The following is a 114,399-nucleotide window of genomic DNA, read 5'->3' as shown; positions in this document are numbered from 1 at the left end:
GCGAGGGCGGTGCGTTCGGCCCAGTCTCCGACCGCCTTGGCGCGCGCACTACGACGAGGGCTCGACTTGCCTGTGCCAGCGGTGGCGGAAGGGTTGATCAATCTGGGCGGGACGATCAGGGCATCCGAGGCTTCGATCGTTATGGGATCAACGGCCGCCGGCTCCGGCGTCACCAGATCCTCCTTACGCTCGGCGCCAATCGCCAAGCCTGCTTCAGCCATGATGGCGGCGTAGACTGCGGGATCCAGGTCGCGCACGCCGTCGCGCCATAAGTTGAGCGGGATCTGTTCGCGGTTCTCGCCTTCGACCTTGGCCCGAACCGGAACAGCAAATCTCTGGTAATCGTCGATGGCGCAGTACCAGCCATTGGCGCGATCTGGATCTTTTCGGATCTCGCCGATCCGACCTGCTCCAAAATACTCGGCTGGCTGGCGTGGCCCCGACGCACGGTGGACGCCGCGGTAATAGACGAAGGGCTCGCCGGGCTGCATCAGGCGACGGTATTTGCTGGGGTAGTTGTAGTGGACGCCTTCTAAGTCATCCCACTGGTGAGCGGGATCTCGCTTCACCTCATTATGCACGAGAACCACAGGCATATGCGCAACTGATGCGGCGCAGAGCGCCTAACCCCCGGCGCCGATCAGCGCCCCAAGCACAACCGTAAGCATTCAGGCTGAGCCTGTCTATGACGCGGAGGACGGCGCAATGCCCCACCATGTTTTCACCCGCCAGGACCTCTACGACCGGGTGTGGCGCGAGCCGATGCTGACCATCGCGCGCGAGCTCGGCGTTTCGGATGTCGGATTGGCAAAGGCTTGCCGCGCTCATCAGGTCCCGACGCCGCCAAGGGGCTATTGGGCCAAGCTCAAGGCCGGCAAGTCCGTCGGCAAGCGACCGCGTCTGCCAGCTTGGGTGGGCAAGGCGGACCGCATCGTGATCGCCCCAGCGATTAAATCACCCGTCCGCTCACAGGCAGTGCGCGCGGTCCTAGACGCAGTCGCCGACCAGCCTGAGATCCCCATCCCCCACGATCTGCGTAACCCGCACCCGATCGTTAAAGCCTGGCTGGATCAGGACGCCGCCACTCGCGTCCGCGCCCGCCGCGAGGGCTGGGGCGCGTCGGGCGAAGACTTGCGACATGGACTGGCACATCGCCGTCTTCGTCTAACCTCCGCCCTGTTGAAGGCGCTCGTCGCGCGCGGTCTGGTCGTCGATCAAGCCTACACTTGGCTGACGGCTGGGCGTGGCGAGGATAAGGTGGCGTTCCGCTTTTCGGAGCGCACCCAGTTCGTCCCGCGGCCCGCCACTGACTTTGAGCTTCGTGGGGCGCCGGAAAGGACCATGGTGCGCTCGGCCCAACCGGCCGGCGATCTGATCCTGTCGATCCGCGACTGTCGCAACGCCGCCGGCGTCTTTCGCGAAACCAAACACCCCCTCGATACCCAACTGCCGCGCATCGTCGCCACCCTGGAAGCCGAACTGATCCACCGCGCGGAGCAGCGGCTGGAGCGGGCGAGGGAGGAAGAGGCGTACCGCCTTCGCCAGGTCGAGGCGCGACGTCACGAGGCCCATGCCGCGGCGGAGCGCGCCTTGGAGACCCGCCTCTTTGAGGAGGCCGGCCGCCACGCCCAGGCCGAACAGCTGCGCGCCTATCTGAGCGCCGCCGACCAGGCGCCCATGGCGGCGGACCCGTGTTACCCAGCCTGGCGCGCCTGGGCTCAGCGGCGACTAGAAGCACTGGATCCGCTGACAGGAGTCCGGCCGCCCTTCGCATTACGGGGACTATATCAATCGGAAGAAACGCAAGAGACGCACGCATAACATCCGATTGGCAATCCCAGGCGGGAGTTGGGGTCACGTCCGGCTTTGACGCCGAGATGAGCCAATCTCCCTACGGTGGTCCTGGACGGACGGATACTGGCTGCAAAGGAGATCGCCCATGTCCATCACGCCCGAACTGATCCTCGCCGTCGCCACTCTGGTCAGCGCCATCGCCGGTCTGATCTGGTCGCTGCGCCGCAGCCGCTAAACCCGCAAGATCTTCCGCCTCGTCTCGGCTAGGACCCCCCCATGATCACCACCCTTGTTCTCGCAGTCAGCCTCCAGTCCGCCGTTACCTCGACACCCCTCGTAGGCCGCGCCACCGTCATCGACGGCGACACCCTGGAGATCCGCGGCCAGCGGGTGCGCCTGTGGGGGATCGATGCGCCCGAGAGCCGCCAGTCCTGCCAACGCGACGGCCAGGCCTACCGCTGCGGCACAGAGGCCGCCAGACACCTCGATAGCCTGATCAACGACCGTCCGGTGACCTGCACGCCCCAAGGCCGCCCCGACCGCTGGGGGCGCATGGTTGCGCGCTGCGAAGTCACCGCCGACTGCGCCCCTAACGACGACTGTAAAACCTTCCGCCGTGACCTCGGCGGCTGGATGGTCGCCGCCGGCTGGGCTCTGGACTATCCCCGCTACAGCGACGGCGAACACGCTGAGCAGCAATACGACGCCGAACAGGCCCGCAAAGGCCTCTGGACCGGCCCCTTCATCACCCCTTGGAACTGGCGCGCCGGCCAACGCTGAGCCTCAGGTCATATTGCCGGCCGCCGTCGCGGCTAGGGGGAGTCGAACTTGAGGCGCGTAATTAGCGATACCGGAACGCCGACGTTTGAACTCACACAGAATGTCGTGTTTTTGGCACTCATTCAATGACCGCTGCTGGCGCATCAGCGCTGTCTGAAGCGTATGGTGAGGAGGGGGCGTTGATCGTGGGAGGTGGTCATGAGCCAGCCCGATCTTTTTTGTCTACCTCGTAAGCCCTGGAATGCTGGTCGGATGACTGGAGCCAAGGCTCCACTCAAGCCTAAGCACATCTGGGCAATCCGACAGCATCTCAAATCGGTTGGATCGATCCGGGATCTGGCGATGTTCAATATCGCGCTGGACGCGAAGCTCCGAGGCTGTGATTTGGTGAAGCTTCGGCTAGCGGATATCGCTCAAGGCGGAGCCATTCGCCAGCGCTCGACCATCATTCAGCAAAAGACAGGTCGCCCGGTCCCGTTCGAGATAACTGAGGCCGCGAGGGAGGCGCTAGCGCATTGGCTGGAGCGCCGGGGGCGCCGACGCGACGACTGGCTGTTTCCCAGCCGTAGCAAAGAGGGCGCGCACATAGGCACGCGCCAGTATGCTCGGCTGGTCGATACTTGGATAAGAATGATCGACCTAAACCCAAGTGCGTATGGGACCCACAGCCTGCGACGGACAAAGGTAGCGTTAATTTACAAAAAGACCGGAAATCTACGCGCGTGTCAGCTTCTGCTCGGTCACGGAAAGCTGGAAAGCACCGTTAGATACCTCGGCATCGAAGTCGATGACGCTTTGGAGATATCGGAACAGATCGACCTCTAAGCCGGCTTTCGGGCAGTTCTTTGGAGAGCGGACTGCCCAAAAGTCTGCTTAGGGTGGAAAGCGGACATTACTAACCAGTTCGAAAAGGCGCGAGGTGCCCTCAATCCCGATGCGGCGCTCCGTCGCGAAGCGTAACTTCGATAAGCGGCCACAACGGTGGAAGAGGGAATTAGCGCGCTTTTGGCCCGGCACAATTTGGGGGTGAGCGGACTTCATCCGACGGGCACCCCAACCGAGTTGCCTAAGCGCGGCGACAGCGGAAATTTACGTGAACGTGGCGCTCATGGGCAGTCTGATGTAACTACATCAGCAGAAAGGCGTTGTAGTCTTATTAGGGGCTGGGGACATAACGTGGCGACAACAGATACCCAGCATCGTGACGCAGCGTTCGGCATTCCAGGGCTGGACGATATCTTAGCGGGGGGGCTGGAGCGCGAACGCGTCTATCTTCTTGAGGGCGCGCCAGGGACCGGCAAGACAACCTCCGCGATGCGGTTCCTGCTCGAAGGCGCGCGGCTCGGCGAACGCGGGCTCTATATCACCCTCTCCGAGACCGAGGAAGAGCTGCGTGGCACAGCTCGAAATCACAAATGGTCGCTTGAAGGCGTCGATATCTTCGAGCTCGTTCCGCCTGAGAGCCTTTTGGACGAACAACAACAGCAGAGCCTGCTTTACTCGTCGGACCTGGAGCTAGGCGAGACGACGCGGATGATCTTCGAGTCCGTCGAGCGTAATCATCCCCGCCGCGTGGTGATCGACAGCTTATCGGAAATCCGCCTCTTAGCTCAGAGCTCGCTCCGGTATCGACGCCAGGTTTTGGCGTTGAAGCACTATTTCGCCAAGCATGGGGCCACGGTCCTACTGCTCGACGATTTGACCACCGATATCAACGACAAGACGGTGCATAGCGTCGCCCACGGCGTGATTCAGCTACAAGAGCTGGCGCCCGAATACGGCGCGGAACGACGCCGGGTCCGGGTGATCAAATACCGAGGCCGTCGCTTCCGGGGCGGTTACCATGATTTTACGATCAAGACCGGCGGCCTGGAGGTCTATCCTCGGATCGTCGCATCCGAACACCACTCCGCCTTCGCTCGCGACCTGATGTCGAGCGGCGTGGCCGAACTTGACACCCTACTGGGCGGGGGGATCGAGCGCGGTTCCAGCGCGCTAATTCTGGGACCTGCCGGCACTGGTAAATCGCTCTTCACGATCAACTTCGCCGTCGCGGCAGTGAAGCGCGGCGAGAAGGCCGCGCTATTCGTTTTCGATGAAGAGCTTGGTCTCCTCTACGACCGGATGGCCAAGCTGGGCATCGATCTTAAGTCAATGGAGACGAACGGCGACCTCATCATCGAACAGGTCGACGCTGCCGAACTTTCACCGGGGGAGTTCGCGTCGCGCGTTCGCGAGTGCGTCTCGTCCCGAGACATCCAGACCGTCGTGATCGACAGCCTGAATGGATACCAAGCCGCCATGCCGCAGGAGCAGTTTTTGGTGCTCCACATCCACGAACTGCTCCAATACCTCAACCGACAGGGCGCCTCGACCTATTTGACGGTCGCCCAGCATGGCCTCGTCGGCGAGATGAAGGCTCCGATCGATGTCACCTATCTGGCGGACACGGTCATCCTGCTTCGGTACTTCGAAGCAAGGGGGGAAGTTCGACGGGCCGTCTCGGTCATCAAGAAGCGGGCTGGTCGGCACGAGACGACGATCCGCGAGTTCAACATCGGTTCAAACGGGCTCACGCTCGGTGCACCCCTGAACGAGTTTCAGGGCGTATTACGGGGCGTGCCCAACTTCGTGGGGCCTGGTGCCGGCCTAATGGGCGATTCCTCCGCGTGAGTGAAAGAGGCAGCATTTCACGCCGCTCTTTGGTGCTGACCCCATCGGGGCGCGACGGAGCGATCGCTCTCGCGATCCTTTCAGAGGCGGGGTGTCCGGCGCTTCTCTGCCGGGATATCGACGACCTCCTATTCCGCATGGACGAAGGCGCCGGCTTGGCGATCGTCGTTGAGGACGTCCTGCGTTCGGCTGATCTCAGCGGGCTTTCGGCATGGATCCAAAGCCAGCCGTCATGGTCGGATTTTCCGTTTCTGATTCTGACCCAGCGCGGCGGCAGCGTTGAGCGCAACCCGCTGGCTCAACGGCTTTCGCAAATGCTCGGCAATGTGGGTTTTCTTGAGCGACCCTTCCATCCCACCACCCTTGTCAGCGCGGTCCGCACCGCTCTGCGTGGCCGAAGCCGCCAGTATGAAGCGCGTGAGCGTATCGATGAGATCAGGCGCGGCGAGGCGCTGTTGGAACGTCGCGTCCTTGAGCGAACCAGCGAACTCGAGGCCGCCAACCGACAGCTTGCCGATCAAATCACCGAACGTGAAAAAGCCGAGCATGCACTGCGCCAGGCTCAACGTCTTGAGGCTGTGGGGCAGCTAACCTCTGGGGTGGCCCACGACTTCAACAATCTGCTGACGGTAATTATCGGCAACGTCGAGCAGATCCTGAAACGGACGGAGGATCCCTCCCTAAGGAAGCGACTGTCCATGATGGCGGAGGCGTCCCACAGGGGCGCGCAGCTGACCGCTCAGATGCTGGCTTTCTCGCGTCGGCAGAAGCTTGAGCCGCGCCCGGTCAACCTCAATGAAACCGTGCGCAGCATGAAGGACCTTCTCCAAAGCACTATCGGCGGGACCGTTCGGATCCTGGAACCCGAGCTTGCAAAGGATCTGTGGCCGGCCATGATCGATCCCACCCAGATCGAACTGGTCATTCTAAACCTGGCCATCAACGCTCGTGACGCGATGGATGTCGGCGGAACGCTGAAAATACAGACTGCAAACGTTGTCGGGCGGACGCCCTCGACACCGGAGGAGCCTCCTGCCGGAGACTACGTCATGGTGTCGGTGGCGGACGATGGTTCAGGCATGTCCGACGAGGTGCTCGCGAGGGTGTTCGAGCCGTTTTTCACAACGAAGGCGGTGGGTAAGGGGTCCGGCCTGGGGCTGAGCCAAGTGTACGGTTTGGCGAAGCAATCCGGGGGCGCCGTCACGATCGAGACAACGATTGGCCGCGGCACGACAATCAGGATTTTTCTGCCCCGCGCAGCCGACAATCCACAGACTGAGACGCTCCCTGTCGCTCCCATCAGCCTGACGCCGCGCCCTGACACGACCATTCTGGTCGTCGATGATGACGACGCAGTAAGGGCCGTGACATCCGGCATACTTATCGATCTGGGTTATCGCGTCATCGAAGCCGGCAGCGGGGGCGCGGCTTTGGATTTGTTCGATCAGCACCCCAGCATTCGGGCCGTCGTGCTGGACTTCGCCATGCCAGGTATGAATGGGGGAGAAGTCGCTCGAGAGATGACAGCCCGAAAGCCAGGCTTCCCGATCCTCTTTGCGACAGGCTATGCCGATCTTGAGGCCTTGGCTGCGACGACCGAGGACCGGATCGTCCGCAAGCCGTTCGATCAAAACGACTTGGCCGGGAAACTTTCGCGGGTGCTTTGCTCCATGACTACGGTAGCGCCTGTTGATGTCCGATAAGGGTCGGGAACCGTCATGGGCTGTCAGCTGGAATTACGACTTTCGATCACACTGAATGTCGTGTTTTCGGCAGCCGGCGAATGACCGCTTCTGGCGCACTTCGGACGCGCCGGAGCAGAATTGGGTAGTGCGCTTTGCGCCTAAAGCGGAATTCGCGGAAGCTGGACTGCGCGTAGATGTCCGCCTTCCCTCGATGCGAGCCAATCGACGCCCCGCGATGGAAGCGGTCCCATCATCTGAAGCGATCATGCCTGCGGCCCACCGCGTATTCAGATAGACGCCGCCAGCCACACAACCTGACCTGACAAGGTTCGGCCCGCCCCGGAGCCATTGAAGGTTCGGAACGGGCCTGTCCGGATTTTTCCTCCCGATACCTTTTAGATAACGCGAGTCGTTCAACTCGCAAGCCTACCCGGACGGGTGATCAGCCCTACGCGAAATTCTGGCTGATCAACTGATCGGTCAGGTCGAGGTGAACCTCCAGGGCCGCAAGTGCTTCCGTCCGCGCTCGCTCGGCCGCTGCTCGGTCGCCTGCCGTCAAGTGCGCACCGAACTCGGTGATCTTGGCGGCGATCAGTTGCTCAGCCCCCATAGCGCGCCGCTCCAGCGTTCCATTATCCATCGCAACCCGCATCGCTGTAATGCGGCCCGGCCGAATGTGTCCTCGCCCAGCCGGGCCGCGTGACGCAGTTCGGGCATGAGCCGCGACAGCTCTGCCGTATCGCCTCGCTGCACGGCTTGGCAAGTTTGGAAGGCTGGCCGGGGCATCTGCGGAACCTCCGGTCCTTAGCTCCCCGCTAGAGCGAGCCGAAAGGCTCAGCCTTGACGTTATCGCGCACACCTATCGCGCGCAACTATCACAATCTGGAGAATGGCGATGAGCGCTAAGGCTATTCGACGCCGTGCGCATCATCGTCGGGCGTGGCTTGCAGATAACGACGCGGGTGCGCTGCCCGCCCCATCTGTGAAGTTGCTGCTAAGCTGCCGCTCTTGAAACGCGACCCAGGGCGTTATTCCGGGGCGGCTAAGGCCTGGCTGAAGAGCGACTTGAGCTGTCGTCACATCGCTTGCCGGACGTCGTAGTCGGCCGAAATGGTGAGCAACTCCGCGCATGAGCCTACGCCGTAAGGCACTCTAGCGAGGCCGTCATCCTTCGAGGTGGCGGTCTTGATCGTTTGGGGGCCAAGCCGCCAGGTCCCGATAAGGCTCGCCCCGGTCACCCGCCTCGGCGCGGGTCAGTATCTTACTGGCATCGCTGCTACTGACGGCAACCTTGATGTCTCGGATGCGGATGCCGTCGGCGATGGATTGAGGGCGGCCGGACTGCAGCGCGCTCAGCCGACTAATCCAGTCGTCCGTCTGAACCGTGATCAAGCCGGGCTTGAGGCTATCCTCGCCGGCCGCCCCCTGCATCGCGTCCAGGGCGTTGTTTAGCTCGTCTGGCGTCATGCACGAAGCCTATAGGCCGAGTCGATCAGCGGCGGACCTTGTCGTTTGTCACGTCTGCTCCTCGGGGGGCGCCATCCGTGCCTGCTCCAGCAACATTGCGCCCAACGCCTCGGCCATCGCAGGCGTCATAACGAGTTGCTTCGAGGACGGGGCCATTGCGCCTGAAAGTTGCTCCTGGACCTCAGCGAACTCGATCCGTACCGCCAACGCCTCGCTGTCCGCCACAGCGATCTCGAAGCCCCGAACGATAGCAAGTTGCAGGTCGCCGTCCTCGCGGCGGTCCCATTCCATCAGATGTACTCCAAAGCGCCGTCAGACAGCGGGCGTTGCAGCTCCTTAGCAATCTCCCACGGCTGCGACATCCACATCTCGATCTCATCCGGTTCCGTCAGGATCACCGGCATGGCCTTGGGGTGAACAGCTCCCACTTCGGCGTTCGGCTCGGTCGTCAGGAAGGCGAAGACGTCAATCGTCTCCATTTTGGTCTTGATCTTGCGGACGCTGGTGTGGGCCTGAAGGTGAATGCCGGCGAAGAAGGCCAGCGGCTCGGGATCGTCACCCGCCAGCTTGAACCAGATCGGGCGGTACTTGCCGGCCGCGTCTCGGCCTGGTTCGCTGAAGGCCGTGAAAGGGACCAGGCATCGTTGCGCCGGCGACAGGTGCGGACGCCAATGGCTGGAGCTGGTGTTGCGGACGTTGGTCGTGCCGCTGTCCGGTTCGAACTCCAGGATCTTCTGGAAATCGACAGAGCCACCCTTGGCCCGCAGCTTGTCGGCCCGCTTGGTGGCGTTGTCGAAAATCGCCTTCTTGGACGACGGCATGCCCCAGCGTGCGGAGGCGAGGATGCGGCCGTCGCCCTCCCACCTGACGATCGGGGCGGGGTAGTCGGGATAGATGTCGTCGGGTGCCAGGTTGCCGACCGTCGAGCGCATGGCCTTGGCCATGTCCATGATGGCTTGGGGACCGGAACGCTGGCGGTAAAGGTTGCACATCAGGCTCTGGCCTTCTTGAGATCGGATGTGAGCCCTTTTCGGGTCCGTTCATAATCCGCCTCGACGCGCTGCCGCTCGGCCTCCAGCGCCTCCTGGCGGGCGTCGAGGTCGGCGACGTCGGACTGATGTGTTTCATCCAGGTCAGTCAGTGCGGCCTGCAGCTTGTCGATCTTGGCGCGCCTGGCCTTGGTTGGACCTGCCGATTTTTTCGGCTTGGTCTTTTCGATTTTGCCGATATCGACCGCGAGGCCGCGTTCGATAACCTCGCCGGGCGATGCGAGGGCTGCGTCATAATCCGCGCCGCCACTGAGCTGGCTGGCCAAGCCCGTCGCAAATAGATCCTGCTTCGACCCCCACGCCTCCAGCGCCTTGGGCCGTGAGCTGGAGGCCACGGTGAAAGCATGAAAACCGTCTGACCACGTGAAGACCTTCAGCTTCGGCGCCATGTCAGTCGAGCAACCCGCGGCGCTGCATATCGATGATGAGGGGATCGGAGAGGGCTGCGATGACTTCCATGTCGAAGGCGTCCTCGGCCTCCGCCACGTCAGCGAAAGCGCGCGGCTGGTTCGCCCGCAGCGTGGACAGCCGCCACGATGACTGCACGACCTTCTGCTGGCCCGCCAAATGCTCGATACGTTGCAGCTTCACGCCCGCCTGCGATTTGATGAGGGTCTTGCGTGTTCCCATGGTGCAGTCCTCCCGGATCGGAACCTGACACGGCGTTACGCGATTGTGGAGTCGAGACCGTTCGCGACGACTGCTCTCAGGTTTGGCGCAGATCAGAGCTGCTGTTCCTTCCGCAGACAGCGCCTAACAACTGGGCGACTTCGAGTGGCCTCATTGTGAGAGCGCAAATGGCTGACCACGCGCTTTTATCGGAAATCCCGCGTCTTCGGACGGATCGTGTCGAGGTGTAGATCGGGGATGTAGATGTCTCTCGCCCTGACCGTCCGAGGCGGGGCGTCGCGGGCGTCAGGCGACCCGCCGCGATGGAATTCGTCGCCACGACCGTGGGGCAGGGGGAAGGCTCCGCTTCGGTCGCCGACCGAGGCGAGCAGGCCCGACGCGTCGTGAAGTTTGGTCGCGACGATATGGACGACCTCGCCTTCGCGCTGCACCTTGCCGTCCACCGCCAGCATGGTCGCTGACAGGACGATGCGGCGTTGCTGCTCGTAGAGGCTGGGGCAGATCACCAGATTGGCGACCCCGGTCTCGTCCTCGATCGTGATGAACATCACCCCCTTGGCGCTGCCGGGCTTCTGGCGGACCAGCACCAGGCCTGCGACCCGGGTCAATCGGCCATCACGCATCGCTGTCGCGTCGGCGCAGGTCATGACGTGACGGGATTGAAGATCATCCCGCAGGAAGCTCAGCGGATGCTCGCGCAGGGTCAGGCCGATATGGCTGTAGTCCTCGACCACTTCGCGGCCGGGCGTCATCGGTTTGAGGTCGGCGTCCGGCTCCAGGATCTCGGGTTGCGGGTCGCGGGCGTCGGCGGCGGCGAAGAGGGGCAGGGGCTCGTCGCGCAGACCCTTGATGGCCCACAGCGCGTCGCGGCGGTCCAGGCCAATGCCAAGACGGAAGGCGTCGGCTTCGGCCAGTCGAACGAGGCTGGCGACCTGGGCGCCGGCGCGTCGCCACAGGTCGTCGACTGAGCGGAAGGCACCGTCCGTTCGGGCCGCCAAGATACGGGCGGCGTCGGCGTTCGCCAGGCCTCGCACCATCCGAAACCCCAGCCGGACGGCGAAACGGCCGTCCGGACCGGAGGGCTCCAGGGTGCAGTCCCAACGGCTGGCATTGACGCAGGCTGGTCGGATCTCGACCTGATGCTGTTGGGCGTCGCGGACGATCTGGGCCGGGGCGTAGAAGCCCATCGGCTGGGCGTTGAGCAGGGCGGCGCAGAAGACGTCCGGGTGGTGGCATTTGAGCCAGGAGGAGGCGTAGGCGATCAGGGCGAAGGAGGCGGCGTGGCTTTCGGGGAAGCCATAGGAGCCGAAGCCTTCGAGCTGGCTGAAGGTCTTTTCGGCGAACTCGGGGTCATAGCCGCGCTCGACCATGCCGTTGATCAGCTTGTCCTTGAAATGGCTGACCCCGCCGGTGAATTTGAACGTCGCCATGGCCCGACGGAGCTGGTCGGCCTCCGAGGCCGTGAAGCCGGCGCATTCGATTGCGACCCGCATCGCCTGCTCCTGGAACAAGGGCACGCCGAGGGTCTTGCCGAGCACCTTCTCCAGCTCCGGCTTGGGATAGACGACGGCCTCCTTGCCCTCGCGTCGTCGCAGATAGGGGTGGACCATGTCGCCCTGGATCGGTCCGGGGCGGACGATGGCGACCTCGATGACCAGATCATAGAAGGTGCGGGGCTTGATCCGGGGCAGCATGGCCATCTGGGCCCGGCTCTCGATCTGGAAGACGCCCAGGGTGTCGGCCTTGCGGATCATCGCATAGGTCCTGGGATCTTCGGCCGGAATGGTCGCCAGGTCGAGCGCGATCCCCTTGTGCTCGGCCAGCAGGTCGAAGCCGCGCTTCATGCAGCTGAGCATGCCCAGCGCCAGGACATCGACCTTCATGAACTTCAGGACGTCGATGTCGTCCTTGTCCCATTCGATGACCTGACGGTCCTTCATCGCCGCCGGCTCGATGGGGACCAGATCGTCCAGACGGTCCCGCGTCAGGACGAAGCCGCCGGGATGCTGGCTGAGGTGGCGCGGGGCGCCGATCAGCTGACGCGAAAGGTCGAGCGCCAGCCGAAGCCGTCGGTCCTGTTGATTGAGGTTCAGCCCCTCGACGTGCTTGTCCTCGACGCCCTCGCTGGAATAGCTCCAGACTTGGGACGACAGGGTCTTGATCAGGTCCTCGCTGAGGCCGAGCGCCTTGCCGACGTCGCGCAGGGCGCCCCGCGACCGATAGCGGGTGACGACCGCGCAGAGGGCGGCGTGGTTGTGGCCGTAGGTCTCGAAGATCCACTGCATGACGATCTCGCGCCGCTCATGCTCGAAATCGACATCAATGTCCGGCGGCTCCTTGCGCTCCTGGCTGACGAAGCGCTCGAACAGGAGGTCGTTGCGGCCGGGGTCGATCGAGGTGATGCCCAGGACATAGCAGACGGCGGAGTTGGCGGCCGAACCGCGTCCCTGGCACAGGATGTCCCGGCTGCGGGCGAAGCGGACGATCGAATGGACCGTCAGGAAATAGGGCGCGTAGTCCAGCTTGCCGATCAGATCGAGCTCGTGATGCAGGGTCCGGCGCACGCTGTCCGGCAGGCCTTCCGGATAGCGGTCGGCGGCGCCGGCCCACGTCAGCTCTTCCAGCGTCTGCTGCGGCGTCATGCCCGGCGTCGAGACCTCGTCGGGATATTGATAGGCCAGTTCGTCAAGCGAGAAGCGGCACCGGTCGGCGATCTCGACCGAGCGGGCCAGGGCCTCGGGATAGGCCTTGAACAGGCGGTGCATCTCGGCCGGCGGCTTCAGATAGCGATCCGCATGGCGTTCGCGCCGAAACCCCAGGTCGTCGATGGTGCAGCCGTGACGCACGCAGGTGACGACGTCCTGCAGCAGCCTCTGGTCCGGATGATGAAAGAGGACGTCATTGGTCACGACGGTCGGCACGCCGGCCTGGGCCGCCAGGGTGGACAGGTCGTGCAGGCGCAGCGCATCGCCGGGACGTCGTCTTAGCGTAAAGGCGAGATAAGCCCCGGCCGGGAAGCCCGCCTTCAGTTTTCGCAAACGGGCGGCGCAGGCCTCGTCCGCCTCATCGGGGACCAGAACGGCGATCAGGCCTTGCGACCAGTCCTTCAGGTCCGCCCAGTCGAGATGGCATTTGGCCTTGCCGGCGCGGCGCTTGCCCAGGGACAGCAGACGGGTGAGGCGGGAATAGGCGGAGCGGTCTGTCGGATAGACGAGCAGGCCGGTCCCATCGATCAGGTCGAGGCGGCAGCCGACGATCAGGCGCACGCCCGAGGCCTTGGCCGCCTCATGGGCGCGCACGATCCCGGCCAGGGAATTGCGGTCGACGATGGCCAGAGCCTCAAGCCCGCACAGCCGCGCCTGTTCGAACAGCAGCTCGCAACTGCTGGCGCCGCGCAGGAAGGAGAAGTGCGAGGTGGCTTGAAGCTCAACGTAAGACATGGGGTTTCGGGGTTGCTCTACGTCCTCGACAGCACCTCCGAACGGCCGAAGGCAAGCGTCGCCTTGCAGAAATGTTTCCTTTTTGTTCTCGCCTTGATATTCAGGTCGTCATGCAGGGATCGGCCATCCGCAAGATCGTCCATGTGGACATGGACGCCTTCTTCGCCTCCGTCGAACAGAGGGACGATCCGGCCCTGCGCGGGCGGCCGGTCGCGGTGGGCCATGCGGCGGCGCGCGGCGTAGTCGCCGCCGCCAGCTACGAGGCGCGGCGGTTCGGGGTGCGCTCGGCCATGCCCTCCACGACCGCCCTGCGCAAATGCCCGGACCTCGTCTTCGCCCCGCCGCGCTTCGAGGTCTATCGCGCGGTCTCGGCGCAGATCCATGCGATCTTCGCCGACTACACCGACCTGATCGAGCCCCTGTCGCTCGATGAGGCCTATCTCGACGTGACCGCCGATCGGCGCGGCCTGGGCACCGCCTCGGCGACGGCGGAAGCGATCCGGCGGCGGATTCTGGAGGAGACGGGCCTGACCGCCTCGGCGGGCATTTCCTACAACAAGTTTCTGGCCAAGCTGGCGTCTGACCAGAGAAAGCCCGACGGCCAGTTCGTCGTGGCCCCGGGGCGCGGCGAGGCCTTCGTCGAGGCCCTGCCGGTTCAGCGGTTTCACGGCGTGGGGCCGGTGACCGCCGCCAGGATGGAGCGTCTGGGAATCCGCACCGGCGCGGACCTGCGCCGCCAGACCCTGGCCTTTCTCCAGCATCATTTCGGCAAGTCCGGGCCCTGGTATTACGCCATCGCCCGCGGCGAGGACGATCGGCCGGTCAATCCGGACCGGACCCGCAAGTCGAGCGGCTCTGAAACCACCTTCGCCTCCGACCAGACCGAGCCCGAGGCGATCGAGGCCGGGGTGGCGGCGATGGCGGACGAGGTCTGGGCCTGGTGCGAAAAGGCGGGCAGTCGCGGACGGACCGTCACCGTCAAGGTCAAATGGGCCGACTTCCAGCAATCGACCCGCAGCCGGTCCCTGTCCGAGCCTGTGGGATCCTGTGAGGCCTTGCGCGACGTCAGTCGGCTGCTGGTCCGATCCCTCTATCCGCCGACCCGAGGCGTGCGGTTGGTCGGGGTCAGCCTGTCCAATCTGGAGACGACGGGCGCGGCGGTCAAACAACTGGAACTGTCGTGATCGCACTGGCGCAGATCGACCTGTTCGGCGACGCGCCGGCCCGCGCGCCGGTCGTGGCGGGGTTCGACTATTGGGCCGACGTCCTGTCGGCGCCCGAACAGGCCGCGCTGGTCGAGGCGCTCCAGACCCTCGCGTTCAAGCCCTATGAGCATCTGGGCTACCTCGGCCATCGGCGGATCGCCGCCTTCGACCGAGCAGCCGACGGCGCGGGATGGCCGGCGTTTCTCTCAGACTTGATGGCGCGCTTGGCGGATCGTCTCGATCTGGACGGGGCGGCCTTCGTCCAAGTCCTGGTCAATGAATATGCGCCAGGCGCCGGCATCGGCTGGCATCGCGACCGCCCCGTCTATGGCGAGATCCTGGGTCTGTCCTTGCTGGCGCCCTGCGTGATGCGGCTGCGCCGCCGAGAGGGGGCGGACTTTCTGCGCACAAAGGCGCCCCTGGCGTGCGGCTCTGTCTACCGGTTGTCGGGGGAGGCGCGCGCGGCTTGGGAGCATTCGATCACGCCGATGACGGCCTTGCGCTATTCCATCACCTTCCGAACCTTGGCCATCTAGCGATGGATGGGGCGGTCGTCTGACGTGAAGCCTCCCGGGTCGGTCGGGTTCAGGTGAGCTCGATCCAGACCGGCGCATGGTCGCTGGCGCCCTCGACGCCGCGGACCGCGCGATCGACGCCGGCGTCGGTCAGACGTTCGGCCGCAAGCCCGTTAAGCAGCAGATGGTCGATCCGCAGGCCCGCGTCGCGGGACCAGGCCTCACGGAAATAGGACCAGAAGGTCCAAGGCGGCGGATCGTGCGGGAAGCGCTCGCGCAGGGCGTCGGTCCAGCCCTGGTCGAGCAGGCGCTGGAAGGCCGCGCGGCTCTCGGGCTGGAGCAGGGCGTCGGTCTTCCACGAGCGGGTGTTGTAGATGTCGGCGTCGGTCGGCACGACATTGTAGTCTCCGGCGAGCACGACCGGCGCCGCCGTGGGATAGAGCGACGCGGCATGGGCGATGAGCCGGGCGGCCCAGGCGAGCTTATAGTCGAACTTGGGTCCGGGCCTGGGATTGCCGTTGGGCAGATAGAGGCAGCCGATCAGCGCGCCGTTCACCGCCGCCTCGATATAGCGGGCCTGGCGGTCCTCGACGTCGCCCGGAAGTCGGCGTCGGGTCACGACCGGCTCGCCGATCCGGCTCAGGATGGCGACGCCGTTCCAGCGAAGCTCGCCGGCCCAGACCGCCGCATAGCCGGCCGCCTCGATCTCGGCGGCGGGAAACTGGCGGTCGCTCGCCTTGAGCTCCTGCAGGCAGACCACGTCGGGCTGAGCCTGTTCGAGCCAGGCGAGGAGGTTGGCTAGCCGGGTGTTGACGCCATTGATATTGAAGGTGGCGATCCGCATTCCGGTCACCGCGACGCTGGAGCTGCCAGGGCGTCGAGGGCGGCCCGCACATGGGGCGCGAGGGCGTCGGCCATCCGGCCCACGCCGAGGGCGTTGGGATGGATCCGGTCCGGCAGGACATAGGCCGGATGCAGCGCCACCCCCTCCATCAGAAAGGGCATGAGGGGCGTGCCGGACGCCCGGGCGACCTCGGGATAGACAGCGTCGAACGCCCACGCATAGGCCCCGAACCAGGGCGGCGCGCGCATGCCGCAGACAAGGACGGATATGCCGCGCCGTTGGAGTCTGTCGATGATGGCCAGCAGATTGGTCCGGACCAGGTCGGCGGGGACCAACTGCATCATGTCGTTGGCTCCGAGGGCCAGAACGCAGAGGCGGGTGTGGTCGGGCACGTCCCGATCGACCCGTCGCAGACCGTCAGCGGTCGTGTCTCCAGAGATTCCGGCGCCGATGATCCGAATGGGCGGCGTGACGCCCTCCAACCGCCTGGCCAACTGACGCGGCAGACTCTCGGCCGGCCTCAGGCCATAGCCGGCCGTCAGTGAGTCGCCCAGAAGCGTAACGATGCGCTCACCGCTAGGCATGGCAGGCCCGGTAATCAAAGGGTGATTCTGATCGAGTGCTAGCCATGGATGGCGCGGGCAATTCCGCAAGAGGTGAGCATGGCGGTGTCATGTCCAGGCATAAGGCGCGGCCATCGCCTGGCGTTCCCTGCGTGTCTCCAGCGTCAGCCAAACAGGCCGTGGAGCCACCAGCTCAGATCGCCCGTCTGCGCCTGCTCGCCGTCGCCGCGCCGATAGACCCAGAAGCGAGCCCCGGCCTCATCCTCCAGCTGGAAATAATCCCTTACGGCGTCGCGTTCGCCGTCGCGCCGCCACCATTCGCCGAAGATCCGCTCGGGGCCGTCGGCCCTTTTGACCCGGTGGCGAATGCCCCGCCAGCGGAAGGCCACCGGCGGCTGATCCGGCAGGAGGGCGACGGCCTCGATCGCCTCGGGCCGGGGGAGAAGCCGCGAGGGGCGCGGCCAGCGCCGCGCCCAGGTCTCTGTCACCGGCGGCGCCGTCGGGGCCAGCCGGCGCACGGCGCGTTCGGGCACGTCGCTCTGGGCGGGCGCGAGGCGATACAGTTTTTGCGGACCGAGACGATTGGCCAGAAGATCGACGAGGTCGCCGATGTCGGGCGTGGCCGGACCGGTCAGGTCGCCGGAGGTCGGCGACCAGTCCAGCGGCAGGACGACCGGGGCGGCCAGGACCATGGCTTCGACGCCCAGGCCGGGATCGACGGTCTCGATCCGGTCGCACAGCAGGCGCGCGAGCCGTCCGACGTCGCGGACGGGGCGGGCGAGGCCCACGCGAATGGCCTCGGTCCGGTTATCGATCCGTTCGAAGCGCAGATCGAGCCGCGTCGCGCCAAGGCCCTGGCTTTCCAGCGTCGCGCTCAGGGCCTCGACCAGTTTGAGCGTATAGCGGGCCAGGGTCTCGGGGGCGCCGATCGGTTCGGCGAACAGGCGTCGGACCTGGATCAACTCCGGGGCGTCAATGGGGGTGATCGGCTCGGGCGCGCGCCCATAGGCCTGGTCCAGCCGCCGCGTCAGCTCGGGCCCGAACCGCAGGGCCAGGGGCGCGCGGGGCTTGGCCTCCAGCTCGCCGACGGTGTCGATCCCCAGACGCTCCAGGCCTTCGACTATCTCAGCGGGAAGGCGCAGGGCGCGCGCTGGAAGATGGCGGATCGCGGGGCCGCCGCGTTCGACCGCCGTGGTCGGTCGGGCGACCTGCCGGGCGAGGGCGTGGGCGGCGCCCCAGGTGTCGGCGAGAGCGGCGCGGGCGTCGAGGCCCACGCTGGCGGTCTGGGCGATCAGATCGTCGAGCAGGCCCTGGTCGCCGCCGTATCGGTGGCCGGCGCCGGTGACGTCGAGCACCAGTCCGTCGGGCGGGTCGGCGGCGACGATGGGGGCGTAGCGGCGCAGCGCCCACAAGGCGAGTTGGTCCAGGGCGGCGGCGTCTCCTGCGGGATCGAAGGGGTGGACGACCAGATCGCCAACGAGCGCGCGGGCCTGGGTCGCCGCCATGCCGGGATGCAGACGATGGGCGAGGGCGGCGGGGTCGGCGGCCAGGACCAGGCGTTTGCGCCCCTGACGGCCGACCAGGACCAGGGGCGTCTCAGGCGACGGCGCGTCCGGTCCAAGCCGGCGCCGCAAGCGGTCGGTCGGCCAGGTGGGCAGGTAGAGCGAGACGACCCGTCTCATCGCAGGCTTCCAGTTCGAAATCCGCGCAGGCTCCGGCGCGGCAGCGGATCAGTTCGACGAACCAGCGCGGACGTCCGACGCCGGCGACAGGCAGGGGGGCGGAAGGCAGGGCGGTGACCCGCCATCGGGTGGCGGCGGCCGTGGGCTGGCCGAAGTCCGCCGCCTCGGCCTGGCGACGCCATCGTCGCACCGCCAGGCCGAGGGATCCGCTGTCCTCGGCGACCAGCTGCAGCCGCCGTGACGCGGTCATGGACAGGCGCGCCACCTCGCCCACGACCGCGCCGAAGCCGCCGTGGCGCAGGCCGTCCTCGAAGGCGGCCAGCACGCCGGCCTCGTCGCCGGCCTCCACATAGATGACCCGGTTGGACGAAAGGCCGGCCTGTTCCAGGGCCGGGGCGAACAGATCCGGCCGGGTCACGCACCAGAGCACCGGACCCTGGGTGCGGGCGGCGACGCCCGCGGCGAAGAGGGCGGCGACCGCCCCGTCCACGGCGCCGTCTCCGCCCCCGGCCACCTCATGCAGCGCGCCCAGCGCCAGGCCGCCGGCGGGCAGCCTGCGGTCGAGGGCGTCCAGGCCGAACGGCAGGACGCCGCGCGGCGTGCGTCGGAACGCCTCGATGCGGGCGATCTCGGACCGCAGGGCCTGAAACGGGGACGGGGCGACGGACATGATCTCCTGAACTGGGCGAACCGTTGAATGTTCCGCATTTGTTCTTATCGAACGCCGTGAGAGTCAAGGCGCGAAGGCAAGCGGCTGTGGAGCGGTCTGTGGGCGGCGCCATCGCGCGGGTCGGGCGTTGTGTGTCCATGCCTGCGCCTTCGCCTCATCCCACCACGCCCGACGGCCGCTATTTCGTGGTGCGCGGCCGCCTGTGGCGTTGCGCCGATCCGACGCTCGCCGCAGAGACGCGCGAGCGGCGCGTCCAGGACCTGATGGCGGCGCGTCGATCCGTCCGTGCGGCCCTCGCTGCAGCTGATGAGGAGGCCCTGGCCGCCGCACGTCGCGCCGTCGACACGGCCAAGATCGCCCTGGGCGAGCGCGGTCCGGTCTGGTGGGACGACGGGGCGCCGGACCTAAACCGCCGCATGGCGCGAAACACCCTCTATGCGGACTGGTTCGCTACGCTGGACGGGGGCGACGCATGACCTTCGATCTGGACCGGTTCGTGACGGCGCAGGACGAAGTGTTCGACATGGCGATGGCCGAGCTCGCCGCTGGTCGCAAGGCGAGCCACTGGATGTGGTTCGTCTTTCCTCAGGCCCGATCGCTGGGACGGTCGCCCACCGCCGTCTTCTACGGGATCGCGTCCCTGGCCGAGGCCCGGGCCTATCTGGCGCATCCGATCCTCGGCGAGCGGCTTGCCCACGCTGCGGAGGCCGCCACGACGGCGCCGGCGGCCTCGCTGCATCGACTGTTCGGATCGCCGGACGATCTGAAGTTCCGGTCATCCATGACCCTGTTCGCCCAGGTCTCGCCGGAGCCCGCCGTCTTTGACGCTGCGCTCGCCAGATGGGCCCTGGGTTCCGACCGCCTGACGGCGGACCTGGTAGAAATGGCCCGGAAGGGGCCGGATGTGCTGTGAAGGTCAGGACGGGCGTGGCTCGGACGCAGGCGGCTTGCGGCTGCGGCCAAGCCGAGCCGAGCCGCTCCGGGATCGCTGGACGTCCGTGTCAGGTCAGGGCGGCCCGGCAGGCGACTGAGCGCTTTCGCGCATAGGAACAGGGAGGCGCAGGCCCACGTTGCGGGCTTATGAATGAGACCATCGCCAATCTCGTGGGATCGGCCGCAGCGATCTGCTCCGTGACCAGTTTCGCGCCCCAGGGGATCAAGATCTGGAAAGAGCGTGACGCCTCCGCCGTCAGTCTCAAGACCTATTCGCTCACCGTGTCCTGCTTCATCCTCTGGGTGGTCTATGGCGTCCTGACCCAGGCCTGGCCCGTCACCGTCGCCAACAGCTGCGCGTTGATCATGGCCTCAGGGGTGCTGGTCATGAAGTGGCGCTTTCGCGACGGCGATCCGAAGTCGGACGCCAAGGTCGCCGGGGACGAACCCGGCGCGGTCGCGGCCGATCATCGACACAGGCAGGGTTTGGCCCGGCGGGCGGGAACGAACGCCCCAGCCTATGCGATTGACGTGGACAGGGAGAGCACGATGACCGTGGGTGCGGAAGTGGATAATCCTCGGCGGTGGCCGAAACCGAGCCAGGCCGCTGACGCCCGCTCCGGCCTGGCCCAGGGCGGCCTGGGCGGAGCCGGGACCGAACTGTTGGACTCGGGCCAGGAGGAAGTCTTTTCCCGGGCGGAGGTCGAAAGCGGGCGCATCGAACACCATACCGGCGAGACGGCGACCCACGCGCGTCTCGAAGCCCGCAAGCCAGAGGAGATCTGACCGTGGCCGGTCTGCATGCGCCCCTGCCGACCACGACCGTTCACCTGTGCGTCGACATGCAGCGGATGTTCGTCGAGGACACCGAATGGCGCACGCCGTGGGCCGAGCGGGTCATGCCCGTCCTCGTCAAGCTCTGCGAGGCCAAGGCCGACCGGACGATCTTCACCCGTTTCATCCCGGCGGCGCGCGTGGGGGAAGGGCAGGGCACGTGGCGCGACTACTGGCGCCGCTGGTCCTCAATGACCCTGGAGGCGATGGGCCCCTCAATGGTCGATCTCGCCGGTCCGCTGCAGAGGTTCACGCCCCCCGGCCGCTTGATCGACAAGAGGGTCTATTCGCCGTGGCTGGGCACGGGCCTGGACGCTGAACTACGCGCCCACGACATCGACACCCTGGTGGTCACCGGCGCGGAAACCGACGTCTGCGTTCTGGCGGCTGTTTTGGGCGCCATCGATCTGGGGTACCGGGTCGTGGTGGTCACCGACGCGGTCTGCAGCTCCGCCGATGACCCTCACGACCATCTGCTGGCCCTTTATCATGACCGGTTCGCCCAACAGGTCGAAACCGCCGAATGCGCCGAGGTGCTCGATGGCTGGCGGTGAGGGGAAGGCCTGGCGCCCGATCAGCCCGCCGCCGGCGCACGGCGCGCGCAACGGCGCCCTGCCGGCCTATGTTTCTAACGGCCTGATCGGTCTGCGCGTCCGCGAGATGGCGCTCGCCCCCGGCATGACCCTCGTGAACGGCGTCGCCGGCGAACATCCGGAGCGACGGATCGAGGCGGCCGCCCCCGTGCCCTATCCTTTGGCGGCCGACGTCTGCATCGAAGGCGTCTGGCTGTCGGACCAGCCCTGGTGCGTCACCGACCTGGTTCAGGACTACGACTTCTCCACCGGGGAACTGACCAGCCGCTGGACCGCCCGCCTTGGGGAGGTGACGGCGCAATTCGAGGTGGTCACCTTTGCAAGTCGCACGGCCCCGGCCGTGGTGCTGCAAGAGGTCTTTGTGCGACCCGACAGGGCGTGCGCGCTCCAGATCCGCGCCGTCGTGGCGACCGCCGGTCTGCGGGGGCGGGTGACGCGACGCCGCACCGATACGCCGGGCGAAGCCGAGCCCGCCTGCGACGGATCGCTGCTCTGGACCACCGAGGGCGACCTCTCGACCTGCGGACTCGCCCTCTGGACCGAGACCCGACCGGCTGCGGCGCGGAGCGTCGCCGCCTGGGATGCGTCCGGGCCGCTCCAGACGGCCTACGACTTCGGGCGCGTCGGCAAACGGGGCGCCCGCCTGCGACAGATGGCGGCGCTGGTCCCCTCGCTGGTGCACGCCCGGCCGGATGAGGAGGCGGTGCGCCGCGTCGCGCGTGCGGCCGAGACCGGATTCGAGACCTTGCGCGCCCGAAACCGCGAGGCCTGGCGGGCCCTTTGGCGGGGCCGGATCGTGGTCGAGGGCGCCCGGCCAGAGCATCAGGCCCTGATCGACGCGGCCTTCTTCTATCTCAACAGCTCCGTCCATGCCGCCTCGCCGGCCGCGACCTCGATCTTCGGGCTGGCGACCTGGCATGACTATTCCTACTACTACGGCCATGTGATGTGGGACATCGACGCCTTCTGCGTCCCACCCCTGATCCTCAGCCAACCCGACGCCGCGCGCGCCCTGCTGGACTTCCGCAGCCGCGGCTTGGCCGCTGCGGGCGCCAACGCCCGCCTGTCGGGACGTCAGGGGCTGCAGTTCCCCTGGGAGGCGGCGCCCTCGACCGGGCAGGAGGCGACGCCGGGCGGGGGATCGGGCGCGGCGCACGAGGACCACGGATCGCTGCATGTCGCACGCGCCTTCAGCCTCTATGCCGATGCGACGGGTGACGCGGCCTTCCTGCGCGAGGAGGCCTGGCCGGTTCTGAGCGGAGTGGCGGACTGGATCGTCAGCCGGATGGTCCGAACCGCTCGGGGCTTTGAGTTGAAGCGGGCCACCGGTCCGGCCGAGGTGCCGGATCCGCCGGACAACGACGCCTTCACCCTGATGTTCGCCCAGGATGTCTTGAGGCGCGCCACCGCCGCCGCAGAGGCCCTGGACAGGCCTTCGCCGGCGGCCTGGCGTCAGGTTTGCGACCAGCTCTACCTGCCCCTCCGGGCGGATGGGGTGATCGCCGCCCATGACGGCTTTCGGATCGACGAGCCCAAGGGGGCCACGCCATCACCCCTGGCCGGCCTGTTTCCGGGCGGATATCCGGCCGAATCCGATGTGGCGAAGGCCACGCTCGACTTCTATCTGGCGCACTGGAAGGCCTATGTGGGTTCGCCGATGTTTCCGGCCCTCTATGCCGCCTGGGCGGCGTTTGCCGGCGATCGCGCCTTGGCGCTGAAGCTGTTCGAGGAGGGATACGCAGCCTACGACGCCGGACGGTTCCACCAGTGTCTGGAGTATCGGGCCGACCACCCGGACAGCGAGACCGCGGCGGGACCCTTCTTCGCCAACCTTGGGGGGCTGCTGCTCGGCCTCGTCTACGGATTGACCGGACTGGAAGCGCGCGGTGCGCCCGCCGACTGGCCCGCCCGGCCCGTGGTCCTTCCTGAGGGATGGAGGGCGATAACGGTGGAGCGCCTTTGGCTGGAAGGCCGACCTGTTCGTCTGCGCGCGGAGCACGGCGCTGAGCGCGCCGTCCTGTCGCGGCCGTGAGGCGGCGATGATCAGGCTCGACGTGACTTCGCAGAGTACGGCTCGGCCTGGCCGGGAGGGGGCGTCATGAGTCCGAGGACGCCCGTGCTGGGCTATCAGTTGCGCTTCCGTCAGGGAGGCGAGCCGGAGACCCTCATCGCGAGCGATGTGGCGGACGCCCTTCGCCAGGCCCGGCGCCGGGCCTTTGTGTTGAAGGCGCCGGTCGCCGTCTGGCGCGACGGTCGTCTGGTCGTCGAATGTGAGCCGCCGGCGACCGAGGATTTTGACGGGATGGATCCGGGCCTGCACGATCGTCTCGTCGGGGCGGGCGTCTATATTTTTTCGCAGCCGCAGGGTCCCGGTCGGACGTGACCTCCACCTCCTCGTCGGCGACCCCCGGCTAGCGGATGTCTTGTGGCGCGGCCGCGACGCCCGGCGTCACAGGGGCGAGCTCGGCGGCCTGTGACTGCGGGGCGGGCGCGTCGGCGACGACCGCGCCGTCGTCCGGGATCTCCGAAATCGACAGGATGGTCTCGCCCTCCGAGAGCAGAGGGGCGGCGGCGTCGGCCGCCTGAACATCCGTTTCCGACCGGACCTGGACGCTGCGCTCGCGGCCGTCGGTCTGGCCAATTCTCAAGGTGTAGAGACGCTCGGTCATGAAAAGATCCTTGCTGTGACGCCCGCCCTGTGACGGACCCTCGGGGTTGAAACCTCCCGGTCGGGGCGGTTGTTCCGGGCGCCGGGTCGCGCCGAACCGGGGACGGACGCCCGGAGGGGGGCGTCGGCAGGCCGCCCCTCGGACGGTGGGGCGGCCGTGCCGGGCGCGATCAGTGGGGTTTGAGCACGACCTTCGTCCACTCGTTCGGATTGTCGTGGAAGTTTTTGTAGGCCTCGGGGGCCCGCTCCAGCGGCAGGCGGTGGCTGATGAGGTCAGTGGTGTCGATCTTGCCGTCCAGCACAAGGTCCAGCAGTTGGGGCAGATATTTCTGCACATGCGTCTGGCCGGTCTTGATGGTCAGGCCCTTTTGCATGAGGGCGCCGATCGGCAGCTTGTCGCCGAGTCCGCCATAGACGCCCGGGATCGAGATCCGACCGCCTTTCCGGCAGGCCATGAGGGTTTCCCGCAGCACATGCGGACGGTCGGTGCCAAGCCTGGTCTCCTGCTTGACGGCGTCGATGACGTTGTCGGGTGAAAATCCGTGGGCCTCCATGCCGACGGCGTCGATACAGGCGTCCGGACCGATGCCGGCGGTCATCTCCATCAGGGCCTCGCGGATCTTGACCTCGTGATAGTTGAGGACCTCCGCCCCGTTGGTTTTGGCGAGCTCAAGCCGGCGCGGGTGATGGTCGATGGCGATGATGCGTCCGGCGCCCATCAGTTTCGCGCTCTTGATCGCGAACAGGCCGACCGGACCGCAGCCCCAGATCGCCACCGTGTCGCCCGGCTCGATCCCGGCGTTCTCGGCCGCCATCCAGCCGGTGGGGAAGATGTCGGACAGGAACAGCACCCGCTCGTCCTCGATCCCGTCGGGCACGACGATCGGGCCGATGTCGGAATAGGGGACGCGGACATATTCCGCCTGGCCGCCGGCATAGCCGCCGGTCAGGTGGGAATAGCCGAACAGGCCGGCGGCCGGATAGCCGTAGGCGATCTCGGACGCATCGGACTTGTCGGCCGGATTGGAGTTGTCGCAGGCCGAAAACTGCTGTTTGCCGCAATGGAAGCAGGAGCCGCAGGCGATCACGAAGGGCACGACCACCTTCTGACCGACTTGGAGGCTGGTGTTGCCCCGGCCGATCTCGACGACCTCGCCCATGAACTCGTGGCCGAGGATGTCGCCATTGGACATGCCGGGGATGACGCTGTCGTAGAGGTGCAGGTCCGAGCCGCAGATGGCCGTGGCCGTGATCTTGATGATCGCATCGCGGGGGTTGATGATCTGAGGATCGGGGACCGTATCCACCTGAACATTGTGTTTGCCGTGCCAGGTCAGGGCGCGCATGGGACTTCCTTCCGGGATCAGAAATGACGATCGGCGCGCGGCGCCGCGTCGGGGGCCTTGGACGTCGGGACCTCGCCCGTTTCCATCAGTTGCTTGAAGCGCCGCAGTTCGCGCCGGGCCTGAACCCGGGGCTCTCGCTGCATGACCTTCGCGACCAGTTTGCCGACGGCGCCCGCAGGCGGGTCGTAGCTGATCAGAACGCGGACCTCAGTGCCTCGGCCGAAGGCGTTGTCGCGAAACGCGATCCAGCCCTCGTGATCGACGTCGCTGTCCTCGGTGGAGCGCCAGGCGATGTATTCGCCGGGACGGTCGTCGGTGATCTCGCTGACCAGTTCGATTTCCGCGCCCGCCGGACCGGCGACGGTCCAACTGGACCGGGCGTCGTCCAGCACATCGACCGACTTCACATTCTCCATGAAGCTGGGCAGGTTCCGGAAGTCGCGCCAATAGTCATACAGCGCCTGACGCGGCCGGTTGATCATGACGGCGCGGATGCTGGTGGCGTCATAGGCGCCCTCCACATCATCCTTGTCGTTGAAGGCCGGCGACTGAACGTCGGCGTCGGTTGAGAGGGGTTCGGACATAGTCGAGGGCCTCCTTTTCGTTGAACGGTCGGGCTCAGCTGCCTGGGACAGGAACGCGTCGGCATGGCGTGCGAGACGGGCGCTCGCTCCTGCCTCTGTCGGCGGATGCGGCGCGTGAAAGCGTCGTCGCGGGTCTAGACAGACGCGGTAGCATTCGGCTCAGGCCTCGCCGTTGAACTCTCGGAACGCGGCCCGAAGGGTTTCGGCGTCGTCCGCCGAGCTTGGCGTGACCGAGACCGCGATCCGCCCTTCCACCGGCGCGTCCGATCTCGCCTCGACACTGGGATCTGCAGCTTCCAGATCGCCGCCGGACGCCCTGTCGCCCACCGTATTCTCTTGTCCATCGGGAGCGACCCGGATGGCGTCCCGGGCGACCCCATGGGTCTGAACAAGGCGTTCGACCACCATCTCGGCGTCTCGACGCGTTGCGAAGGTTGATGTGATCGGTGCGGTCATGGGTTTCCTCTCGGGTTGCTCAAAGCCGGGAACGCGCGTTCGCGTCTCAGGGTCCAAGAAAGTTGAAAGTCTTCGCCGCGCGACAAGAAGGCGTGTGTATTCGTCGGTCCTTCGCTAGGATATCGACTGCGCCCTACTGCCAACCCGCCCATCAAACGTGACATGGTGGAGAGCGAAACCGCACACAGGAACCGATCGGCTACGGTTGGTCTTACGTCACCACGCGAGATACGTTGGACGGGCCCAATAGGGCTCGGTTTGGGGCAGGGCCGGAATTTGATGCGCATCGGCGTCATCGCACATCTTAAATATCCCATCGCCGAGCCGTTCGCCGGCGGGCTGGAGATGCACACCCATTTGCTTTGTCGTCTGCTGCGGCGGCACGGCCATGACGTCACCCTCTTCGCGGCGACGCGATCCGATCCTGCGCTTGGCCTTGAGGCGATCTGCGAACAGACGGCGATGGCGAAGGTCGGGACCGCTGAAGCGGGCGACGTCGCCTTTTTCCGCGAGCATCATGCCTATCTGTCCCTGATGACGCGGCTGCGTCGAAGCCGCTTCGACGTGATCCACAACAACAGCCTGCACTATCTGCCGGTGTCGATGGCCGACACCCTGCCCATGCCCGTGGTGACCACGCTTCACACCCCGCCTTTCTGTTGGCTGGAAAGCGGGGTGCGCGAAAGCAGAGGCGGAAACATCCGTTATGTCGGCGTCTCGGAATCCATCAGGGCGAGCTGGCAGGACGTCGTGCCGCTGGATCATGTCATCCTGAACGGGATCGACCTCGAAAGCTTCCCGTTTCACGCCGAGACGTCCGGACCGCCGCATCTGATCTGGTACGGACGGATCGTTCCGGAAAAGGGGCTGCACCACGCTTTGGACGCCGCCCGCCTGGCCGGGCTGCCGCTCCGGTTCGCCGGGCCGATCGCCGACCCGGACTATCATCGCCGCGAAATCCTGCCGCGGCTGTCGTCCGACACCCTGTATCTCGGTCACCTCGACCACCGCGCTCTGGCGCGAGAGATCGGCCATGCCGCCGCTGCTCTGTGCACGCCGTGCTGGGACGAGCCCTACGGCCTCGTCGTCGCCGAGGCTCTGGCGAGCGGCACGCCCGTCGCGGCCTTTGCGCGGGGCGCCATACCGGAAATCCTCACGCCGGCCTGCGGCGTGCTGGCGTCGCCGGACGATCCCGCCGACCTTGCCCGGGCCGCCCGCGCGGCCGTCGGATTGTCGCGCCGCGCCTGCCGGGCGCGGGCCGAGCAGGCCTGCGACGCCAGTGAGATGGTGCGGCGATACGAGGCGCTCTATCGCGATCTGACGGCGGAACGGCTGGCCGTCGCCAATGACAGCCCTGCCGACCGGCTCACCGCGTGAGCGTCATCCCCTTCTGTGTCTGCGTGCCCGCGCGGAACGAGGCTGACCGCCTTCCGCGCCTGCTCGATGCGCTCGCGCGCCAGACCGGCGTGGGCCGGGTGCGCGTGGCGCTCTGCATCAACAATACGACCGACGGGAGCCGGCGGCATGCCGAGGGGGTCGCCGCCGCCCATCGCGCCACACTGACGCTGTCCGTGGTCGAACACACGTTTCCGCCGGAGCACGCCCATGCGGGCAGCGCCCGGGCGGCGGCCATGGACCTGGGCCTGGAGCTCCTGGACGGGGAGGGGGTCCTTCTTTCGACCGACGCCGACGCCCGGCCGCCGACGGACTGGGTCTCAGCCAATCTCGCCGCCGTCTCTGGGGGAGCCGATCTCGTCGGGGGCGCCCTGTCGCTGGACGAGGACGAACCGGAGAGCCAGGCGCTCCAAAGCGGTTGGGCGATCTGGCGCGATTACTGGCGGGAGGTGAGGGCGATCGAGGACGCCCTGGACCCGGTCCCCTGGGATCCGGCTCCCCGCCACGGCGACCACACCGGCGCCAGTCTCGCCATCACCGCTGCGGCCTACAGGGCGGCAGGCGGGACGCCGCTTTTGCCCACCGGCGAGGATCGCGCCCTGGTGCTGGCGGCCCAGCGCGCCGGCGCCAGACTGGTTCATCCACTCAGCGTATGGACCCGCGTCTCCGCGCGCGCGCACGGCCGGGCGCAGGACGGCATGGCCCAGGCCATGGCCCGCCTGGCGCGCCAGACGGCGGGACAGGAGCCCATGAGGGCGCCCGCCTTTCCCCATTGGCGGGCCCGCGCCTTGTGGCGCCGCGACCTTCGCCGTCTGCCCGACGGCGCGCAGCGGATCGCGGAGGCAGAGCCGCATCTGCCGCCCATGCCGCTGGACTATGCGCTGGAGCTGAATGGCAGGCCTCAACCCGACGGCATCGCGCCATGACCCGTCCGATCGGCTACTATGTCCACCATCAGGGGGAGGGGCATCGTCAACGCGCCCTTCAGGTCGCGGCCGCCGCGCCGACGCGGTTCGTCCTTCTGGGGACCGGGCTCGCGGGTCGTGGCGGCGAGGTCGCCGTGCTTGATCTACCCGACGACCGAGTGGACGCCGCCACGGGGTTCGGCGCGGACGGCGGACCGAATCTGCCCAAGGCGCTTCATTATGCGCCCTATGGCGTCGCGGGATTGCGCCAGCGGGTCGGCGACCTGTCGACATGGATCGCGACGGCCGCCCCGGCCCTCGTCGTGGTGGATGTGTCGGTCGAGGTGGCGCTCCTGGCCAGGCTGGCGTCGACGCCGGTCGTCTATGTGCGGCTGTCCGGCGCGCGAACGGATACAGCCCATCTGGAGGCCTTCCGGGGTGCAGAGGCTCTGCTCGCGCCCTGGCATCCAAGGCTGGAGCATCCCGATACGCCAGACTGGGTGCGTGCGCGGACCCGTTACTTTGCGCCGTCGCGACGCGCAGAGGTCGGTTCGGGCGATCACGACGCGGTCCTGGTCGTTCACGGGCGAGGCGGCGCGCCGATCGACGGGGACCGACTGGCCGCAGCCGCCTCCGCGACGCCGAACCTGCAATGGACGGTGATCGGGCCTGTGACGCCGCCGTGTCACGCGCCGCCAAATTTGGCGTTGAAGGGCTGGATTGAGGATGTGAACTCGGAAATCCAGAAGGCCGGCGTCGTTGTCGGAGCGGCGGGCGACGGCCTTGTCGACGCCGTTCTCGGAGCGGATCGTCCGTTCGTCTGCCTGCCGGAACCTCGACCCTATGAGGAGCAGGCGGCCAAGGCTGCAGGGCTTGCCCAGGCCGGCGCGGCCGTCGTCTTGGCCGCATGGCCCGAACCTAAGGCTTGGCCGGGGATTATTGCTTCGGCGCGGAGCCTTGACCCGCAGGCCCGACACGATCTGCGCGGGGAGGGCGTCGAGGCCGCCGGCCGTTGGCTGGTCGAACTGGCGGATCGAAGACGAGAGGATAATGATGCCTGACGCGCCTGCAGCCGTCCCGAACGTGTCGGCGGGCGACGTTCACGACGCCCTGGCGGCGCTCGGCGAGCGCTACGACGCCTCGCCGCGCTTTCCGGTCGACAGCCTGGCGCTGCTCCGGACGCTCGGCCTGCACCGGCGCTACGCCCCGGCAGCCAGCGGCGGCGAAGCCTTCGCCACGCCGGCCCTGAAAGCCTTGGCCCTCCTGGACGATCTGCGCCGGGTGGGGCGCGCGGACCTGAGCGTGGGCCGCCTCTTCGAGGGCCATGTCAATGCGCTGGCCCTGTTCGACTGGTATGGAGACCCCGAGCAGAAGCTCTGGCTGGCGGATGTACTCGCCGCCGGCGGCTGGTTCGGGGTCTGGGCCACGGAACCCCAGCCGGGCGTCCAGCTTCGGGAGGGCCGGCTGTCGGGCGCCAAGATGTTCGCCACTGGGGCGGGCGGGCTCGCCTATGCCGTCGTCACCGTTCAGCCCGGCGAGGGACCGCGTCGTCTGGCCGTGGTGCCGGCGGATTGCGGCGAGCGGGCCGATCTCACGGGATGGCGCGTCCGCGGCATGCGGGCGACCCTGAGCGGTCGATATGACGTCACCGATCTGCCGGTGACGGACCTGAACCTTTTGGGGGAGCCGGGCGACTACGACCGCGAACCCCGCTTCACCGCCGGCGCCTGGCGCTTCACGGCGGTCCAGCTCGGCGGCGTCGAGGGGCTCGTCCTGGCGATGCGCGCGGCCCTGTCCGAACCGGCGCGTCGCGATCCGTTGCAGCGCGCCAAATTCGCCGAGGCGGTCGTCGCCGCCCGCACCGCCTATCTGTGGGTTCGCGAAGCTGCCGAGCGGGCCGCGACGGAAGCCACCGACGCGGCGGATTTTGCGCGGGCGACCCGCGGCGTCGTCGAGCGAAGCGCGCTGGATGTGATGGAGCTGGCGGCCCGGGCGACGGGAACCCGCAGCGCCTTCGACGGCGAACGGCTGGACAAGATCATCCGCGATCTCAGCCTCTATCTTCGCCAGGCCGGACCGGACCATGCGCGCGACGAGGCGGCCAAGACCTGGCTGGATCACGATCTTTGGGGCGCGGGAGACGCCCTGTGGTGAGCGCCAAGCTTGGGCCGGTCGGCGCCGCGCCGCTGGCCCGGTCGCGCTGGGCCCGGGCGCGATGGCTCGTCCTGGCCCCGCATGCCGATGACGAGACGCTTGGCGCCGGCGCCCTGATCCAGCAGGCGGCGGGAGAGGGACGTCTCGGCGGCGTGGTCATCGTGACGGACGGCGGCGCCTCCCATCCCCATGCCGACGATCGCGCGCGCCGCCGCCTGGTCGCGATCCGCAGAGTGGAGGCGCGCCGAGCGATCCACCGGCTGACAGGGCGCGCGACCGCGCAGCCGATCTTCCTTGATTGGCCGGACGCTGCGCCGCCGGTCGTGGGCGACGCCCGGTTCGAGGCGAGCGCGCGCCGTCTCGCCTGGCTCTGTCGCCGCCTCCGCATCGACGCGGTCGCCGTCACGGCGGTGTCCGAACCCCATTGCGATCACGAAGCCGCAGGACGGTTGGCGCGTCGGGTGGTCAGTCTGGCCCGGCGGCCGGTCGCCCTGTTCGAATATGGCGTCTGGGCGCGGCCGGCGGCGCAGGGCGATCTTCAGTTGGCGACCCGGCCTTTGGCGGCCGGCCGAAGAGCCCTGGCGCTTGCCGCGCATCGGAGCCAACGCACGTCGATGATGGGCCCGGGATTCCGTTTGGAGACGCCGGATCGGCTCTCGGCCGCTTGCGACCGACTTTATCTGCGAAAGGCGCCCCATGGCTGATCCCTCCCTCGGCGCGGACTATTTTGAGGACGTCTTCGCGGGCGATCCCGACCCCTGGGGGTTGGACAGCCGCCCCTACGAAGCCGAGAAACACGCCCGAACGGTCGCGAGCCTGGGCGACCGAAGGTTCCGGCGCGGCCTTGAGGTCGGATGCGCCGGCGGCGCCCTGACGGCGCGGCTGGCGGACCGATGCGAGGCGCTGGTGGCGCTCGACATCAGCCGGACCGCCCTGGATCGGGCCCGGCGTCGACTGGGACATCGTCCCCAGCTCGTGTTTCGCCAAGCCGCCTTTCCGCACGGCATGGACCTCGCCGGCCCCTTCGACCTGATCGTCCTGTCCGAAGTCGCCTACTATTGGAGCGACGAGGACCTGGCCGCAGCGGCGGAGTTCGTCCGCGCCCATCTCGTGTCCGGCGGACTGGTCCTTCTGGTGCACTGGACGGGAGAGACCGACTATCCCCAGACGGGAGACGGCGCGGTCACCAAGCTGTGGCGCGACCTTGAAGACAGTCTCACCGTGTCTCTCGATGAGCGTCAGCCCGCCTATCGGCTCGATCTGTGGAGGCGACCATGAGCCTGAGCGTCCTGACCCTGGTCCGCAATCGCCAGGCCCACCTCGACCAGCTGATTGCGGGTCTTGATCGCAGCGTCGTGACGCCGGCCGAGCTGATCATCATCGACATGAGCGATCGGGCCATTTCGACGCCGACGGCGGGCTTTCCGATCCGCATCGAGCGCCTTGCGGGGGAGAGGCTGCCTCTGGCGGCGGCGCAACAGGAGCGCCGCCTTGGCCCAAGGCGACCAACTGCTGTTCCTCGACGTCGACTGTATCGCGGCGGGCGGGACCTGCGGCGTTGTCGCCGGTCTGCTGGAGGCCGAGGACGTCGTGGTGTGTCCCAAGGTCCTTTACCTGCCGTCCGGCGGGGCGCGTGCGGCCTGGACGGAAGCGGTCCTCGATCAGGCGGGCGTGGCGCATCCGGTGCGACGGTTTCCCGCGCAGGGCGCGCGGATCGAAACCAATCCCGGCCTGCTCTGGTCCCTGGCCTTCGGCATGCGTCGCTCGACCTTCTTCGCCGTCGGCGGCTTCGACGAAGCCTTTGTCGGCTATGGGGCGGAAGACACCGATCTTGGGTTCAGGGTCGCCAAGGCGGGCGTGCCCATGGTCTTCACGGGCGACGGCGCGGTCTATCACCAGCACCACAACGCCTATGACCCGCCGCTTCAGCACTTCGCCGCCCTGGTGGCCAACGCCCGCACCTTCCATCACCGCTGGGGGTTCTGGCCTATGGACGGCTGGCTCGCCGACATGCGGGCGATGGGCCTGATCGACTGGACATCGGACGACCTGCGGGTCTTGAGGCCGCCCACGCCCGAGGAGCTCGCCGCCGCCAAGCGACCGTTGAGCGCGGTCTTCTAGCGGCGACGTCGGGACGCGGACGCTTCGCGCCCCGGTGAGAAAAGGACAGCCGATCAGGCCGCCGCCAGGGTTTCCAGCAAGGCTTCAAGATCGGCCGGGGCATGGGGCTCATCTGCGGCCATCTCGACGATCAGCCGCTCTTGCGACCAACGGCGATCTGGCGAGGCGGACAGGTGTGCGGACAGACGCTTGGCCCGCTCGGCGCCGAAGCGGAAGGCCGTGGCTTTCGGACCGCAGCTGATCTCCGTGACGCCGGCGGACGCGGCGAGCGCGGTCAGCCTGTGCGTGCTCAACAGGGTCTCGGCCGCCTCTGGAAGCGGCCCGAACCGATCCTCGATCTCCTCTTGAAGGGCGTCGATCGCCTCGACGGCCGTCATCTGGAGGAGCCGCGCATATAGCGAGAGTCTTACAGCGGCGTCCGGTACATAGTCCGGCGGGATCCGCCCCGTGGTCCCAAAGTTCACGACGGGAGGGCGGGGGTCGGCCGCCGCCTCGCCCCGGGCGGCCCGCAGCGCCCGCGCGAGCACGCTTTGATAGAGGCTGGCGCCGATCAGATGGATGTGCCCGGCCTGTTCGTCGCCGACGAGATCTCCGCCGCCGCGCAGGTAGTGCTGTCAGGTTAATCGAGGTGGGCCGCAACTTGCCCAACCCGACGAAATCTCAGGCGACAGCGACGGCCCACGCCGCATCCGCCCCGGCGCGGAAACGGCGGAGGTTTGGTCGGCTGATGAGATGTCGTTGGACGTAGAAGGTGTTGTAGATTGCGGCGTGGGTTGTGAGAAAGCGCTGAGCTGAAGCCTGAGATTTGAAGAGCTGCTGTTGCCGCTCTCGCCGTCGGATTGGGAGGTGGGAGTTCTCCGCCCGATTGTTCTCTCGAAGCCGACCCGGTGCATGCAGGTGTCGCAGGCCAAGCTGGCTCAAGGCCGCTTGGTATGATGAGAGCCCTTCGGTGACGATCTTCTCGGGCTCGACGGGCTGGTTACGCAGCAAACGCCGGAGCAGCTTCAAGGCCGCGTCGGTGTCCCGCCGTCGCTGGACGACAACGTCCAGCACCTCACCTTCGTCATCCACGGCGCGCCACAGAAACATCCGCTTCCCATCGATTGAGCAAACGACCTCGTCGAGATGCCAGCGTGGAGAAGGGGAGGGGCGAAGCTTCTTTAGCCGCCGTGCGATCTGGGGTCCGAACTTGATCGTCCAGCAGCGGATCGTCTCGTAACTCACATCGATTCCACGCGCGGCCATCAGCTCTTCAACGTCACGAAGGCTGAGGCTGAAGCGAAAGTAGAGCCACACAGCTTGGCGGATTACCGCCGCAGGAAAGCGATGGCGCTTAAACGAGAGCGGCTTCACGAAATGCGATCTCCGATCAGACCGTTAGGCGGTCTGAGGTGGAGACAAGTTAGCGTTAGACTGACAGCACCGCCACCTTGCAAATTTTATCGTATATTTTCATAGTCTTATTCTCCTGACTGTCTAACCGCAGGTGCCCGGTTAGACAGATTTTGTTCTGCTTGCGTACTTTGCCCGATGCGCTTCATGGCGCTGTCCGCCAAGTCGCGGCGCCCCGCCTCTCGCGTGTACCGTTCGACTTCTTTGAGAGTTTGGTGGCCGGTGATGGCCATAATCTCGTGCGCCGAGCAGCCGGCCTCTGCGAGTCGCCGTGCTGCAGCTTTACGCAGACCGTGCGCCGAACAGTGAGGTAACTCTGCCCGCTCTGCCGCCTTGCTAATCCAATTGCCGAAGCCTTTTGCGGTGAATGGTTTGCCCTGTTCGGTCGTCAGTAGAACCAAGTGTTCTGATGGACGTGCGGCAAGGGAGGCCTTGAGCTGCGGGTGTTGGCTTATGTCGACGAGCTGGCCGGTCTTTTCCTGCCGGACCGTGACCCGCCCGCCTTGAACCTGCTGCTTGGTCATTTGCCTCACATCGCCCGATCTTTGGGCGGTGTAGAGTAGAAGGTCGAAAGCCAGCCTTTCCTTCGTCCCAACGGGCCACCGCCGCTCAAAAGCAGCGACTTCAGCTTCGGTCCACGTATGAAAGCCCTGACTGCGATAGCGGAGCATTTTCACGCCTACGGTTGGGTCGCTCCTCACTAGACTTCGCGCCATCGCGAACCGCATAACCGCCCTAAGCACCTTGAGCATGTTGTTGGCCGCTGTCGGTACTGCTGCCTGCTTGTCCATCTGTCCCCGGATGTGCCGCGCCTCCAACAGGGCGATGGGGTTGTCGCCGTACTTGTCTCGATAGCGATCGAGAATTCCCCTGTAGGTTCGCTGTGTCGCTTGGCTCAAGCGTTGGAAGTCAGCGGAGGCATAGTACGCGACGGCGAGGGCATGGACTGATCCAGGCTTGGTCCGATCCGCCCCCACAATTGATGGCGCGGCCGAGGAGGCAGCGGCGTACCAACTCCACCACGCAACGGAATCGAACGTCTCGCGCGTCTGACATTCAGGCAGACCCTTCTTACGAAACCGCCACCGCATATTGCCGTGGCGATCGTAGTAGTAGCTGACGTTGCGGGGGCGCTTGGTCATGCAGCGGCGTCCCAAGGATTGTGCAGATCGGCAACACCGTCGTCCGGAAGCGCCCAGAAGGCCCGGTCTAGAGCATCTCGGTCCCAGACCTTTCGCCTGTCGATAATCTTGGCAGGAGGCATACGGCCGTCCGAGACCAACTGATCAAACTTTCCGACGCTGACACCGATGTAGAGGCTCGCCTCGATACGGCTGATGCCACGAGGCGGAAGGCTGTTCGGCAGACTAGGGGGGACTTTCGCGGTCATCTTGCAGCCGCCGTCGCATCCGTGAATGTGACAAGTGGAAACCTAGAGTTGCCGCAGAGCACACTTGCGATCATCGAGAGGTCTAGCACGCCCCAAATGGGTCCAAGGCGGCGACTTGATAGCTCGACAGCCAAGATGTCTTCATCAAGACCAACCACATGGTGGGATCCGCCAACGTCTTGCCGCAGGAGCACCAAGGGTTCGGGATGTCCAAGAAGCGCATCCAACTCCCTAGCGATTTCTGCCTTATCGTCTCGCGTCCATACCGTGCGGCGGCAGACTTCGGTGATGACCGTGGGGGCGAAATGCGCCGCAGGCCCCGCCGTCTCGCCCAGGGGTAAACCCAAACGGTTCAGGCCAAGTCGGATAGCAATTTGTGCAGCATCAAAGACATCGTAGGGGCGCACGCCTTCGCCACGCTCAAGCAGCCCACGTCTGCGCCAGTCTCGGACCTGGACTTGGGTTAAGCCCGTAAGGCGCTCGACCTCCAGGGACCCGAATCTTTCAAGCGTGAACTTACCAAGCGGAATGGATATAGAGCGCATTCGTGAGTTATCTCACGGAAAAGGCAGCAAGGCAATAAAGTGTGAGCCGTCACACGTTTCTGCTTCATCGCTCACGGTCGTGACTACGGTCGATGATCCTGGCTGAGGTCGAATAAATTTCGATCAGATCGCCCGGCTGAACATTTGCGTTCACCAGATCGAGTGCAGCAACGGACGAAGGAATCTGGTGAATGACACCAGTGCCTCTTTCTTCGAGCTCTATCAGATGGTCTTCGCCCGATCTGGGCTGAGAGATGCCCCGGAACCAGCCCGTAATCACGCGGGCTGCTTCACGCATTCTCCGGGCTGTCGAGGCGAGCATGCGCGTCAGTAAGTCTTTGTCATCGGGGCTCAGACCCTCGAAAGGTGCTTCCAAAATCCCAATACGGTCTTGGGCGACCTTCAGCGCCTTCGTGAGCGCTCCCACCTTCTTGGCCTGCGCCCGCTCTCGCTTGGCGATTTGTCCCGCCTCTGATCCGCGCTTGATCAAAGGCTCGACGCTCTTCAGGGTCGCGTCCGCAACGCGTCGCGCGAAATCTGCGTCCGTCTCAACGGTTTCGCTGAACAGCTTTTGCTCAAGAACGAGCCGCTCAGATGGGAAGTCTACCTTAGGTATCGTTCGCTCAGCTGCCTGCACATGGGCGTAGTATTCTTTAATCGTTTGATGGCGAGCGACGCTTCCTTCCTCGCCGCGCTCAAGCCCGTAACGAAGGCCGACCATTTGCGCAAAATCGGTCTGCATCGCCGAAAGCACCGCCCGCCCTCCTAGCCATTTTTTGGCGTTCAGCTTTTCGCCGTCCCTGGGCACAACGTAGGCAATGAGGTGGGGCGACGTCTCATCCCGGTGCACATGGGTCGAGACGACATTGTCCGCCCCATGCCGTTGAAGCAGCCACTCACGCGCCGCGCCGAAGTAGCCGGCGTCGTCTCCGCCTTGGGCGAAAAACTCCGGGCTGGCGCCTATGAAATACTCGATGCACAGGACTGCGTCTGAACGCCGCTTGTCAGGCAACAGTGCTTTGATGGCTGCCTTGATTTCATCATCCGAGGTCGGGCCGTGATGCTCATTGTCGCCCAGCCTTAACGGATCCGCGTTCGGCGTATCTCGTGTGCGGAAGGTATGCGAGAGACTCCCGCCGATTTCTCCAAAGGATTTCAGTTTCGCTGTCCGGAGGATCGCATAGCTCATATTTTGGAGTTTAAACCAAGCACTCCAGAAGGGAAGGTGTACTCACTACACCTTTGCTTCACAAAGGCCGTTCGGGCGGTGCCTCCACCAAGCCAGTCAAACCGTGACAGTGGGAATGAGAATGTTGGGGAATGGCTCATGACCATGATGAGCGGTCGGTGAGGGACTGGGGGCTTGGTCGGATGTGGTGTGCTGGGTATCGTGCGGCGAGCAATATGAGTTGCCTCCGTCTGTCGCTGCGATGTTGCGGGCGAATGGCATTCCGGGGGAGACGGTTATGATCCGCGAGGAAGTCATAGTTATCCTGCGGTCCTTGCAAGCGGCGCTTCAAGCCCAAGGCATCTCGCATCTCTATCTGTTCGGGTCGTTTGCGCGTGGAGAAGCAGGCCCAAAGTCGGACATCGATCTGGCCTTCGAAGTTGCGGAGGAAATGGACCTAAAATTTTCTCTCCTCGATCAAGCTCGGATCGGCCGCGAGCTGGGAGAGGCGTTGGCCACTAAGGTCGATTTTGTCGAACTCCCATCTCTTCGTCCGCACATCGCCAAGGAAGTAGCCCGCGATCTGATAGTGATATTTTAATCCCATTCAACAACGCCGAGCGTCACCGCTATTCTGAAAAGTCTTTTTGCCTCCATCTTCCGCAGTCGAACTAGGCGCTCGCTATGGGTCTTTTCCACCCACATCTGATCGTCTTCATCGTCGATACCGAATCGATTTTCAAAGCATTCTTTCAACATTAACTTGATGCTGAAGTTGAGATACGTGACTACAAATTCGCTGTCGTCTCTCGCATCCAACAGCCATTCGGCTTGACGATAACTAAGCTCGACGCGTTCTGTTTGGGCGTTCAGGCTGTCAATAAGCACGAGATGTCGGTCATCGACACCATCCTGATCTGCAATTTCCAGAAGGCGTTTCACGATGCCGCGCCATTCGACTGGATCGTGGCGCACTCGAAATAGTTCACGCTCAGTAGCCACTCAACACGCTCCTCATAGGAGGTTGACCGGAACTCAGTACTTAGCGCGCTTCGTATATCGCGATTCTCTAATTGATCGAGCCTCTCTGGGTTGGCTTAGAAGGTACCTTTCGGACAATCTTCGTCTGTTGGACGGCGTGACCGGCGCGCCACCTCTGGCTCAGTTAAGCTGAAATCAGTTGCATCAACTGGTCGTAGTCTGAGACTTGACTAAAGGTCACGCGGTCAGCCACGTCGCGGAAGTAGGCGATGGCACTGTCGATGCGTTGTTTTTCGTCGCCGCGCAGGGCTTCCTTCATTGTGCTGCCCTTGGTTTCGGCGATGAAATATAGGCTTCGCGTGTCCGCTGTCTCTACCGCGATCGCCCAATCGGGGTTATACCCGCCCCCAGGCGTGGGGATTGAAAAGCCCTTCGGCAGCTTGGCGTAAACCACTACTTCTTCAGCCGATTCTAGCCGCTGAGCGAAGTTGCGTTCGTTGGTGGAGTCCACCGCCACGTGATCCAGGACGTGTTTGCCTGCCGCCAGAACGGCGTTTAAGGGCAGGTCGCGGCGATCGGTGTCGAATATCGCCACGTCGTAGGTTTCGCCCGTCTTTTCATACCGAAGGGTCTCGATGGCGAGCGCGACTTTTTCTCGACGGATCAGCTCGGCTGCGCCTCGTAGGAACATTTCGGGGTTCTTGGCGAAAAGGCTGAAGGTGTCCTGACGCACGCCCTTTAGGATCCGACCGACTGTGCCTCGGGTGAGGCGAGTCAATGCCGCCAGCTCGCCCACGAGATCATAGCGGACGTTGGTCGCTACGGCCGTTTGTTCATGCTCGAAACGGGTCTTCTCTTCCTGGAACCCAGCGCCAGCGCGCAGGTCTTCGACGCCGATATCAGTCTTTAGCTCGGCTCCAGAAACAATGACCACTTGACGATCAACTTTGAGATCCTGGTCGAGGCGACGAACGGCGGCAGGCACCAGACTGTCCGTGTCAAAGTCAGTGAAATAGACGGCACGCTGATTGATCCGCGACCACAGCTCCTGGAAGGCGGCCTTCTCCAGGTTCGTCCGGCGGACCCGCGGAGTGACCGTATCGCGGCCGTTGCCGGTCATGTTCGATAGGGCGCTTTGGTCGAGCACCGTGTTCACCAGGGCCACAACGCCATCGGCGTCGTTCGCCAGCACGGCGGGTAGAGCGGGCAGGGAGTTGGTGTCATTGGCTTGGTGCCAAGCGAGGGCGATGTGGTCGCGCTCGTCGATGAAATCGTGCTTTATCAGCCACCGATGAAGGGCGTTGGCTTCGTCGCGGCTTAGCTCTCTCGTGCCCGTGCCAGTGGCCGTCTGGATGGTCTTGCCGGTGAAGTAGGCGACACTAGCTTCGCGCGGCCGCCCCTCCAGCGCCTTCGTCAGCTCGTTCTGAAGGCCCTTGGCGAAGTCTTGGTAGCTTTCGGAGGCAATGACCGTCAGCACGTTGATGTCGTGGACTTCAGGACCGTCTGTCCGGCGGCCTTGATCATCGACGCTGATGCGAAGCCCGCGGCCGACTTCCTGACGTTTGCCGATTTCGTGGTCGGACTGCTTGAGGGTGCAGATCGTGAAGACGTTCGGGTTGTCCCAACCTTCGCGCAGGGCCGAGTGCGAGAAGATGAAGCGTTTCGGTTCCGCCAGGGAGAGAAGCCGGCCCTTTTCCTTTAGGATCAGATCGTATGAGGAGGCGTCCTTTGCCTCGCCCTTCTCGTCGCCACGGGCGTTCACGGATGGGTCGGTCAGCCTTCCCGCCTTGTCGATCGAGAAATAGCCGTCGTGGACGGCGTCTGCCGCGTCCCGCTTCACATATTTGAACCAGGCCTCGTCGGTGGCGTCGAGTTCGGGCAGGCTGGCGACGGCGTCGGCATATTCTTCCTCGAACATCCGAGCATAGTCGCCCGGCACGGCGCCGGTCTCGTCGTACCGGCGGTACTTGGCGACTTCGTCGATAAAGAACAGCGACAGGACTTTGATCCCACGCCGATGCAGCAGGCGCTCACGTTCGAAATGTGCGCGGATCGTTTCGCGGATCTGGACCCGCCGGACGGCGGCCTCATCGGTCTGGCCCTGGACCTGGCCTTCGTCCAACACGACGCCGTTGGTGAAGCTCAGCGTGCGCGTGACCGCGTCGATGTCGGAAACGGTAAAGCCCTGATAGGCAGACAATCCGCCTGAGATATCGAAAAGATCGTCGCCCTTCTTGAGCCAACGTGGGCTTCGCTTGACTGTGCCGCTGTTCAGTACGGTCTCCATATCGACCCGCGCTTCGGGCGGCTTGTCGGCCGAGACGCGGATGTCCGACATGTAGAGGTAGGCGTGGAGGCCGGTCAGACCCTTCACGGTAACGCCGCGCACATTGATTCGCTTGACCAGCTTGCGAGTGTAGGCGTCCAATGCGTCCAGCCGGTGCACGAGGTTGTGCGGCGTCTTGTGGGTGGCTGAAAAACGCAGGGCGATCGGCGCCTTGAACCGGCTCAGTGCCTCTTGCGTCTTTGCGCCCTCCAGGCGCTGGGGTTCGTCCAGGATCAGGATCGGGTGATTGCCCGCGATCAGGTCGATCGGCCGCCGTGACTGGAAGGCGTCCATCTCGCGGAACATCCGCAGGGTCTTGGACTCCTTGCCCTCAGCATTCACCTCGGAGGCGAAGGCCTGGGTGTTGATGACCATGCAGTGCAGGCCAGGGCTGTCCGAGAAGGCCAGGATCGGCTCCGGCCGGCCGCTGTCGTAGATGAAACGCCGGACCTTGTGGCCGTAACGCTCCTGGAAATGCGCCTCGGTGTCTTCAAAGGTTTTGAAGACGCCCTCGCGGATGGCGACCGACGGCACCACAACGATGAACTTGGACCAGCCATAGCGCTCGTAAAGCCGGTACATGGTGTCGACGTAGACGTAGGTCTTGCCGGTCCCCGTCTCCATCTCGACGTCAAGGTTGATGTCGGCGGCCTTGGTCTTGATGAGCTCCGTCGAGGGCGGCAGGTGCTCGCGCATCTGCACACGCCGGATGTTGTCCAGCACCTGGGTCGTGTTGAGTTGCACGGGCGCGTTGCGCAGCCCTGTCTCACCAAACATTGCGGCCTGGTTCGAGCGCCCACGACCCGGATCGATTTGATAGTTGAGTCCTTCGAGGCGCGGCTGGCCTTCGAAGCAATCGACGACCGCCTCGGCGGCCACACGCTGGTAGTCGAGCGGCTTGAACTGCTGGATGGTCATCGTCTCACAGCACCTTGACGGCGGTGTCGGGCGCGCGTTGCTTGAAGCGGCTGGCGACATTCTCCTTCACGGCGTCGCTGGCGAAGCCGTCGTCGCGGAACAGCACTCGCAGTGGCCTCATCGCCGCCATGGCGTCGGCCAGCTCCGTATCGATCCCGCCCTCGGCGTTTTCCGGGCGGGCAAAGCAGGCGATTAGCGCTGCGCCGGCCTCGCCCTCGGTTGGCGGATCGACGATCCAGACTGTCCGACCCAACAAATCTTGGCGACGTAGCGGCAAGGTGATGTCAACGCCCCAGCGGAGCAGAGCGCCGAACAGCAGGTCTTCGTCAGTCCGGTCATCCTTGATGTGGCTGATCAGGCCGTCCAGTGTCGCTTGCGTCGCTTGGTTCGGTGCCACGCGCGTATCTTGGAAGTTGCCGCTATCGATGCGGAAAGCGCGGAAGCCAACATCCACACTAGAATTGCGCTCTACTGCACGCAGGCCAGCCCTCTTGATGCGCTCGCGAGACAAGGCCGAAAGCGTCAACGGCTGCTGACGGGTCTGAAGATACTTGATCGCGTTTCGAGTGGTTGTGCGGGCGGTGCCTGTTGAGGAAGCTAGCGTTTCTTCAAGTCCTTGAGGCAACTGAACGACCACAAACTTTCGCTGACCGCCAAATCGAATGTTCGCGTCAATCACGGCCTCGGCCAGGCTTCCTGATCCAGCGAAGAAATCAAGAACGACAGCATCCGGATCGTTAGCGGTCATATAACCAATAAGCGCCGCAAGCTCCTCGTGGTCCTTGGGATTGGTGAACACCTTGGCCCCCATAAGCGCCCTAAGGTGCTTCACGGCAACCTGAGACTGCTTGTAGATGACCGATGGACGAACTTGCGTGGCCAGTTCTTCCTCTTCGCCACTCTCCTCCTCGTCATCGGGTTCGGAGAATGTCTCGGCGGCGACAGGGCGGAGATGTGCTTTTCGGAACGGCGGGTTGGTGTGATCCTCACGAAATTCGACAAGCCCAAGTTTGATCTGCCGATCCATCTCATCCGGGCTGGCATAGCGCCATCCAGCTTCAGGCACGACGCAGGGTAGGTTCGTCCGGGGATGGATCACGTCATAGGTAGGGCCGTCTCCTCCCGGCCACGAGATGTCCCGATCGCGCCAAGGGCCATTCGCATCGACGCGCTTGTAACGGGCCCACTTCTTGGATGGGTGTCCCTTCGGGAGCGCGGTGAACCAGTCACCTAGCTCCTTCTCTATAGCACCATGAGACGATCCATGTTGCTTACGCAGCCGCACGAACTCATCCCAAATTTCGCGCGCACCGGGCTTTTCTTCTCGCCAAATCTCTTTCCGCTCTTTTAGAACAGCGAGGTTCTTAGCGTAGACAAGCATGTATTCATGACCGACTGAAAACAGCTTGGCGTCGTTCTTCCGGCCTTTTTCCCAAGGCATCTCAGCGATGAAATTGCCCTCTCCGAACACCTCATCAGCGATCCGCCGCAACTGAGACTGCTCGAAGTCATCGATACTGATGAGCATCAACCCGTCATCTCTGAGAAGATTGCGTGCCAACTTCAGGCGCGGATACATCATGTTGAGCCAGTTGGAGTGGAATCGCCCAGTGGTCTCTGGATTTGCAACTAGACGCCCGCCATCCTCGTCACGCTGAGCGGTCTCAGCCTCGTAGCTGCCGCGGCTCTGGGCAAAATTGTCTCTATATATGAAATCTTTACCGGTGTTATAAGGCGGATCGATATAGATTATCTTGATCTGACCTAGGTAGGTCTCTTGCAACAGCTTGAGCGCATCAAGATTGTCGCCCTCGATAAACAAATTGAAGGTCGTATCGAACTGGACGCTGTCTTCGCGCATGGGGCGCAGCGTCTTGTCGATCGGCGCATTTGCGGTCAGCAGCGCCTGGCGCTTGCCAGGCCAGTCCAGCCGGTAGCGCTCCTGAGGTCCTTCGACCAAATGATCGGTCAGGGCCTGGCGTAACAGGTCAAAATCAATCACCGGCTCGCCTCGATCCGAAGCGGAACCCATCGGTCCCTCCGTCACGCATTCGGGAAACAGCTCGGCCAGCCGCGCGATGTTTTGCCGGGTCAGGTCCGGTGTCGTGGCGTCCAGCTTTTCAATCGTCATCCGTGTCAGTCCGTCAGTTCGTTCAAGCGGGCCAGCGCCACGCGCAATTCGCGGTTCTTCTCAACCTGGCGAGCGAAGTCGGTTTCGCGTCGCACCGCCGCCTTCACGCGCTCGACCGCTTTGGCCTGCGTCGCGATTTCGGACAAGCGGTCGGCCTGGGATCGGACGTTTTCATCCGCTCGGGCGGGGTGCGGCCATAGGCTGCGTAACAACCCCGCGTAAAGGCCGTCCAAGTTCACGGCTACGGGCAAGGCCTTCCGTGGCGCCGTCGCAGTGAGCCAGTTCCCACGCCAGTGCTCGTGCATCACGATCTTCGACCGATCCGCATCGCTAGTGCGCTTGAAGGCGGCAACGGATTGGACCTCGAGACCGTCGGGCGAGGGGCGGCTAAGCTCAAACCAAGTCTGTCGGGGCAGGGCCTTGTCGATATGTGCCAACACCCGATCATCGAGTTCACCGCTTCTCAATGACACCTGGATTACCTGAATCTCCGCGACGTCGGCGCCGGCCGGCAGGTTCACAGTGCGTTCGAACAGTTTGAAGGCCCAATCAATCCGTTCGACCTGCGCCTCATAGAGCGCGCGGATCGTCTTGCCCCCGCCGGCCCGTCGGAACAGTTGGTCGCGCGGAATGCGCCGGTCGAGCCGCGCCGCTTCCGGCCAAGCGTACAGTGGGCTCACGCTTGAGCTCGCCGCACCACGATGAAAGCGATCAGTTCGAAGTCGTCCAGTCCCGCGACCTCTCCGACAAGCGCAGTGGTCGGGCCCGCCGAGAACAAGCTGTCCAGGTCCTTCTGTTCCTTGATCTCGACCATCGATCGCACAGCCGCGTTTAGGAGGTCGGAGTACTGCTCCATTCGTCGACCATCGTCCGTCTCCTTGTTGAAGGGGACGAAGAGGGCGGGGTCGGGCTCTGTCCGACTACGCGCCGCGCCGCGCAGAAGGTCCAGCACCTGCTTCGGCTCCGTGTGGCGTACGAGGGCTGTGCCGTCCTCGCGTACATAGACCAGATAGAAGGGATGAAGTCGGTTATGGCCGCGCAGCTCAGTCGAGGCGTCGAGGTTGCGCAGGCAGAAAATAACACCGGGACGCAGCTTGTCGCTGGCCGGGACGATGGCGTGCATTCCTAAAGGCGCGTCGTCCAGGTTGCCGTGCTCGCGCACATAGCTGACCAGATCCATCCGGAAGTCGTTCAGGCCCAAGTCGGTGATGCTGACGCCTTGCCGGACATCCTCCAGGTCAACGACCTCGGTTTGGAGGCGTTTTAGCTGATCGCGCCGATATTCAACGTCGTTCTCGCGAGCCGTCAGCGGGTTGTCGTCGCCAGTGGCCGTCAGATCGGCGATGATCATGCGGCCTTCGACCCGTTCCTTCAGATTGATATAGTCGTTCAGGCTGATGTTCGGCCAATAGCTGACAAGCTGGATGCGATCGTTGGTGCTGCCGATCCGATCGACTCGCCCGAATCGCTGGATGATGCGCACAGGGTTCCAGTGGATGTCGTAGTTCACCACCATGTCGCAGTCCTGGAGGTTTTGGCCCTCTGAAATACAGTCGGTGGCGATCAGGACGTCGATGTCGCGCGGCTCATCCTTCAGGCGCGGGATTTTAGACTTCTTCTTCGATACCGGGGAGAACAGGGTCAGGATGGCGTTGAAATCATGCCCTTGGCCCAGGGTCGTCTTTGGGCCGCCGCTGCCAGTCACCAGGGCGAGGGCGCGTCCATCACCGGCGGTCAGCACCGGAGCCAACTCACGGTACAGATACTCCGCTGTGTCAGCAAAGGCCGTGAAGATTAGGATCTTGCCGTTTCCGGCGTTGATCGGATCGCGTGCCTTGTCCTGAACGAAGCGGATTAAGTGCTGAAGCTTCTCGTCGTCTCGCGGGGTCACCCGGTGCATAGCGTCGAGGAGTGCATCTACGACCGCGACGTCGGCTTCGACGTCGCGCTTGTAGCTGACGAGGTCCATGTCCTCGAAAGCGACCTGCACCTTTCCGCGCTGGATACCGTTCGCATCGCCATCGTCGTCCGGATCGACGTCGATATCGGCCTCGAGGGCAAAGGCATCGGCGCCGCCTCGTTCGTATCGATCAATGGCGGTCAGGGTTTTTCGGTGAACGTCGCCTAGACGGTCGAGCGTCAGCCGAAATGCTTCCACCGAGCTTTCCAGGCGTTTCAGCAGATTGATGCGCATCAACGACTTGATCGCTGTCTCGCGGTCCTTCTGACGAAGATCTCCGCCGGCGGTCTCGGTGTCGTAGAGCTCTTCGTACCGATCCGCCCGACTCTGATGGACGTAGGTGATGGGGGCGTAAACCGCCAAAGTCAGCCGCGTGAGCTCGTCGTAGATTTCCTTGAAGCTAGGCACGTCGTCGCGCGCCGTGAGCGCTGGGCTGAACGAGCGTGGCTTTAGACGTTCTGGGAAGCGGCCGATTTCGGCGGTGTCGTAGTGGGTGGTGATATGGCGCCGTGAACGGGCGATGGTGACGCTGTCCAGAAGCTCGAAGAAGGCGAAGTCCAGCCGATCCATAATGGCGGCTGGCGTGCGGTCCTCCACCGGCAGCTCTTGCCACTCGTTGAAGGCGCGTTGTGCCTGGCGGAAGATTTCCTCAACACTCTGCCCGCTGGACAGTTTATCGGAAAGCGCCCGGCTATTGCCCTCATAGGCTAAAGCCAGCTGGTTGCGCAGGTCGTTGAAGCGATTGTTCACCGGCGTCGCCGACAGCATCAGCACCTTGGTGCGTACGCCCTCTCGGATGACGCGGTTAAGCAAGGCCCTATAGCGGGTATCATCTTCGCCCTGTTCTTGGGTGCCGTCGTCGTTTCGGAAATTGTGGGATTCGTCGATGACGACGAGGTCGTAGTTGCCCCAATTCACCTGATCGAGCGGCATGCCAAAGGCCGAACCTCGGGTTCTGAGCAGGTCAGTGTGGGCCAGGACGTCGTAGCGGAAGCGATCCTCGATCAGAATGTTGGTGGTTAGGTTACGATTATAGGTCAGCCAGTTGTCGGCCAGCTTCTTCGGGCAGAGCACCAGAACCGACTTGTTCCGCAGCTCGTAGTACTTGATCACCGCCAAAGCCGTGAACGTCTTACCCAAGCCTACGCTGTCGGCGAGAATGCAGCCGTTGTAGGTCTCCAGCTTGTTGATCAGGCCCAAGGCCGCGTCCTGCTGGAATTTAAACAGGGTATTCCAGACCCTGGTTTCTCGGAACCCAGTCCGCTCGTTGGGCAGCAAGTCCTCGTTTATGTCCTCAAGGAATGTACGAAAAATCACCGACAGCATTAGGTGGTAGATGCGCGAGGGCGAATTCTCGGCGTAGACGCGTTCGAGCTGCCGACACAGCTCCTCAGTGACATCGATCAAGCGACCGCGTTCGTTCCAAATTTGGTCGAAGAGGCCGCTGTAGCGTTCCAGAGCTTCGAGATCGTCGGCCTTGTTGATCATGGTTAGGTGACCCGGCTGGTAGCCCAGGTCCGCAGCCGTCAGACCCTGAAGCCCGGCGTAAACGGCGCCTCTGCCCTGATCGCCCAACGCGCACATGAACGACGGTATTGGACTGCCTGGATTCGCCTTGAATTTGGCGCGCTCGCGTATCCAGGCGGCGCAATCCCGCGCCAGCGCGCGACTAGTCATTTGATTGCGGAGACGAATCTCGAACGGAGTGCCGCCTAGATCGCGCTTCTGCATCACCGGTGGGATTAGGAACTCGCGATGCGATGCCCGCCCACCGCCGTCAGTCACAAACGATGGACCTGTGAAGATGAAGTCAAATTCGGTCAGTTCCCGTAGAGCAGGCTCGAGAGCTGCGAAGGCGTGAATGGAAAAGCTGGAGGCGCAGATTTTCGCCCGGTTGCTTCGTTTCAACTCATCCTTGAGGTCGTCGCCGAGTAGCTCGGACACGTTGTCGATGATCTTCATATGTGGACTGAACCGCGTTCTGTCTCGAACCACAACCGCAAGTTTGAGCAATTACGGCTGAACTGCCGAATTCTTCACTGGTCCCGAGGCGCGAGAAAATGGACTGGGACCGGCGGCAGTCGACGGCGCGCCTCATCGGCAAGCTTTCACGAGTCATCGCCGCTGCTTGCCGGTAAAAACGAAGGACTTGTCCTCGTCGCCGTCGGACCAGAGCTCAATTGCGTCGGCGAGCGGCAGTCCCTCCCGCTCAGCGGGCAGAAGGGGGCACCGCTCAGCTCACGCGCTTGGTGGATGCCCCGGCTCTGCTCTGAGCGACTACGTCGACAACAGTTCAATCTGAAGTTGGCGATCTGTTCTTGGTGACGCTTCTGCGGAGTCCGCTATGAGGCACCATGGGGGAAGTGAAAATGAATTTTTCTGGTCTTGCTGGCGACGACGAACACACCGCAGTCGAGGGACCATATGCGCGTTTGATGAAGACGCGAAAATGGCTTGTAGTGTCCTCAGGACTTGCTGCGTTGGTGGTTTTGCGGGTGTACGACCCAGTCGCAACGAAAGCGCTCATTCGGATCACGGCGATCCCAGACTGGCTATTTGCTAACGCGGTCCTCGGCGGATTGATCTATCTAATCGTCCAGTACGGCCTGCTGATTTATCAGCTCTGGGTAACGTACGATCTGATCCTAAGTGAGCGGCTCAAATTTCGGCGCGCTGATGATCTTGCAAAAGCCGTCGAGGCGAGCAGGGCTGCCGAAAAGGACCTCGCCGAGGCGAATTCCGGTCTCGTACTAGATGGACCTACACCCGCGATGGTTCGACGCGCGGAAAAGCGTGTTGCGATGGCGGAAAATCAGCTCCAGGCGGCCCAGATGAAGGTCTCGGATGAGAAGCTGCCGGGGACGATATCTTGGACGCTGGCAGATAACGAGGCCGAACAAGCTCTCAAAGATCTTGAAGATGCTCGAACAGCGAAGGAAGCGATTGACGAAGCTGCGGCGGCCCTGAAAACCAAGTTGCAGTCCAAAGCAGCGCGTATTGCCAGCGCGAAATCAAACTATGATCTCGCCACGCGAGACCTTGAATCGTTATCTCGTCAAGATCCTAGCAGCCGAGGTCGATACATCCTTGCCGAGAGGGCGATCGATACCTTGAGATTGGGTCCGCCAGCGGTGGCGTCTGTCGTTGCAGCAGCGAACCTCGTGATCGCATTTCACAGCTGGACCTACCGATGGCTTATGCCGTGACCAGTGTGAATTTTCGCGCACCATGCAGCAGGCGAATGCCCAAACGTCGATGCCGGCAAACAGCAGCTCTACCTCTGCCCTTTGTGCGGCGTCGCACTCACGCCACGCAGAAGCAAGCCCTGTCTACTCGATGTCACTTTTATGGGTCATCGATGCTTGCACAGTCCTGCACCTAGTCGAGATAACCGAGCGCTCTCCCGTAATTCGCGAGTTTCGTCAGCGTGTAGTTCGCAATCTCCGACCTTCCGCTAGATGATCGCCACATAAGCTCGATACGCAATGGTCCAGCATCGGTTTGGGCAAGAATGTCAGTCCGACGGGTCAGGCCCTTGCCGAAATCTTGCTCTACTTGAAAGCTAGTGACTAGACCGGCGTGCTGTAGCGCGGTTCCGACCGCACGGTTGACGGCCACGTCGTTGCTCGACGCGATGGCCGCCAACTTGCGAAACGCCTCAACGCTTTCCGATCCGGGCTTTTTGCCTCTGGGGCGTGGGCCTTGAGTGCCATTCTGAAAAATCGCTGCCATCTCAGTTTGTAGCAGGCGAGCCTTGGCGTCTTCTTTACGATCTGGCTTCAGGCTGAGGCCGGCTTCGCGCATCGTCTTTTTAAGAGTTTCATCTGCGAAGCTTCTGGCAATCGCCGTCGCTGTCAGAAGTGGCAGATGAAGGATTTTGGCACCTAAAACAGTACCGAGAATACCGATTTTGTCTGGGTATCGTTGTAGGTCTTGGACAATGTTCGCGTTGGTGGAAGACATAAGCCTTTCGGTATCGATCTGCGAGAAGCGACCGCGCGTCAGACTGGCGACGTCCCCATCCACGTCGGACCCGGCGGCGACGATAATCCATAATCGACATTGCTCTGCCGCTAGCAGCGTCTCAACCTGGTGCTGCGCTTCCCCTATCTGATCAGTGATCCTAGACAGGAAGCCACCGATTGTCGCTGAGCTGTTCGCAGTCTCCGCGATGGCAGCGTCAGTAAGGCCCAAGTCCGAGAGCGTGGCCCCTTGATTGAGCGTGCTCAGTGTATTTTCGGCAATTTTTACAAATGATGTCTTCGGCGGCCCTTCAAAATCGAGCCACTTTTCCGAAGGACCGAGCAAAGCTTCTGCACCAATCGCGTCTGCCAGTTTAACTACTCTATCTCGAATCGCATCTGTGTTGCAGGGCCAGACCACCAAAGTAGTTCGACCCTTCTCAGAGCGGATGAAGCCGTTGATCGCGTGCAGCCAATCTTCAAGCTCGTTGTCGGTGTAGCCTATCGCGGCTTCGCGCTCTTCAAGAACAACGATCGTCATGACGTCACCCGTCGGTTCGAACCCGTCGAAGAACTGACGAATGCCTATCCCCCCGGGCACGCTCGTGGTCTCGACCCCTGTGCGATAAAGGCCCACCGTGTGAAGAAACGTCGATTTGCCCGCGCCAGACGAACCTTTGAGGATTGCGAATGCTCCTCTATCGGCCCGTTTCATTCTGCGGAATATTTGGTCGATAGCCTCAAGCGATTCAGGCACGGGCTGAACGATTGTGCTCAGCTCGGTGCCAGCACGTCGCCGAAGTGACTCGAAACGGTCAGGTACAACGACCGGCTTCACAACGGCAGGTTCGTCAGGTTCTACAATGTCGTCAAATGCGAAGAGGTCGGCCATGGCACGATGGAACACTGATTCCGGACTAGGTCGAATGCTTAAAGTCACGTGAGCCGCGAACGACTACACGCATCATTCCACGAGCGAATAGCCCGTGCTCCGCCCGCCGCCTGTATCCCTCGCCAATATCCCTCGCCGCACGAGATCGCTGATGTCCCGTAGCGCGGTGTCCGACGAAGTCTTGGCCAGAGCTGCCCACTTCGCGTTGGTCAACTTGCCTTCGAAGCCGTCGAGCAGGCGGTTGAGCACCTTCCTCTGGCGTTCGTTCAGCGGCTGATCGGCCAGGGCTTCCCAGAATCGGGCCTTGCGCATGACGCTGGCCAGGATGGTCTCGGCGCCGTCGAAGGCGCGGTCGAGACAGGCGATGAACCAAAGCAGCCAGGCGGTGATGTTGAGGCCGCCTTTCTGCGTCGCCTCCAGGGTCTCGTAGTAGGCCTTCCGCTCGGCGCGGATCTGGGCGGACATGCTGTAGAAGCGCTGGGCCGTTCCTTCTGCACGGGCCAAGGCAAGGTCGGCGATGGCGCGGGCGATGCGGCCGTTGCCGTCGTTGAAGGGGTGGTCGGTGACGAGCCACAGGTGGGCGACGCCGGCCTTCAGCACCGGGTCGGGCATGGCGGTTTCGAACCATTGCAGGAAGGCCGTCATTTCGGCGTCGAGTCGGTCGGCAGCGGGAGCTTCGTAGTGGACGCGTTCGCGGCCGACCGGTCCCGAGACGACCTGCATCGGGTCGCCGTCCGGGGTGCGCCAGGCTCCGACGGTGATCTTGGTCATGCCGCTGCGGCCCGTCGGAAAAAGGGCGGCGTGCCAGCCGAACAGGCGGTCGGCGGTGAGCGGCTGGGCATAGTTCTGGGTGGCGTCGAGCATCATTTCGACGACGCCCTCGACGTTACGATCCGCCGGGACCAGGCCGACGACGTCCATGCCCAGGCGGCGGGCGATGGAGGAGCGGACTTGGTCTCGGTCTAGGACTTCGCCCTCGATCTCGCTGGACTTCAGCACGTCCTCGGTCAGGGTGCGGAGGACGGCCTCTTCGCGCAGCGGAAAGCCCAGGGCCTCCATCCGTCCGATCAGCCGGCCTTGGCGATGGCGGACGGCGGCGAGCGGCTTGGCGAGAGCGCCGTCGTTCCAGGTCAGGTTGGGCCAGTCGGCCAGTTCATGGATGTAGGTCATATTTGCCGCGCTTTCTGCGGTGAATGTGTAGGCTATTCGCCGCAGGGGCAAGACTTTATCGACGCAAGGCGTGCGGTGAATGTTAGATATATTCGCCTCATGCCTCTCGATCAGGCCGCGAGTTTCTGGGGACCACGGGGCTGCAGTCCGATCGACACGCCTCTCGCCGCCAGCGGCCGGCCGACGAGATCCTTCAGTCGGGCGAACGCCGTGGGGCTGGTACAGGGGATGCGCCGTTCGTCGGGCTCCCATTTGGCGTGATCCAGGTAGCTTACCGCCGCGCCTTCCCCCGCGATCTGGACGACCGCCTGGCGGATGTCGGTCTGCGCAAACGGGATGAGCTGCGCGGGCGTCCCGGCGCCGCCATCTGGTCGTCGGTTTTCGGCGGCGCGAAATCTTGTAATGGGTTCATAAAGGTATTGTCGGTCACCGGTGACCGGTTTTCGTGTCGCTGATGTCCGCTTTTCTGGCGTTTGAGCGGACGCTTGCGTCCGCTTTTCTCGGGTTTGATCGGTCGCAGATGGCCGGTTTTGCGGCGCCTCGGCCGCTTCGTCGGGAACGGTTGCGCGGCAGATGTTGGTGCGGCCGCGTCCCCGGCGGACCTCGACCTCCAGATAGTCGGCGTTCTGAAGCTCTTCGAGCAGGCGGCGCAGTTGGCGGGGGCTGACGCCCAGGCTGGTGGCCATGCTCTCCTGGCCGCGCCAGGCGCCGCCTTCGCAGAGGTTCAGGTCGTGGAGGATGAAGCCGGCGACGGCCTTGGCCTGGAGGCTGATCTTGGGATCGCTGGCGATGCGCTGATGCCAGGCCAGTTTTTCGGCGACGAAGTTCTCGGGGGCGAGGCGGCGGCTCATGAGCGAACCTCCCACGTTGCGACCGGGTAGGGCAGGGGGTTAGATGCCTGTGGCCTTAAGTGTTGTGCCAAGCCCATTCGAACCCCGCCGAGCGCTGTAACGCGGGCGGGGTTTTTCGTGTCCGAGAGGCGTCCCGAGAGGTTAGCCAAACGGGAAAAATCCCTAGGGATTTCAATATGCGCCTTGGCTCCCGTTAGACGAGGTAAGACTATGATATCATGAGAAGAAACGACTTCCTCTCTGTCAGTCACCACTCAGTCCGGTAGGCATCCGACCGGATTGCGATGACGCGCTGCTGGGCGGCACGGACAATCTGCGCCGGGACTCAAAGCCCAAGGGCTGGGCGTTCAGCCGTGCGTTCCACCGCGCGAGCTGACCCGGTCAACGGTTCAAGGAATGCGCTGGCGAGGCTGCGGTGCAGCTTCTACAACTGTGCGACGCATCAGCAGGGGAGGCAGGTTTGCGGGGTGAGGTTCAAACGTTCGACGAGGCGACCGGATTCGGTTTGATCCTCGGCGACGACGGCGAGCGCTATTCGTTCACGAAGGAGGACGTCCAGCCGCCTTCAGTTCTCGAGCGCAGTCAGCGAGTCGGTTTCATCGCCGAGACCGACGGACGCGCACAGCAGATCATCGCCATGCGGCCACCGAGGGTGACCCCCGCGATCACTGGCGGCGCAGGCAGCGGGGTGTTCGACCTTGGTCGTGTGATCCAGCGGACCTTCGGCGCGATCAAGCAGAACGCCGCCGTCTTCTTCGGCGCGGCGGCGCTTCTGGTCGGCGCGCCCAGCATTCTGTCGGCCTTTGGCCAAAGCGCGATGTTGAACGAAGATTTCGGACCGGGCGTCTTGATGATGATGGTAGGCGTGGTGTTGAACTTCGTCGGCCTGTATCTTTTGCAGGGCATGGTGGTGAAGGCGGCCGTGAACGGCTTCAACGGCAAAACGACCGCGTTTGGCGACGCCTTCAACGTCGGGGTTCAGAACTTCCTGCCGCTGTTGGGCCTGGCGATCGTCGCCTCCATCGGGATGATGCTGGGCTTTCTGTTGTTGATCGTGCCGGGCATCATCTTGTCGGTCATGTGGTCGGTCGGCGCTCCGTCCGTGGTGGTCGAAAAGCGCGGCGTCTTCGCCAGTCTGCAGCGCAGCCGAGAGCTGACCAAGGGTTATCGCTGGCAAGTGTTCGGCCTCCTGGTGATCTATGTGATCCTGTCGTGGATCATCGGCGCGGCCATCGGCGGTCTCAGTCTGGCGACCGGGGGAACTCTTACCGGCGGCACGCCCAACCTGGCCGTCAATCTGATCACCGAGCCCGTCGTCAACATCTTGTCCGGGGTCGTCGCATCGGCCGGCGTGGCGGCGCTTTATCACGAGTTGCGCTCAGCCAAGGAAGGCGTCGGCTCTGAGGAACTGGCCTCGATCTTCGATTGATCGCGCGATTCGTCAGACGTCGTGCTTGTCGCGGCGTCTGACACCCATAAGCAGCTTCTGCTCCAGACGGCCACGCAGGGCGGCATAATAGGCGCTGAGGAAGTCCCGATCCGTATCGTACGGGCCACGCGTCCAGCCGATCTTTTTGGCGATACGGTCGGCGACGTCTCGAAAGGTCTTGCGGTCGCCCTGTCGAAGCAGGGTCTCCAGAACATGCAGTTCCTTGGCGCCATAGGCGTCGAGCTGCGCCGGGGTGAAGGCGTAGGCGGCCATCCGCGTCGCCCCGTCTTCGGCCATGTCGCGGATCAGCTTGCGACGCGGCGCGCGCACGACCCAGGTGCCCCCGATCAGGTCGCCGATGCGCAGCCGATCTCTGTTGAACAAAGGGAAGAAGACAAAGATCGCCGCCCAGACGAAGGCCAGCAGATACATCCAGCCGTCGACACCGCCCTCCTGACTGCGGGCGACCAGGATGGACAGGGGCAGGAAAACCTCCAGTTCGCGCATGGCGTTGCGGGCGAAGACGGCCTCGGCCTTCAGCCGTCCGCCGTCGCGCGAGGCGACGCGCAGTCCCATGATCCGCTTGCCCGGCGTGGCGGCCGCCGCTGACAGTTCGAAGGCGGTGAAATAGAAGTTCCGCAGCAGGAAGAAGACGATCAGCCAGATGACCGCGACCATTTCGGCCCCCGTCACGCCGGCCACGGCGGCCCCGGAGGCGAAAGCGAAGGCCGAGGCGATGGTGAAAACGATCAGCACGCCGATGATGATGGCCGCGTCCAATAGAAACGCCCCGGCCCTCTGACCCGCGTCGCCGATGTTCAGCCGCAAATCCACGCCCTCGGGCGTGACGAACGCACGTTCGGTTCTGGATGTGATCGGGTCAGCGGACATGGATCGACTCCGCGACGGCGGAGCGGGGCGCATAGAAATACAGACCCCAGATCAGGGCGGTCGCCGCCGCGACCGCGTAACGCAAGCCGGTGTCGACGATCAGCTGGCGGCCGAACCCTTCCAGCAGCCCCGCGAACATCAGCATCACCACCACGCCGCCCATGGCGATGCCCGCAGTGCGCCCGGCCTCCACGGCCGCGTCCAGCCGTCGTCTTTGACCGGGGAAGGCGACGGCCCAGCCGATCCGCAGGCCTGCCGCACCCGCCAGGATGACGGCGAACAGTTCGGTCACGCCGTGGATCAGCAGCCAGCCGCCCAGCTCGAACCCCAGCCCCCGACTGGCGAACAGGGCGAAAAAGGCCCCCAGGGTCGCGCCATTATAGAGGATCAGCAGGCCCGTCGGCAGGCACAGGGCGAACCCGAGCGCAAAGGCCAGCAGGGCGACCTGGGCGTTGTGGGTAAACAGATAGGCCGCGAAGGCCGACAGGCCTTGCGCCCCGTCCGCGCCGTCCAGGGTGGCGCGCAGGGTCTCGGTCGAGGCGGCGGGATCGCGCCCGCCGCTGAGATCTGCCGGAACGAAAGCGTAGAACCATTCCGGCTCGTGCATCACCAGCCAGGCGCCGACCAAGGCGCCCAGCAGCATCAGGGCCGCCGACACAAGGGTCTCGCGCCACAGTCCCCGCACGGCGGCGGGCCAGTCGGTGCGGAAGAAGGCGACCAGCCGATCCTGAATCGTCGCCCGCGAGCCATAGACGAAGAAATAGGCCCGCGCCGACAGGGTCTCCAGATACTCGATCAGCCCCTGGTCCAGCGAGGTCTCGCGCGCCACCGACAGGGCCGACAGGGTCGAACGATACAGGACCGGAACCGCCAGGATCTCGGCGTCGGTCAGTTTGGACGCGGACCCCTTTTCGGCCTTGTCCATCAGCCGCTCCAGGCGGCGCCAGTCGTCCTCGCGCGCCTGGCGAAAACGCTGGCTCTTCAGCAGGCCTGAGGGGTGCACGTCGGTCACAGCAGATCCCTCCGCTTCAGGTCCAGATAGGCGTTGACGACCTCGGTCCCGACGCGCTCGGCGGGCGCGTCGACGATGTGCGCCCCCATGCGCCGCAACCGTCCGATCACCGTCTCGCGTTCACGCAGCAGGGTTCCGGCGACGACGGCGCGAGAGACATCCTCGGGGGCCTGGGGTTCGACGGCGGTCAGGCCTTCCAGCTCATCGTCGCGCAGGACGACGAACAGGACCAGATGACGGCGCAGCAGCCGCCCCAGCGACTCGATCATAAGCTCGGCGGCCGTGGTGTCGGTGAAGTCGGTGAAGACGACGATCAGCGAGCGGCGCTGGAGCCGGCCCGACAGGGTCGCCAGGGCCAAGGTATAGTTGGTCTCGTGCGTCGAATAGTCGATGCGGCCGACGACGGCCTGAAGGGTGCGAAACGCGTCCAGACCACCCACGGCGCCGGTGGCCACGCGCGGCTGGGAATCGAAGGCGAAGACGCCCGTCCGGTCGCCCGATCTCAGGCAGGCGTAGGACAGCAGCAGCGCCGCATGAATAAAGCGGTCGATGCGCGGCATTCCGCCGACCGGTTCGCTGGCCGCCCGCCCGCAGTCCAGCGCCATGATGACATTGTGGTTTCGCTCGGTGCGAAACTCCTTGGCCAGCAGGGCCGCGTGGCGGGCCGACTGTTTCCAGTCGATGGACCGGCGATCCATCCCGGCCTGAAAGTCGCGCAGGGCCTGAAACTCCGAGCCCTCGCCGATCTCCAGTTGGGTCTTGGCGCCGAACAGGGCGTCGCGGGCGAACAGGCGAACGGCCTGATCGCGGACCCATTGCAGGTCGGTCAGGACCGGCGCCGCCAAATCGAGGGCGAAGGTTTTCTGCTTCCAGGCCAGGCCCATCGGTCCATGCCAGCGGACCCACAAGGCCTTCAGGTCGGCTGCGCCTCGGCGATTGGGCGTGAAAGGAAAGGCCAGGACAGCGGCGCGATCCGACACCGTCGCACGGCGCGACGCCTCGTCCAGCCCCAGCCGGGCGTCGCCGGACAGGGCGGCCTCGACGGTCTTCGGGGCCGGGCCTCCGGCGTCGAAACGCACTGTGAGTTCGGCCCGGTCGGACCGCCCGACGGCCGCGCGCACCGGCCGAGGCTCGTCCAGTTCCAGCCGGGAGCGCGAGCCGCCGCGCAACGCGTCGAAGGCGACGAGCAGCAGGACTCCTGCGATCCAGACCGGCCCGGCCAGCCAGCCCGCAGGCGTCAGGACGCCGGCCAGCAGGGCGACGGGAACGCCCGCCGCCATCGCCGTCACCGCGCGTCGGGTGGGGTAGATCACCGGGGCGCCGCCACCTGATCCACCAGGCCGGCCAGCACCTGTTCGACGCGCCGTCCCTCGATCTCGGCCGCAGGCGACAAGACAAGGCGGTGACGCAGGGCCGGGATGGCCAGGGCCTTCACATCGTCGGGAATGACGTAGTCGCGGCCGTCCAGCGCCGCCCGCGCCCGCGCCGCGACCGCCAGCATGGCCCCCGCACGCGGGGACGCGCCGGTCTCCACATCGGCGGATGTCCGTGTCGCCCGCACCAGGCCGGTGATGTAGCCGATCACCTCGTCCGTCAGGCGCACGTCCGCGACCGTGTTCACCGCCGCATCGATGACGGCCGCGTCGGCGACGACCTCGACCCCCAGCGCGACCGGGTCCATCAGGCCGGTGCGCGAACCGTGGGCGGCGACGATGGCGCGCTCCTGCTCCAGGCTGGGATAGTCGAGCACCTGTTTGAACAGGAAACGATCCAGTTGGGCCTCGGGCAGGGGGTAGGTGCCCTGCTGCTCTATGGGGTTCTGGGTGGCGACGACGGTGAACCGTCGGCTAAGGGCGTGGGCCTCGCCGTCGATTGTGATGTGACGCTCCTGCATGGCTTCCAGCAAGGCGGCCTGGGTCTTGGGCGGCGTGCGGTTGATCTCATCCGCCAGCAGCAGTTCGCAGAAGATCGGCCCGCGTGTCAGGGTGAAGCTGGACGTCTGGAAGTTGAACAGGTTCGATCCGATGATGTCGCCGGGCATCAGATCGGGCGTGAACTGGATGCGGCCGTAGTCCAGACCCAGGGTGCGCGCGAACGTCTGGGCCAACAGGGTCTTGGCCGTACCGGGCGGGCCTTCCAGCAGGACATGGCCGCCGGCGAACAAAGCCGTCAGCAGCATATCCACGGCGTCTTCTTGGCCGACCACAGCCTTGGCGATCTCGGCGCGAATGCGCTCGGCGATCGCCTTCACTTCATTGACGTGCACGGGTCAGCTCCTGGTTCCAGCGATGTAGGGCGCCGGCGACCCGCATCAGGTCGGCCGGCGACTTGGCGGCCCGGGCCTGTTCGGCCAGGGCGGTGTAGGTTTCGGTCGCGCCGGTGGTTCGGCCGACACGGTCGAGGAAGACGTCCAGCGCCCCCTCGTCCAGATTGCGCGGCGCCCCGATGGCGCGGGCGACTGCGGCGCGCACCAGAAGGGCGTAGGGCGCGGCCATCCGGTGTTCGCGCCGCGCCAGGCGAACGAGACCGGCGGTGTTGTCCGCCAGTCCGCGCTTGCCCAGAGCGATGACACGGCTCCTCTCGCGCGCCGGGCCGAAGCGGACGGCGGCCTGGAAACCGGCGAAGGCGGCAAGCGCGACCAGCACCAGGGTCATGCCGACCAGCGGCGGTTCCAGCATCAGCCGCAGCATGTTGCGCGTGCGTTGGAAGCCGTGCAGCGTCAGGTCGAACATCACCGGCGCCTCATCGGCGCGCAGGATGTCGATCAGGGCGACGGCGGTTGTCGCCCCGTCGAGGGTCTTCAGCGCAGCCGTGTCGATCAGGTCGGGATCGGCCAGGACATAGGTGCGCAGTTCGCGGTGCATGGCCAGGACAGCCCGGCCCTGGTCGTCGACCACGACCGGGATCCAGTCGGGGCCCTCCAGGGTGCGCAGCGCCTCGATCCGGACCGGCCGTCCGAACGACGCGCCATCGGGACGGCGCAAGGCGACGGTCGCGCCGCCTTTGCGCTCGGTCAGTTTCAGGCCGCTGCGCAAATCTTTCGGCAGAGACGCCACCACGCTCTGGGTCGGTTGCACGCCCACAGTCTTCACCCAGCCGGCATGGTTCGCATCCGGGATGGAGGTCCATTTGGGCAGGACGATCAACGTCGCGCCGTAATGCTCGATGTCGTCGATCTGTTCGGGTTTGGTCTGGATCGACGGCGTCAGGATCAGCAGGCTTTCGTCCGACGTTTCCGAAAGCGTCCCCCGGTTCATCACCACCGGCACGCCCACGCCGCGCAAGAGAGCGGCCAGACCGCTGAAACCGGTAGACGACCGCGACAGGGCATGGCCGCCGCCGTCGTTGCCGGACTTGAGTTCCGGCGCATAGGCCGAAAGGACGCCGAGTCCCGCCAGGGCCACCACCCCGACCAGCAGCACGACGATCATGGTGATCGGCGAGAACCCGCCGCCTGCTGCACCTTCGGATCGGCTCATGCGCGCCAGCCCTCGGGCAGGGCGAAGGCCTCATAGGCTTTGCGGCAGTCGGCGAAATCCTGGGCGCCGACAGATGCTCCGCCGAACAGGCTTCGCTCCACCATCCGGCCGATCAGGTCGAACGCGGGTCGCGCGGCGTCCGGCAGGGCCTTCAATCGGGCGATCTCGCGGGTGGTCAGCGAGACGCGCACCGCGCGGGGCTGGCGCTGTTCGATGTCCTGAACGCTGCGCAACAGAAGCAGATGGGCGGCGTCGGCATACAGGCCGCGCGCGGCCAGGGCGTCGGCGTCGGCCAGCAGATCGCGCGCGGCTTGCGCCTCCGGACGCCACTGCGCCTCCGCCACGATCCTGGGTTTCTTCGGTTTCGCCGGCGGGGCGCGCATCCGAAGGACTTCCCGCACGATGGCGTACAGGATCAAGCCGGCGACTATCAGCAAACCGATCCAGAAGACCCATTTCAAAACAGGCGCGATGAAATGAAGTGCGTCGCCGATCCAGTGCAACCAGCCGGGCGGCTTTATGTCGGGGCGCTCGAAACCGACCCGGTCGAATTGGAGAGATCCATCCTCCAGCAGGCGGGCATGCGCCTTGGCCAGGGCTTCATCTGTGGGCGAAGCCCGATCCTGCATCTTGAAAACGCACCCCTACCCAACGGCCAAGCCATACCGCCCCGTCAGATCGAGTCAACCACAGGCGCCTGTCTGATACGCCCTAGGCTATTTTTCTCACCCGACTGGCGTGAAATCAGGCGCTGTCGTGCAGCTTCGCCTTCCACGCCGGATAGTCGCGGGTCAGCAGGGTTTCGGGCCATTCGCCGACGTAGCGATAGCCGTTGCGGCGTTCGTGCTCGATCTGCTTCAGGTCGCGTCGGATGACGGAATCGCGCCCGATGTAGATGGGGCGGCCCTCTTCAAGATCGTAGAATCTGGCCCAGATGCGCGCGCCGGGCTTGGGGGCCAGGATGCGGTCGCGGCGGCCTTGGGCGTCGGTGACGAAGACCTCGGTCGTGTCGTGGAGCGCCGCGCTCTCCAGCCAGGCGACGGCGCCGTCCACGGCGGCGACGACGTCGGGACGGGGGGCGGGCAGGCTCATCAGGAAACGCACGATGCCGACGCTTTCCTGGCCCGACAGGGACGGGGGCTCGAAACGACGCGCCCAGGCGGGCGCCAGGGTCCGGGCGTCGTGCTGGGCGCACCAGCCGGTCAGGACGCCGTCGCGCCGCACCTGCGTCTTCAGCAGGGTCTCGACCCCGCGCGCCACGGCCTGACGCGCCCGCTCGCGCCGCGCTTCATCGACGAAGCCATAGGGCGCTGCGCCGTCGCCCACATCGCGCAACAGCTCCATCACATGGACCATGGCGTCGTCGTTGTAGGTGATCTGGTCGTGATAGCCGCCGCGCAGCGGATAGAACTGGGCCCAGCCGCCGTGGGGCTGTTGCGCCGCCAGCAGATAGTCGAGACCTCGGTCGAAGGCGGCGCGGCTTTCGGCGTCCCCGGCCGCGATCGTTCGGGCCAGGAAAGCCAGCGGCTGGGTCGTGCCGCCGTTGTCGATCGTATTGTTCAGCGCCGGGTCCGCATCGGGGCGGGGCGGGGCGAATAGGTCGGTGTTCTTGGGCCAGCCGCCTTCAGCCGATTGATGCTGGATGACGATCGCGGCCAGTCGACGCGCTTCGGCCGATCCATACCAGTCGGTCGGATGGCGCAGGGCGGCGCTGCTCCAGGCGACGGCGGGCGAGGCGGCGACCGGTTCCTGCGCTGACGCCGGCGCTGACGTGACGCCGGCCGCGATCGCCAGGACGCCGAGGATGAGGAGCGTGTTCTTCATCGAGAGCCTTTCGGGATCGGCAAAAAGAAGGGGACGCCGATGTTTCGCGGCGTCCCCTGAAGGGACAGCGTCCCGGGAGGAGTCAGCTGTCGATCGTCGTCATCAGAACACGAACCGCGCGCCGACGAAGTACTGGCGGCCGGTCGAGCCATAGTTGTTGACCACCGGATCGGCCTGATAGGCCCAGCGCGTATCGGTCTGGTTGGTCAGGTTCAGCGCCTCGGCGGTGAAGGTGACATTGTCCGTCAGCTTATAGGTGAAGGACGCATCCACGTTCAGCGTCTCTTCCGAGCCGATGAAGTCGTTGATCAGCGGCGAGTCGCACACGCCCGGATCGCAACCGCCCGACGCCAGCGGATAGGTGGTCTGATAGGCGGCGCGATAGGCCGACGAGACACGCGCGCTCCACTTCTCGACCTCATAGAAGATCGTGGCGTTGAACGATTTGGGCGAGGCGCCCAGGAAGGGTGCCGTGCCGGTCAGGTTGCGGGCCGGATCCAGGATGTATTCCAGCTCGGATTCGATCTGGGTGTAGTTGGCCTGGATGCCGAAGCCGTCGAACGGCGCGGGCAGGAAGGTGAAGTTCTGCTGATAGGCGATCTCGAACCCGTCCAGCTTGCCGCCCGGGGCATCGTTGTACTGACGCACCTGGAAGGGCAGGTCCTGGTCGATGTAGGCCCGGCGGCTGTCGGAGGCGACATCGGTCAGGCCGTCATAGGCGGCGCGCAGATTGGCGATCTGTTCGGCGTTGAAGATCTCGCTCAGCTTGCCTTCGCGCAGCACCACCTGCGGGAAGCTTTCGATCTCCTTGTGGAAGACCGCAACCGACAGGATGGCGTCGCGGGCGAAATACCATTCGACGTTGAAGTCCAGATTGGACGCGCGGAACGGCTTCAGCTTGGTGTTGCCCAGGGTGATCGCCGCATTGGATCCGTCGAACTGGGCCGGGTCCGCGCCGATGCCGACCGGAACAGTGAAGGCCGTGACGCCGGGCTGTAGCGCCGTCATCTGTGGGCGGGCCATGACTTTGGCCGCCGCGAAACGCAGCATCAGCTTGTCGTTCAGCTCCCACACCAGGTTCATTGACGGCAGGGTGTCGTTGTACTGGTTGTCGTTCTCCACCGGACGGCCGCTGGGCGAGCGTCCGCGGGAATCGATCTTGGTCTCGGCGCGACGCAGCCCGGCGTTGCCGCGCAGTTCGCCCATGAACAGCGGCACGCGGAAGTCCATCTGGCCATAGTAGGACAGGCTGTCCTCATCGACCCAGAAGGTGTTGACCCCGCCGTTGCGCAGGTCCGACAGACGCCAGTCGCCCCAGGCGTTGATGCAGTCGCAGTCGAAGCCGAAGCGGTTCTTGAAGGCTTCCAGATTGGGCGCGAAGAAGCTGGTCGGGGTGCCTTCGGGCACGTTCAGTCCGTCGCCCCAGCTGACCAGCTGTCCCATCTGGCCGACGGTCGTGGCGGCCGCCAGTCCGGAGCGCACGCCCTCCAGCAGCGACGGGTTCATCGTGTCGCTGATCAGCCGTTCGTAGCGCGTGTAGTAGAAGTCGAACTTGCGCTTGCCGATGCCGAACTTGAACGTGAAGTCGTCGTTCAGATCCCAGACGAAGTCGGCCTTGGCGGTCCGGTAGCCGTTCTCGGTGATGGTGCGGTAGTTGCGAATGGCCGAATAGCCCTTCACGAAGTCCCAACTGTTCGGATTGGCCACGTCGAAGCCGAACTTCATGATCGGCATATCGCCGCCTTCGCGGTCGTCGTAGACGAAGTAGTCATTGCCCGCGACGCCCTGGCCCGAATCGAGCCGGATGAAGTCGACCAGCAGGCCGGTGTTCTCATTGGTCGACTTGGAATCGCCGACCAGCAGCGACATGCGGAAGGTGTCGCTGAACTCGTGCTCGATATTGATCGAGTTCTGGCGGAATTCGGTAGTGTAGCCGCCCTGATCGACCGCCGAGCGGAAGTCGACGTTGCCCAGCACCAGATAGTTGGCGTTGGCGCCCGTCTCGCTCAACCCCGCATCGATCAACCGCACCGACGGCCGGCCGATGAACGCGCCCCGCATGGCCAGATACTGGGGGTGCGCGACGTAACCGACCGATCCCGGCTGGTTGTAGTAGTCGTAGACGTCCAGGTTGTTGGGATTGAAGCTGCCCGTTCCGGCGGCCAGATTCTGGTTGGTCGCGCCGGGCGCCGTGGTGAAGATCGGGGTGGAGCCATACAGCGACTGGCCGCAGTCGATCGCGTCGCGGAACTCGGTCGCGGCCTGAGTCGCGCAGTTGGCGTAGGCGGCGCGGCGGTTGGCGTAGGAGTTGTTGGTCGCGCTGGTCGTCGGATAGGTCTGATAGCTGAACGCCGTGGTGGTGCGGTTGCCGTTGGTGTTGTTGCGGTTCAGGCCCACCGGGCCGATCTGATAGTTGGTCGAAATCTGCGTCATCTTCGAATACAGATTGTCGAAGTTGATCGTGGTCCGCTCGGTCGGACGCCACTGACCCGACAGGGTCACCCCCAGCCGGTCCTGCTCCACGTCGCGGTGGTTCAGCGTCGCCAGAGCCGGAATGCGCACCAGCGAGCCGCGCGTCGCGCCGCCGTTGATCAGATTGTAGGCGGCCGGGTTCGAGCCGATCAGCAGATTGCGCGCCTCCGGATTGGTGACGCGGGGCAGGGCGGTCGCCGGATTGGTGCCGATGGGCAGGGCGAAGCCCTGGTGATCGCCTGCAGCGTTGGTCCCCACGTTATTGAAGGTCGCGCCGCGATAGGTGTAGTCGAACGAGCCGACCTGACGCGAGTAGCTGTCGATGGCCTGCGTGCGCTCATTGTAGGCGACCGAGCCCAGAAGCCCGAACTCGCCGATCTTGCTGGTCCAGCGATCGGACGCCAGCAAGGCGAGGCGCGGATTGTGAGTGCCGCCGTTCTCGTAATAGGCGTCCTGAAGCGTCAGGGCCAGGCGGCGTTCCTTGAAGTCGAACGGACGTCCCGAGATCAGATCGACCGTGGCGCCCAGCGAACCCTCGTCCGTCTGGGCGTCGGCGGACTTCTGAACCTTCAGTGAGTTGAACAGCTCGGACGCGAAGGTGTTGAACTGGAAGCCCCGGTCGCGACGCAGGGCGCCGTCGGCATTGCTGGCGCCCGAGGTGGACAGGGTCTCCAACCCGTTCAGACGCACGCGGGTGAAGTCGCCGCCCAGGCCGCGCACCGAGATCGAGTTGCCTTCGCCGTTCTCGCGGTCGATCGACACGCCCGGAATCCGCTGCAGCGACTCCGCCAGGTTGGCGTCCGGGAAGTCGGCGATGTCCTCGGCGTTGATGACGTCGACGATGGTGTTGGAGCGGCGCTTTTCGGTCAGGGCGCTGGCCAGCGACGCACGGATGCCGGTGACGACGATCTCACCGACTTCGGTGGCGTCCTGGCTCTGGCTCTCTTGAGCTTGAACCGGGGCCACGAACAGCATGGCCCCCACAACGAGCGCCGCTGGCGAAACGGCCGCGCGCAGGTATCCCGTATGTTGGTTTCGCATAGTTCCCTCCGCTCTTGTCGTGCTCCGTGCCTCTTGGCGGGCCGGATGCCGACAGTCCCCTGTCCCTCAAATATCGAGGAACTCCAAAATCTCGTGATGAAATCGACGCGCCCTAAGTGTCAATGTCACCGGTGTCATAAAACGAAAACCTGTGTTTCGCCACACCAAAAATGTGCTCGTTTATTACAGCGCCTTGAACTTGAAATTCTTGAACCGCGCCTCGCCCTCGCCGGCGGCGTATATGCCGGGCCGCAGCATCATGAAGCCGCCACGGACGTTCTGGTTGTAGCCCGAGACCTCCATGCCCCGGTCGAACCGGTTCCAGGTCACGCCGTCGCCGGAGGTGTCGAAATAGACGTTCTGATAGGCGTTGGTCAGGCGGATGAACATGCGCCGGCCGTGCGGATTGGCCGGCCGGCCCCGCTCAATCCCGTACTGGTGTGTGACATAGCGGGTCGCGTCGAAACCGAGGCCGGCATACAGCGCCCGGTCGTAGAACAGGATCAGGCCCGCCACCGCGCCGGGATCGATCTCGACCTCACACTCGATCTGATAGGCCTGCTCGCCCTGGACGAAGGTCAGGGGCGAGCAATCGACCGGCGCCTTGCCCTTGGCGCGCATGTGCAGGACGCCGTTTTCGCGACGCAGCCGATCCTTCTCGTTCGGCTGCGGGTCGTAGAAGCTCCACTGGATGCCGAACTTGTCCGTCGAGAAGTCGTCCGACAGGGCCATGCCGTGCGGCAGGGCCTGGCCGCCGCGCGGCATCGCGATGGGCTGGGACAGGTCGCCGCCCTTGGCGCGGAGCCAGCCGTCGTCGGTCCACTCGATGGGGTCCAGCAGGGTCTGACGGCCCAGGCTCCAATAGGCGTTTTCATAGCCGTGATAGACCATCCACCAGTCGCCGTCGGTCGGTCCCTCGACCAGGGTGGCATGGCCGCGCGACCACCATTTCTCGGCACCCGAAGCGGTGCGGACGATGGGGTTGTGCGGGCAGTCTTTCCACGGGCCGTCGATCGACTTCGACCGTGCGGCGATGACCATATGGCCGGTGGGCGGGCCGGCCGTGCCGCCGATGGCGGTGATCATGTAGAAATAGTCGCCGCGCCGCAGCAGCTTGGGCCCTTCCTGGGCGAAGCCTTCGACGATCCAGTCGTCAGGATAGCGCCAGGCCTTGTAGACGCCTCGCTCGACCGGGCCGTCGGTGGCCAGGCCGTCATCGGTTAGCTTCACCCGGTCGCCGCCGTTCAGGAACAGATAGCGTTTGCCGTCCTCGCCGACGATGTGGCCGGGATCGATGTTGGCCGGGATCTTCAGGTCGATCGGCTCGCTCCACGGCCCCTCGATCCTGTCCGCCCAGATGACGTAGTTGGAGCGATACTCGGGGAAGCGGGCGGGGATGTAACAGTAGAATTTGCCCTGGTGCTTGATCAGCTCCGGCGCCCAGACCGAACCGATGTTCGTCGTCAGGGCCGCGACGACCGGCTGCCAGTTCACCAGATCGCGCGAATGCCAGATGTGGATGCCCGGCACCGACTCGAATGACGAAAAGGTCATGTAGTAGTCGTCGCCGTCCTTCAGGATCGACGGATCGGGGTGGTCGCCCGACATGATGGGGTTGAGGAAGGTCCCGTTCCCCAGATCGGCCATGCGCTGACCCTCGATCCCCCGACGCCACTTCATCGACGCCCATTCGCGACCCAAGGGCGCGGCCTCCTCGTTTGTCTGGGCGAAGGTCGCGCGCACGGGCAGTGCCGCTACGGCGACGCCGCTCAACAAGCCGGTCAGGGCGGCGCGGCGGTCGATGGGTTTCATGGGCGTTCCATTTGTCGTTGTCATTTGGACGGGCGAGCGGCGGCGATGATCGCTCGAAATGACACCGATGGACAGAGCGTGAAATCGGATTAGTTTTTGCGGTCTGCTAGCGGGGGAATGGACTTGAAGAAATGCGCCGTCGGATCATTCGCAAAGCTCTGGGTTATCTCGCTTCCGAACGAACGCTATCTCGGGACGCAGGATCTTCGGATACGGGCGATGAGCGTCTAGCCGTGAGCCACAGAAATCGCGACCTGACACTTCAGCCGTTCGGGCAAACAGGATTGCTTTGAACGCCCGGTTGGAGTCTTGGCCCGTACGTTGCCTGATCTGCGACGGTGCCCCATCATGTGGGCAAAGTTCGCTACTAGGCCGCCAAGACCGACCCAGATGACGCCAGCCATTCCAGTTCATCGCCGTAGGGATGGCAGTGGGCAAGGACGCGGGTTTCGCCGGTGGGCCAGGCTGTCAGGCGCAGTTCGACGTGGCTGCGGTCGCGGGTCCATTCGAAGCTGATCCAGAGCAACGGGTGGTCAGCGTCGGCGCGGCGGCCGGCGGTCGAGAGCAACGCTGTGATCTGGCGACGGTCGTCGTCGCTGAGATATTGCAGCACCATGGTGTGCATGACGACGCGGCAGCGCCCGGCCGGCTGAGGTTCGGCCAGCCGGTCGGCCAGCCAAGGCACGGCGTCGCCCTGATCGATGCGCGGCGGATGATCGGCGGCGATGAGCAGGGCGTTCTCGAGGCGTCGGGTGCGCGCCGGCTGGTCAGCCCAGGCGAAGGCCAGCAGCCGCTCGCGATGCGCCGGGTCTGCGGCGTTCAACGGGTTTAGATCGACGCCGCGCGCCGCCGCGATGGAGACCGGGCCGACCTTCGGCGATGCGCCCAGCCACAGGGGCTCGATCTGCACGTCCGAGAAGGGATCGCCAGCTGACGCTGAGCCAAGGGCATAGGCGTAGCGATCCAGATTCAGGTTCAGGCCGCAGCTGGACCCGAGCTCGAGCAACTCGAAGGGCATGGCGCGATCCAGAGGGGCGGCCATCAGCGCGCTCATCAGCGCGGCGGCGCGCGCCACCTCGTTCGTTTGCGGCGGATGGAGGATCCAGTCGGCGATGTATTGATCGTTCCGGGCCAGGGCGTCGACCACGGCCGCGTCGAAGTCGGTGTGTTCGCGACGATAGAGGCTAGTCAGGGCATAGGACCGGCCCGCGCGCGCCAAGGCGTGAAGGGCGCCGTTCAAACGTAGAGCCAAGGCGGCTGCGGCCTGATCTCCCGGCCAGTCATACAGTCGGGCAGCGGTGAGCGGCGCGTGCGGCAGCTGCCGGCTTGCGGCTTCGAGAACGCGGGCGACAAAGGGCGACCCCATGGCGCGGCAGCGGTCGGCCTGGGCCGCGAGTTCTTGGGTGAAACGGTCGGCGACGGGGCAGATCATCCAGTCACCAATGGCATCGTCACGCGTTCCGAATAAAACGAACTGTTACTTGTGTGCCCCAAGTTCGAAAAGTATTCGCTCAAGGGTTGCGCCCTGACGTTGCTTGAAGCGCGGACGGGATGGGTGACTTACCTATGATCACCTCGCTTAACAGCGCGTGAATCTCGCGAAATTCAGGTCCGGTCGATGTAAGCGGCCAAGCGTCTCCAGCTTAACTATCTTTTTAGTCGTTCCGTCATAGGAGTGGATAGTCACCTGAAAAACAGGGTGTTTTGCGTAGCTCGAACCAAGACCGGGCTGTGCGCAGTGGCGTCAGCTGAGTAATTAGCTGCCCCTAGGTAAGTATAAGTGCGTAACGGGGGCGAGCTCATGATGTCCAAGATGCGAATTCCGAAGAAGCTGCGGCTTTCCTTCACCCTGATCTGCGTCTCGGCGGCGGTCATGATGGCGGTGTTCTTCGCCACGATCATGATGATCCGCGCGTCCATCGAGAGCAACAATCTCAGCCGCACGATCGAGGCGCAGGCGATGTCGCTGGAAACCGCGATCCTGCGTCAGAACAGCCAGTTTCGAGGCTTTCTGGTCACCGGCGACGAGACCTATCTGAAATCCTACTACGAAGGGCGCGACGAGTTCGACAAGGTCGTCGTCGAACTGAAGGGTCAGCTGGGCGACGTGGAAAAACAGGCGCTGCTCGAAAAGTCGCGCCTGGCCACCCTGGCTTGGAGGGCCGATTGGGGCGATCGCATAATCGCCGAGGTTCGCGCCGGCAAGCGCGAGCAGGCGCAGCAAGAAGTCCGTGACGCGGGCAAGAAGGTTCTGGTCAGCGACGCCGTCCTGCCTCTGCGAGACCTGCGTGAGGCTGAAGCCGCCGTCACCGACAAAAATCTGGAACGTCAGCAGGCTGCGATCGTCACCGCGATCATCGCCCTGATCGTCGGCGGCATCGCCCTGATCACGATCGCCATGGTCCTGTCGGCCATGCTCAGCCGCATGATCGCGCGTCCGATCACGGTCCTGACCGAAGCCATGGGCCAGTTGGCCAAGGGCGACAACGACATCGTCGTGGACGCCAGCCATGCCGACGAACTGGGCGACATGGCGCGCGCGGTCCTGGTGTTCCGCGACACGGCTCTGGCCAAGGCCGAGGCCGAACGGGCCAAGGCGGCCGCCGATCTGGCCAAGGACGCCGCCGAGCGCGAGAAGATCGTCGCCGACGCCGCGCAACGTCACGTCGTCGAGGAGCTCGACACAGCTCTGGAAGCCTTGGCCGCCGGTGATTTGACCCACACCATTCGCACGCCGTTCGCCCCGGAATATGAGCGCCTGCGCACGGCCTTCAACGTGGCGGTCCAGGGTCTGGAAGAAAGCCTGGCCAGCGTCGCCGGTTCGGCACAGAGCGTTCGCCTGGGCGCCACCCAAATCTGCTCGGCGTCCGAAACCCTGTCGTTGCGAACCGAACAGCAGGCGTCCAGCCTGCAGCAAACCACCACCGCCACCAACCACGTCACCGACATGGTCGGCGACACGGCGCGCAGCGCGGCCAACGCCCGCAACGCCATCACCCTGGCCAATGGCGACGCCGCGGACGGTCGCGTGATCGTTGAAGAAGCGATCGTCGCCATGGACGCCATCAAGGCCGGATCGCAGGAGATCGGCGAGATCATCAACATGATCGACGCCATCGCCCTACAGACCAATCTTCTGGCCCTGAACGCCGGCGTCGAGGCCGCGCGGGCGGGCGATGCGGGGCGTGGGTTCGCCGTGGTCGCGGGCGAGGTGCGCGAACTGGCCAAACGCACCGTCGACGCCGCCAAGGACATCAAGCAGCTGATCAGCCGCTCTTCGGACGAGGTGCGGCTGGGCGTCGACCGAGTCGGCGAAACGAGCGAGATGCTGGCGCGGGTCGTGTCCAAGATCGGCGACGCCAACACCCTGATCGTGGACATCGCGCAAGGAGCGCAGGTCCAGTCCGAGAACCTGAAGCAGGTCAACAGCGCCGTCGGTAGCATGGACCGCATGACCCAGCAGAACGCCGCCATGGCGGAAGAGGCGACGGCGGCGGCGCGCATCCTGGCGACCGAAGCCGATGAGCTGGCGACCCTGGTTTCCAGATTCCGGCTGAATACGACGACCTCGGCCGCGCCGGCGCCTCGCCGGGACACCGCGTCCGCCCCGAGGCCGGCGCCCAAGGTTATCCGCACGGTCGGTGCGCTCGCCCTGTCGAGCGAAGCGGCCGATGACGACTGGAACGAGTTTTAAGATATCAAGCCAGTTGAGTGTAGAAGAAATCGGCGCAGCAATCCGATCTTTGTAAGCGCCGTTATGTCAGTATTAATCCGTAGTCTGGCATTATAAATCATCAAACACATCCGTGTTTTATTGATAACAGCCATGCAAGAAACTGCATGGAAGAATTTCCGAACGAAAATCAGTTGTCCAGTCTCTGCACTGCAAGACAACGCCTTGGAGGCTTCCTTGAAATCCCTGTACCTCACGGCTGCGTTTGCGCCGCTTATCCTCGCCATGCCTGCTCATGCGCAGACGCAGCCTGCGCCGCAGCGCCAGACGGCGTGGGAGGCCAGCCGGACGCGGGCCAATGACGACGTGATCGTGACGGGCGTGGCCAAGGCGCGCGACAGGCTGGACAGCGCGACCTCCACCAGCTCGATCAACGATGTCGAGATCGCCAAGATCGGCGCCTATTCCGTCAACGACCTGTTCCGCACCATCCCCGGCATTCGCGCCGAGGCCAGCACGGGCGAGACCAACGGCAACTATACGATCCGCGGCCTGCCCATGGTCAGCACCGGCGCGAAGTACCTGCAATTCCAGGAAGACGGTCTGCCGGTCCTGGAGTTCGGCGACATCCTGGCGCTGACGTCCGACTATTTCATGCGCTACGACTTCAACGTCGGCCAGATCGAGTCCATCCGCGGCGGGTCGTCCTCGACCTTCGCCTCCAACGCGCCGGGCGGCGTGATCAACCTGATCTCGCAGACGGGTGAGGTCGAAGGCGGCTCGGTCCAGGTGTCTTCGGGCCTGGATTACGACACCTACCGCGGCGACTTCAGCTATGGCGGTCACCTGAGCGACACCGTGCGCTTCCACGTCGGCGGCTTCTATCGCGAGGGTGAAGGCCCGCGCGACGCCGGCTTCACGGGCAACAAGGGCGGCCAGATCAAGGCCAACATCACCAAGACCTTCGACGGCGGCTTCGTGCGTCTGTACGGCAAGATCCTGGATGACACCGTCGTCGCCTATGGTCCGACGCCTCTGCTGGTGTCCGGCACGAACGACGATCCCAACTACAGCGACGTTCCCAACTTCTCGATGACGCGCGACACCCTGACGTCGCGCAACACCACGGTGTTCCCGCTGCTGGACGGCGACAACAACCTGAAGCGCGTCAATCTGCAGGACGGCAATCAGGTTCAGGTGCGCGCGTTGGGCTTCCAGACCCGCTTCAACCTGCACGGCTGGACGATTTCCGAGCACATGCGCTATGCGCAGCAATCTGGTGATCAGTCGTTCAACTACCCGCTGGCCGTGGTGCCGGCGGCCCAGGCGCCGCTGGCGTTCGGTCGTCGTCCCGGAACCCTGGCCTACGCCACAGGTCCGCGCGCCGGTCAGGCGATCACCAGCCCGACGACCCTGAACGGCAACGGCCTGCTGGCCTATTCGACCCTGGTCCACACCGACATCGACAGCCTGGACAACTTCACCAACGATCTGCGCGCCAACCGCGTCTGGAAGATCGGCGGCGGCGACCTGACGACCACCGTTGGCGTCTATTCGGCCCAGCAGGATCTGAAGTTCGATCGCCAGTATATCCCCTTCCTTCAGGACGTCGTGGGCGGCGGAAACTCGGCCCTGGTCGATATCTTCAATACGAACGGCACGCCCCGCACCCAGGACGGCGTGGTCAACTTCTTCGGTCCCTCGGGCGCCGGGTCGAACTCGCGCACCGATGTGACCTACAAGGTGCTGGCTCCTTATGCCTCGCTGAACTACCGGCTGGGCAAGCTGGCGCTGGGTGGGTCGATCCGTTTCGACAGCGGCGACGTCAGCGGCCGCACGGTCGCCAACGGCCTGACCGACGTTCGCACCATCGACGTGGACAACGATGGCGTCATCTCGGAAGCCGAGCGCACCTTCGCCTTCGCGCCGGCGGCCAGCGCAACCCCGGTCGACTACGACTACGACTATGTCTCGTATTCGCTCAGCGCCAACTATCGCGTGTCGGACAGCTTCTCGACCTTCGCCCGTTACAGCGAGGGCGCGCGCGCCGCGGCGGACAAGATCCTGCGCTCGCCGGCCATCAGCAATGTCGACGGCGACCTGCTGCAGGCTGACGCGGCCTATGATCCGGTGAACCAGGCCGAGATCGGCATGAAGTACCGGGCCAACGGCCTGTTCGCCAACGTCACGGGCTTCTGGGCCGAGGTCAGCGAGACCAACCAGCAGATCCGCGCGGATGCCGGCGGCGTCACTCGTCTGGTGCTGGTCCAGCGCAGCTACGAGGCCAAGGGCGCCGAATTCGAGGCCGGCGTGCGTCACGGTCCGTTCAGCCTGACCGGCAGCGCCACCGTCACCAGCGCCGAGATCACCAAGGCCGAGGATGCGGCCCTGGTCGGCAACTCGCCGCGCCGTCAGGCCGACCTGATCTTCCAGGTCATGCCGCAGTACGAGACGGACCTGTTCACGGTCGGCGCCAGCGTCGTCGGCACGACCGAGAGCTATACGCAGGACGTCAACCAACTGAAGATGCCGGGCTACGCGACCGTCAACGCCTTCGTCCAGGTGCGCCCCATCGATCGCGTCGTGCTGTCGGTGACCGCCAACAACCTGTTCGATGAAACCGCCCTGACGGAGGTGTCGGCCGACAGCCTGCCCGCCAGCGGCGTGGTCCTGGCCCAGGCCCTGCCTGGTCGCACCGTCACGGCGGCCGTCCGCTTCTACTTCTGACGCAAAGCAGGCTTCCGGACGCGAGCCCGGAAGCCTGTTCTGTCAGGGGCTATATCCAATGACAGCGGGCGGCGTTGTTGAGAAGGCGGGCGGATTCGAAGATCAGGTGATCGGCGGACAGGGGCTTGGGGATGACGACGTCGGCGCCGGCGCGTGAGGCCAGATCGCGATGGTTGGACGAGGCGTTGGCGGTGAGCATGGCAATGGGAAGCCTGTTGACCTCCCGTTGCTGTTCGCCTCTGCGGATGCTGCGGATGGCCTCGACGCCGTCCATGACCGGCATCTGCATGTCCATCATGATCAGGTCGTAGGCGTGCGCTGACCACAGATCGACGGCTTCCTGGCCGTTTTCGGCGACATCGATCTGACAGCCGAAGCCGCTGAGGAGCGCCTGGACGACCTGCTGGTTGACGAGATTGTCCTCCGCCAAGAGGATCCGCGCGCCGTAGAGTCGATCCAGCGCTTCCACATGGCTCTCGCCTTCGTGGGTGATCTCGCCACTGGGATTCATCGGCAAGTCGAGAACGAAGAGCGTTCCCCGACCGGGCTTTGAACGCACCCTAAGGCGGCCGCTCATCAGCTCCGCCAGACGACGACTGATGGAGAGGCCAAGGCCCGTGCCGCCGAACCGCCGCGAGATGGAGTCGTCGGCCTGGCTGAACGGCGAGAACAGCAGTTTGGCCGTCGATCGATCAAAGCCCATGCCGGTATCGGCGACGCGGATGCGAAGACGCCCGGACGGCTTAGAGTAGCGCCCATCGACCAGCACCTGGCCGACTGCAGTGAACTTGATGGCGTTGGAGACCAGGTTCAGCACGACCTGACGCAGGCGGGCCCCGTCGCCCATGAGGTGGGGCGGAAGACCGTCGAACCGGGAGATCAGCTCAAGTCCCTTTTCGCTGGCCAGCGGCCGCATCAGATCGACCGCGCCGGAAATGGTGTCGGACGGCGCAAAGGGTTCGTTGACCAGGTTCATCTCGCCGGCCTGGATTTTGGACAGGTCCAGCACATCGTCCAGGATGCGCCTCAACGTCTCGCCGGACTTGATGATCAGATCGACCTTCTGGCGCGCATCGTCGGGCAGGTCGGCGCCTGACAGCGACTGCGCCAGGCCCAGGACGCCGTTCAACGGCGTGCGGACCTCATGGCTCATGGTCGCGAGGAAGGTGTCGCGCAGCGCGGCGGCGCGTTCGGCGACGAGCCGCGCTTCCGAAAGGGCCTCCAGAGCCAGCACATGTTCGGTCACCTCGAAACGGATGGCCGTATAGGACGTCGGGCCCTCGGGACCGCTGAGCGCCGGCACGATCGTCGTATCGACCCAATAGAGGCTGCCGTCCTTGCGACGGTTCCGCAACGTGCCGGTCCAGACCTTGCCGCTGCGGATCGTGCGATACAGATCCTGGAAGAAGGCCTTGGAATGCAGGCCGGAGTTCACGATCCGATGGGTCGAGCCGATCAACTCTTCTCGGCTGTAACCGCTGACTGCGACGAACTTCTCGTTGCAGTCGGTGATGACCCCATGTCGATCGGTCGTCACCAGGATAGCGGCGACTTCGAGCGCTCTTCGAAGTTCAGCATCAAGCGCGCCTCCCGTGCTTATTCCCAGCGATCGGGCCGCCGTGACAGGGTGGGCGGGATGTCTTTTGACCGACGCCATCGGCTCTTTCCGGTTGTTGCCTCGCCCACTCTGTTCCCAAAGGCTTGCGCGGCAATCTAGGATTGCGCCGGTATGAGATGATTTCCTTCTGGATGCGCTGTTAGGGGTTCGGTAGCCCTAAGAGTTGATCTTCGTCTATCTTGCAGGTTGCGGCCAATCCTGTCACACCGGACCTATGGGTGTTCGGGGGACGATGGACGAGTTCACCGTGCGGGAGTTCGATGATCCCGCCATGGCGCTCTATGCGCTCGACACCGCCTTGCTTGAGCTTGATCGCCAGCTTGATCGCGTCCTGCGCGCCGATGGTCAAAGCAATGCCGCCGTCCGCGCCTTGAGCTTGATCGCCGGCGAGGGCCGTCGCGGGGTCAAACAATGCGCTCTGGGATCGACGCTTCAGGCGCCGCCGGCCTCGCTATCGCGGCTGGTCGATCATTTGGTTCGCGCTGACCTGGTCAAGCGTTCGCCCCATCCAAACGACCGGCGGGTCACCATGCTGGAAATCACCGAGGCAGGCCGCGCCGTTCTGGACGATCGGCGGTCGCAATACGGTCGTCTGGCCGGCCTTTTGACCAGCGAGGGTCTGAAGACTGCCGCCCAGCTGATCCCGCTGCTGCAGGCCATGGCGAAGGACGTCGGTCACGCCGCGACCTGACGTCAGACCGGCGCAAACAATGCTTCCGCTGTGAAACAGTCTACAGGCTGAAGGGACTTCAACCGGCTTTTAGATCGAACCTCGTCCAACTGACCGCCATGCAAGGGGGCCGTCATGTCGGACGCAATGAATCTGGATCAAAGACTTCGCTTCTTGAAGCTGGATAAGGCCGCAAGGTCTCGGCTCGCCGACGCCAGACCCGTCATCGAGGCGGCGCTTCAGCCCAGTCTTGAAGCCTTTTACGCCCAGGTTCGCGCGACGCCTGACGTGGCCCGCTTCTTCGGCGTGGAGAGCCAGATCGCGGGGGCCAAGGACGCCCAGGCGCGACACTGGGGCCTGATCGCCTCGGGCGCCTTTGATCCGGCCTATGTCGAGGGCGTGCGCCGCATCGGCCAAACCCACGCCCGGATCGGCCTGGAGCCGCGCTGGTATATCGGCGGCTACGCCCTGGTCCTGGAAGGGCTGATCGAGGCGATCGTCACATCCCACGCCAAGACGCGGTCGCTGTTTTCGAAGCGCGACGACGGCAAGGCCTTGTCTGCGACACTGGCCAGCGTTGTGAAGGCCGCCATGCTCGACATGGATTTCGTCATTTCGCTGTATCTGGAAGCCTCCGAGACCAAGCGCTTGGAGGCGGACCAGAAGCGCGCAGAGGCCGAGGCCGAGCAGACGCGGGTGGTGGAGGATACGGCGGCGGCTCTGGCGGCCCTGGCGCAGGGCGATCTGCGAACCCGCATCGCGTCCGACTTTACCGGTGGCTACGCGCGCCTGAAGACCGACTTCAACACCGCCATGCAGCGTTTGGACGACGCCATGGCCGAGATCGCCGGCAATACGGGCGCCATGCAACTGGGCGCCGCCGAAATCAGCGAAGCCGCCGACGACCTGTCGCGGCGCACCGAGAATCAGGCGGCGACGCTGGAGGAAACGGCGGCCGCGCTGGACGAGATCACCGCCACGGTGAAGCGGGCGGCCGAAGGCGCCAGTCGCGCCGCCGCGGTCGTGGAAACCTCGCGTCAATCCGCCGAGCAGTCGCGCGAGGTGGTCAGTCGCGCCGTCGCGGCCATGACCGCGATCGAACAGTCGTCGTCGCAAATCAACCAGATCATCGGCGTCATCGACGAGATCGCCTTCCAAACCAACCTTCTGGCCTTGAACGCGGGCGTCGAGGCCGCGCGCGCGGGCGACGCGGGGCGAGGGTTCGCCGTAGTGGCCTCCGAGGTTCGGGCCCTGGCGCAGCGCTCCGCAGAGGCGGCCAAGGAGATCAAGTCGCTGATCACCACCTCGTCCGTCCAGGTGAAGTCGGGCGTCACCCTGGTCGCGGAAACGGGCGAGGCCCTGTCGTCCATCGTCAAGCGCGTCGCCGAAATCGACGAGCTCATGAACGAGATTACGGCCTCGACGCGCGAGCAGTCGACGGCGCTGGAAGAGGTCAACACCGCCGTCAACCAGATGGACCAGGTGACCCAGCAGAACGCCGCCATGGTCGAACAGTCGACGGCGGCCAGCCACAGCCTGACCTCTGAAAGCCGTCAGCTGTCGGATCTGGTCCAGCGCTTCAGCCTGACGCGCGAAACCGCGCTGAGCAGCCAAGCTCTCGCCGCGCCGGCGCCGCGCAAGGCGAGCGCGGCCCGGCCTACGCGCTCAACCGCGCTGCGATCCTCCGGCTCGGCCGCGCTGGCCGTCGTGGAGGAGGCGGACACGGCCGGCTGGGAGGAGTTCTGAAGATGAGCGAAGGAAGCGCGAGCTACCGGATGACCTTGGCCTGCGGACGGCTTCTGATGCTCGACGAGATCAATGCGCTGACGTCGCGCTGGAACGAAGCCCTGGCCGCCAGCCAGACCGACGAACAGACCTTCCAGACCATATCCAACGCCTGGCGCGACATGGGCGCCTTCATCAGCCGCGCCGTCTTTCAGAACGCCGCCGACGTTCGCCGACTATCGCTCGAACACCGCTGCCAAAGCGCCGGCAACGACAATGGCTAGCGGACGGGGCTCCCTATTCGGCTGCGATCATTACGGCTGGTGGGCGTGACATCAGCACAATCATCAGCAGACCAAGGGCGGACGCGCCGGCGCCTGCCAGAGCGACAGCTGGATAGCCGAGGCCGCCGGCGATGACGGCGCCGCCCAGAGCGGCCCCGATGGCGTTGCCGAGATTGAAGGCGCCGATGTTGACGGCCGAAGCCAGGTTCGGGGCCTCACGCGCTGCATCCATCACGCGAACCTGAAGCGGCGGCACGAGCGCGAAGCTGGCGATGCCCCACAGGAAGATGAGAACGGCGCTTACGCTGGCCAAAGGCATGGCCACGGCGAAGGTCAGCAGGACGAACGACAGGCCGGCGAGGGTGACGATCAGCGTGCGATCGACGGAACGATCAGCAAACTTGCCTCCGACCCAGTTGCCGACGGTCAGCCCCAGCCCATAGAGAACGAGCATCGCGGTGACGAAACCCAGCGACGCACCGGTCTGTTCGCGCAGGATCGGCGTGATGTAGGTGAAGACGGTGAACATGGCGCTCGAGCCGATAACGGTCAGGGCCAAGGCCGAAAGGACGCGTCTGCGGCCAAGCACGCGCAGTTCAGCCAACATGTCGCCGGCGGCAGGTGCGGCGGCTTTCGGTAGCGTTAGGGCGAGGGCCGCCATCACCATGACGCCGATCATCGCAATGCCCCAGAAGCTGGCCCGCCATCCCAAGGTTTCCCCAGCCCAGGTGGCCAGAGGCACGCCCACGACATTGGCGATGGTCAAGCCCATGAACATGGCAGCCACCGCCCCGGCCTTGCGGTCTGGCGGCACGAGCCCGGCCGCGACAATAGCGCCGACCCCAAAGAAGGCGCCATGGTTCAGCGACGTGATGATCCGCGCGATCATCAGCAGGGCGTAGTTGTCAGCGAGCGCAGACAGCGCATTGCCAATCGTGAAGATGCCGGCGAGCCCGATGAGCAGGGTGCGGCGAGGAACGCGGCCTGTGGCCAGGGTCATCAAGGGCGCGCCCAGGACGACGCCCAGAGCGTAGGCGCTGATCAGCAGACCGGCCGATGGAATAGACACGCTTAGATCGGTTGCAATGACGGGCAACAGCCCCATCGGGGCGAACTCGGTCACGCCGATGCCGAACGCGCCGGCGGCAAGCGCCAGCAGGGGAGGGTTGAGTTTCATAGGATGGAAATCCGCAGACCAATAAGACTTGCGCACAGATGGACGCGGTCGTGCCCAGCGGTTAGGCCTTCCGAAAGCGAAGGATTTTTGAAATGCACGCAAAGGCGCCGTCAGCGGGCGCAGATCGCGCTCGCGACATGGAGGTGTTCGCGGCCGTGGCTGCGGCCGGCAGCTTTTCAGCCGCAGGTCGGGTTCTTGGGCTGACGCCATCGGCCGTAAGCCGAACGATCGATCGGATCGAGGCGCGACTGGGCGTGCGGCTCGTTCTGAGGACAACCCGCGCATTGACGTTGACGGCCGAAGGCCAGGCCTATCTCAGCGCCGCAAGGAGAATTGTCGCCGACCTGGATGAGGCTGAACAGTCCATTTCGGACCAGGGCGCGCCGCAGGGACGCCTAAGGGTTAGCGCATCCCTGGCGCACGGTCGGCAGGTGGTTGTGCCGCTGATCGGCGCGTTCGTGGCGCGCTACCCGCAAATCCTCGTCGATATCAATCTGACGGATAATGTCGTGGATGTCGCGGCTGGACAGGCCGATGTCGCCATTCGTTTTGGGCCGTTGCTGGACAGTCCGCTGACGGCGCGACGGCTGGGTGAGACGGGGCGAACGATCGTGGCGTCGCCGGCCTATCTCGCGCGTCGCGGCGTGCCGCGCGCGCCGGAGGACCTGCACCAACATGACTGTCTCAACTTCAACTTCCGAAGGTTGGAGCCCGTATGGCCCTTCCAACGGGACGGTCGTGACTATGCACTCACGGTTCGCGGCCCCGTCGAAGCGAACAATGGAGAGAGCCTGACGCAACTTGCGCTGGCCGGCGTCGGCGTAACGCGTGTGGGCAACTTCAGCGTCGCCGACGCGATCGCGAAGGGTGAGCTCGTGCCGCTGCTCGAAGATTTCAATCCTGGTGATCGTGAGCCCATCCATGCCGTATTCGTCGGCGGCGCCAGCGTTCCCGCTCGCGTCCGGGTGTTCGTCGACTTCTTGGTCGATCAACTGCGGCCACGGTCGGTTGCAAAGGACGCGACCGAAGTCGCCCTTAGTGCTGAAACGGGGTGATCGCGGCAATTCGTCGTAGAAATGATCCGCGCGGAACCGTCACAGCTGGCTTGGCTTTTCCATTTCACGGGGATCAGGAGATCCAGCAAGGGGCGAGGGTGCAGGTTTGAGTTGGATGCCGTATTGCGGTCCTGCGCCAGCTTTTGGCGAGTGGCGCTGGAATCTTGATCCGATCCTGTTGGCCGTCCTCGTTGCAGCCGCGGGCGTGGTCCTTTGGCGGTTGGAAGGGCGGCGGCGCGGCTATGGTCTGGCGGCTGTCGCTGTTTTAGCCGTTGGATTTGTCTCCCCGCTGTGCGCCCTCAGTTCGGCGCTGTTCTCGGCGCGGACGGTGCATCATGTGCTGTTGGTCGGCGTCGCCGCGCCGTTGCTGGCGGCGGCCCTGCCGATAAAACGATATGGATCGCTGATCCTGGCGACGGCGGTGCAGGCGGTGGTGTTCTGGGCTTGGCATGCGCCTGATGCTTATGGCGCCGCCCTGTCGAACAATGCGGTCTATTGGGTGATGCAGATCAGTCTGCTGGCGAGCGCCGTTTGGTTCTGGTGCGCGGCGCGGTCGGCGTCTGCACCGGCGGCGGTCATCGCCCTGTTGGCGGCCATGCTGGCGATGGGGCTGGTTGGTGCGGTGCTGACCTTTGCGGGGCAGGCGGTTTATGCGCCCCATGCCTATTCGACCCTGGCCTGGGGCCTGACGCCGCTGGAGGATCAGCAGGCGGCCGGGCTGATCATGTGGGCGCCGGCGGCGGCGCTGTATCTGTTCGCCGCCCTGTGGCGGCTGGGGCGGATGATCGGCCCTGACGCCGAGGCGCATCCGGCATGATCGAAAGACTGTTCAGGCAGCTGCTGGAATGGGCGGCGGGTCACCATGACGAGGGCCGCTATTCGCCCGTCGGCATCGGCTTTCATTGGGTGATGGCGGGGCTGGTGATCTTCCAACTCGGCTGGGGCTGGTGGATGGGGCGGCAGCCGGTGGGCGGGGCCATGATGGCCGCCTACGACCTGCATTTTGCGATCGGCGTGCTGATGCTGATCCTGGTGATCGGCCGACTGTCATGGCGACTGCTGGCGCCCGACCTGATCAATGATGCGGACAAGCCGGGTTGGGAGAGCATGGCCGCCCATGTGACCCACTATGTCTTCTACATCTGCCTGTTCGGCCTGCCGCTGTCGGGCTGGGCCATGGTTTCGGCGACGGATCGGACGCGTCAGCTGGAGACGTTGGGCTTCATCAAATGGCCGCTGCTGCCGCTGCAGGATCTGTCGAACACCCAGCTATGGGCGATCGAGGCGGCGGCGGAATGGATGCACTGGGGACTGGTCATCACGCTGCTGCTGATGATCCCGATCCACGCCGGCGCGGCGCTCAAGCACCATCTGATCGATAGGGACGACGTGTTTCACGCGATGCTGCCGGTCGTGCCGCAGCTTCGACCGAAGCGGACCCGGTGGCAGCGGCGCTGGCGCGCGCTGGAGAAGCGGGTTGCGTCGACAGCCAGAACGCTATGGCGCGGGCTTCTGGGTCCGAAAGCGATTTGACGGCGGCGGCCATCACGCCGCGCGGGTCGTTGCGGCGTTTGCCTGCTTTCCAGCGGTCGATCTGTTCCAGCGTGTAGGCGGCGGGCTGACCCGCGATCTGCGGGTTGCCGCCTTGGCCCGAGCCTTGACCTCGGTCGCCGTGACATGAGGCGCAGGCGACGATGCCGCGCGAAGGGTCGCCGTTCAGATAGATGTCGGGCGCAGGCGCCATCGACGCGGGCGTTTGCGTCGGCGGCGCGGGCAGGGCGGCGTAGTAGGCGGCGACCTCGCGTCGGCCCTGCTGGTCCAAGGCCTTGGCGATGCGGGTCATGGCGTCGTCGGGACGAAGGCCCGATGCATAGTCTTCCAACTGTTTCTGCAGATAGCCGGCGTCCAAACCCGCCAGGCGCGGGGCGGCGACCCCGTCCCCGCCGCCGTCCAGGCCGTGACAGGTGAAGCAGGCGTTGGCCGCCCCGCCGGCGCCGCCGCTCATGGCGATGACCTGACCGTTCGCCGTGAAGGTGCGATCCGTCTGGCCCGGCGTGGAGTCGCAGGCGGCGAGGCCGGTCAGCAGCACAAGGACGGAAAGGGAGGCGCGCACGGCGGTGCAACACCTGCTTATGGCGAAGGTTCCTTATGGCGATGCGCCGAGGCTCCATGTCGCAGTCGGGAACCTCCGTCCGACAAGGGGATTGCTCTGGCGAAGCTTTGGGGGGCGGATGGGTTTTCGGACGACGGGCGAGGCGATGGGACGAAGGGCGGCGGCCTGCGCGCTGGCGCTCGCCCTGTGCGCCTGCGTGGACAAGTCCGACCTGCCCCGGCCGGTGGTTCAGGCCGATGCGGCCGCCGGACTGGCGGTGATCAAGGAAGTCGGTTGCGCCGCCTGTCACCGGATACCCGGCGTCGCCTGGCCCGAGGGCCGGTCCGGCTCGAACCTAGCGGGGTTCGGCGCGCGCCCCCTGATCGCCGGACGCTTGCCGAACCAGCCCGATGTCCTGATCCGCTGGCTGATCGACGCGCCGTCGATGGACCCCGGAACCGCCATGCCGCCCATGCCCCTGACGCAAGACCAAGCCCGCGACGTCGCGGCCTATCTGTACACGCTCGATGAAGACTGACGCCCCTCCCGGAATCGCCGGCTGGCCGCCACCCGTGCTGGATCCGGCCGGACCCTTCGCCGGACCGATCCAGACCGTCGCCTGGGTGCTGTTCATCATGGCGGCGGTGGTCATGGTTGTGGTGGCCGTGGCGCTCGGCATCGCCCTGTTCGGGCCGCGCAAATGGAAGCGGCGGGTCGGCGGCGAACGCCTGATCTGGATTGCGGGACTGGTCTTCCCGGTGGTCGTTCTAACAGGGCTGCTGGTCTATGGGCTGACCACCACGGCGCGGGTGGCCGATGCGCCCAAGCCCGGCGAAATGCGGGTGCGCGTCACCGGCGAAATGTGGTGGTGGCGCGTCGCCTATCTTGACGGTCAGGGGCGAGAAATCGTCCAGGACGCCAACGAGGTCCACATCCCGGCCGGCCAGCCTGTCGTGTTCGAGCTGGAAAGCGCGGACGTGATCCACAGCTTCTGGGTGCCGCGCCTGGGCGGAAAGACCGACATGATCCCCGGCCGCCGCAACTTCATGCGCCTGCAAGCCGATGCGCCTGGGACCTACGGCGGCCAATGCGCCGAATACTGCGGCGGTCCTCACGCCCTGATGGGGCTGGTGGTCGTGGCCCATGCGCCGGACGACTATGTCGCATGGTTGGCGCGTCAGTCGCGGCCGGCGGCCGTCGTGCCCTCGGCTCAGGGGCCGCTTGCCTTGATCGACCAGGGGCGCAACGTCTTCGCCGCCTCGGGCTGCGCCGCGTGTCACACCATTCGCGGAACCGAGGCGAACGGTCTGGCGGGACCGGACCTGACCCACGTCGGCTCGCGCCAGACGCTGGGCGCCGGCATCCTGCCGAACAATCAGGGGACGATGGCCGGCTGGATTTCGGACAGCCAGAGCCTGAAGCCCGGCAACCGGATGCCGTCCTATGCCGTCCTGTCGGGCCAGGACGTGCGCGCCGTCGCCGCCTATCTGGAAAGCCTGAAATGAGTTCGGAAACCGGGTTCGATCCCGAACTCTACAAACGCTTCCCCACCACCGAAGCCCGGCCCGAGGGCGAGCTGGAGCAGCTCGACGAGGTCTGGTGCGGCCCGCGGCGGCCGTGGGAGTGGATCACGGCGATCAACAACAACTACATCGGCGTCTATTACGTCGGCGCGGCCATGCTGTTCTTTATGCTGGCAGGCGTGCTGGCGCTGTTGATGCGGACCCAACTGGCCCTGCCGATGACCGGCTTCCTGGCGCAGGAAACCTACAACCAGATCTTCACCATGCACGGCACGGTGATGATGTTCCTGTTCGCGGTGCCCGCGGTCGAGGCGCTGGGCGTACTGTTGCTGCCGCAGATGCTGGGGGCGCGCGATCTGCCGTTCCCGAGGTTGAGCGCCTACGCCTTCTGGGCCTATCTGGTCGGGGGGCTGTGCTTCTTCGCCTCGTTGTTCTTCGGCTTGGCGCCGAATGGCGGCTGGTTCATGTATCCACCGCTGACGTCGACGACTTACTCGCCGGGCATCAACGCCGACTTTTGGCTCTTGGGCATCGGCTTCATTGAGATTTCGGCCATCGCCGGCGCCATCGAGATCATCGTCGGGGTGCTGAAGACGCGCGCGCCGGGCATGACGCTGGACAAGCTGCCGATCTTCGCCTGGGCCATGCTGATCTTCGCCTGCATGATCATCATCGCCTTCCCGTCGATCATTCTGTCTACCCTGCTGCTGGAGCTGGAACGCGCGCTGGGCTGGCCCTTCTTCGATGCGGCCAAGGGCGGCGACCCCATGCTGTGGCAGCATCTGTTCTGGTTCTTCGGCCACCCCGAGGTCTACATCATCTTCCTGCCGGCGGCGGGGGCGATGTCGACCCTAATCCCGGCCGTCGCCCAGACCAAGCTGGTCGGTTATCGACTGGTGGTCCTGGCTATGCTGGCGACCGGGTTCATCAGCTTCGGCGTCTGGGCGCACCACATGTTCACCACGGGCATGCCGCAGATCTCGATCAACTATTTCAGCGCCGCCTCCATGGCCGTCAGCGTGCCGGCGGGGGTTCAGGTCTTCGCCTGGATCGCCACCCTGGCGGCGGGCAAGATGCGGTTCAACACGCCCGGCCTGTTTGCGGTCGGGGGGCTGGTGATCTTCGTCATGGGCGGGCTGACCGGGGTGATGGTCGCCATGGTGCCGTTCGACTGGCAGGCCCACGACAGCTATTTCATCGTCGCCCACCTGCATTACGTTCTGATCGGCGGGATGGTCTTTCCGCTGTTCGCCGCCATCTACTACTGGACGCCGATGTCCAGCAGTCGGCCGCTCAGCGAGCGGTGGGGCAAGTGGATCTTCTGGCTGATGTTCGTCGGTCACAACGTCACCTTCATGCCCATGCACCTGACCGGGCTGATGGGCATGCCGCGCCGGGTCTATACCTATCTGCCGGATCGGGGCTGGGACCTGCCCAATATGATCTCGACCGTCGGCTCCTTCATGTTCGGCCTGGCGGTGGTGCTGTGGATGATCGACATGATCCGCAACTTCCGGCCCTTCGGCGAGAAGGACGCGGGCAATGTCTTCGGCGGGCCGGGGTTGGAGTGGCTGCCCGCCGGCCGATACTCGCTGCGGTCCGTCCCGGTGATCAAGAGCCTGTATCCGGTGTGGGACCAGCCGAACCTGGCGCGCGATGTCGAGGCCGGCCGCTACTTCCTGCCCGGCGCCCCGCGCGGCGAGCGCGAGACCATGATCACCAGCCCGATCAACGCCGAGCCCCAATATCTCCAGCGGATGCCCCGGCCCTCCAGCTGGTATGTCTGGGGCGCAATCTTCACAGCCGGCTTTTTCTTGATCCTGACGATCCAGGCCTATGTCGCCTCCTTGGTCAGCGGCGTGCTGGCTGTCTACTGCATCCTCAAATGGTGCTGGGGACTGGATCGGCCCGGCGGTCCCGCGACGGTGGACGTCGGCGGCGGTGTGCGACTGCCGACCTATGTGTCCGGCCCCAGTAGTCACGGCTGGTGGGCGATGGTCATCACCCTGATCGTGTCGGGCATGGTCGCGATCATGGCCTGCTTCTCCTACGTTTTCCTGTGGAGCCGGCGGCCGGACCTGTGGCAGGCGCCGCCTGAGATCGGCTCGCTGCCATTGACCTTGGGTCTGCTGGCGGCCGCCGGAATCGGCGCCTGGGCGTCTCAAGGCGCGCTGAAGCTGGACCGGCCGCGCAGCGCCGGCATCGCCTCTGTCCTAATGCTGGTCGCCACCGTGGCGGCGGGCGGCGCCTTTGCGTCTGAGGCCTCGGCCTGGTGGAGCTCGGGCCTTCGCCCCGACGCCTCCAGCCAGGGCGCGACCGTCTATGCGCTGTTGGCCTGGCAGGGGACATTCGTCGGCATCTCGCTATTGATGGGGCCGTTCGTCCTGCTGCGCTGGCTTTGCGGCCTGGTGTCGTCCCGCTATCCGGCGACGTTCGAAGTGGTCACCCTGTTCGTGGCCTTCACAGCGGTTCAGGGCGCGGCGACGACCCTTTTGATCCGCCTGTTTCCGGGCGTCGGCGCATGAGGTTCTGGCTGCTTATGCTGGGCGGCCTGCTGATCTGGGCCGCCCATTTCCTAGGCTTGTATCTGCTGTCCAGCGCCGCCGACGTGGCGCGTGGGGATGTCGGCGCCTGGAACGCTGTCGGGCTGATTTTCAGCGCCCTCTGCCTGGCAAGCATTGGCGCCTTATGTTGGAAATGCCTGGTTGCCCTGCGTGCAAAGCCGGAAGCGACACGGTCCTTCGGCTTGCGCCTGGCGATCGCCGGCAGCTTGCTTGGCGCGATCAGCGTTGTGTTTCAAACTCTGGTGCTTGTCGTCGGTAGTAGGATGTGAAGCTGATTTTGCGGCCTGATCTCTACCGACAATCAGGCCGCATAGTATTTTCTATAGGCCCGGTAATGATAGTCGGCTTGGCCATAACTTACGCCGGCCTGCGCCCGGACATCGACCTGGCTCAGGGTGACGCCGAGGGGGCGGGCGCCAGATTGATGCAAGATTCGCAGGGCGGCGGCGACGGCGCGCGCGGGCGTCTTTCGCCAGCGAGCGAGCAGGACGACGCTGTCGGCCTTGGCCGCCAGGATACGGGCGTCGGCGAGGACTAGGACGGGCGCGGTGTCGATGACGATCAGGTCGAAGGCCTGACGCAGTTCGTCGAGCAGGATGGTCATCGGCGGGGCGCCGAACAGGTCGTCGGCCGACTGGCCTGATCCCGACAGGGGCAGAACTTGTGCGCCGGACGCCGGGTCCAGCACCAAGACGTTTCGCCAGGCCGCCGCGCCGTGCAGGACCTCGGCCAGGCCGTGATCGGGGTTCAGGCCCAGCATTCGAGTCACGCCACGCCGACGCGGGTCGCCGTCGATCAACAGAACGCGTCCGCCGGAGCGCGCGGCGACGCGGGCCAGACAGACGGCTGTAGTGGTCTTGCCTTCGGCAGGCAGGGCGGACGTGACGGCGACGATGCGCGCGGACGGTTCGCCCACGACGCTGACGATGGGGGTGATCGAGGTGCGCAGCGCGCGGAAAGCCTCGGCGAAGACCGACAGCGGGCGTTGGACGACGAGGTCGATCGGATGCAGCGTTTGATCTTCAGCCGCCGCCACCGATGAGGCCAGCGGAACGGCGCCGACGGCCCCGACGCCCAGCCTGCGCTCGATGTCATCGGGGCCGCTGAGGCCTGTCTGCAAGGCGTTGGCGATGATGACGGCGCCGGTTCCCGCCGCCGCGCCGAGCATCAAGCCCAGCGTGAGACTGATCATCAGGTTCGGCGCGCTTTGCGCGGTCGGAGGTGTGGCGCGCGAGACGATGCGGGCGTCCGCCTGTTCGACGCCGGTCTGGGCGCTGGTCTCGCGATAGCGATCCAGGAAGGCGCGGTAGATGGCGCGGGCGGCTTCGGCCTCGCCTTCCAGTTCGCGCAGGCGCACCGAGGCGGCATTGTTGTCGGCCAGGGCGCCGCGCGCGGCGTCCAGGCTGGACTGGACCGAGGCGGCGCGTTGGCGGGCAACCTGGGCTTGGGCGTCGAGATTGGAGACGACACGGCGGATCTCGGCCTGGATCTGAGCGTCGATGTCGGACAGCTCCTGACGGGCGCGGATCATGTCGGGGTGCAAAGGGCCGTAGCGGACAGAAAGGTCCGCGACGCGCGTACTGATCGCGGCGCGCTGGGCGCGCAGGTTCTGGACGACGGGAGAGGAGAGGGCCTCGCCGACATCGTCGCCGTTGGAGCCGGCCGCCATCTGGGCGCGGGCGGTGCGCAGGCGGGCGTCCTGCTCGGCCTGCTGCGCGCGGGCCAAGGCGAGTTGCTGGTTGTACGCCGAGATCTCCTGCTCGGTCAGGGTGGCGCCCTGGGCGCTGAGCAGGCCGTTTTCTATCCGGTAGGCTGAGACGGCCGCGTCGGCGGCCTCGACCTGGCGGCGCAGGTCTTCCAGTCGGGCGCCCAGGAAGGTGTTGGCCTGGGCGTTGGCGTCGAACTTGGCGGTGAGTTGAGACTGCAGATAGGCGTCGGCGAAGGCATTGGCGATTCGGGCCGCCTTGGTCGGGTCTTCGGAGGTAAAGCTGATCGCCATCGAATAGGTCAGGCCGACGCGGCGCACGGTCAGGCGTCGCCGGACGGCGTCGATCACCTGTTGCCGCTCGATCTGAGGGTCGGTAGCCGCAGGCGTGGCGCGCGGCAGGCGCCGGGTAAGGGGCGAGGATCGCAGGCGAGCGTTGAACTCGGGATCGCGAATTAGATCCAACGTCTGCACGACTTGGGCGGCAAGCTGGGGTGACTTCAGAACTTCGACCTCGGTGTCGACGATGGCCGCCTCGGCGTCGAGCGCCGACAGCACGGCCTGTCCCGCAACGACCTGTTCCTTGCGCGTATTGATCTGGAGGCTGGCGGTCGCAGTATAGACCGGAGGCTGGCCGAGCATCAGCGCCAGCACGATCAGGCAGACGACGGCTGCGACAGCGGTGAACAGACCGAGGCGACGCCGGAAGGCGGCGATCAGGGCGTGGAGGTCGATGGCGTCGTCTGCCGGCTGGCCGGGACCGCCCATCGCGGTGTCGTGGTAGGTCATCGCGCCATCGAACGGTGATCGTCCCGTCCAGTCCTGCGATGACGCCTTCAGGTTGTCAATCTTCGCGCTTTGGCCGTGTGTTCAGAACTGCGAGACGACCGCGACGGACAGGCGCGTCGAGTGATAGCTCGGTCCTGCAACCGCGCCGGACGAGGATTGGTCGAGATAGGTCAGACCGGCGGTCAGGCCGTAGCGACGGTCGAGGCGATAGAGGGCGCTGAAGCCGGCGGCGAAGCGGGTGTCGGTGCGGTCGAGGCCGGTGTAGTCGTCTTCGCTCCACGCCGTTTCCGCCGTCAGGATCAGGTTGCGCAGCAGTTCGTGATCCATGCTGATCGACACGTCGGTGCGCAGGGCGCCGGCCGAGCCGATCACGCCGGTGTCCTCGACGCTGCGCCCGGCGGCGGCGGTCAGGGTCGTCAATTGCGTCGGAAACCACGACAGGCGCGCACGACCGCCAAAGTCGTCGAGATCGCCGTAGGCTGCGTTCTGGAAATCCTGGCGGATATAGCCGGCGGCGACCTCGCCCCGGATCAGCGCGCCCAGCTCGAAGTCCATGCCAGCCAAGGCTTCGTGACCGGAAGAGGATCGTTCCGGCGACACTGCCACCTTGCGATAGTCGCGGTCATCGCGGGCGACCTGGACGAACAGGGCCGTCGCGGGAGAGAGGGCGTAGTCGGCCCGGCCGGTCAGCCGGGCGACGGTGCGATCCCGGTCGTCCTGTTCGATGACGGCGCCGGCGTCGTTCAGCCCATCGCGATAGTCGTAGCGAAGGACTGCGGCGTTGGCGGACAGGCGCAATCGCCCCCGAGTGCGTGTCGCCGCCAGCGAGGCGGAGGCCAGATCGAAGGCGATCGGGCGGCGAGCGGCGGGGCGGGCCCCGGCGGCCGTTCGGGCCTCGTGATCGTGGGCGTAGTCGGCGGCCAAGGTGACGTCGACGCCTCGGGCAACGTCGAGACGGCCGGCGCCACTCAGGCTCCAGTCGGTCGTGTTCTCGCTGTCGAAGTCCAGGTTGCGGTCGATGTCGGCGCGGACGCGGGTTTCAAGCGCGTGGCGCGACCAGTGGGATCGGACGACGACCTCAGGCGTCAGGCGCAAGGTCGTTGCAGGCTGACGGTCGTCTTCGGCTGCAAAGACATTGTCGTCATGGACCACGCCCGACCGAAGCCGGGGAAAGGCCGTGAAGCCGCCGGCCCGGACGCCGAGCGGGTCATAGGCGGGTTGCGGCCGGTCACGCACGGCGACCGCGCGGTTGCGAACGAAGAGGTCGATTTGCGCGTCCTGAGCGGAGCGCAAAGCCTGGGCGGAGGCGTCGGTTGCGCCGAACAGCAACAGGACGAAGCCGGCCGGCAGGATTCTGTGTCGCATCGGCTCCCCAGCCTTCCTGCGTCAACCGTTCTCGTATTGACGCCACCAGGCGACGAACTTTTCCAGTCCGATCTCCAGCGGGATCCCGGGCTGATAGCCGCACAGGGCGTTCAACTTTGAAATGTCGGCATAGGTGGCGGTGACGTCGCCGGGCTGCATCGGCCGCATGATCTTGTTCGCGCTGACGCCCAACGCGGTTTCCAGCGTGGAGATCATCTCCATCAGGCCGACGGGCTGGCTGTCGCCGATGTTGTAGACCTCATGGACGCCCCGCGCGGGGGGACGGTCCAGAACGGCGACCACGCCGTCGACGATGTCGTCGATATAGGTGAAGTCGCGCGCCATCTTGCCTTCGCCATAGACCTCGATCGGCTCGCCGCGCACGATCTTCTGGGTGAAGCTGAAATAGGCCATGTCGGGCCGGCCCCAGGGGCCATAGACGGTGAAGAACCGCAGGCCCGATTGCGGAAAGCCGTAGAGCTTGGCGTAGCTCTGGCTCATCAGTTCGCACGAGCGTTTGGTCGCGGCGTAGAGCGAGACGGGATTGACCGTCGGATCGTCTTCACGAAAGCCCGAACCCTCCAGCGGCCGATCGCCATAGACCGAACTGGACGAGGCATAGACCAAATGGGTCACGTCATTGTGCCGCGCGGCCTCCAGCATCGACAGATGGCCGGCCAGATTGGACCGCTCATAGGCGAAGGGGTTTTCGAGCGAGTAGCGGACGCCGGCCTGAGCCGCGAGGTGGACGATCCGCTTGACCCCGGCGTCTGAAACGAGGGCACGCATCTGCGCGTGGTCGGCGATATCGGCGCGGACCATCCTGAAACCGTCGCGACCCTCAAGCCGAGCGGCGCGGGCGGCTTTCAGGCGCGGATCATAGTAGTCGTTGAAGACATCGACGCCGATCACCTGCTCGCCCCGGTCCAGCAGGCGCTCGGCGACGTGCATGCCGATGAAGCCGGCCGCACCGGTGACGAGGATCGGCGACCCCATCAGCCGCGCCCGATGCCCATGTAGCGGAAGCCGCGATGCTTCATGTCCTCGGGTCGATAGATGTTGCGCAGATCGACCAGGACCGGCTGTTTCATCAGCAGCTTGATGCGGTCCAGATCCAGGGCGCGGAACTGGTCCCATTCAGTCACGAGGACCACAGCGTCAGCGCCGACGACGGCGTCATAGGCGCTGTCCTTCATCTGGATGTCCGGCAAAAGCTTAGCGGCCTCATGCATGCCTTCGGGATCGAAGGCCTGGACGGTCGCGCCTGCGGCGATCAGGGCAGGCGCGATGTCCAGTGATGGGGCGTCACGCATGTCGTCGGTGTTCGGCTTAAACGTCAGACCCAGAAGGGCGACCGTCTTGCCCTGGACACTTGTCCCCAGGGTCGCGGCGACGCGGTCGGCCATGGCCTTCTTGCGGGCGTCGTTGACCTCGACCGTCGCCTCAATCAGCTTTGTCGGCGCGCCATACTGCTGGGCGGTGCGGACCAGGGCGATAGTGTCCTTGGGGAAGCACGAGCCGCCATAGCCGGGGCCGGCGTGCAGGAACTTCGAGCCGATACGCTTGTCCAGGCCGATGCCGCGCGCGACCTGCTGGACGTCGGCCCCGACGGCTTCGCACAGGTCGGCCATCTCGTTGATGAAGGTGATCTTCATCGCCAGGAAGGCGTTGGCGGCGTATTTGATCAGCTCGGACGTGCGACGGCCCACGAACAGCAGCGGGCTCTCATTCAGGTTCAGCGGACGATAAAGTTCGCTCATCACCTTCTGCGCGCGGCCGCCGGCGTCGCCGGTCATGTCGTCGATGCCGATGACGACTCGGTCGGGACGTTTGAAGTCGCCGATCGCGGCGCCTTCACGCAGAAATTCGGGGTTGGAGACGACGGCGAAGTCGGCCTTCGGATTGGTCTTGCGGATGATGGCTTCGACCTCATCGCCCGTGCCGACCGGGACGGTCGACTTGGTGACGACGACGGTGAAGCCTTCGATCAGGCCGGCGATCTCCTCGGCGGCAGCGTGGACGTAGGACAGGTCGGCATGGCCGTCGCCGCGACGCGTCGGCGTGCCCACTGCGATGAAGACGGCGTCGGCCCGGCGAATGGCCTCGGCGCCGTCCAGGGTGAAGAACAGTCGACCTTCGCGCACATTGGCGGCGACCAGATCATCCAGCCCCGGCTCATAGATCGGGATTTCGCCCCGCTCCAGCCGCTCGATCTTGGAGGGATCCTTGTCGATGCAGGTGACGACATGGCCGAAGTCGGCGAAACAGGCGCCGGACACCAGGCCCACATAGCCCGTCCCAATCATCGCTACGCGCATCGAAATCCCTCATCAGCCGCGAGCCGACCTTTAGCGGTGCGGTGCGCCCGGGGACAATGGCTTTTGGTTTCGCGGTGCAACGCGCCTGCAGCCGACGCCGTCCAGCGGCGGCTGCAGGATCGGGCTTTAGAGGACGCCGATCATCGAGGCGACCAGCGGGTGGCGGACGATGTCGCGCTCGGCCAGACGCACCACGGCGATGTCGGGTACGGCCTCCAGTCGCGCCGAGATGTCCGACAGGCCCGAGATGCCGGGCAGCAGGTCCGACTGCTGCGGATCGCCGGTCACCACCATGGTCGAATGCCAGCCTAGGCGGGTCAGCAACATCTTGAGCTGGACGTAGGTGCAGTTCTGCGCCTCGTCCACGACGATGAAGGCGTTGTTCAGCGTGCGGCCGCGCATATAGCCGACCGGGGCGATCTCGATCAGACCTTCGGCCATCAGCGCCTTGACCCGCTTCATCGACAGACGATCGGACAGGGCGTCGTAGAGCGGGCGCAGATAGGGAGCCAGCTTGTCTTCCATGTCGCCGGGCAGGAAGCCGATGGATTCGCCGGCCTCGACAGCAGGACGGCTCAGGACGATGCGGCCGACCTTGCCCGCCTCCAGCGCCTCGACCGCCTTGGCGACGGCGAGGTAGGTCTTGCCGGTGCCCGCGGGACCCAGCGCCATGACCAGGTTGTGGTGGTCGATGGCCTCCATCAGCTCGCCCTGGCCCTCGGACTTGGGCTTCAGCGTCTTCAGGTAGCCCTGGTCGCGGTCATCGTTCGAAGGATAGGGCGACCAACCGGATCGTTCATTGTGGGGCGCGTGAAGCCGACGAACTTTCGACTCCTCCATGAAATCACGCGAATCCAGGATTCCGTGTTCACGCGTTTGACGCTTGGTTGCAGCACGCTTGGTCATGGACGCCTCCAGGGCATGAAAAAAGGCGGACCCGAACGGGCGCCGCCTTGGATGGTCTTGGGGAGGAACAGGTCGCGGCCTGCAGAGCAGCGGCCCGGATCGACAGCAGGGCCGTCTGCAACGGGGTGCGCCCGCCGCCGAACAACCGAACCAGGATCCCAACGCGCCACGCGAAAGCCCCGACTTGATGACCGGATCGGGCTTGATCCGGTTTCGGATCCGGGGCCGAAATGGCGACCCACGAATCGCATCAACAGAATGATGCTATCGTGGTTAGCGATCCGTTAAAGCCCTCGTTTTTCAAAGATTAGGCGGTGTACAGATGACCATTTACGCCTTGGGCGACAGCAAACCGCAGCTTCCGCCGCAGGGCGAATACTGGGTGGCGCCAAGCGCATCGGTGATAGGGAACGTGATTCTCCATTCCAACGCCAGTGTCTGGTTCGGCGCCGTGCTGCGGGGGGACAACGATCCGATCACCGTGGGGCCTGACAGCAACATTCAGGACGGCAGCGTGCTGCACACCGACATGGGGTCGCCGCTAACGCTGGGGCGCGGCGTGACGGTGGGGCACAAGGCGATGCTGCATGGCTGCGAGGTCGGGGACTACAGCCTGATCGGCATCGGGGCGGTGGTGCTGAATGGGGTCAAGATCGGCCGGAACTGCATCATCGGGGCCAATGCGCTGATCACCGAGGGCAAGATCATCCCGGACAACAGTCTGGTGGTGGGCCAGCCCGGCAAGGTGGTGAGGGAGCGTGACCCGGCGCAAATCGCCGTGCTGCAAATGTCAGCCGAACACTATAAGCAGAACTGGAAGCGGTTCGCGACGGAGCTTCGGCCTCTATGACCGGCTGAGGATGGATCGCGCCGCGGCCGCATCGGCGTCGATCTGGGTCTTCAGGGCGTCGAGACCGTCGAAGGTCTCCTCGCCGCGCAGCCAGGCGACCAGTTCGGTGTCCAGCGTCTGGCCGTAAAGGTCGCCGTCGAAGTCGAACAGCCAGACCTCCATCAGCGGGGTCTCCAGCGCATACATGGGACGCACGCCCAGGCTGGCGACGCCGTCGATCACCCGTCCGTCCGGCAATCGGCTGCGGGTCGCATAGACGCCATAGGCGGGGCGCATATAGTCGCCGAGCGCGACGTTGGCCGTCGGCACGCCGATGGTGCGGCCGCGCTTGTCGCCGTGGATCACCTCGCCGCGAATGGCGAAGGGGCGGCTCAGGATCGCGGCGGCGCGGGCCATGTCGCCGGCCTTCAGGGCCTCTCGAACGGCGCTGGACGACAGTTTCAGCCCGTCCGCGTCATCCAGCCGTTCGGCGACCGAGACGGTGAAGCCCAGCCGCTCGCCGTAGGCGCGCAAGGCTTCGGGCGAGCCGGATCGGCCCTTGCCGAAGGTGAAATCGAACCCGACGGCGGCGTGGCGGACGCCCAGACCCTCGGCCAGAACCCGCTCGGCGAAGGCGGCGTCGGTCATGCCGGCCATCTCGGCGTCGAAGGGCAGGAGATACAGGATGTCCACACCCAGCGGCGCCAGGGCCTCGGCCATCTGGTCGGCCGTCATCAGTCGAAAGGGCGCGGCGTCCTTCTGGAACCAGCGGCGGGGATGAGGATCGAAGCTGACGACGCCGAGCGGCGCGCCCAGCCGTTCCGCCGCGTGACGTGCGCCGGCGATGACGGCCTGATGCCCGCGATGCACGCCGTCGAAAGCGCCGACGGCGACCGCCGCGCCTTTCAGCGCGTCCGGCAGGTCGCGCCAGTCGCGGACAATCTGCATCAACGCTGGGACGGTTTGCGCCGGCGCGGGACGCGGACGACGGCGACGCCGTCCATGATCATGGTTTCGCCAACGAAGCCTTCGCAGCTAAGCTTGACCCGCGCGCTCTCGGGCTCGACCTCGATCACGGTGATCAGGATGCGCACGACGTCGTCGATCCGCACCGGCTGATGGAAGGCCAAGGTCTGAGAGATATAGATCGAGCCGGCGCCCGGCAGGATGGTGCCAACCACGGCCGATCCGAACGAGGCGCTAAGCAGGCCGTGGGCGATCCGGCCGCGATAGGCGGTCTTGGAGGCGAAGGCCTCGTCCAGATGGACCGGGTTGAAGTCGTCGGACGCCTCGGCGAACAGCCGAATGCGGTCCTCCGTCGCGACGACGATTTTCTCGGCCGCCATGCCGACGTGAAGTTCGTCCAGGATGTAACCACCGGACGGATGTTGCTGAACCAATTCGACCATGGATGAGGCTTTAGCGGCGGTGCGACAAAATGGCGAGCCTTACCAGTTCAGTTCGAGCGCGGCGTATCGCGCATAGGTCGTTTCCGCCTTCAGCAGAGCGGCGGCGCGGGCGGGATCGAGCGCGCCGTCTTCGCCCTTGGCCTGGTCGCCGTGGATGCCCTGGGCGATGAACAGGCAGTCCAGCCCTTGCGCGTTTGCGCCCATCACGTCGGTGACGACGCCGTCGCCGATGCACAGGACGCGCGAGCGATCGACGGGTCGGCCCAACAGGCCTTGCGCCTCCTTGATCGCCAGATCGTAGATCGGGGCGAAGGGCTTGCCCACCATCACGACCCGGCCGCCCTGCGATTCATACAGGTCGGCCAGCGCCCCGCCGCAATAGATCAGCTGGTCGCCGCGTTGGACGACGCGGTCGGGATTGGCGCAGATCAGTTCGATGTCGCGTGCGGCGCCGACGGCGAACCGCTCACGGTAGTCTTCGGGCGTCTCGACCGTGTCGTCGACCGGGCCGGTGACGGAGATGAAGGCGGCGTCCTCTGGCGACGCGGCGCGCTCGAGGCCGAGACCGGCGTACAGCGGCGCGTCACGCTCGGGGCCGACGATCCAGGCCGGACCGGGCGCGCGCCTGGCCAGTTCGGCGCGGGTCGCGTCGCCTGAGGTGACGAAGGCCTTCCACGCCTCGCGCGGCACCCCCAGCCCGTCCAGCTGAGCGATCACGTCCGACGCCGGGCGGGGCGAGTTGGAGATCAGCACGACATGGCCGCCCTCGCGGTTGAACCGCGTCAGCGCCTCGCATGGGCCAGCCCAGCTTTCGCGCCCATTATGGATCACGCCCCAGACGTCGCAGAGCAGGATATCATAATCGCCGGCGACGGCGCCGAGGTGGGGCAGGGCGTGGGGGAGGGTCATGGCACGTTGGTAGCGGCTAGGACGCAGGGGCGAAAGTCTCCTCCCCATGAAATGGGGAGGGGGACCGCGAAGCGGTGGAGGGGGTCTTGAAGCGGGCTCGGCGCCTGTGATGGGAAGAAGCCACTACGTCACGGCGCAAAGGCGCGCCGTGCCACCTCCCCACGGAGTGGGGAGGAGACGGACTGTTTTAGCTGAACCGGCGACGCTGCTCGGCGCTGCGCAGGGTCGAGCGCAGGAACTCGGCCGGAGGGTCGGTCTCGGCCAAAACCTGTTCCTTGATGGCGCGGGGTTCGCCGAACAGGTGGCCCTGGCCCATGCCGACGTCCAGTTCCAGGATGTCGACGACCTGGCGTTCGTTCTCGACCTTTTCGGCGATGACCTCGACGCCGTAGCGGCGGGTCAGGGCGGCGAAGTCGGCGGCCTGGATGTCGGGCATGGAGCGCAAGGGCGCGCCGCCGTCCAGGTCCAGCAGTTGTTCGATCATCAGGTCGGCCGCGACCTTGATGAACTTGACGTCCGAGCGTTGCAGATCGGCGAAGTCGAGGTCCAGCGTCTGCACCTTGTCCAGCGAGAAGCGGAAGCCCAGGTCGGCCAGCTTGGCCATGTTGCGCGCCTCGATGGCGCCGCGCGCGTCGAAGGTGGCCTGACCTAGTTCGAAGATCAGCGCCTGGTTCAGGTCGCGGTTCTCGCTGAGGAAGTCCAGGAACTGCGGGAAGAAGGTCTCGTCGCCCAGCGAGGTCAGGGCCACGTTGCAGAAGACGCCGACCTTGCGATCCTGACGCGCCAGCCGCCGCACGATCTGGGCGCAGCGGAACAGCAGCAGATTGTCGATCGCCGGCACCAGGCCCTCGCCCTCGGCTAGGGACAGATATTCCGCCGGCATCATGACGCGGTCGGTGGCGTCGCGCAGCCGGGTGAAGCTCTCGTAGAAGATCGTCCGGCGTTGGGGCAGGGAGACGACCGGCTGCAGATACAGATCGACGCGCCCTTCGCTGAGCGCCTCGTGGATGGTGCGCAGCAGTACGTTGGACTGGGCCATGCGACGGCCCTCGAAGGTCTCGACGCCGATATGCGGTGCGGCGGCCAGGCGCTCGTCGATGCTTTCGCTCATCTGCTGGACCAGCGATTCCAGCATCCGGACCTCGCCGGTCAGGGCGTCGGTGTCGGACAGGACGCCGGTCTCGATGGCGTGCGCCAGTTCGGTCAGGGCGCCCTGGGTCGATTCCATCGCATCGGCGAGCAGACGGTGGGCCTCGCGGACCTGGCCGATTTCCTTCTTAAGCACGCGGCGCTCAGCGATGCCGGTGACGATGCCGTGGAAGGCCCCCAGCAGACCCAGTGCGCCGAGCGTTCCGGCCACGCCTGCGCCGATCCCCAAGCCCGCGCGCCACAGGAAGGCGCCCACGGTCATGCCGAGGAACAGATAGGCGAAGTAGAGAAAGCCCGTTGTTACGTTGCGCATCGGCTGGCGGTCGGCCACTCCCGGATGGAATCGCCTGAGTATCAGGCTATCAATGTCATTCGGCTAGAGCGGGGCTGCAAATATCCCCGCCAAACCTACGGGAAACGCAATGGAACTGTTCGATCTGACCGGCAAGGTCGCAATCATCACCGGCTCATCGCGGGGAATCGGCAAGGCCATCGCCGAGCGGCTGGCCGAACATGGCGCAAAGGTCGTCATCTCGTCGCGCAAGGCCGGGCCTTGCGACGAGGTCGCCGCCGAGATCAACGGCAAATATGGGGAGGGACGAGCAATCGCCGTTCCCGCCAACATCGCCTCGAAGGACGACCTGCAGCGGCTGGTCGATGAGACCAACGCCGCCTTCGGCCAGATCGACATCCTGGTCTGCAACGCCGCGACCAATCCCTACGCCGGGCCGATGGCCGGCATCGCCGACGACCAGTTCGAGAAGATCCTGCAGAATAACGTCATCTCGAACCACTGGTTGATCCAGATGGTCGCGCCGCAGATGGTGGAGCGGAAAGACGGGGCGATTTTGGTGATCTCGTCCATCGGCGGGCTTCGCGGCAACGCGTTGATCGGCGCTTACAATATTTCCAAGGCGGCGGACATGCAGCTGGTGCGCAATCTGGCGGTGGAGTGGGGGCCGTCGAACGTGCGGGTCAACTGCATCGCGCCTGGGCTGGTTCAGACCGATTTCGCCAAATATCTGTGGGAGAACCCGGAGCTGCTGAAACAGGTCACCGAGCCGGCGCCGCTGAAAAGGATCGGCCAGCCCGATGAAATCGCGGGCACGGCGGTCTATCTGTGCAGCCCTGCGTCGGCCTATGTGACCGGCCAGACCCTTGTGGTGGACGGTGGATTGACGATTGCCTGGTGAAGACACGCGCTCAAGCCGCACGGCGGGCGGTAGCGCGACAAGCGTGAAGCAGGATCTGATCTGGCGCCTGGAGGCCTTCGGCTTTCAGGCGCTGTTCGGCTTTCTGCGCCTGTTGGGTGTCGAGCGGGCGTCCGGCTTGGGCGGCTGGCTGCTGCGCACTCTGGGGCCGCTGACCGGCACGCAGAAGACGGTGATGCGCAATCTCCGGATCGCCTTTCCCGACATGCCGAGCGATCAGCGCGAGGCCCTGGCCTTGGCGCAGTGGGACCAGACGGGCCGGACCTTCGCCGAGCTGGCGGTCATGGATCATCTGACGCCCGAAGGCGGGCGGGTCGAGGTGGTCGGGATGGAGCGGCTGCACGCCCTGCGCGACAGCGGCAAGCCGGCCGTTTTGATCTCGGGCCATCTGGCCAACTTCGAGGTGATGGCGGCGGTGATCATGGCCTCGGGCGTGCCGTGTCAGGTGACCTATCGCGCCGCCAATAATCCGTATGTCGACGCCCTGATCCGCCAGAGCCGTGAGCGGTACGGCATCCGCCTGTTCGCACCCAAGGGCGACGGGACGCGCGAGCTGATGGCGGGGATGAAGCGCGGCGACTCCATCGCCTTGCTGGTCGACCAGAAATACAACCAGGGGCCGGAGGTGGAGTTCTTCGGCCAGCCGGTGAACGCATCGCCTGGAGCGGCGAGGCTGGCGTTGAAGTTCGACACGGTCATGCTGCCGCTGTCGGTGGTGCGCCTGCCTGGCGTGCGGTTCCGGGTCACGGCGCACGAGCCGATCGTGGTCAATCAAAGCGAGGACAAGGCGGCCGATACTCTGGCGGGCATCCAGGCCGCCAATCGCTTCGTCGAGGACCGGGTCAGAGAGCATCCCGTGGACTGGTTCTGGGTCCACAAGCGTTGGCCGGACAAGGTCTATGCGGCGTTGGACCGCGAGGCGTCCGATCCTCGACGGTAGGGCCCGGCGTAGTCGGGCGTATCGCGGCGTCGACGGCAGGGGCCGATATAGCCGTCGGCCTTGATAAAGGGGCGCGGCTTCATGATGACGGCGTTCAACCGATCCAGCACGGCCTTGGCGGTGATCGGCTTGACGATGAACTCGGTCACCCCGGCGTCGCGGGCCTCGTAGACGCGGCTGCGTTCGGAATGGCCGGTCATCATGATGATCGGCAGAAACGGATTGGGGCTGTCGGGGCTGGTGCGGACGAGGCGGGTGAACTCGACCCCGTCCAGCGGGAACATGTTGAAATCGACGATGGCCAGATCGATCGCGTGGCGACGCAGCAAATCGAAAGCCGTCGCGCCTTCGGACGCCTCATAGACGTTGCGTATGTCGGCCGAATGCAGCACGGCTGACGCGATGGCGCGCATATTCTGATTGTCGTCCACAAGCAGGACGCTCAGCGATTTCAGAGAAAACATCGGGCCCCGCCAGATCTTCGATCGAGGCTAAGTGGATATGCGTAGTCTCGCAAGAGGAGCCTTTGATCAGGCTAGACTTTCTGGAACACGCGCCCCGATCATGAGTGACGGATCCAGGTTGCGATCGCGCCATTTCATGCGCCAGCACAGGTGGGGGCCGGTGGCGCGGCCGGTCATGCCGACGCGGCCCAGCGCATCGCCGCGCCGGACGCGTTGGCCCAGCGCCACGTCCAGCCGCGACTGATGCAAATAGCAGCTGATCAGGCCCTGACCGTGGTCGATCAGGGTCAGACCGCCCTCGAAATGCATGTCGGGGCGGACGAAGGCGATGCGGCCGTCGGCGGGTGCGCGGATCACGCTGCCCTGGGGGGCGGCCAGGTCGATGCCGTAGTGCGGCCGGGCGGGCGTGCCGTTCAGGACGCGCTGGGCGCCCCAGGCGCTGGAGACGCGGTAGCTCTCGAGCGGCCAGGCGAAGCCATCCTTGAAGTCGTCGGAGTCGATGCGGCTGGCGAAGCCCTCCGTCTTCAGCGCGATCTCCTGCTCGATGCGGGCCAGGAGGGCGGGATCGCTGGGCTCGACGGTCGAGGACGGCAGGCCGTTCACGCTGGTCGAGGGGAAGGCGTAGGGAGCGATGTCGAGGGTGCGCCGGGCCGACCGGTCGCCGGACCGGGCTTCGATCTGGCTGGTTGGACCGGCGTCGCGGTCGAAGCCGATCACGAAGAGGCCGGTGGTCGAGGCGGTGGTCAGGGCCTCGCCGTCGACGAAGATCAGAGCGCGCGGCGCGGTGCGGCCGAAGGCGTAGCCGCCCTGACGCCAGGCGCCGTTCAAGGCCAGCGGCAGGGCGTTGCGGTCTTCAGCCATCAGCGGGGCGGCGATCAGGCTGGCGCCCGCGCCGGTCAGCAGGACGCGGCGCGACGGGATCATTTTTCGCCTTGCTGGGCCGCGATGAACTCGGCCGGGCCGAAATAGGGCTGCTGACGGCTGGGGCTCCAGTAGCGGAGGACTTCCAGCGGGATCGGTTTGTCCGTGACGGCGCAGCGCACGAAGCGGCCCGGCTTCAAGACGGCGAACTCGCCGTCGCCATAGTGAAGAACGGCCTGATCTGCGGCGATTTTGTCCATGAGCGGACGATAGCGGGCGCCGGACGGCGCGGAAAGGGGCTCAGGGCGCCGCGACCGCATCCGTGATCGGGCCGTCCGCCGCTGCGGGTCGGATCGCGCCGGCTGCGGGCGGCTTCGGCTTGCCGCCCATCCGGTCGGTGAACAGGAAGACGAAGGGGTTCAGCGAAATCGACAGCAGGGCGGCGGCCAGGATCAAATCGTGGGTCTCGCGGCTCATGGCGCCCAGGGACACGCCGAGCGCGGCCAGGATGAAGGAGAACTCGCCGATCTGGGCCAGGGACGCCGCGACGGTGAAGCCGGTCGACCGATCCAGCTTGAAGGTCTTGGTGATGACCAGGGCCGCGACCGACTTGCCGACGATGACGATGCCCAGAACGCCCAGGACCGCCCACGGCTGGCGCACGACGATCATCGGGTCAAACAGCATGCCGACCGAAACGAAGAACAGCACGGCGAAGGCGTCGCGCAGGGGCAAGGACCGCTCGGCCGCGTTGTGACCCAGCGGCGAGGCGTTCATCACCAGGCCGGCCAAGAAGGCGCCCAGTGCGAAGGAGTGGAACAGGAAGTAGGCCAGCCAGGCGATGCCCAGGGCTATGGCGAGGACGCCCAGGGTGAAAAGCTCGCGCGACTTGGTGTGGGCGATGCGGATCAGCAGCCAGGGAATGACTTTGCCGCCGACGACCAGCATGCCGACGACGAACAGCACGACCTTGAGCAGGGTCAGGCCGACGTCTGCCCCCAGGGCCGCAAAGTCCGTCTGGGTTCCAGCCGGAACCAGCACCATCGGCAGCATGACCAGGGCGATGACGATGACCAGATCCTCGACGATCAGCCAGCCCACGGCGATGCGGCCGATCTCGCCCTTGACCTGTTTGCGCTCCTCCAGCGCCCGCAGCAGGACGACGGTCGAGGCGACGGACAGGGCGAAGCCCATCAGCAGGGCCTCGACATCGCCCAGGCCCAGCACGAACCGGCCGAGCCCCCAGCCCAGCACGGTGGCGACGCCGATCTGAACCAGGGCGCCGGGGATGGCGACCTTGCGGACCTGCATCAGGTCCTTGGGCGAGAAATGCAGGCCGACGCCGAACATCAGCAGGATGACGCCGATCTCGGCCAGTTGCGGCGCCAGTTCGGTGTCGGCGACGAAGCCGCCCGTATAGGGGCCGACGATCACGCCCGCGACGAGATAGCCCACCAGGGGCGACAGTTTCAGCCGATGCGCCAGCATGCCGAACACGAAGGCGAGGACGAAGCCCCCGACCAGGGTGAGAATCAGGCTGTCGGCATGCGGCATCAGGGCTCCTGTCGCGAGCGAAGGTGGGATTTGGGTAGGCTTTGCAGTTGGGGCGCGAGGGGCGGTTTGACAAGATGACGCAGTGTCGCGCGCGACGGAAAACGGCTTTGTCTTCGCGGCGTTCGGCCTGCGAAGTCTGGAGGGCTGGGCGGAGCGCCGGGCCTTCGCCCGGAGTTCTGTGGTTTGAGTTACCGTTTCGACGAAGGGTGTGACGCTCCGCGCGGGGGGTTGGCCTGCAAGCTCGGGGCGCCGAGCGGTGGCGGTCTTATCGCCTAACCCCATAAGCCTGCGACGGGCGGGTCGGAGCAGCGATCCCCGATCCCCGGTGCGGCCGAGTATCCCCCTCGACCCTGCGACGCGACTGCGGACGCCGGGGCGATTCCCCGGCCGATCAGCCCCGGCGCCGCGATGGGATTTCACCACCGCCCCCGTTCCCTCCGCTCTCGCCGCCGCAAGGTCGCAGGCCAGGCGAGCCCTCCATGCGACGAGACGGATGCATTATGGGGGCGTTTGACCCCGTGGATGGGACACGGGGGACATAAATCGGCAAGCGGTTGAAATCGCTGCGGATGGACCAGCGGCATTGCGATGGCTGGACATCGTCTCCTCCCCATTTATGGGGAGGTGGCTCGAAGCGCAGCGGAGAGACGGAGGGGCTTTTCGCGCATCCCGGCGCTTAAGCGGCGTCTAGAACCCCTCCACCGCTTCGCGGTCCCCCTCCCCGCCAGGCGGGGAGGAGACGGTGTTGTGGTCAGGCGTGCGTCTGGTCCCAATACCGAACCGCATCGGCGTCGCGGGCCGAGAGGTCGGGGTAGGCGGGGTCGGAGCCGACGTCGGGGACGCGGCGCCAGGAGCGGGCGCACTTGGGGTGGTCGGCGACAGCGACCGTGACCGAGATGCTCTCGCCTTCGACAAGATCGGCGCCCGAGGTGCGGAAGATCTCGGCAGCGTCGAGGCCTTCGAACGGGGCGAAGGCGGAGGCCGGGGCGGTGACGGTCGGCCACGCGTCAAGGGCGCCGCCGATCAGCTTCTCGCGGCGGGCGGCTTCAAGCGATTCATTGACCACTTCGAGAACCGTATTGATCGCCGCCCAACGCTCGGCCTCGGCCGGATTACGCCATTCGGCTGGGGTGTCGGGGATGACCCGCGCGCAGTTGGAGCCGGCGTCGGGGAAGCGCGTGGTCCAGGCCTCTTCCATCGTGAAGGGCGTCAGCGGGGCCAGCCAGGCGGTGAGGCGCATGAAGACTTCGTCCATCACCGTGCGGGCGGCGCGACGGCGCAGGCTGTCGGGGCGGTCGCAGTACAGGGCGTCCTTGCGGATGTCGAAATACAGGGCCGACAGGTCGCCGGCGCAGAACTCCAGCACCGGACGGACGACGTCCTGGAAGCGGTATTCGCCGTAAGCCGCACGGACCTGAGCGTCCAACTCGTGCAGGCGGTGCAGGACGAACTTCTCAAGCGGCGGCATCTGGTCCAGCGGCAGGCGTTCGGCCTCGTCGAAATCGGCCAGGGCGCCCAGCAGATAGCGGACGGTGTTCCTGAGCTTGCGATAGGCGTCGACCGTGGTCTGCAGGATCTGTTTGCCGATCCGCTGGTCGTCCGAATAGTCGACCAGGGCCACCCACAGACGCAGGATGTCGGCGCCGGATTCCTTGATGATGGTCAGGGGGTCGGTCGTATTGCCCTTGGACTTGGACATCTTCTCCCCCTTCTCGTCGAGGGTGAAGCCGTGGGTCAGGACCGCCTTGAACGGGGCGCGGCCGCGGGTGCCGCAGCCTTCCAGCAGGGACGACTGGAACCAGCCGCGGTGCTGGTCGGAGCCTTCCAGATAGAGGTCGGCGGGCCAGTGGGCGGGACGGTCGCCGGTATAGCCGTTTTCCGGCAGGCGCGGGTCGAGCGTAAAGGCATGGGTCGAACCGGAGTCGAACCAGACGTCCAGGATATCCTCGACTTTTTCGTAGCGGGCCGGGTCGTGGGCGCCCAGGAAATCGCTGTCGGGCGCGGTGAACCAGATGTCGGCGCCGTGTTCGGCCACGGCCTTGACGATCCGGGCGTCGACCTCGGGGTCATGCAGGGGCTGGCCCGTCTGTTTGTCGATGAACATGGCAAGCGGCGTGCCCCAGGCGCGCTGGCGGCTGACCAGCCAGTCGGGACGGCCCTCGACCATCGAGCGGATGCGGTTCTTGCCGGCGACGGGATGGAAGGCGGTGGCGTCGATGGCGTTCAGCGCCGTCTCACGCAGGGTGTCGCCGCTCTTCAAGGGTTGATCCATGCGGATGAACCACTGAGGGGTGTTGCGGAAGATGATCGGCGCCTTGGAGCGCCAGCTGTGCGGATAGGAATGCTCCAGTCGCCCGCGCGCCAACAGATTGCCGGCCTCGATCAGCTTTTCCATCACTGCGCCGTTGGCGGGACCGAACTTGCCGGTCTTCTTGCCCTCGGTCTCCAGCACCTTGAGGCCCGCGAACAGGGGGACGCCGGGGTAGTAGGCGCCGTCGGGATCGACCGTATCCGGCACCTCGTGATGGCCGTGGGCCTTCCAGACCTCGAAGTCGTCGGCGCCGTGGCCGGGCGCGGTGTGGACGAAGCCGGTGCCGGCGTCGTCGGTGACGTGATCGCCGGCGAGCAGAGGCACGGAGAAGCCGTAGCCGCTGTCGAGCGCGGCCAGCGGGTGGGCGGTCTCTAGGCCCGAAGGATTGATGTCGTAGACACGGGTCCAGGCGGCGATCTTGGCGGCCTTGAACACGTCCTCGGCCAGCTTGTCGGCTAGGATCAGGCGGTCGCCGGGCTTGGCCCAGGGCGCGAATTCCAAGCCTTCCTCCATGGCCGTGACCTCATACAGGCCATAGGCGATCTCGGGGCCGTAGCTGATGGCGCGGTTGGCCGGGATGGTCCAGGGCGTGGTGGTCCAGATGACGATGGACGGGGTACTGGTGCGGAAGGCCAGGAGATCGTCGGGATGGTCGTCCGACATGGCCGTGACTGGGAACTTGACCCAGATGGTCGGGCTGACGTGGTCGTGATATTCGATCTCGGCGTCGGCAAGCGCCGTGCGCTCGACTGGCGACCACATGACGGGCTTGGAACCGCGATACAGCTGGCCCGAGTTCTTGAACTTGTGGAACTCGGCGACGATGGCCGCTTCGGAGGTGAAGTCCATGGTGGCGTAGCGGTTGGCGAAGTCGCCGACGATGCCCAGCCGGTGGAACTGGTCCTTTTGCAGGTCGATGTATTTGCCGGCGTATTCGCGGCAGGCGCGGCGGAACTCGTCCTTGGACACCTCGTCCTTGCGGCGGCCCTTGGCGCGGAACTGCTCCTCGATCTTCCACTCGATAGGCAGGCCGTGGCAGTCCCAGCCGGGGACGTAATCGACATCGTAGCCCAGGAGGAACCGGCTGCGGACCACGAAGTCCTTCAGCGTCTTGTTCAGGGCGTGGCCGATGTGGATGTCGCCGTTGGCGTAGGGCGGGCCGTCGTGCAGGACATAGAGGGGGGCGTTCTGCTTCTGTCGCTCAGCGCGCAGGGTCCCGTAGAGGTCCCCCCACTGTTCCAGGATGACCGGCTCCTTCTGGGGCAGGCCGCCGCGCATGGGGAAGGGCGTCTCGGGCAGGAAGACGGTGTCGCGATAGTCGCGGGCGTTAGATTCGGGGGCGTCGGCCATGGGTCGTCTCGGCGTCTTGAAAATTAGGTCGCTGTCTTCGTTCGCCCGATCATCAGGGCGGTCTTCCCGGCGTGCACGGGGCCATTCGGCCCAGGAGCGCTACGCCGGGCGGCTAATCGAAATCAGGCGAATGGAGACGCGGACGGTCATTGTGCGGGCGGTCTAGCAGACGGATGCGGCATTGCGCCATCCCGAAGCGCAGGCCTCATCAACGGAAACGAAAGGCTTTTGCGGTTTTGTGACGGGAGGATCGGCCGGAATCTTGTTCGGCCGACACGATATTCGCTTGGGAGTTCCCGCCGATGCGGCTGCGGATCACGAAATGGATGCTGGGCCTGGCGGCCGGTCTCGCCGTCTCGGCGGGCGCCGGAGCCGCGCTGGCGCAATGCACGTCCGGCTGTCAGCCGCCGCCCTGCACCTCGTGCGAGCCTCCGCCTCCGCCTGAGCCGCCGCCCTGCAACGGCGGTGGAAACTGCGGTCCCGGCGGCGGTGGAAACTGGAACGGCAACATCAACACCAACGTCAATGTGAACGTGAACCTTGGCGCGAGCGCCAATGCGAACGCGGGCGCCGGGGCCAACGCCAACGCGGGCGCGCGGTCCTACGTCAATGCGCGGGCCGGCGGCTTCTCGGGCAGCTTCGGCGGAGGGGGCGGCGCGGCCTATGTCAGCGTCGATCAGCCCTATCCGACCACCATCCAGGGCCTGGCCGTCGAGGGCGTGATCGCCCAGACGGTTCGCACCCCCTACAGCGCCTTCCGCAGCATGATGAAGCGGGTCGTCATCCAGGCCGTCTGCATCGACGACCGCCAGGTGCCGCACCCCGCCTCGCAGGTGCGGCCGGATCGCGAGATCGCCGAAGGGTTCGAGGGCGAGCTGTATCGCTGCCTGTCGGGCACCTGGCTGCAGGCGACCATCGCCGACTACAACGGCGACATCAGCTTCGATCACGGCACGACCCTGACCTGCCGCAAGCATGAGGCGCTGTGGTACGGAACGGGCGGCAAGCTGGAATGCCGGCCCGAGAAGCCCGAGCGGGATTGCAACGAGCGTTCGCTGCTGCGTCGCTACGGCGCCGGGATCAAGATCCTGACGATGTATCGCGAAGAGGAATACACGGAATACCGCGAAGAACAGGTCGAGAGCGCGACCGTGCTGACCGGGGTGATCACCCTGGACGGCGGCGTCGGCGGCCGGGTCTTCTGAACCGGACCTAAACACGCCCGTTCAGCCGCCGATCAGGCGGGACATGAGATAAGGCGACCGTCGGCTCTCCGTCGACGATCCTGACGACTGGCCCCGGTTCGCGCGAACCGGGGCCTTTTTCGTGGGCGTTACTGGGCCGCCGGCTGAGCCGTGACGGTGGCGCGCCAGGCGCTGTCGGACTGCAGATACTGGCGAGCCAGGGCCTGAAGGTCGGCGGCGGTGACGGCTTCCAAGGTGGCGATCTGGTTGCGGGTCTGGTCCAGCGTCGCCGGATCGCTTTGGGCCTGCGACAGTTGGGTCAGCCAATAGCCGTTGTCGGCCATGCTGCGACGGATGCGCTCAACGGCCGGGCGACGGGCGCGGTTCAGTTCGTCCTCGCTGATCGGATTGTCGCGCAGGTCGGCAGCGATGGCGTCCACCGTCTCGAACAGCTTGGGCAGGGCGGCCGGCGGGGTTTCCGCGGTCACCGAGATGAAGCCGTAGCCAGGATAGGTGTCCGAGGCTGTCGAGCCGGCGCTGGGCGAATAGGCCAGGCCCTGCTTCTCGCGGATCTCGTCGTTCAGGCGCAGTTGAAGCACGTCCGACAGGATCGACAGCTGACGCGCGGTCTTGCGATCTTTGACCTGGTCGGTGGTCGGCCAGGCGACGAAGCCCAGCGCCTGTTCGGCGGGGCCGGTGTGATACAGCTGGACCGGCGTAGCGGTCGGGGCGGGGAACTTGCGCACCGTCGAGCCGGCGGGCGGTGTGGGCGCCTCGCCACGCGAGGGCAGGGCGCCGAAGGTCGAGCCGACGGCGGCGATGACCGCGTCGACGTCGACGTCGCCGACGACGGTGATCTCGACCGGACCCTGGGCCAGGGCCGAGCGAACGCCCGAGCGGATGTCGTCGATCTGGATCGCGGCGATCTGTTCGGCCGTCGGGGTCGTCTCACGCGCATCGCCGCTGGCCAGCAGGCCCGAGGCGTCGCGTTGGAAGACGCCGCGCGGCGTGGCGCCCAGCTGGGCCAGGATCTGCGGGAACATGGCCTTGGTCTGTTCGAACGAGGCGCCGCGCAGACCCGGATCGGTGAGATAGGCGGCCAGGACCTGAAGCTCCAGCTGGAGATCGGTGGGCTTGGTGGCGCCGGCGAAAATATAGGCGTCGCCGGCCTGATTGACCGCGGCGCTATAGGTGCGGCCGCTGAGGACGCGGTTCATTTCGTCCAGGCTGAGCTTGCCCAGACCCCCGGGGGCCAGGACCGTGCTGGCCATCGACAGGGGCGACAGGGTGTCGGCAGGCAGGCCCAGTTCGCCAAGGCCGGTGCGGGCGCTGACCAGAATCTGATCGGCGCGGAAGTCGGTCTTCTTGATGTTCAGCAAGGTGCCGTTCGGGAAGCGAACCAGGGTCGCGCCCAGATCTGCGACTTCCGAACGGGCGGCGGGGACCGCCGGGGCGCCGAAGTTGTCATAAGGCCATTTCAACTCGGCCTCGGCGGCGCGGGCTTGCACCGGGGTGTTGCGCGAGGCTTCCAGCGCAGCGGTGACGGCGGCCTCGCCGCCCTCGACCGGGACGGGGGAGCTGAACAGCAGCAGCGGGCCCTGGCCCTCGAACACCGCCTTGGTGGCCTGATTGACCTGATCGACGGTCAGACCTTCGACGGCCTTGTTGAACAGATCAAGATTGGTCTGGGGCGCGCTGAACACCTGGTCGTCGTTCACGGCGCCCAGAAGGCCGGTCGCCAAGGCCGGAGTCGAACGGGTCGCGGCCGAGGCGACGGCGTTCTGAAGCGCGGTGCGGGTGTTGACGATCTCGCGCTGAAGCTCGGCGTCGCTGACGCCGTATTCGGCCAGGCGACGGCTTTCCTGCTCGACGCTTTCCAGCGCACGCTGCCAGCCGCCCGGATTAAAGGCGACCGACAGGGTGCCGGCGTCCAGGCTGTCGAACAGCGACTGATAACCGGCTCCGGCACCGATGAAGGGCGGGTTGTCAGCGCGGGCGATCTCGCCCAGGCGACGGTTCAGCACGGCCAGACCCAGGCCGCGACGGACGTCGGCGGCGCGTTCGGCGGCCGTGTCGGGGCTGAGGTCCGGGGCCTTGATCCAGTTAATCTGGATCGAGGACTGGATGCCCGGCTCGACCAGGATGCTGGTCTGCGGTTGACGCGGGGCGACGGTTCCCAGGTCGGGCTCCGGACCATCGGCGGCGGTCGGCTTCCAGTCGCCGAAGGCCGCGCGGACCTTGGCCTCCATCGCATCCACGTCGAAGTCGCCCACGGCGATGAAGGTGGCGCGCGAGGGGCGATAGTAGGCGTCGTAGAAGTCGACGAAGCGCTGGCGCGGCGCGGTGCGGATGATGTCGAGGTCGCCGATGGGCAGGCGTTCCGACAGACGCTGGCCGGGCGCCAGAAGGCCGAGCTGGGTCTTCAGCACGCGCAGTTGCGGCGTGTCGCGGGTCCGTTCTTCGCCGACGATGACGCCGCGTTCGGAATCGATGGCGTCCGGCGCCATCAGGGCCGCCGACATCATCTCACGCAGGATGTGCAGGCTGGGATCGACCGTCTCATCCTTGGTATTGGGCAGCTCCAGCATATAGGCGGTCTGGTCGAAGCTGGTGAAGGCGTTGGTGTCGGCGCCGAAGGCGAGGCCCAGGCGTTCGAGGATGCGAAGCATCTCGTTTTCCGGCACGTCCTTGGTGCCGTTGAAGGCCATGTGCTCCATGAAGTGAGCCAGACCCTTCTGATCGTCGCGCTCCATCAGCGAGCCGGCGTCGATGCGCAGACGGAATGAGGCCTGACCCGGAGGCGTCGCATTGTGCAGCAGGGCGTAGCGCATGCCGTTGGGCAGCAGGCCGTAACGGACGGCCGGATCGGCGGGGATGTCGCTGGCGGCCTGGGCCCAGGGGGCGGACGGCGCGACCTGACCGGCGGCGGCCGCAGCGGGCGGCGCGGTCTGGGCGAGAGCAGGGGCGGCGAACGCCCCGGTGGTCAGGGCCAGTCCCGAGACGGCGACAAGCAGTAGATGACGCGCAGAACGCATAATATCACTCCGAAACCGCAACCCCCGATGGCGCGATGCCGGATGTGTAAAGTGTGCTTGCCTTCGCCACAAGCGGGGCTGGCGAACCTTACCGACTTGTCATGTTCGGATCAGCCGCCGGGGCGGCTGATGTAGAAGCTGGCGCTGTTGCCGACGGCGTTGGCGCCCACCACGGCTGTGCGTCCGGACGAGACCGTGGCGTTGGTGGTCGCGGTGACATTGCCGCTGTTGGTCTGGTTGTTGTTGACGTTGACGTCGCCGCCGCACTGGGAACAGGCATAGCCCGTCACCGCATTGCCGACCGCGTCGGAGCCGACATAGGCGTCATAGCCGTTGACGCCGACATAGGTCGCGTTGGCCTCGACCCCGCCGGTGTTCAGCTGAGTGTTGTCGAGCTTCAGATAGATGTCGTTGTTGCCGGCGACCGTCTCGTTGGCGACGCTGCGGGCCGCCAGAACCGTCTGGCCCTGGAGGTTGGTCTGGACGCGGGCGTCGGCGCGGACGCGGCCGGCGTTGGCTTGGTCCGTCTGGATCAGCATGGAGCCGCCGGCGTTGGCGGTGATCGCCTGATTGGCCCCGGCGTTGGCGCCGACCGTCAGGTCCCAGCCGTTGTCGACATAGACATCGGTGCGCGCCTCGGTCGTCGAGGCGGCGTTCGACTGGCGGATGGCCAAGTCCTGGTGCGAGGCGCCGGTGGTGTTCGTCTGGACCGCATTGGCGACAGCCTGGGACGAGAAGGTCGCGGGCGCGGGGATGTATTGAACGTCGGCGACGGTCTCGGCGAAGACGGTGGTCTGGGCCCTCTGGTCGATGACGCCGGTCAGGGACGAGGAGGGGCCGCCCAGGGCGACGGTGTTGGCGACGGCGGTGCTGGTCGCGAAACCGCCTTGCAGTATGCGGCCATTCGGCGCCTGGACATAGGTTCCGGCCTCGACCCGGTCGCCGGTCGCGGACTGGCTGGCGTCCACGGCGAAGGTCGCGCGATCGGTGGTGACGCCGAGATAGTTGCCGCGCGCGGTCGTATCGACGCTGAGCTGACCGTCGGCTTCTCCGCTCACAACCACATTGCTGCGGGCCACCGTGGCGCCGGTCATCGACTGGCGCGAGACCAGGCCGGCGGAGGCGGCCGTGACCCCGCCCGCAAGCGCATTGCCCTGGGCGTTTGTGCTCACGGTCACCTGATCGACGGACAGGTCGATATCCACCAGGCCGGTGACATCGCCAGTCTGCGTCTGGGTGCTGGAGCAGGTTTCGCCGGCTTGCGGATCGCAGGCCGGTGTCTGCTGCGCGCTCGCCTCAGTGGCGAGTGCGGCGAACGTCGCCGTCGCGGCCATCATGCCAACGAGACGGATCGGCGCGGGTCTGGCCATTGTTGGTGTCCTGAGTGGGATAGGCCGGATAATAGCCGCCGGTCGGGCCGACCGTGGAATCGCCGAGCGGATCGTTGGCGGGGTTCAGGCAGATTTCGGGGCCCGGCGCGCCATAGAGGTTGGCCATGAACTCGACTGTGGCCCGTTCGACCAGGGCGCGGACGGCCAGCTGCGTCGGCTCCATCCCGCCCGTGCCGGCCGAGATGTCGAAGACGTTGCCGTTCAAGAAGTCGAAGACGCCGGCCGAGATTTCGCGCCCGATGATCTGCTTCTGATAGGAGACGACATCGACGACCTCGAGCGTGGTTGTCTGGACCAGGCGCAGGTCCATGGCGATGTTCATCACATAGACGCGGTGGTTGACGATGCCCGAGCCGGGGCGGTTGCTGTCGACCTCGCCCCCGGCGATGTCGAAGCCGCCGGAGCGGATGTTGTAGTTCACCTCGGTGATGCCGCCGACCACATAGAAGTCCGAGCCCGGCACCTGACCGGCCAGGATGCGGCGGTATTGCGTGTCTTCGGGCCCCTTGGCGTCGGGGGCCTGGTCGCCGATCAGCTTGTTGTTGGCGTAGCGCAGCTCAAGCTCGGACACCGAGGTGTCGTAGCGTTCGACGATGCGGGCGCCGGCCTTGGCCAGCGCCGAGTTCGCCATCAGCGAGGCGCCGCCCGTGATCTGGCGGCCGCCATCGGACGACACCGTGCCGGTGTAGTCGCTGATCCGGCCCACGGCCATGCGCGGCGAGGGCAGGTTGTAACGACGCGCGTAGTCGGCCAGGCAATAGAGCGCGGCGGAATAGGGGGTCGGGTTGGCGGTCACCGGCGCATTGCCGATCGGCGTCGCATATTGCCCCGACGGACCCGCGACGGGGCTGACGCAGCCGGCGAGCAGAAGGGCGACGGCCGAAACGGCGGCGGACCCCTTGATGAGATGACGGCGGCTCATGGCAGGTTGATATTCCCGTTCAAGGCCGTACCGGCGTTGATGGCGCCGGTATTGGTCTGGGTCGAATTGACGATGACGGTGTTGCGGCTGCCCTGGACCACCACGTTCAGCTGATTGCCGATGGCGGTGGAGCCGCCGATGGTCGTGCCGCCGTTGCTGGACGCGCCTGCGCCGGCATAGGCCGAGGCCGCGCCGCCGGACTGGCTGGAATAGGATGAGGCGCCCGACTGGATGATGCCGTTGACGATCAGGCGATTGCCGTTGGCGTCGCGGGTATAGCCGGTCGCGGCCGTATTGGCGGCCGTTCGCGCGCCGCCATAGCCCTGCTGGAAGCGCGAAGCGCCGCCCGAACCCGTCGACTGCGCGATCGCCGGCACGCTTGCAGCGGCGGCGAAAGCCATGACGGCGGTGGATACAAACAGCCTCTTGGCGGGCATTCCGGGGTTCCTCGCGCACAAACGGACGCCGGACCACGAGCGTGATCCGCACCCCAACCTGCATTAAGGTTATTAAGAAGCGCTTGATGTGACGCAGGTCACTGAGCATTTGTGGCGTCATGTCAGACGCATCCGGTCGATTCGATCCGCCGAACAGCCGCCCGGCGCGAGAGCCGATGTTCAACGTGCCGCTGGTGGTGCTGCTGATCGCGGTGTCGATGCCGACGCTGTATCTGTTCCAGCGCGACCTGCCCGACATGGGCATGAGCATGGCGTTTGCGCCCATTGATCTGGAACAGGGACGGTGGGGCGGGCTGCTGACGGCCATGCTGCTGCACGGCGGCTGGACCCACGCCATCATGAATGCGGTGGCGGCGCTGGCGTTCGGGACGCCGGTGGCGCGGCTGTTCGGGACTAAGGTTGGTCCGACGGTCTTTCTGCTTTTCTATCTGGTCTGCGGCGTGTTGGCGTCGTTGGGCTATGGACTGATCCACTGGGGATCCAGCGAGCCGATGGTCGGCGCGTCCGGCGCCGTCTTCGGCCTGATCGGGGCCGCAACGCGACTGCTGGGTGGACAGGGCAGGGTGCTGCCGATGGGCGATCGCCGCGTGATCGGCGCAGCCATCACCTGGATGGCGGTCAACGCCGTGACCGGAATGATCGGCGGACTACCCGGCGCCGAAGGGGCCAGGATCGCCTGGGAGGCCCACGCGGTCGGCTTCGTCGTTGGCTTTTTGGCCATCGGTCCCTTGGGGCGGATGTTCGGAACGGGCGCCGCGCCTCATCCGTGAGGCGCGTTGATTCCGGAAGGGGGGTGAGCGATCATCGCTCCCTGAGCGGCCCTGTTGCCATTCCGGCCCTGCGGTCGTCTCTTATTAGAGAGAAGGGATCGCGATGTTCGTCGCCGAAATCCTCAAGACCAAGGGAAACGCCGTCTTCTCCATCGCGCCGGATCTGACGGTGACGCAGGCGTGCGCTGAATTGGAGCAGAAGCGGGTAGGGGCGTTGGTCGTCTGTGACGGCGACCGCGTGGTCGGGGTGTTTTCCGAACGCGATGTGGTCAAGGCGTTGGCGGCCGATGGCGCCGATGCGCTGCACCGTCCGGTCGCCGACTATATGACGGCCAACGTAATTTATGCCGAACCGGCCGAGGAGATGTCGGCCTTGATGACCCGCATGACCGATCGGCGCATCCGGCATCTGCCAGTCATGCAGGCGGATCGTCTGGTCGGCGTCATCTCCATCGGAGACGTGGTGAAGTGCCAGATCGCCGAACACGCCCACGAGGCCGAGAGCTTGCGGACCTATATTGCAGGTTGAGAGGCGCGTGCGCCGTTGGCCGATTCCGGTTTTGCGAGAAACTTCCCCCGGACTGTCAGAATCCGCTTGCTGACAAATCCGCCTCTCCGTATAGAGCCGCCTCGCTCGGAAACGGGCCGGCCGGCGGGGCGGTGGGGATGAAAATCTCCAAGGTCCCACGGAAGAAAGAAGCGAAAAACTTCTTGCTTTCATCGGTTGGTTTAACTAGGTTCCGCGCTCCAATCGAATCGCCGACGGGTTTTTAGAGGTAAGCCTCGCTTTCCTCCGGTGGTTTCTTGCGGTCTGAAGGGTTCGCTCTTC

At 65.3% G+C, this 114,399-nt stretch carries 100 protein-coding genes and 2 pseudogenes (1 of these 102 only partly in view); 41 read left to right on the top strand and 61 right to left on the bottom strand.

The window, feature by feature from the left end:
* Positions 1-596, bottom strand: partial view of a protein NO VEIN domain-containing protein gene (locus QRN13_RS02190; protein ID WP_284876672.1) — the 5' portion only. It extends 343 nt beyond the left edge of the window; 596 of the gene's 939 nt are visible here — the first part of the coding sequence; it begins with the start codon at positions 594-596; the stop codon falls past the left edge of the window.
* 109 nt (positions 597-705) lie between these two features.
* On the opposite strand from QRN13_RS02190, the gene QRN13_RS02185 reads away from it, so the two are divergent.
* The 5 genes from QRN13_RS02185 to QRN13_RS02165 all read left to right on the top strand — a co-directional run bounded on the left by QRN13_RS02185 (position 706) and on the right by QRN13_RS02165 (position 6,950).
* Positions 706-1,821, top strand: a complete 1,116-nt coding sequence (locus QRN13_RS02185) for a hypothetical protein (RefSeq protein WP_284876671.1) — start codon at positions 706-708, stop codon at positions 1,819-1,821.
* A 249-nt stretch (positions 1,822-2,070) separates the two neighbouring features.
* Positions 2,071-2,574, top strand: a complete 504-nt coding sequence (locus QRN13_RS02180) for a thermonuclease family protein (protein ID WP_284876670.1) — start codon at positions 2,071-2,073, stop codon at positions 2,572-2,574.
* 198 nt (positions 2,575-2,772) lie between these two features.
* Entirely contained in the window at positions 2,773-3,399 is a 627-nt protein-coding gene (locus QRN13_RS02175; RefSeq protein WP_284876669.1) for a tyrosine-type recombinase/integrase, read from the top strand.
* A gap of 351 nt (positions 3,400-3,750) precedes the next feature.
* Positions 3,751-5,247, top strand: a complete 1,497-nt coding sequence (locus tag QRN13_RS02170) for an ATPase domain-containing protein (protein ID WP_055753691.1) — start codon at positions 3,751-3,753, stop codon at positions 5,245-5,247.
* A 137-nt stretch (positions 5,248-5,384) separates the two neighbouring features.
* Positions 5,385-6,950, top strand: coding sequence for an ATP-binding protein (locus tag QRN13_RS02165; RefSeq protein ID WP_284876668.1), 1,566 nt, complete (start codon positions 5,385-5,387; stop codon positions 6,948-6,950).
* A gap of 430 nt (positions 6,951-7,380) precedes the next feature.
* On the opposite strand, the gene QRN13_RS02160 is transcribed toward QRN13_RS02165, so the two are convergent.
* From QRN13_RS02160 to QRN13_RS02130, 7 genes are all read right to left on the bottom strand, one after another.
* Complete coding sequence (locus QRN13_RS02160; RefSeq protein WP_284876667.1) at positions 7,381-7,542, bottom strand: hypothetical protein; 162 nt, start codon at positions 7,540-7,542, stop codon at positions 7,381-7,383.
* Positions 7,543-8,096: 554 nt separating this feature from the next.
* Positions 8,097-8,399 carry a hypothetical protein gene (locus QRN13_RS02155; RefSeq protein WP_284876666.1) on the bottom strand — a complete coding sequence of 101 codons (303 nt, stop codon included), beginning with the start codon at positions 8,397-8,399 and terminating at the stop codon, positions 8,097-8,099.
* A 48-nt stretch (positions 8,400-8,447) separates the two neighbouring features.
* Entirely contained in the window at positions 8,448-8,690 is a 243-nt protein-coding gene (locus QRN13_RS02150; protein ID WP_284876665.1) for a hypothetical protein, read from the bottom strand.
* A complete protein-coding gene (locus QRN13_RS02145; RefSeq protein WP_284876664.1) occupies positions 8,690-9,391 on the bottom strand; it encodes an SOS response-associated peptidase in 702 nt (233 codons plus the stop codon). Before QRN13_RS02145 ends, QRN13_RS02150 begins: the two co-directional genes overlap by 1 nt.
* A complete protein-coding gene (locus tag QRN13_RS02140) occupies positions 9,391-9,837 on the bottom strand; it encodes a hypothetical protein (protein WP_284876663.1) in 447 nt (148 codons plus the stop codon). Before QRN13_RS02140 ends, QRN13_RS02145 begins: the two co-directional genes overlap by 1 nt.
* Before the next feature lies 1 nt (position 9,838).
* Entirely contained in the window at positions 9,839-10,078 is a 240-nt protein-coding gene (locus QRN13_RS02135) for a hypothetical protein (RefSeq protein ID WP_284876662.1), read from the bottom strand.
* A 185-nt stretch (positions 10,079-10,263) separates the two neighbouring features.
* Positions 10,264-13,518, bottom strand: a complete 3,255-nt coding sequence (locus QRN13_RS02130; RefSeq protein ID WP_284876661.1) for an error-prone DNA polymerase — start codon at positions 13,516-13,518, stop codon at positions 10,264-10,266.
* A gap of 110 nt (positions 13,519-13,628) precedes the next feature.
* On the opposite strand from QRN13_RS02130, the gene dinB reads away from it, so the two are divergent.
* Positions 13,629-14,702 (top strand): DNA polymerase IV, encoded by a 1,074-nt coding sequence (dinB, locus tag QRN13_RS02125; protein ID WP_284876660.1) that lies wholly within the window; start codon positions 13,629-13,631, stop codon positions 14,700-14,702.
* Positions 14,699-15,259, top strand: coding sequence for an alpha-ketoglutarate-dependent dioxygenase AlkB (locus tag QRN13_RS02120; RefSeq protein ID WP_284876659.1), 561 nt, complete (start codon positions 14,699-14,701; stop codon positions 15,257-15,259). The genes dinB and QRN13_RS02120 overlap by 4 nt, the downstream gene beginning before the upstream one ends.
* Positions 15,260-15,308: 49 nt before the next feature.
* Here QRN13_RS02120 and QRN13_RS02115 read toward each other — a convergent pair whose 3' ends face one another.
* The 4 genes from QRN13_RS02115 to QRN13_RS02100 form a co-directional block, all read right to left on the bottom strand.
* Positions 15,309-16,082 carry an exodeoxyribonuclease III gene (locus QRN13_RS02115; RefSeq protein ID WP_284876658.1) on the bottom strand — a complete coding sequence of 258 codons (774 nt, stop codon included), beginning with the start codon at positions 16,080-16,082 and terminating at the stop codon, positions 15,309-15,311.
* Between the two features lie 5 nt (positions 16,083-16,087).
* On the bottom strand, positions 16,088-16,666 hold the full coding sequence (locus QRN13_RS02110; protein WP_284876657.1) for an arylesterase: 579 nt from the start codon (positions 16,664-16,666) through the stop codon (positions 16,088-16,090).
* 143 nt (positions 16,667-16,809) lie between these two features.
* Positions 16,810-18,327 (bottom strand): Y-family DNA polymerase, encoded by a 1,518-nt coding sequence (locus QRN13_RS02105; protein WP_284876656.1) that lies wholly within the window; start codon positions 18,325-18,327, stop codon positions 16,810-16,812.
* Positions 18,242-18,997, bottom strand: a complete 756-nt coding sequence (locus QRN13_RS02100; protein ID WP_284876655.1) for an ImuA family protein — start codon at positions 18,995-18,997, stop codon at positions 18,242-18,244. Before QRN13_RS02100 ends, QRN13_RS02105 begins: the two co-directional genes overlap by 86 nt.
* Positions 18,998-19,134: 137 nt before the next feature.
* Between QRN13_RS02100 and QRN13_RS02095 the strand changes: the two genes are divergently transcribed.
* From QRN13_RS02095 to QRN13_RS02070, 6 genes and pseudogenes are all read left to right on the top strand, one after another.
* Entirely contained in the window at positions 19,135-19,473 is a 339-nt protein-coding gene (locus QRN13_RS02095) for a hypothetical protein (RefSeq protein ID WP_284876654.1), read from the top strand.
* Positions 19,470-19,910: a DUF1810 domain-containing protein gene (locus tag QRN13_RS02090; protein WP_284876653.1), complete on the top strand. Its 441-nt coding sequence runs from the start codon at positions 19,470-19,472 to the stop codon at positions 19,908-19,910. Before QRN13_RS02095 ends, QRN13_RS02090 begins: the two co-directional genes overlap by 4 nt.
* 167 nt (positions 19,911-20,077) lie before the next feature.
* A pseudogene (locus tag QRN13_RS02085) lies at positions 20,078-20,347 on the top strand (SemiSWEET family sugar transporter); the annotation flags it as partial.
* A gap of 371 nt (positions 20,348-20,718) precedes the next feature.
* Positions 20,719-21,318: a cysteine hydrolase family protein gene (locus tag QRN13_RS02080; RefSeq protein ID WP_284876652.1), complete on the top strand. Its 600-nt coding sequence runs from the start codon at positions 20,719-20,721 to the stop codon at positions 21,316-21,318.
* A complete protein-coding gene (locus QRN13_RS02075; RefSeq protein WP_284876651.1) occupies positions 21,305-23,389 on the top strand; it encodes a glycoside hydrolase family 65 protein in 2,085 nt (694 codons plus the stop codon). Before QRN13_RS02080 ends, QRN13_RS02075 begins: the two co-directional genes overlap by 14 nt.
* A gap of 66 nt (positions 23,390-23,455) precedes the next feature.
* Entirely contained in the window at positions 23,456-23,740 is a 285-nt protein-coding gene (locus tag QRN13_RS02070) for a hypothetical protein (RefSeq protein WP_284876650.1), read from the top strand.
* Between the two features lie 28 nt (positions 23,741-23,768).
* Here QRN13_RS02070 and QRN13_RS02065 read toward each other — a convergent pair whose 3' ends face one another.
* The 4 genes from QRN13_RS02065 to QRN13_RS02050 all read right to left on the bottom strand — a co-directional run bounded on the left by QRN13_RS02065 (position 23,769) and on the right by QRN13_RS02050 (position 26,411).
* Complete coding sequence (locus QRN13_RS02065) at positions 23,769-24,026, bottom strand: hypothetical protein (RefSeq protein WP_165117647.1); 258 nt, start codon at positions 24,024-24,026, stop codon at positions 23,769-23,771.
* 169 nt (positions 24,027-24,195) lie between these two features.
* A complete protein-coding gene (locus tag QRN13_RS02060) occupies positions 24,196-25,371 on the bottom strand; it encodes a zinc-dependent alcohol dehydrogenase (protein WP_284876649.1) in 1,176 nt (391 codons plus the stop codon).
* 17 nt (positions 25,372-25,388) lie between these two features.
* Positions 25,389-25,955, bottom strand: a complete 567-nt coding sequence (locus QRN13_RS02055) for an SRPBCC family protein (protein WP_159845549.1) — start codon at positions 25,953-25,955, stop codon at positions 25,389-25,391.
* A gap of 159 nt (positions 25,956-26,114) precedes the next feature.
* On the bottom strand, positions 26,115-26,411 hold the full coding sequence (locus QRN13_RS02050; protein WP_159845546.1) for a hypothetical protein: 297 nt from the start codon (positions 26,409-26,411) through the stop codon (positions 26,115-26,117).
* A gap of 279 nt (positions 26,412-26,690) precedes the next feature.
* Between QRN13_RS02050 and QRN13_RS02045 the strand changes: the two genes are divergently transcribed.
* The 7 genes from QRN13_RS02045 (at position 26,691) to QRN13_RS02015 (ending at position 32,986) form a co-directional block, all read left to right on the top strand.
* Positions 26,691-27,788 carry a glycosyltransferase gene (locus QRN13_RS02045; RefSeq protein WP_284876648.1) on the top strand — a complete coding sequence of 366 codons (1,098 nt, stop codon included), beginning with the start codon at positions 26,691-26,693 and terminating at the stop codon, positions 27,786-27,788.
* On the top strand, positions 27,785-28,732 hold the full coding sequence (locus QRN13_RS02040; RefSeq protein ID WP_284876647.1) for a glycosyltransferase family 2 protein: 948 nt from the start codon (positions 27,785-27,787) through the stop codon (positions 28,730-28,732). The genes QRN13_RS02045 and QRN13_RS02040 overlap by 4 nt, the downstream gene beginning before the upstream one ends.
* Positions 28,729-29,772, top strand: a complete 1,044-nt coding sequence (locus tag QRN13_RS02035) for a glycosyltransferase (RefSeq protein WP_284876646.1) — start codon at positions 28,729-28,731, stop codon at positions 29,770-29,772. The genes QRN13_RS02040 and QRN13_RS02035 overlap by 4 nt, the downstream gene beginning before the upstream one ends.
* Positions 29,765-30,865: an acyl-CoA dehydrogenase family protein gene (locus QRN13_RS02030; protein WP_284876645.1), complete on the top strand. Its 1,101-nt coding sequence runs from the start codon at positions 29,765-29,767 to the stop codon at positions 30,863-30,865. Before QRN13_RS02035 ends, QRN13_RS02030 begins: the two co-directional genes overlap by 8 nt.
* The gene (locus tag QRN13_RS02025) at positions 30,862-31,569 is read left to right on the top strand and encodes a PIG-L deacetylase family protein (protein WP_201304327.1); all 708 of its coding nucleotides are present in this window, start codon (positions 30,862-30,864) and stop codon (positions 31,567-31,569) included. The genes QRN13_RS02030 and QRN13_RS02025 overlap by 4 nt, the downstream gene beginning before the upstream one ends.
* A complete protein-coding gene (locus QRN13_RS02020) occupies positions 31,562-32,143 on the top strand; it encodes a class I SAM-dependent DNA methyltransferase (protein ID WP_284876644.1) in 582 nt (193 codons plus the stop codon). The genes QRN13_RS02025 and QRN13_RS02020 overlap by 8 nt, the downstream gene beginning before the upstream one ends.
* Before the next feature lie 213 nt (positions 32,144-32,356).
* Complete coding sequence (locus QRN13_RS02015; protein WP_284876643.1) at positions 32,357-32,986, top strand: glycosyltransferase family 2 protein; 630 nt, start codon at positions 32,357-32,359, stop codon at positions 32,984-32,986.
* Positions 32,987-33,039: 53 nt separating this feature from the next.
* On the opposite strand, the gene QRN13_RS02010 is transcribed toward QRN13_RS02015, so the two are convergent.
* The 6 genes from QRN13_RS02010 to mobV all read right to left on the bottom strand — a co-directional run bounded on the left by QRN13_RS02010 (position 33,040) and on the right by mobV (position 37,502).
* Complete coding sequence (locus tag QRN13_RS02010; RefSeq protein ID WP_284876642.1) at positions 33,040-33,450, bottom strand: TRCF domain-containing protein; 411 nt, start codon at positions 33,448-33,450, stop codon at positions 33,040-33,042.
* A 196-nt stretch (positions 33,451-33,646) separates the two neighbouring features.
* Positions 33,647-34,339: an IS6 family transposase gene (locus tag QRN13_RS02005; protein WP_284876641.1), complete on the bottom strand. Its 693-nt coding sequence runs from the start codon at positions 34,337-34,339 to the stop codon at positions 33,647-33,649.
* Positions 34,340-34,446: 107 nt separating this feature from the next.
* Positions 34,447-35,520: a tyrosine-type recombinase/integrase gene (locus QRN13_RS02000; protein ID WP_284876640.1), complete on the bottom strand. Its 1,074-nt coding sequence runs from the start codon at positions 35,518-35,520 to the stop codon at positions 34,447-34,449.
* Entirely contained in the window at positions 35,517-35,768 is a 252-nt protein-coding gene (locus tag QRN13_RS01995; RefSeq protein WP_284876639.1) for an XRE family transcriptional regulator, read from the bottom strand. The genes QRN13_RS02000 and QRN13_RS01995 overlap by 4 nt, the downstream gene beginning before the upstream one ends.
* Positions 35,765-36,175 carry a hypothetical protein gene (locus tag QRN13_RS01990; RefSeq protein ID WP_284876638.1) on the bottom strand — a complete coding sequence of 137 codons (411 nt, stop codon included), beginning with the start codon at positions 36,173-36,175 and terminating at the stop codon, positions 35,765-35,767. Before QRN13_RS01990 ends, QRN13_RS01995 begins: the two co-directional genes overlap by 4 nt.
* 202 nt (positions 36,176-36,377) lie before the next feature.
* A complete protein-coding gene (gene mobV, locus QRN13_RS01985) occupies positions 36,378-37,502 on the bottom strand; it encodes a MobV family relaxase (RefSeq protein WP_284876637.1) in 1,125 nt (374 codons plus the stop codon).
* A gap of 277 nt (positions 37,503-37,779) precedes the next feature.
* On the opposite strand from mobV, the gene mntA reads away from it, so the two are divergent.
* A complete protein-coding gene (gene mntA / locus QRN13_RS01980; protein ID WP_284876636.1) occupies positions 37,780-38,082 on the top strand; it encodes a type VII toxin-antitoxin system MntA family adenylyltransferase antitoxin in 303 nt (100 codons plus the stop codon).
* Here the strand turns inward: mntA and QRN13_RS01975 are convergent.
* From QRN13_RS01975 to QRN13_RS01955, 5 genes are all read right to left on the bottom strand, one after another.
* Positions 38,079-38,483, bottom strand: coding sequence for a hypothetical protein (locus QRN13_RS01975; protein WP_284876635.1), 405 nt, complete (start codon positions 38,481-38,483; stop codon positions 38,079-38,081). The genes mntA and QRN13_RS01975 overlap by 4 nt on opposite strands.
* A gap of 163 nt (positions 38,484-38,646) precedes the next feature.
* A complete protein-coding gene (locus QRN13_RS01970; protein WP_284876634.1) occupies positions 38,647-41,706 on the bottom strand; it encodes a restriction endonuclease in 3,060 nt (1,019 codons plus the stop codon).
* A gap of 4 nt (positions 41,707-41,710) precedes the next feature.
* Positions 41,711-43,837, bottom strand: coding sequence for a site-specific DNA-methyltransferase (locus QRN13_RS01965; protein WP_284876633.1), 2,127 nt, complete (start codon positions 43,835-43,837; stop codon positions 41,711-41,713).
* Between the two features lie 5 nt (positions 43,838-43,842).
* A complete protein-coding gene (locus tag QRN13_RS01960) occupies positions 43,843-44,517 on the bottom strand; it encodes a DUF4391 domain-containing protein (RefSeq protein WP_284876632.1) in 675 nt (224 codons plus the stop codon).
* On the bottom strand, positions 44,514-47,759 hold the full coding sequence (locus QRN13_RS01955; RefSeq protein ID WP_284876631.1) for a helicase-related protein: 3,246 nt from the start codon (positions 47,757-47,759) through the stop codon (positions 44,514-44,516). Before QRN13_RS01955 ends, QRN13_RS01960 begins: the two co-directional genes overlap by 4 nt.
* Positions 47,760-48,151: 392 nt before the next feature.
* Between QRN13_RS01955 and QRN13_RS01950 the strand changes: the two genes are divergently transcribed.
* Positions 48,152-49,003: a hypothetical protein gene (locus QRN13_RS01950; protein ID WP_284876630.1), complete on the top strand. Its 852-nt coding sequence runs from the start codon at positions 48,152-48,154 to the stop codon at positions 49,001-49,003.
* Between the two features lie 172 nt (positions 49,004-49,175).
* On the opposite strand, the gene QRN13_RS01945 is transcribed toward QRN13_RS01950, so the two are convergent.
* The 3 genes from QRN13_RS01945 to QRN13_RS01935 all read right to left on the bottom strand — a co-directional run bounded on the left by QRN13_RS01945 (position 49,176) and on the right by QRN13_RS01935 (position 52,672).
* Positions 49,176-50,651, bottom strand: coding sequence for a hypothetical protein (locus QRN13_RS01945; RefSeq protein WP_284876629.1), 1,476 nt, complete (start codon positions 50,649-50,651; stop codon positions 49,176-49,178).
* A gap of 72 nt (positions 50,652-50,723) precedes the next feature.
* On the bottom strand, positions 50,724-51,821 hold the full coding sequence (locus tag QRN13_RS01940; protein WP_284876628.1) for a Fic family protein: 1,098 nt from the start codon (positions 51,819-51,821) through the stop codon (positions 50,724-50,726).
* Positions 51,822-51,931: 110 nt separating this feature from the next.
* Positions 51,932-52,672: a hypothetical protein gene (locus QRN13_RS01935; protein WP_284876627.1), complete on the bottom strand. Its 741-nt coding sequence runs from the start codon at positions 52,670-52,672 to the stop codon at positions 51,932-51,934.
* Between the two features lie 637 nt (positions 52,673-53,309).
* Here QRN13_RS01935 and QRN13_RS01930 point away from each other — a divergent pair.
* Positions 53,310-54,101 carry a DUF7847 domain-containing protein gene (locus QRN13_RS01930; protein WP_284876626.1) on the top strand — a complete coding sequence of 264 codons (792 nt, stop codon included), beginning with the start codon at positions 53,310-53,312 and terminating at the stop codon, positions 54,099-54,101.
* Between the two features lie 12 nt (positions 54,102-54,113).
* Here the strand turns inward: QRN13_RS01930 and QRN13_RS01925 are convergent, their stop codons facing one another.
* The 10 genes from QRN13_RS01925 to QRN13_RS01880 form a co-directional block, all read right to left on the bottom strand.
* Positions 54,114-54,992 (bottom strand): RDD family protein, encoded by an 879-nt coding sequence (locus QRN13_RS01925; RefSeq protein ID WP_284876625.1) that lies wholly within the window; start codon positions 54,990-54,992, stop codon positions 54,114-54,116.
* Positions 54,982-56,004 carry a stage II sporulation protein M gene (locus QRN13_RS01920; protein WP_284876624.1) on the bottom strand — a complete coding sequence of 341 codons (1,023 nt, stop codon included), beginning with the start codon at positions 56,002-56,004 and terminating at the stop codon, positions 54,982-54,984. The genes QRN13_RS01925 and QRN13_RS01920 overlap by 11 nt, the downstream gene beginning before the upstream one ends.
* The gene (locus QRN13_RS01915) at positions 56,001-57,317 is read right to left on the bottom strand and encodes a DUF58 domain-containing protein (RefSeq protein WP_284876623.1); all 1,317 of its coding nucleotides are present in this window, start codon (positions 57,315-57,317) and stop codon (positions 56,001-56,003) included. Before QRN13_RS01915 ends, QRN13_RS01920 begins: the two co-directional genes overlap by 4 nt.
* Positions 57,314-58,270: an AAA family ATPase gene (locus QRN13_RS01910; protein ID WP_284876622.1), complete on the bottom strand. Its 957-nt coding sequence runs from the start codon at positions 58,268-58,270 to the stop codon at positions 57,314-57,316. Before QRN13_RS01910 ends, QRN13_RS01915 begins: the two co-directional genes overlap by 4 nt.
* On the bottom strand, positions 58,257-59,483 hold the full coding sequence (locus QRN13_RS01905) for a DUF4350 domain-containing protein (RefSeq protein WP_284876621.1): 1,227 nt from the start codon (positions 59,481-59,483) through the stop codon (positions 58,257-58,259). The genes QRN13_RS01910 and QRN13_RS01905 overlap by 14 nt, the downstream gene beginning before the upstream one ends.
* Positions 59,480-60,112, bottom strand: a complete 633-nt coding sequence (locus QRN13_RS01900; protein ID WP_284876620.1) for a DUF4129 domain-containing protein — start codon at positions 60,110-60,112, stop codon at positions 59,480-59,482. The genes QRN13_RS01905 and QRN13_RS01900 overlap by 4 nt, the downstream gene beginning before the upstream one ends.
* Positions 60,113-60,227: 115 nt before the next feature.
* Positions 60,228-61,307, bottom strand: coding sequence for a pectate lyase (pelA, locus tag QRN13_RS01895; RefSeq protein ID WP_284876619.1), 1,080 nt, complete (start codon positions 61,305-61,307; stop codon positions 60,228-60,230).
* Between the two features lie 102 nt (positions 61,308-61,409).
* Positions 61,410-64,820 carry a TonB-dependent receptor domain-containing protein gene (locus QRN13_RS01890; protein ID WP_284876618.1) on the bottom strand — a complete coding sequence of 1,137 codons (3,411 nt, stop codon included), beginning with the start codon at positions 64,818-64,820 and terminating at the stop codon, positions 61,410-61,412.
* 183 nt (positions 64,821-65,003) lie between these two features.
* Positions 65,004-66,632, bottom strand: a complete 1,629-nt coding sequence (locus QRN13_RS01885; RefSeq protein WP_284876617.1) for a family 43 glycosylhydrolase — start codon at positions 66,630-66,632, stop codon at positions 65,004-65,006.
* A 367-nt stretch (positions 66,633-66,999) separates the two neighbouring features.
* Entirely contained in the window at positions 67,000-68,064 is a 1,065-nt protein-coding gene (locus QRN13_RS01880; RefSeq protein ID WP_284876616.1) for a DUF2332 domain-containing protein, read from the bottom strand.
* Positions 68,065-68,445: 381 nt separating this feature from the next.
* Between QRN13_RS01880 and QRN13_RS01875 the strand changes: the two genes are divergently transcribed.
* Together QRN13_RS01875 and QRN13_RS01870 are read left to right on the top strand one after the other, a co-directional pair.
* Positions 68,446-70,326 (top strand): methyl-accepting chemotaxis protein, encoded by a 1,881-nt coding sequence (locus QRN13_RS01875; protein ID WP_284876615.1) that lies wholly within the window; start codon positions 68,446-68,448, stop codon positions 70,324-70,326.
* A gap of 216 nt (positions 70,327-70,542) precedes the next feature.
* A complete protein-coding gene (locus tag QRN13_RS01870) occupies positions 70,543-73,032 on the top strand; it encodes a TonB-dependent receptor domain-containing protein (protein WP_284876614.1) in 2,490 nt (829 codons plus the stop codon).
* A 49-nt stretch (positions 73,033-73,081) separates the two neighbouring features.
* Here QRN13_RS01870 and QRN13_RS01865 read toward each other — a convergent pair whose 3' ends face one another.
* On the bottom strand, positions 73,082-74,689 hold the full coding sequence (locus QRN13_RS01865; protein ID WP_284876612.1) for a PAS domain-containing hybrid sensor histidine kinase/response regulator: 1,608 nt from the start codon (positions 74,687-74,689) through the stop codon (positions 73,082-73,084).
* 193 nt (positions 74,690-74,882) lie between these two features.
* Between QRN13_RS01865 and QRN13_RS01860 the strand changes: the two genes are divergently transcribed.
* The 3 genes from QRN13_RS01860 (at position 74,883) to QRN13_RS01850 (ending at position 77,329) form a co-directional block, all read left to right on the top strand.
* Entirely contained in the window at positions 74,883-75,341 is a 459-nt protein-coding gene (locus tag QRN13_RS01860; RefSeq protein ID WP_055752987.1) for a MarR family winged helix-turn-helix transcriptional regulator, read from the top strand.
* A gap of 114 nt (positions 75,342-75,455) precedes the next feature.
* Positions 75,456-77,066: a methyl-accepting chemotaxis protein gene (locus QRN13_RS01855; RefSeq protein ID WP_284876611.1), complete on the top strand. Its 1,611-nt coding sequence runs from the start codon at positions 75,456-75,458 to the stop codon at positions 77,064-77,066.
* 2 nt (positions 77,067-77,068) lie between these two features.
* Positions 77,069-77,329, top strand: a complete 261-nt coding sequence (locus tag QRN13_RS01850; protein ID WP_284876610.1) for a hypothetical protein — start codon at positions 77,069-77,071, stop codon at positions 77,327-77,329.
* A 13-nt stretch (positions 77,330-77,342) separates the two neighbouring features.
* On the opposite strand, the gene QRN13_RS01845 is transcribed toward QRN13_RS01850, so the two are convergent.
* A complete protein-coding gene (locus QRN13_RS01845; RefSeq protein WP_284876609.1) occupies positions 77,343-78,506 on the bottom strand; it encodes an MFS transporter in 1,164 nt (387 codons plus the stop codon).
* 137 nt (positions 78,507-78,643) lie between these two features.
* Between QRN13_RS01845 and QRN13_RS01840 the strand changes: the two genes are divergently transcribed.
* From QRN13_RS01840 to QRN13_RS01830, 3 genes are all read left to right on the top strand, one after another.
* The gene (locus QRN13_RS01840) at positions 78,644-79,561 is read left to right on the top strand and encodes a LysR substrate-binding domain-containing protein (RefSeq protein ID WP_284876608.1); all 918 of its coding nucleotides are present in this window, start codon (positions 78,644-78,646) and stop codon (positions 79,559-79,561) included.
* Between the two features lie 178 nt (positions 79,562-79,739).
* Entirely contained in the window at positions 79,740-80,378 is a 639-nt protein-coding gene (locus QRN13_RS01835) for a cytochrome c oxidase assembly protein (RefSeq protein ID WP_284876607.1), read from the top strand.
* Positions 80,375-81,094: a cytochrome b gene (locus tag QRN13_RS01830; protein WP_284876606.1), complete on the top strand. Its 720-nt coding sequence runs from the start codon at positions 80,375-80,377 to the stop codon at positions 81,092-81,094. Before QRN13_RS01835 ends, QRN13_RS01830 begins: the two co-directional genes overlap by 4 nt.
* Before the next feature lie 7 nt (positions 81,095-81,101).
* On the opposite strand, the pseudogene QRN13_RS01825 reads toward QRN13_RS01830, so the two are convergent.
* Positions 81,102-81,566 (bottom strand): annotated as a pseudogene (locus QRN13_RS01825) (c-type cytochrome); the annotation flags it as partial.
* A gap of 226 nt (positions 81,567-81,792) precedes the next feature.
* Between QRN13_RS01825 and QRN13_RS01820 the strand changes: the two are divergent.
* From QRN13_RS01820 to QRN13_RS01805, 4 genes are read left to right on the top strand one after another with little or no spacing between them, the layout of a single operon-like run.
* Positions 81,793-82,191 carry a c-type cytochrome gene (locus tag QRN13_RS01820; protein WP_082465125.1) on the top strand — a complete coding sequence of 133 codons (399 nt, stop codon included), beginning with the start codon at positions 81,793-81,795 and terminating at the stop codon, positions 82,189-82,191.
* Complete coding sequence (gene coxB / locus QRN13_RS01815; RefSeq protein WP_271041618.1) at positions 82,181-83,158, top strand: cytochrome c oxidase subunit II; 978 nt, start codon at positions 82,181-82,183, stop codon at positions 83,156-83,158. The genes QRN13_RS01820 and coxB overlap by 11 nt, the downstream gene beginning before the upstream one ends.
* Positions 83,155-85,701 carry a cbb3-type cytochrome c oxidase subunit I gene (locus QRN13_RS01810; protein WP_284876605.1) on the top strand — a complete coding sequence of 849 codons (2,547 nt, stop codon included), beginning with the start codon at positions 83,155-83,157 and terminating at the stop codon, positions 85,699-85,701. Before coxB ends, QRN13_RS01810 begins: the two co-directional genes overlap by 4 nt.
* Complete coding sequence (locus QRN13_RS01805) at positions 85,698-86,009, top strand: hypothetical protein (protein WP_284876604.1); 312 nt, start codon at positions 85,698-85,700, stop codon at positions 86,007-86,009. Before QRN13_RS01810 ends, QRN13_RS01805 begins: the two co-directional genes overlap by 4 nt.
* 32 nt (positions 86,010-86,041) lie before the next feature.
* Here QRN13_RS01805 and QRN13_RS01800 read toward each other — a convergent pair whose 3' ends face one another.
* From QRN13_RS01800 to QRN13_RS01780, 5 genes are all read right to left on the bottom strand, one after another.
* The gene (locus QRN13_RS01800) at positions 86,042-88,234 is read right to left on the bottom strand and encodes a GumC family protein (protein ID WP_284876603.1); all 2,193 of its coding nucleotides are present in this window, start codon (positions 88,232-88,234) and stop codon (positions 86,042-86,044) included.
* Positions 88,235-88,315: 81 nt separating this feature from the next.
* On the bottom strand, positions 88,316-89,599 hold the full coding sequence (locus QRN13_RS01795; protein ID WP_284876602.1) for an outer membrane beta-barrel protein: 1,284 nt from the start codon (positions 89,597-89,599) through the stop codon (positions 88,316-88,318).
* A 21-nt stretch (positions 89,600-89,620) separates the two neighbouring features.
* Positions 89,621-90,595, bottom strand: a complete 975-nt coding sequence (locus tag QRN13_RS01790; protein WP_502868568.1) for an SDR family NAD(P)-dependent oxidoreductase — start codon at positions 90,593-90,595, stop codon at positions 89,621-89,623.
* Complete coding sequence (locus QRN13_RS01785; RefSeq protein ID WP_055805536.1) at positions 90,595-91,917, bottom strand: UDP-glucose dehydrogenase family protein; 1,323 nt, start codon at positions 91,915-91,917, stop codon at positions 90,595-90,597. Before QRN13_RS01785 ends, QRN13_RS01790 begins: the two co-directional genes overlap by 1 nt.
* 126 nt (positions 91,918-92,043) lie before the next feature.
* Complete coding sequence (locus tag QRN13_RS01780) at positions 92,044-92,835, bottom strand: PhoH family protein (RefSeq protein ID WP_091752533.1); 792 nt, start codon at positions 92,833-92,835, stop codon at positions 92,044-92,046.
* Between the two features lie 310 nt (positions 92,836-93,145).
* Between QRN13_RS01780 and QRN13_RS01775 the strand changes: the two genes are divergently transcribed.
* Complete coding sequence (locus tag QRN13_RS01775) at positions 93,146-93,673, top strand: gamma carbonic anhydrase family protein (protein ID WP_284876601.1); 528 nt, start codon at positions 93,146-93,148, stop codon at positions 93,671-93,673.
* On the opposite strand, the gene QRN13_RS01770 is transcribed toward QRN13_RS01775, so the two are convergent.
* The 4 genes from QRN13_RS01770 to tipF all read right to left on the bottom strand — a co-directional run bounded on the left by QRN13_RS01770 (position 93,668) and on the right by tipF (position 97,432).
* Positions 93,668-94,600 (bottom strand): bifunctional riboflavin kinase/FAD synthetase, encoded by a 933-nt coding sequence (locus tag QRN13_RS01770; protein ID WP_284876600.1) that lies wholly within the window; start codon positions 94,598-94,600, stop codon positions 93,668-93,670. The two genes, QRN13_RS01775 and QRN13_RS01770, sit on opposite strands and share 6 nt — an antisense overlap.
* Positions 94,600-95,061, bottom strand: coding sequence for a MaoC family dehydratase (locus QRN13_RS01765; protein WP_017506733.1), 462 nt, complete (start codon positions 95,059-95,061; stop codon positions 94,600-94,602). Before QRN13_RS01765 ends, QRN13_RS01770 begins: the two co-directional genes overlap by 1 nt.
* A 39-nt stretch (positions 95,062-95,100) precedes the next feature.
* Complete coding sequence (locus tag QRN13_RS01760) at positions 95,101-95,970, bottom strand: TIGR01459 family HAD-type hydrolase (RefSeq protein ID WP_284876599.1); 870 nt, start codon at positions 95,968-95,970, stop codon at positions 95,101-95,103.
* A gap of 187 nt (positions 95,971-96,157) precedes the next feature.
* Positions 96,158-97,432 carry a flagella assembly cyclic-di-GMP phosphodiesterase TipF gene (gene tipF, locus QRN13_RS01755; protein WP_055754202.1) on the bottom strand — a complete coding sequence of 425 codons (1,275 nt, stop codon included), beginning with the start codon at positions 97,430-97,432 and terminating at the stop codon, positions 96,158-96,160.
* A 109-nt stretch (positions 97,433-97,541) separates the two neighbouring features.
* Between tipF and QRN13_RS01750 the strand changes: the two genes are divergently transcribed.
* The gene (locus tag QRN13_RS01750; protein WP_284876598.1) at positions 97,542-98,312 is read left to right on the top strand and encodes an SDR family NAD(P)-dependent oxidoreductase; all 771 of its coding nucleotides are present in this window, start codon (positions 97,542-97,544) and stop codon (positions 98,310-98,312) included.
* 43 nt (positions 98,313-98,355) lie between these two features.
* A complete protein-coding gene (locus QRN13_RS01745) occupies positions 98,356-99,270 on the top strand; it encodes a lysophospholipid acyltransferase family protein (RefSeq protein WP_284876597.1) in 915 nt (304 codons plus the stop codon).
* Here QRN13_RS01745 and QRN13_RS01740 read toward each other — a convergent pair.
* From QRN13_RS01740 to ileS, 5 genes are all read right to left on the bottom strand, one after another.
* Entirely contained in the window at positions 99,228-99,734 is a 507-nt protein-coding gene (locus QRN13_RS01740) for a response regulator (RefSeq protein WP_284876596.1), read from the bottom strand. The two genes, QRN13_RS01745 and QRN13_RS01740, sit on opposite strands and share 43 nt — an antisense overlap.
* 66 nt (positions 99,735-99,800) lie before the next feature.
* Positions 99,801-100,658, bottom strand: a complete 858-nt coding sequence (locus QRN13_RS01735; protein ID WP_284876595.1) for a M23 family metallopeptidase — start codon at positions 100,656-100,658, stop codon at positions 99,801-99,803.
* Positions 100,655-100,855 (bottom strand): DUF2093 domain-containing protein, encoded by a 201-nt coding sequence (locus QRN13_RS01730; protein WP_055805601.1) that lies wholly within the window; start codon positions 100,853-100,855, stop codon positions 100,655-100,657. The genes QRN13_RS01735 and QRN13_RS01730 overlap by 4 nt, the downstream gene beginning before the upstream one ends.
* 40 nt (positions 100,856-100,895) lie before the next feature.
* Complete coding sequence (locus QRN13_RS01725) at positions 100,896-102,149, bottom strand: cation:proton antiporter domain-containing protein (protein ID WP_284876594.1); 1,254 nt, start codon at positions 102,147-102,149, stop codon at positions 100,896-100,898.
* A 751-nt stretch (positions 102,150-102,900) separates the two neighbouring features.
* Positions 102,901-105,810 (bottom strand): isoleucine--tRNA ligase, encoded by a 2,910-nt coding sequence (gene ileS / locus QRN13_RS01720; RefSeq protein ID WP_284876593.1) that lies wholly within the window; start codon positions 105,808-105,810, stop codon positions 102,901-102,903.
* A 302-nt stretch (positions 105,811-106,112) separates the two neighbouring features.
* On the opposite strand from ileS, the gene QRN13_RS01715 reads away from it, so the two are divergent.
* Complete coding sequence (locus QRN13_RS01715; protein WP_235559236.1) at positions 106,113-107,015, top strand: hypothetical protein; 903 nt, start codon at positions 106,113-106,115, stop codon at positions 107,013-107,015.
* Between the two features lie 128 nt (positions 107,016-107,143).
* Here the strand turns inward: QRN13_RS01715 and QRN13_RS01710 are convergent, their stop codons facing one another.
* The 4 genes from QRN13_RS01710 to hfaA all read right to left on the bottom strand — a co-directional run bounded on the left by QRN13_RS01710 (position 107,144) and on the right by hfaA (position 112,779).
* Complete coding sequence (locus QRN13_RS01710) at positions 107,144-110,029, bottom strand: M16 family metallopeptidase (protein ID WP_284876592.1); 2,886 nt, start codon at positions 110,027-110,029, stop codon at positions 107,144-107,146.
* Between the two features lie 110 nt (positions 110,030-110,139).
* Positions 110,140-111,399 carry a holdfast anchor protein HfaD gene (hfaD, locus tag QRN13_RS01705; protein ID WP_284876591.1) on the bottom strand — a complete coding sequence of 420 codons (1,260 nt, stop codon included), beginning with the start codon at positions 111,397-111,399 and terminating at the stop codon, positions 110,140-110,142.
* Positions 111,326-112,342: a holdfast anchoring protein HfaB gene (gene hfaB / locus QRN13_RS01700; RefSeq protein WP_039247049.1), complete on the bottom strand. Its 1,017-nt coding sequence runs from the start codon at positions 112,340-112,342 to the stop codon at positions 111,326-111,328. The genes hfaD and hfaB overlap by 74 nt, the downstream gene beginning before the upstream one ends.
* Positions 112,339-112,779 carry a holdfast anchoring protein HfaA gene (gene hfaA / locus QRN13_RS01695; RefSeq protein WP_055754167.1) on the bottom strand — a complete coding sequence of 147 codons (441 nt, stop codon included), beginning with the start codon at positions 112,777-112,779 and terminating at the stop codon, positions 112,339-112,341. Before hfaA ends, hfaB begins: the two co-directional genes overlap by 4 nt.
* Positions 112,780-112,898: 119 nt before the next feature.
* Between hfaA and QRN13_RS01690 the strand changes: the two genes are divergently transcribed.
* Complete coding sequence (locus tag QRN13_RS01690; protein ID WP_284876590.1) at positions 112,899-113,570, top strand: rhomboid family intramembrane serine protease; 672 nt, start codon at positions 112,899-112,901, stop codon at positions 113,568-113,570.
* 103 nt (positions 113,571-113,673) lie between these two features.
* Positions 113,674-114,099: a CBS domain-containing protein gene (locus QRN13_RS01685; RefSeq protein ID WP_284876589.1), complete on the top strand. Its 426-nt coding sequence runs from the start codon at positions 113,674-113,676 to the stop codon at positions 114,097-114,099.
* Positions 114,100-114,399: the final 300 nt, after the last annotated feature.

Source organism: Brevundimonas sp. MEB006b (genome assembly GCF_030209705.1).
GTDB lineage: Bacteria > Pseudomonadota > Alphaproteobacteria > Caulobacterales > Caulobacteraceae > Brevundimonas.
The sequence above is the reverse complement of the archived record's forward strand: the minus strand, read 5'-3'. Positions and strand labels throughout refer to the sequence as shown.

Coding starts and splice junctions, on each gene's coding strand:
- QRN13_RS02045 (WP_284876648.1), top strand. CDS start 26,691: ATGCGCATCGGCGTCATCGCACATCTTAAATATCCCATCGCCGAGCCG.
- QRN13_RS01840 (WP_284876608.1), top strand. CDS start 78,644: ATGGAGGTGTTCGCGGCCGTGGCTGCGGCCGGCAGCTTTTCAGCCGCA.
- QRN13_RS02175 (WP_284876669.1), top strand. CDS start 2,773: ATGAGCCAGCCCGATCTTTTTTGTCTACCTCGTAAGCCCTGGAATGCT.
- QRN13_RS01890 (WP_284876618.1), bottom strand. CDS start 64,820: ATGCGAAACCAACATACGGGATACCTGCGCGCGGCCGTTTCGCCAGCG.
- QRN13_RS01775 (WP_284876601.1), top strand. CDS start 93,146: ATGACCATTTACGCCTTGGGCGACAGCAAACCGCAGCTTCCGCCGCAG.
- hfaB (WP_039247049.1), bottom strand. CDS start 112,342: ATGAGCCGCCGTCATCTCATCAAGGGGTCCGCCGCCGTTTCGGCCGTC.
- QRN13_RS02035 (WP_284876646.1), top strand. CDS start 28,729: ATGACCCGTCCGATCGGCTACTATGTCCACCATCAGGGGGAGGGGCAT.
- QRN13_RS02160 (WP_284876667.1), bottom strand. CDS start 7,542: ATGGGGGCTGAGCAACTGATCGCCGCCAAGATCACCGAGTTCGGTGCG.
- QRN13_RS02055 (WP_159845549.1), bottom strand. CDS start 25,955: ATGTCCGAACCCCTCTCAACCGACGCCGACGTTCAGTCGCCGGCCTTC.
- QRN13_RS01950 (WP_284876630.1), top strand. CDS start 48,152: ATGGGGGAAGTGAAAATGAATTTTTCTGGTCTTGCTGGCGACGACGAA.
- dinB (WP_284876660.1), top strand. CDS start 13,629: ATGCAGGGATCGGCCATCCGCAAGATCGTCCATGTGGACATGGACGCC.
- QRN13_RS01800 (WP_284876603.1), bottom strand. CDS start 88,234: ATGACCTACCACGACACCGCGATGGGCGGTCCCGGCCAGCCGGCAGAC.
- QRN13_RS02180 (WP_284876670.1), top strand. CDS start 2,071: ATGATCACCACCCTTGTTCTCGCAGTCAGCCTCCAGTCCGCCGTTACC.
- QRN13_RS02105 (WP_284876656.1), bottom strand. CDS start 18,327: ATGAGACGGGTCGTCTCGCTCTACCTGCCCACCTGGCCGACCGACCGC.
- QRN13_RS01925 (WP_284876625.1), bottom strand. CDS start 54,992: ATGTCCGCTGACCCGATCACATCCAGAACCGAACGTGCGTTCGTCACG.
- QRN13_RS02095 (WP_284876654.1), top strand. CDS start 19,135: ATGCCTGCGCCTTCGCCTCATCCCACCACGCCCGACGGCCGCTATTTC.
- QRN13_RS02000 (WP_284876640.1), bottom strand. CDS start 35,520: ATGACCAAGCGCCCCCGCAACGTCAGCTACTACTACGATCGCCACGGC.
- QRN13_RS02165 (WP_284876668.1), top strand. CDS start 5,385: ATGGACGAAGGCGCCGGCTTGGCGATCGTCGTTGAGGACGTCCTGCGT.
- QRN13_RS01805 (WP_284876604.1), top strand. CDS start 85,698: ATGAGGTTCTGGCTGCTTATGCTGGGCGGCCTGCTGATCTGGGCCGCC.
- QRN13_RS01855 (WP_284876611.1), top strand. CDS start 75,456: ATGTCGGACGCAATGAATCTGGATCAAAGACTTCGCTTCTTGAAGCTG.
- QRN13_RS01750 (WP_284876598.1), top strand. CDS start 97,542: ATGGAACTGTTCGATCTGACCGGCAAGGTCGCAATCATCACCGGCTCA.
- QRN13_RS02185 (WP_284876671.1), top strand. CDS start 706: ATGCCCCACCATGTTTTCACCCGCCAGGACCTCTACGACCGGGTGTGG.
- QRN13_RS01730 (WP_055805601.1), bottom strand. CDS start 100,855: ATGGACAAAATCGCCGCAGATCAGGCCGTTCTTCACTATGGCGACGGC.
- QRN13_RS01875 (WP_284876615.1), top strand. CDS start 68,446: ATGCGAATTCCGAAGAAGCTGCGGCTTTCCTTCACCCTGATCTGCGTC.
- QRN13_RS01965 (WP_284876633.1), bottom strand. CDS start 43,837: ATGACGATTGAAAAGCTGGACGCCACGACACCGGACCTGACCCGGCAA.
- ileS (WP_284876593.1), bottom strand. CDS start 105,810: ATGGCCGACGCCCCCGAATCTAACGCCCGCGACTATCGCGACACCGTC.
- QRN13_RS01930 (WP_284876626.1), top strand. CDS start 53,310: ATGCGGCCACCGAGGGTGACCCCCGCGATCACTGGCGGCGCAGGCAGC.
- QRN13_RS01790 (WP_502868568.1), bottom strand. CDS start 90,595: ATGGGGTCGCCGATCCTCGTCACCGGTGCGGCCGGCTTCATCGGCATG.
- QRN13_RS02060 (WP_284876649.1), bottom strand. CDS start 25,371: ATGCGCGCCCTGACCTGGCACGGCAAACACAATGTTCAGGTGGATACG.
- QRN13_RS01710 (WP_284876592.1), bottom strand. CDS start 110,029: ATGCGTTCTGCGCGTCATCTACTGCTTGTCGCCGTCTCGGGACTGGCC.
- QRN13_RS01945 (WP_284876629.1), bottom strand. CDS start 50,651: ATGGCCGACCTCTTCGCATTTGACGACATTGTAGAACCTGACGAACCT.
- QRN13_RS02065 (WP_165117647.1), bottom strand. CDS start 24,026: ATGACCGAGCGTCTCTACACCTTGAGAATTGGCCAGACCGACGGCCGC.
- QRN13_RS01935 (WP_284876627.1), bottom strand. CDS start 52,672: ATGAGCCGCCGCCTCGCCCCCGAGAACTTCGTCGCCGAAAAACTGGCC.
- coxB (WP_271041618.1), top strand. CDS start 82,181: ATGAAGACTGACGCCCCTCCCGGAATCGCCGGCTGGCCGCCACCCGTG.
- QRN13_RS01690 (WP_284876590.1), top strand. CDS start 112,899: ATGTCAGACGCATCCGGTCGATTCGATCCGCCGAACAGCCGCCCGGCG.
- QRN13_RS01850 (WP_284876610.1), top strand. CDS start 77,069: ATGAGCGAAGGAAGCGCGAGCTACCGGATGACCTTGGCCTGCGGACGG.
- QRN13_RS01770 (WP_284876600.1), bottom strand. CDS start 94,600: ATGCAGATTGTCCGCGACTGGCGCGACCTGCCGGACGCGCTGAAAGGC.
- QRN13_RS01810 (WP_284876605.1), top strand. CDS start 83,155: ATGAGTTCGGAAACCGGGTTCGATCCCGAACTCTACAAACGCTTCCCC.
- QRN13_RS02130 (WP_284876661.1), bottom strand. CDS start 13,518: ATGTCTTACGTTGAGCTTCAAGCCACCTCGCACTTCTCCTTCCTGCGC.
- QRN13_RS01785 (WP_055805536.1), bottom strand. CDS start 91,917: ATGCGCGTAGCGATGATTGGGACGGGCTATGTGGGCCTGGTGTCCGGC.
- tipF (WP_055754202.1), bottom strand. CDS start 97,432: ATGCGCAACGTAACAACGGGCTTTCTCTACTTCGCCTATCTGTTCCTC.
- QRN13_RS02075 (WP_284876651.1), top strand. CDS start 21,305: ATGGCTGGCGGTGAGGGGAAGGCCTGGCGCCCGATCAGCCCGCCGCCG.
- QRN13_RS02030 (WP_284876645.1), top strand. CDS start 29,765: ATGCCTGACGCGCCTGCAGCCGTCCCGAACGTGTCGGCGGGCGACGTT.
- QRN13_RS01820 (WP_082465125.1), top strand. CDS start 81,793: ATGGGTTTTCGGACGACGGGCGAGGCGATGGGACGAAGGGCGGCGGCC.
- hfaA (WP_055754167.1), bottom strand. CDS start 112,779: ATGCCCGCCAAGAGGCTGTTTGTATCCACCGCCGTCATGGCTTTCGCC.
- QRN13_RS01765 (WP_017506733.1), bottom strand. CDS start 95,061: ATGGTCGAATTGGTTCAGCAACATCCGTCCGGTGGTTACATCCTGGAC.
- mntA (WP_284876636.1), top strand. CDS start 37,780: ATGATCCGCGAGGAAGTCATAGTTATCCTGCGGTCCTTGCAAGCGGCG.
- QRN13_RS01900 (WP_284876620.1), bottom strand. CDS start 60,112: ATGCAGGATCGGGCTTCGCCCACAGATGAAGCCCTGGCCAAGGCGCAT.
- QRN13_RS01685 (WP_284876589.1), top strand. CDS start 113,674: ATGTTCGTCGCCGAAATCCTCAAGACCAAGGGAAACGCCGTCTTCTCC.
- QRN13_RS02155 (WP_284876666.1), bottom strand. CDS start 8,399: ATGACGCCAGACGAGCTAAACAACGCCCTGGACGCGATGCAGGGGGCG.
- QRN13_RS02070 (WP_284876650.1), top strand. CDS start 23,456: ATGAGTCCGAGGACGCCCGTGCTGGGCTATCAGTTGCGCTTCCGTCAG.
- QRN13_RS01795 (WP_284876602.1), bottom strand. CDS start 89,599: ATGCGACACAGAATCCTGCCGGCCGGCTTCGTCCTGTTGCTGTTCGGC.
- QRN13_RS01725 (WP_284876594.1), bottom strand. CDS start 102,149: ATGCCGCATGCCGACAGCCTGATTCTCACCCTGGTCGGGGGCTTCGTC.
- QRN13_RS02090 (WP_284876653.1), top strand. CDS start 19,470: ATGACCTTCGATCTGGACCGGTTCGTGACGGCGCAGGACGAAGTGTTC.
- QRN13_RS01905 (WP_284876621.1), bottom strand. CDS start 59,483: ATGAGCCGATCCGAAGGTGCAGCAGGCGGCGGGTTCTCGCCGATCACC.
- hfaD (WP_284876591.1), bottom strand. CDS start 111,399: ATGGCCAGACCCGCGCCGATCCGTCTCGTTGGCATGATGGCCGCGACG.
- QRN13_RS01735 (WP_284876595.1), bottom strand. CDS start 100,658: ATGATCCCGTCGCGCCGCGTCCTGCTGACCGGCGCGGGCGCCAGCCTG.
- QRN13_RS01970 (WP_284876634.1), bottom strand. CDS start 41,706: ATGACCATCCAGCAGTTCAAGCCGCTCGACTACCAGCGTGTGGCCGCC.
- QRN13_RS01865 (WP_284876612.1), bottom strand. CDS start 74,689: ATGGCGTCGGTCAAAAGACATCCCGCCCACCCTGTCACGGCGGCCCGA.
- QRN13_RS01760 (WP_284876599.1), bottom strand. CDS start 95,970: ATGACCCTCCCCCACGCCCTGCCCCACCTCGGCGCCGTCGCCGGCGAT.
- QRN13_RS02020 (WP_284876644.1), top strand. CDS start 31,562: ATGGCTGATCCCTCCCTCGGCGCGGACTATTTTGAGGACGTCTTCGCG.
- QRN13_RS01715 (WP_235559236.1), top strand. CDS start 106,113: ATGCGGCTGCGGATCACGAAATGGATGCTGGGCCTGGCGGCCGGTCTC.
- QRN13_RS02115 (WP_284876658.1), bottom strand. CDS start 16,082: ATGCGGATCGCCACCTTCAATATCAATGGCGTCAACACCCGGCTAGCC.
- QRN13_RS01995 (WP_284876639.1), bottom strand. CDS start 35,768: ATGACCGCGAAAGTCCCCCCTAGTCTGCCGAACAGCCTTCCGCCTCGT.
- QRN13_RS02135 (WP_284876662.1), bottom strand. CDS start 10,078: ATGGGAACACGCAAGACCCTCATCAAATCGCAGGCGGGCGTGAAGCTG.
- QRN13_RS02145 (WP_284876664.1), bottom strand. CDS start 9,391: ATGTGCAACCTTTACCGCCAGCGTTCCGGTCCCCAAGCCATCATGGAC.
- QRN13_RS02100 (WP_284876655.1), bottom strand. CDS start 18,997: ATGTCCGTCGCCCCGTCCCCGTTTCAGGCCCTGCGGTCCGAGATCGCC.
- QRN13_RS02140 (WP_284876663.1), bottom strand. CDS start 9,837: ATGGCGCCGAAGCTGAAGGTCTTCACGTGGTCAGACGGTTTTCATGCT.
- QRN13_RS01860 (WP_055752987.1), top strand. CDS start 74,883: ATGGACGAGTTCACCGTGCGGGAGTTCGATGATCCCGCCATGGCGCTC.
- QRN13_RS01880 (WP_284876616.1), bottom strand. CDS start 68,064: ATGATCTGCCCCGTCGCCGACCGTTTCACCCAAGAACTCGCGGCCCAG.
- QRN13_RS01885 (WP_284876617.1), bottom strand. CDS start 66,632: ATGAAACCCATCGACCGCCGCGCCGCCCTGACCGGCTTGTTGAGCGGC.
- QRN13_RS02050 (WP_159845546.1), bottom strand. CDS start 26,411: ATGACCGCACCGATCACATCAACCTTCGCAACGCGTCGAGACGCCGAG.
- QRN13_RS01940 (WP_284876628.1), bottom strand. CDS start 51,821: ATGACCTACATCCATGAACTGGCCGACTGGCCCAACCTGACCTGGAAC.
- QRN13_RS01830 (WP_284876606.1), top strand. CDS start 80,375: ATGATCGAAAGACTGTTCAGGCAGCTGCTGGAATGGGCGGCGGGTCAC.
- mobV (WP_284876637.1), bottom strand. CDS start 37,502: ATGAGCTATGCGATCCTCCGGACAGCGAAACTGAAATCCTTTGGAGAA.
- pelA (WP_284876619.1), bottom strand. CDS start 61,307: ATGAAGAACACGCTCCTCATCCTCGGCGTCCTGGCGATCGCGGCCGGC.
- QRN13_RS02150 (WP_284876665.1), bottom strand. CDS start 8,690: ATGGAATGGGACCGCCGCGAGGACGGCGACCTGCAACTTGCTATCGTT.
- QRN13_RS02110 (WP_284876657.1), bottom strand. CDS start 16,666: ATGCCTAGCGGTGAGCGCATCGTTACGCTTCTGGGCGACTCACTGACG.
- QRN13_RS01955 (WP_284876631.1), bottom strand. CDS start 47,759: ATGAAGATCATCGACAACGTGTCCGAGCTACTCGGCGACGACCTCAAG.
- QRN13_RS01740 (WP_284876596.1), bottom strand. CDS start 99,734: ATGTTTTCTCTGAAATCGCTGAGCGTCCTGCTTGTGGACGACAATCAG.
- QRN13_RS01845 (WP_284876609.1), bottom strand. CDS start 78,506: ATGAAACTCAACCCTCCCCTGCTGGCGCTTGCCGCCGGCGCGTTCGGC.